We start from the raw sequence: 115,343 nt of genomic DNA on the forward strand, positions 1-115,343 counted from the left end.
AGCGAAACGAAGAGACGAGCATCTGGAGGCGCTGGATCGTCACGAGCGGCAGTCTCTTTAAAATATCGAGCAAGTGAAGAAATAGCTGCGCCGTTGCGAGTGCATCGCTATCTGCTTGATGGGGATTATCGTGCTCGATTTCCAGCTCAGACGCCAGTTCTCCGAGTCTGTAGCTATTTTGCATCGGCAAAAGAACGCGGGATAGCTCCACAGTATCAAGCACGTAGCCGTCAAACGCATAATAGCCCTGGCTCAGCAGGGCTTCTTGTAAAAATTGGAGATCAAAGCTTGCATTATGCGCAACAAAAGCTCGTCCGTCCAATAAACGCAAGAAATCTGGAAACACTTCTTCCAAGGAAGGAGCATCTGCAACCATCTCATTGGTAATCCCTGTTAATTGGGTAATAAACGGTGGAATATCCTGGCCCGGATGAATCAGGGTGGAAAAACTCTCGGTAATCTGCCCGTCATCGATTGCGACGGCACCAATCTGAATGATGCTGTCACCTTGGCGTGGATGGCTTCCCGTCGTTTCAAAATCTACAACTAGTAATCGATTCAAACGTTGTCACCTCGTAACCTGGGCGGAAACATTCAATCCGCACCCATTCACATTCGGCAACGATGGGAAATATTCCTGCTCTCCTGTACATTTAAGGCTGTACGAGCTCGGTTTGCATTTCTGATTGACCGAGCTTGCTTGCACACAATTGTAGATAGATGGGGATTTCCCATAACTGGTCTGCGAATGGCAATGCCCGTTGAAAATATTGTTCAGCTAGGCGCCAATTTTCTTCCACAACTGCGATTCTTCCCAGATGAAAATACCCTAACGAACGTACATATGGCTCAGCGTCTTCCAGGAAATACTTTGCCAACCGTTTTGCTTCTTGTGTATCCCCCAGCTTTTCGTATGCGGAAATCATCCCGGATTGTCCGAGGCGATTGTCTCGGTTTTTCTCCAGCATGATCCGAAACGCTTTGATTGCTTCCTCTACCCTTCCGTCAAATAACAGCATCCATCCATAACTAAAAAGAAAGTCGTCATTTTCGGGTGCAAGACTGATCGCTTTTTTGACGAGCGTTAATGCGCGCTTCGTACCCGCAATGAGCCACGTATTCCAGGCCAAACCATGCCACGTCCACCCATCTTTTGGCGAACGCTCCGTCAAAAAATGATAGCAAATTTGTGCCCGGTGGTAATTACCCACTGTTTCGTATAAGGAGGCCATTTCCTGAAGAGTATCGCTGTCCAAATCGCGTGTCGGCAGTTGCAAGCCTTTCGGTGGACTCCATTCTACCGTCTGGTCCATCGTATGCAGTAATTTGGCAGCACGCAGCCATAGCATCTGCGCTTCCCAATCGTGCTCGTTTTTTTCTAGATACGGCTCCAATTCGTCCAAAGCTTCCTGTGCGTCGCCATCTCTTAAATAGCATAGCGCGAGGTTATATTTGGCTTCTTCCTGTTCTGGCTTGATCTCGAGAGACGTCTTAAAAGCTTGGGTCGCCTCTAGCCATTGCTCCTCTTCTGCCAATATGCACCCGATGGCATTAAAGCTGATAGCCACAATGGTAGGTGAGCTTGCAGTCCTGCCGAGAAGACGGAATTCCCGAAAAGCTAATTCGTTCTCCTCACACAAAAGGAGACTGTAGGCGTAATACAGGCGTCCACTTTCCCAGTCTGGCGATTTTTGGACTAATTCTGCAAAACACTTTTTCGCGTCTTGGAACATGCGTAAATGATAAAAGCCTTCTCCACGGCGAAAAATCGGCTCGTATGGATTCGTTTCAACGGCTTTTGGTGATTCTGAATTCACCTTCGATTGATGCGTCTTTTTTTCTTCCGCTGGAAGCTGTCCTTCCATTTCCTTGATGTTACGAATTGCATTCGATAATTTTTCTTCGAATTGCAGCCACAGGTCTACGACTGTATCACTTACTTGGCGCAATTGAAACAATTGTTCCGCGAGCTGAAGACGTTCTTGTTCAGAAGCCCCCTGCCACTTCTCTTCAATCGTCTGCGCTTTGTTACGAAGCGTATGAAACCAGTCCTCGATTTTCACAAGAAAAGCCACCCCCTATGAGGCATGAGTACTTTCATTGTCTCACAAGGCAGGTGGCTCTATGCAGGAACGGACAAATCGCTTACAGAATCGTCGCGTGTACTTCTTCTGCGATCAATTCTTTGATCTGATTTTTTTCATCCATGATGGCGACACGGGGCTTGTAGGTTCTTGCCTCTTCATCTGTCATCATCGCATAGGCAATAATAATGACGATATCGCCCTCTTGCACGAGACGTGCAGCTGCTCCGTTCAAGCAAATGACACCACTGCCTGGAGCACCTTCGATGACGTATGTTTCCAGACGAGCTCCGTTGTTGTTATTAACGATCTGTACTTTTTCATTTGGCAAAATATCCAGTGCATCCAACAAATTTTTGTCGATGGTAATACTGCCAACATAGTTCAAGTTTGCTTCAGTTACTGTTGCGCGATGGATTTTTGCTTTCATCATGGTGCGGAACACTAAAAATTCCTCCCTTATCTCTACTTGATTGATGTTATCGTATTGTCGATCAGACGTGTTTTGCCAAAACGAACAGCTAGCGCAATGAGGATCGTCTGACCTGCCATTTTCTGCTCGACTGGTGTAAGTTCTGGGTAGCTCAAAATTTCCACATAATCAATATCAGCCAAGGGCTTTTCGGAAATCATTTGCATGATACGATCCTTGATCGCAGAAAGGGCCATACCCTCACCTAGCCATGCTTCTGCTTGCTTCAGGCTCTGTGATAGCACGAGTGCTTGTGCTCGCTCATCCGCTGACAAGTATACATTCCGAGAGCTCAGGGCAAGACCATCCGCTTCGCGGACAATCGGACATGGAATGATTTGCACGGGCATCGACAAGTCGTGAACCATTTGCGTCACAACAGCTACCTGCTGGGCATCCTTTTGTCCAAAAAAGGCGTAATCGGGCTGGACAATTTGAAACAATTTATTGACGACAGTCGATACGCCATCAAAATGACCCGGACGAGAGGCTCCACACAATGGAGTCGTCACATTTGCCACTGAAATGTTGGTCAACATCGGTTTCGGATACATCTCGCTGACTTCCGGAGTAAACAGGAGGTCCACACCCGCTTCTTCCGCCATTTTGCTATCCCGTTCAATATCGCGCGGATAACGTTCAAAGTCTTCATTTGGTCCAAATTGCAGCGGGTTTACGAAAATGCTCATCACAACCAAATCACACACTTCACGGGCAGCTTTCACCAAGCTGAGATGTCCTTCATGCAGAAAGCCCATGGTCGGTACCATCCCGATCGTTTTGCCTTGCCGATGTGCTTCTTTTATATGAACGCGCATCTCTGCGATTGTGGAGACTTGCTGCATCATTGTTTGCATCATGACTACTTCACTCCTCCCCCGTACAATTCCTTGATAGTTTCTTCAGAGGCATGAAAGACATGCTCTGGCCCCGGGAAGCTTCTTGCTTCAACTTCTTTGTTATAAGTCTCCACTGCTTCTCGGATTGTTTCACCGATGTTTGCGTAGCGCTTCACGAATTTCGGTGTGATATCCGATGCGTAGCCGACCATATCATGGAACACCAGCACTTGCCCATCACAAGTCGCACCCGCTCCGATTCCGATCACAGCAATGTCCAGCTTGTCTGCAATCATGCCTGCGACCTCCTCCGGAACACATTCCAGCACAATGGCGAATGCACCCGCTTCTTGAATAGCAAGGGCTTCGTCCAACAATTTTTTGGCTGCCTCCAGATCTCTTCCTTGTACTTTGTAACCGCCTAATTGATGTACCGATTGCGGAGTAAGTCCAATATGTCCAACGACAGGGATGCCTGCTTGTACACAGCGTGTAATGATTGGGGCCAGTTCACGGCCTCCTTCCATTTTGACCGCCTTGGCCAGCCCTTCTTGCATTAGTCTGCCCGCGTTTTTCACCGCTTCCTCAACTGTTCCGTGATAGCTGAGAAAAGGCAGGTCCGCCACGACAAAGGCACGCTTGGCTCCTCTCGTTACTGCTTTCGTATGGTGTAGCATGTCCTCCATCGTAACAGGGATGGTGGAATCATAACCGAGTACGACCATTCCCAATGAATCACCGACCAGAATCATATCAGCGCCAGCTTCATCCACTAATTTGGCTGACGGATAGTCATAGGCGGTCACCATAGTAATCGGAGTTCCCATTTCTTTTTTCTTGCGGATACTCGAAGTCGTAATTGGTCTGTCGTTTTGTGCCATTTTTCATTGCTCCTCTTTCGCTTCAAGCCCGTGGATCGTGTGAGGAATAAAAAAACCTTCTCGCGTCAATCGGGAGAAGGTTGTCCATGTCAAAAAGACATTTTGCGTTAGCGGATTCCTTCTGTCTCGGTCCACACAGGCTCTGAGCAGATTTTTGTCCTTACACGTATTAATTTAAGATTACACGATAGATACAAAAATACTCCGGGAGTACCGTTCACGAGGTGATACAGCCTCCAAATTGGAGTATAGCAAATGATTTAATCATTTGCACGATAATTGACATCAGCCGAATAAACTTTGTGGATCTGTCCCTCCTGATCCTCTACCTTGAGTACACCTTCCTCATCCAAACCAACGGCACGACCTTCAAGCTGTTGTGAAATCGTTTGGAGGGTCACCCATTTACCAATGGTGTATGAATGATTCTCCCACTCTTGTTTTACACGCTCGAAGCCGGCCTGCAAATAGTGGTCGTACTCTTCTTCAAAAATTCGGCAGAGGCGCTGGATAAGCGAAACACGCTTAAGTGGCTCACCAGATTCAATTCGAAGCGAAGTCACAATCTGTGCCAGTTCAGGTGGGAAATCAGACTCGACACTATTGGCATTGAGTCCTATTCCGATTACTAAATAATTGACCCGATCAGATTCAGCATTAAGTTCTGTCAAAATCCCGCATACTTTTTTGTCACCGATAAAAATATCGTTCGGCCATTTGATTTTGACAGGCAACCCAGTCTCTTCCCGGATCGTTTTCGCTACAGCAACAGCCGTTAGTAACGTCATCTGAGGTGTCTTCGGTAACGGAATCGAAGGACGGATGATCAAGCTCATCCAGATCCCCGTTCCTTTCGGAGAATGCCATGGACGGCCGAGTCTGCCTTTCCCGCCTGTTTGCAGCTCTGCCAGCACAATCGTGCCTTCTACTGCCCCTTTTGCCGCAGCCTCGTGTGCAAGTGGTTGTGTAGATACCACCTCATCGTAAGCGATGACATTTTGACCGATCCGATTCGTTTCCAGTCCAGCCATGATTTCTGCTGCTGACAAGCGATCAGGGGCAACCAGCAGGCGATACCCCGATTTGCGCACCGCTTCCACCTCATAACCATCCCGGCGCAGCTCTTCAATATGTTTCCAAACCGCCGTCCTAGAGCAACCACATGTTTGGCTTAATTCTTCACCAGAGATGAAACTGCCTGGCTGATCACGGAATGCTTGAAGAATGACTTGCTTAATGTTCATCTTGTGCAACCTCTTTCTTTGCAACTTCGACGAGTGCTTCTGGTGTATTTGGTAAACCGTGCAGAGCCGTTTGTCTAAGCAACGATTCCAAGACGCGGACAATCCATTCGCCTGGCTTTTTCTGAGTGGCTACTTGCAGGTCAAGCCCCGTGATTGCCAAATCCTTGATGGTTTTGACAGGCATGTTTTCGTATTGATCGAGGAGTGCTTGCATCGAAAACGACTGCCTCTCCTTCCACCAACACGCTTGCAACAAGAGGAAAAACTCGTTACACGTGTCCCACCCGACTTCAAGCAGCAGTGGCCCCCACTCGATCGCTTGAGGGGCATCCCATTGCGGCTGATATCGCATCAGAAGTTCAACCATGCAACAAATTGCTTCTGTTTCGCGTTTGGACATTTTGAGGAATTGGCATACTTTACGCGATTGCACAGGTGAATATTTCGCCGCAAACAATAGCAACGACCATTTTTGCGTCACGGTTTGCAAATGATGCAGCCGCCAGACATGCTCATTTGAGAGGACGAACAGTTTTTCTACCTCGGGGGCATAAGCCATGAGCCTCGTTTCATTCAACAACTGACAACCTACCTCTGGGGCTTTACTGTCGAGCGTTTTATTCAGCTCTTCCCTGATGCGCTCCACAGCAATATGAGCTAACAAAGGCGCAGTCTGTTTCATCGCAAGCATGGTCTGTTCTTCTATCGCAAAACCTAACTGGGAAGCAAAGCGCACACCTCGTAAAAGCCGAAGGGCATCCTCCTGAAATCTCTCTAGCGGAATGCCTACAGCCCGAACCAGCCGATGCTCCATATCCTCTCGACCACCGAACGGGTCATGCAATACTTGATGACGATCCATCGCCATTGCGTTCATCGTAAAATCTCGTCGCTCCAGATCGAGCCGAAGTTCTGAAACGAACTGAACCTCAGCGGGTCGACGGTAATCTTCATATTTTCCTTCCGTCCGAAACGTGGTTACTTCGAACATTTGCCCCTCGACTTTTACAGACACAGTACCGTGTTTCAGACCAGTCGGGACATGATCGGGAAACAATCGGATGACGTCGCCGGGATGGGCATTCGTACATATATCTATATCATGAACAGGTCGTTGTAAAAGCCAATCGCGGACGCAACCACCCACATAGTAAGCTTCGAAGCCATGTTCCTCCAATTTGTCGAGAACACGCTTTGCCAATTCTATCGCCAATCCAATTCCCCCCTTTCTGGTTTGCTCCGCCTGATCTACACAAGGAGGCGTTTTTCATGAGAGTTTTATATGGATTGTTTATTTTTATATCCAAGGTACATCAGCTAGCCAAAAGCTCCATCTTACGTTCAAAAGCTTAGGTTTCCTTCGGTTTTGCTTGCCAGCAAGTTGGTGTAAAGTGCTTCATACTGAGAGGCAATCGTTTCGTGACAAAACGTTTTGCAGGATCGCTCGATGCTATTCGCGGAGAATTCGCGGTATAGCTCTTCGTTTTGCAAGAGACGAATTGTTTCTTTCGCCATACCTTCCACGTCCCCAATTGGGCGCAAGAAACCGTTCACACCATCCAGGACAACTTCGGGCAAGCCTCCTGCCACTGTAGCGACGACAGGCACACCGCAAGCCATTGCTTCCAATGCGACGAGACCGAAGCTCTCCTTTTCTGATGGAAGCAGCATGATGTCTGCCATCGACAATACCTCTGCGACGTCTTCCTGCTTGCCGAGGAAGCAAACATCGTCGTTCAGACCGAGCTCAGCGATCATCTTGCGGACCAGCCCCATTTCGGGACCTTCTCCAATGAGAATCAGTCTGGAAGGCACTTCTTCACGTACGCGCGAAAATATTTCAATCACATCCGGCACACGTTTGACCGGACGGAAATTAGAAATGTGCATAAGAATTTTTTCACCATTCGGTGCAAATACCTTTTTCAGCTTCGCAACCTCTTTCGGGTAGTAACGCCGCTTGTCTACGAAGTTGTACACAGGGACAATTTCTTTTTCTGTATGCAGCAGCTCTTTCGTCTGCCTGATCAAATCATTAGACACCGCTGTGACCAAATCGCTTCGCTCAATGCCGAAGCGGATCATATCACTCAAGTTCGAGTCATAGCCCAGAACAGTAATATCCGTCCCGTGCAAGGTGGTCACAATTTTCAAATGATCCCCTACCATTTGCTTGGCGAGGAACGCACACAACGCATGTGGCACAGCATAATGCACATGTAATAAGTCCAGGTTTTCATTTTTCGCCACTTGCGCCATTCGGTTCGCCAAGGTCAAATCATAGGGTGGATATTTAAAAACATCATAGTTGTTCACTTCTACTTCATGATAAAAAATGTTTGGGTGAAACGCGCCCAAGCGAAATGGCATTCCACCTGTAATGAAATGGACTTGATGTCCTCGCTCAGCCAATAGCTTGCCAAGCTCCGTAGCTACTACGCCCGATCCGCCCAATGACGGATAGCAAGTAATCCCGATCTTCATACAGTGTCACTCCTTCTCACAAGCTCTTTAATACATACGGAGCTGCACTGACAAATCCTTCTGCGTAAGCTACACCAGCCTGCTGACCAAACAGTCGCTCTCGATACTCGACAGACTCCAGATATCCGTTGGTAAGCGGTGTTTGAACGCTGCCTTCTTCTAGTTCAAACTGACTGCGGTAGCAACGCAGCGCCTCCATTTTTTGCGGATAAACAGCAGTGATATCCACGACAACCTGAGGCGTGACAGTGGAATTAATAAAATAGTAAAGGAATTGCGATGGTCGATAGGCAGGCACAGAAGGCTCTGGCAAATACTTGCGGATGCCCGCATTAAACACCGCCTCTCGAACGATGCCACTTACACTTTCGTGATCTGGATGACGATCCGCGTAATAAGGTGCAAGCACAATGGCTGGACGAGTTTCGCGAATGAGCTTTACGACACGTTCAATCGCACTTTCCCTGACAGCTTCCAAGCCGCGATCAGGTAGGCCAAAATTATAGCGAGCAGCCACTCCCATCACCTGGTCAGCTCTAGTCGCTTCTTGCTGCCTTCTTTCAACCGTTCCATTCGAAGACAATTCGGCATAGGTCAAGTCGAGAATCCCCACGCGCTTCCCCTGTTTAGCTGCCAAGATCAGGCTGCCTGCCGCACCGATCTCAACATCGTCAGGATGAGCGCCGATTGCCAAAATATCGAGTGAACTCATGCTTCATTCTCCTCATGCACCACTTCGCGCCAATCTAGTTGTCCCAGCTCCAAAGCCTTCAGCATGATTTCTGCCGAACCGAGATTGGTCGCAAACGGTATTTTGTGCACATCACATAGTCGAAGCAGTGCGATAATATCAGGCTCATGTGGTTGAGAGGTAAGCGGATCACGCAAAAAGATAATCAAATCCATCTCATTGCGGGCGATCATCGCACCGATTTGTTGATCGCCTCCTAATGGCCCTGACAGAAATCGGGTTAGGGACAGCGACGTAGCTTCCATGATTCGCGACCCAGTTGTTCCTGTGGCATACAGGTCATGCTTTGCCAAAATGGATTCATAGGCCATAGCTAGATGCACAATCTGTTCTTTCATTCGATCATGGGCAATCAATGCAATTTTCAAGAAAACCTCTCCCTTTATGGCTGGGTATCGTGTATGTTAATCAAACGTTTAATCAATCAAATGTTCCAATCCGTAAATCAATCCGTTCATATTCATTACGGCTTTAATGGCCATATTCACACCTGGCATGAAAGATTCCCGGTTAATCGAATCATGGCGAATCGACAGCGTTTGGCCTGTTGCACCAAACAAAACCTCCTGATGAGCAACCATGCCTGGCAGACGGACACTGTGAATTCGGAAGCCTTCGTAATCTGCTCCGCGAGCGCCTGGAATCGTTTCTACCTCTTCAGGGTGCCCTTGCTTGAGCTCTTCCCGAACGGCTGCAATCATCTCCGCCGTCTTCAAAGCGGTTCCGCTTGGCGCATCCAGCTTGCGGTCATGATGCAGCTCGATAATTTCCACATGCGGCATATATTTTGCTGCCATTGCGGAAAACTTCATACATAGAATCGCGCCGATCGCAAAATTCGGCGCAATGATGGCACCCAGTCCCGCTTCTTTATAGCGCTCAGTCATCTCTTGTAGTTGCTCTGTTGTCAGCCCCGTTGTTCCGACGACTGGTCTTACACCACGAGCTAAACACAGCTCCATATGACGATAAACCGTATGCGGTGTCGTAAAGTCTACCAGAACATCCGGCTTCATTTCGTCCAGTTGTTGATTGATTTCTTCTTCACTCACGCGCGTATCCAGATTGCCTGTAAAAACGAGTGCGGAATCCTGCGCCAGCATTTTCACTACTTCTTGCCCCATCCGACCATTTGCGCCTGCAACTGCTACACGAATTTGTTTAGTCATGCTTGCTCGTTCTCCTCTATTCTCGTCCAGCGATCTTTATCGCGAGTATTAAACTTGTGCATAATACGATCAAACGCTTCCTGCAAATCAATTCCGAGTGAGTTTGCGAAACAAATCACGATGAAGAGTACGTCTCCCAGCTCTTCCTCTACTGTTTTTTCGCCTTCATCCTTTTTCTTCGGTTTTTCTCCATAAAAATGGTTAATCTCTCTGGCTAATTCTCCTACTTCTTCTGTCATTCTAGCCAGCATCGAAAGCGGAGAAAAATATCCTTCTTTAAATTGCGCTATGTATTGATCAACTTCTTGCTGCATCTCTTGCATTGTCTTTTGCCGTTCCATCCGCCCACTCCTTTTTCACATTCTTCTCTCTGTCACCTATCGTACTAAAAAAGGCTTCGTTTGCCAAATCACAATACTTCGTCTTTCCAGCATATGGACAATCAAACGAGCGTTCATTTATAATGGCTTTCGGATAGCCCTCAGGTAACACAAGTATTACCTGCACATCACGTCCGGGGGGAAGCCTGTTTCCTGATCCGGCGAACAGGAGGATATATGAAAATTCGTCTTGACAGTATCATTGCCATTATCATCGGTTCTGCCATTATGGGATTTGGTATTAACGCGTTCAACATTCCCAACCATCTAGCTGAGGGCGGTATTACTGGTATCAGCATTTTGATCAAGCTGTTAGTTCCTGTTGTCGATCAGGGAATCGTCTTCTTTGTCCTGAACATACCGTTATTTTTCTTGGGCTGGAAAATTCTTGGACGAACTTCTTTTTTCTACACGATTTTGGGAACGGTTTCTCTCTCCGTCTTTTTATCCTTATTTGATGGTGTGCTTCCGCTGCCGATGAAAGATCGCTTGCTTGCTTCTCTGTATGCCGGGGTAGCGGTTGGTGTCGGTTTAGGGATTATTTTCCGATACGGCGGGACGACCGGCGGTGTGGACATCATTGCCAGACTGCTTCAGAAATACATGGGTATCAGTATGGGAAGGACGTTGTTTTTTGGAGACATCTTGGTCATTGGGGCGTCCCTCGTCTATTTGAATCTGGAAAGCGCTATGTATACCCTCGTCGTCGTCTTTATTGCAGCACGTGTCATCGACTTTTTCCAAGATGGTGCTTATGCAGGAAAAGCATTGACGATCATTTCCAACGAAGCAGATAGCATCGCCAAGCAAATTCTCGATGTAGGCCGTGGCGTGACACTCTTAGCCGGTAAAGGTGCCTACTCTGGCGATGAAAAGAAAGTCATCTATGTCGTTGTCAGCCGAAACGAAGTCATGCGTTTTAAAACCATTGTGCAAGAAATTGATCCGCATGCTTTTGTCATCGTAAATGATGTGCATGAAGTTCTCGGAGAAGGCTTCACCCTTGATGAAAACAAGAAGCCGCTTCACGATTAGCACGAAGCTGCACAACAAAACCCCTTGCCTTGTTATACAGGCAAGGGGTTTTTGTGTCTATTACGTCGAACGGATTTCTCCATCATATTTCTTCCACGCCACATAAGACAAGGCCATGATCAAAGCAATCGAAATCGATGCGAGAATGACAATAGGTGAATCTGGCCGCATCATTAGACGAGCAAATGTACTCTTTTCTTCTCCCACAAAAGCCACTTGAAAAGAGCTGTTCAGTTCTCGCAACGCCTCTCGTACCAACTGCCAATCTACCTGGCTGTTTCGCATCTCTTTGGATATGATATCGTACGCCACCGTAATCGAGGACATTTGCCCCTCTGGAAGCTGAATACTCATTCCAGGTTTAATCGCCAAAAATAATCGGTAATTTTCATCGAACTGTTCGCGAAACTGGCTAAAATTCCGCTCAACAGCCGTTAGCTGCAGGTTTTGAACCTGTGTGACGAGCGAAGGATAGTAGCTACGCCACATCGGCTGGTGATCATGCGTCAGTGCGTCTATGGCGATACGGACCCGCGTGGCATGCCACAGCAATTGCTGTTCACTTGCGTTTGCGGAAGCAAAGCTTTGCTTGGCTGCCAGTATGGACTGTGTCACTGCATTCAGACTCTCAATTCGGATCGGATTGGGCAAATGCTGGTTCGGGAATCGTTCTGCGAGCTGTACAATGCGCTGTTCTGCCCCTTCAAGATCTCCCTTTTTTGCATACGTCAGTAACTCATGCGCAATTTGGTCCAATGCTGCCAATTGCTTTTCTTCTATCGGTTGATTCAGCTTCGAATACAAATTATGAATGGGCCACGACAAGAACAACCCGATCATGAGAAAGAATGATAAAAACCGGATGTTTTTCTTCAACGCAAATAACCTCCTTCCCTAGTACAGCCTATGGAAAGGAGGACAAGATTAGACCTTATTTGTCGTATACTTCATATTCACCCACCAGATCACCGAGATCGAGATCAGACTGAGAAGAACCGTAAACAATCCAACGAAGCCCTCATATGGATCCAGTACACTCGGCAGCCACGGATGGATGTCCATGACGTAATCGAGAAAATCATTATTCAGTGTCCACAGCGCAGCGATTCCCACCGGCAGAAGACTTAGCTTGTAAAAACGCGCATATAAAACAGATTCCACAGCCATGCCGCTGTGGGAAATGATCAGCATCACGTCTGTCCAACGCACTTCATTGCCCATCAACCAACCAGCCACGATAATGCAAACGGCCCAGACACCATACTTAAAATTGGTGATGCCAGCCAAAGCTTCCAGTACAGGAATGTGGCGACCCAACAAATAGGTAAGGAGTACAAGCGAAAAAAGTCCGCTACCTGTCGGGCTGTCCGGGACAAAAGGAATTAAATATGCTGGTGTCTCAGCCAATTGGTTACCATACCAGATAAATCCATATATGGTTCCCAAAAAGTTGACGAAGAACAGCGTCCAAAGAAACCACCTTTTGCCCAAAGATTGCCGAAACCACTCCCATATCCAGATCATCTATAATCGTCTCCCGCTGTGTACGCCGCTAACGAAAAAGCTGACCGCATTACCAGCCAGCTTTTCCCCTATTAGCTTATTTCAAGCCAGCCATGTATTCAGCTAGCTTTGCGATTTCTGCATCATCTTTGATCATACCGCCTGGCATTGCGCCTTTACCGTTCTTGATGACATCAGTAATCTTGGCTGCATCCAAAGTTGCACCGATTTTCTGGAGGTTTGGACCCATGCCACCCTCCATGTTTTTACCATGGCATCCCATACAGCTTGTTTGCGCTTTCCAAAGCGCATCTGCTGTAAAGCTGGTGTCAGCCGGAGCAGGTGCAGTTGCACTAGATCCTTGTTTGCCACCAGTTCCTTTCCCTTTATCTGGGTGAGCTAGATGATATTCATGGTTCGCTGCCCAAGTCAGGTAGAAAATACCAACGAGCGCAGTCAGCATCAAACCTGTAGCAACTGGACGTTTGCTAGGACGACGCTCTTTGCTGGTATCCAACCAAGGCGCCAACATCAGTGCACCAAATGCGATACCTGGTACGACAACGGTACCGAGTACGACCCAATCCCCTGCAGCCCAAGGATATTTCAGCATTTGATACAGGAACAAGAAGTACCAGTCTGGCAACGGAATGAATGAAGTATCATTCGGGTTTGCTTTGTCAGTTAACGGCGACGGATGTGAAACCGTTAACACAAGGAAACCAACCAAGCAAACGGCTGCCACCATCCACTCTTTCAACAGGAAGTTTGGCCAAAACGGCTCGTTTTTACCTGGAAAGTCGGAGTAGGATGGAGAAATGTTTGGAATACGCTTCGCCGATACTCGGGAATCTCCGACGAAGGTAGCATCTTTATCTTGTTTTGCCATGCTATTTCCTCCTTTTTTCGAAGACCGATTATAGTGGACCCGAGATACCTTGCGAACGGATCATAACAAAGTGAGCTCCCAACAGACCAAGCAGTGCGCCTGGGAGGAAGAACACGTGAATCGCGAAGAAACGGGTAAGGGTTTGTGCCCCTAGAATGTCTCCGCCTGTGAGCAAAGTTTTCACATATGGTCCGATGAAAGGTACAGAGTCAGCGATCTGCACACCTACTTTGGTCGCAAAGTATGCGGTGTTATCCCAAGGCAAGAGATAACCTGTGAAACCGAGGCCCAGCATAACGAAGAAAATCAGTACGCCGACTACCCAGTTCAATTCACGCGGCTTTTTGTATGCACCTGTAAAGAATACACGCAGAGTATGTAGGAACATCATCACGATTACCAAGCTGGCACCCCAGTGATGCATACCGCGTACGATTACCCCGAACGCTACTTCGTTCTGGAGGTACTTAACGGATTCGTAAGCATTGATAACGTCTGGTACATAGTACATCGTCAAGAACATACCAGACAAGATTTGAATAACGGTAATAAAGAACGTAAGTCCACCAAAGCAGTAAACAAAAGCTGAAAAATGATGTGCCGGGTTCACGTGCTCAGGTACTTCGTGGTCAGCCAAGTCACGCCACATCGGAGTGATGTTTAAGCGCTCGTCGACCCAATCATACATTTTTTGCATCATTTTAGCCGTTCACCCCCGGACGAGGATTTGCTTTTACTTTACCTAAATACAATTTTCCATCTTTGACTTCTGTCTCATACTCATCAAGAGAAGCCGTCGGTGGCGTTCCCAAAATGTGCTCGCCATTGATCGAATAACGACCCATGTGGCATGGACAGAAGTACTCATTTGGTTGTCCTGGGCCAGTTCCCCAGTCAACCGTACACCCTAAGTGCTTACAGATCGGGGACAGAGCAAGAATCTCACCCTTGTCGTTCTTGGTAACCCATGCAGTAAGTGTAGATTCTGATTCATACCAACCGTCCTTGGTATGGACTTTGAATTCTACGCGTTTTGGCACGGCACTAAACTCATCCGGACTGCCGACAGCTACTTTATCTCCACCTGCATGTCCTTGCAGAAGGGGGTCTACCGCAAAACGAATCATTGGGGTGATCATTCCCGCAGCAAGGAATCCGCCAGTTCCCATCAGGGCGTAGTTCAAAAATGTACGCCTGGAAATTTCGCGTTTGTCTCCCATATCTTTTTTCCCTCCTTATCCTGTAAAATAGCGCTACGATGGCATTTTCATACATATACACTAGGTCAATCCCAATCATAGCTAACGCCTATAAAGATGTCAAGAATGTCCAGTGGACATGTCTTTACCCAAACGATGTGTGACAGGATATTGTTGCCAGATTGTCAAATTTAAGACCTTGCCCCACCCATTTTTCTGTAGTATTACCGGAAAACGCTTTCTCTATTGCGTCTCTTTTCTATGTCAAAATGACTATCCCTGCCCGTTTTGCCACAGCTTGATGACCTCTTTGTACAGCACATCCACAGTCACTTCAAAACGCAAAGAAGATTCCAGGTCTTCATCCCCTACCAATAAGGTCAGCACACCTTCTTCCGCTCGCTCCTTTAATTGAATCTGTTCTCCGCGAAAATGAAGCAGTACTTTATAGGGGAATTCCGCCGGCGTTCGTTGATCTAGCTGCGCTTCTCCGATTTGATAGCTTAACGGAAATAGCAGCACGCGTCCCTTGAGTCGCTGCTCAATCCCGGCCGCTACATTTAATAAGTAGTTCATGCGTACAACATGCTCTTCTACTTTTCTGTCCGAGTTGTACAAATAAAGAGGGAGCAGCGCGGTATCCACAAAGGACCGCAACTCCTCCCAGTTTTCAAAATCATTCAAGTTCCACTGCATAGAGCCGTCTCCTCATTTCCTTGTTCATTTCTGGAAATAAGCGTACCATGAATGGTTGGAGACTCGCAATAACGCAGACGATTATGTATTTAGGCTTGCTCGTAAGCCATGATTTCTTTTAATTCGTCTGTTAAGCGCAAAAACAGCTCTTTGTTTTTTGATGCAAGTGCCTCATCAATCTCCTGGATTAACGTGCGCTTGCGGTATTGACGCATTTGCTCGTCGATCACCATTTCAGATAACAAACCGGAAACCATTTGATTGTTCGTTCCGTACGCGTTGGAATAGAAATTCGGCCACTCCATACCCATCCCTCACTTCAATAAAATAGTCGTTTCGGTAAAACCATTGTATTTTCGAAGCCAAGTCTGGCTCGCATACGTTGCGGTATATAACCACTGCCCCTGTTCGTCTTGGCCGACGCGCAACAATCCTAGATGTACCATCATTTTGCATACCCGATTCACCAATATATCTGTAGGCGAATCGTAGTAAAACTCTTTCATCCAATGGAGCAGCGTGTCCATCAGCGATTGCTGACTTACCCAGCCACCCGACGCAATCAACGGAATGAGCTGAACTAGCATCGGCAAGTTCGGGACAGCCCGTTTGTACAGCCTCATCCAGAAGCGAATGACATCATGGTACAATTGATCGTTATACGGTTGCTCCAGTCGCTCCCTCCCTGCATCCGTTACTGCTACCTTGCCGTCCACTTCTACAATCCATCGGTGATAGTAGCAGAAATCGTAGAGCAAGGAAAAACGGTCAGGGTATAAATCAAAATGCAGACCGTACCCAAAGCGCCATTTTTGCGGCAATAGCGGCTCTTCTTTTACGTACAAAAATTGAAAAAGCTGCTGCTGGTGACGTTTGTACATGCCACCTTCTGCGGTGAGCGGTACTGGCTCCTGCTGAAGAAATTGTAAAAATTGCATGATATCATCGCATAGTGCTGTTCCTTCATCCCTGTAAGCTTGCGGACCGGGATGAAGCAGTGCGTTTGACTCACGCCACTTTGTCAGCCACGCTTGCAAGTACGGCTCACGGATATCCAGCGGAATTTGATACTGCCCTACGGTTTTACTTTTCGCCGGAAAAATCCATCCTCGCTTCATTGCAGCTGCGACAAACTTCCGTCCTTCCTCCTGCTTTTTTTCCTTTTCACACTCCAGTGCCACCCCGGCTTTCGCCAACAAATCCTCAAGCGACATGACCGTTCGCTTGTCCAGGAACAATTGGAGCAAAAAATGGGTTTCTGCACTGCTCAGCTGCTCAACTTCTTGAGAGATTGTCAACCTGTGCCTCAAGCTAGACAACAGCGACGTAATCAATTCGTTTTTGGAATGAGGGTTGCATTCGCATCCGTAATGGTTGGCAATCTGATGGAGCTGCCGGATATCGGTGTACACCAAGATCTCAGCCAAGTTCATCTGTGCATCCCTTCTTTACGATGGCTTACTTGTCTCTCATTCTTGCCAAAATGCGGAAAAATAAACAGGAAGCCACCGAAGTGACTTCCTGTTTGTCTACTTTTTATTGTTCCTCGTCGGATTCATGGTCCCACAGATCATGAAGCTGCTGGTATTCTTTCGCTTCGTCATAACGTCCGGCTTGCGTCAAAAGGGCAATTAGCCTGCGGATTTGATCCAAATCGAATCCGGACAAAGACACATATTGCTTCAAAGCCTCAATGGCGGCTTCTGTTTTCCCCATCGAAAGATTCACATCAGCGGCTAATGGGTAAGCAGCTACATACTCCTCGTCGACCGCTTGCAAGCTGCTGACCAGTTCTGCTGCTTCATCTAGTCGTCCTACGTGGAATGCCATCAGTGCGCATCCGTAGAGTACTTCTGGCGAACGATCCATGACCAGCGCCTGACGGAATACGTGGTACGCCTGTTCGAATTGACCGCTTTGAGCGTACGAGCGCCCCTTCGTCAAAAGCATGGACAGACTTTCATCCCCGGCTTGTTCCAGGAGCTTCATTGCTTTCTCGTCTTCTCCAATACGGAAATACAAATTACCCAGCGCAGCCATAATATCTTGGTTGTCTGGCTCCTTTAGTCTTGCTTGCTCCAAATACTTGACCGCTACTTCATCCAAATCTTGGAGCGAATACAGATCCGCTAACAACAAGTCAAGCTGGATGCTTTCGAAGCCAGATTCTTTACATTCATAGAGAAGGTGTTGCGCAGTCTCAAAATCACTGGAATCCAAAGCAATCTCCGCTAACAGCAGCTGGCATTCTCTGCGCAAAGTGGAATCCATTTGCGGATTTTTAGCCATGACATCTGTCAGCAATTGACTAGCCTCTTCCAAATGACCGAGTCGATACCAGACCTCCGCCAAATACATCATGACATCCGGCAAATCTTTTCCATGCTCCTGAACCTTTTGTAGAGCGGTCAAGCCCAACTCCACTTCATCGTTTTCGATCCGCTTGATCGCTTCGTCTATGACATACAGCCACTTTTTCGGCATTTCTTTCACCTCATATGTATTTTGCGTGGCCTTGTTGCTCTACGTGCTTGCTGAACAACCACTCTAATAAAATAGCCACAAAAGACCGTCCGAAGACGGTCTTTTCTTTTACTCTTGATCATATACCATTATGCGCGCGTTAGCCAGCTCATTGTAAGAACAGTAATAAGGATTCCAAAAATACTAAGTACAATGCTGTAATTCGGCTTGGCTAATTCAGTAGAAGTCGGCTTTCCATCGAGCGGTACGATCGAAGCAGTAGCATGTTCCAGAGTGTCTCCTTGCGACGTATATGGCTGTGCTTCTACCACGTATGTACCGTCGTCTGTTTGCATGGAAGAAGAAATGACTTGCGCTTTTGGCGTGTTAATCTCCATGACTTCTCCATTAATAACGAGCGAATTTGCATGCTCTGTAGTACTTGTATTCACGTATAAAGTGAACGAAAAGACCATCAGCAACAAAACAGCTACACTCGCACCCATGCGTCGCATTCTCGCTGTGACGCTGAAAATTTTTCTGCCAATCGGGATCGCCCACTGCTCTTCCGATAAAATACGGGCCATCACCGCGTCTACAATGGAACGTGATGGAGTTACAGAATGGTATTCTTCTTTATCCATTTCCATCCACTCACCACTGTCCGACCAAATCTCATAGTCGGAACGACAGGCATAGCATGCAGCCATATGGTGATCAACCCGGCGTTGGGTCACCTCAGGCAACAGATTTTCGGCGTATTCAGGCAGTATTTCCTGAACTTCTTCACATCTCATCATCGATTCATCCCTTCAGCTTCATCCAAATGAGGGTCCAGGATGTAGTTTTCCAACTGTCCACGAATACTTTGCCGCGCTCGAAACAGTAGAGACTTCACAGAGCTCACTGTTAAATCCAGAATCGTAGCGATTTCTGTGTAATCCATTTGTTCGTACTCACGTAATATCAGTGCTGAGCGTTGCTTCTCTGGCAAACTGTTGATTGCCAGTCTTACCATGCTCTCCCGCTCATTCCGGAGCAGAACTTGCTCAGGCAGTGTCTTGGGAGATGCCATAGGCACTTGCAACGTATCATCCAGATACACGTCAGAATTGCGGCTCTTGCGCAATTCACTAAGTACGGAGTTGCGTGCAATCGTATAGAGCCAGGTGGAGAATGTAGCTTCTACATCTCGGAAAGAATGAATGCTCTTATACGCCTTGTAAAACGTCTCCTGACATATATCCTCTGCTATATGCTCTAAATGTGCCTGACGCAAAAGATGAGTGACAAATGAGAGGATCTTTTTTTCATATCGACGAATCAGTTCAGCATAGCATTCCAGATTACCTTCTTTAATCTCTCGGATAAGCTGGGAATCGGTCATGATCAGAGATTACCTCCTTGCGATTCCGATCCCTCAGCGGCCTTTTGCATAATTAGACTGCTGGGGATGTAAAAAGTTGCGCGACCTTACGATTCTTTTTCTCGTCTGTCTGCTGGAAACCATTCACGAAAAAACCCCCAAACTGGGGTTATATGACATAAGCGTAGGGCTTCGTGTTGATTAAGCACTTACCCATACCAATCAAAGGGATAAATCGCATATTTCGATATATCCATTTACCGTTCGACATAACAGATGTTGGAAGATGCATTTCACTAAAATTGAGAATAGTGGAAAGATCATTCTTTGTCAACCAGTTTTCCTTTTTCAGGAAAACGATATCAGCGTCTGCGCCAGTTGTCAAGCTTCCTTTTCGCGGATACAGTCCAATTGCTTTTGCAACATTTGTCGAAGTGAGCCTGACTAATAAGCAAAGCAATTCTTCAGGCGTACACCAGCTCTTTCGTGTATCAATCCGCACATCGTGAATCGGAGACGCTACTTGCCAGCTCCCAAACCAATGACGATGTAATTGACGAAGACCTTGATCCGTCACTTCAGCAGGTAAACGAAAGATATGCAGGTACGGGTCATTTTCTTCAAAATGAAAGGCCGCTTGCGAATCTGTAATGACTGTGCGTAACCGCCAATAACGAGTAGCCTCCATCCAAATCTGTCGAATGAGTTCCCGTTGTTCTTTTTTTAAAAACGGATCATTTTGTACCTGCATGTGCAGGATCGTATGTTTAGACGTATGAAGTTGCAAAAGCGTTTCCCATTTTATTGTGGAAATTTCTTCTGGATTTCGAATCGTGACATGAAACGAAGAATAACCATGGTTAATCCACTCCGCTAAGCGGTCACCGTGAAGATCGGCGACATCGATTTCCACGTGCCAAACATAATCCAACAAGCTGTTGAAATGCTGGGTTTGTTGATAGTGAATTTGCGGTCTGCTCATCCAACGCTCTGGCCGGAAGACATCCACCAGGCTTGTACATCCCGATCTGATGAGATTTCGCATGGTTTCTATATAAACATCTACCTCTTTGATTTTATACAACGAATGTGTCGGGAGTGCGACGAAACCGGGCAAAAGATACATATCGGTAGCATCAATTTCTTCATATAAATCGTTGAAGGGGGTTTTCGTCAAGGTATCTTTGGCAATTCGTACAATTTTCCCATGACGGATCCAAATATCTGCTTCTTTTATTCCTAGTGCTGTAACAATCGTTCCCCCACGTATGACCATCCCTCGCTCCAGCATAGCTCGTCCCCCTCCCGCTTCTCATGCACACACTACCCTTGTACGAGCATATGCACAGAAAGGAGAAAAATTACTCATTCGAGCCAAAACGCTTTTTAAACAAAAAAAGACCGCCGTTGATGTAAGCGCATTCAAACGACGGTAGCACACACGTGCTTTCTTATATTGGATAGGAGTGGAGAGAAACCATACTGTAGTTTTATAATAAACGGAATGTAAGCGCTTGTCAAATCATTTTTGCTAAAATTCGGAACGCTTGTCTTTGCACCAAAAAAGAAGCCTGCTACCCTATAAAGGCACAGACTTCTCTTTCATTCTTTATGATTGGCTGATTTTCACAAGCAAGTCATGGAAGCCAGGGAACGATACATCAATCGCCTCATCATTTTCGATTCTCGTCTCACCCTCGGCAACGAGACCCGCGATCGCCATCGCCATGCCAATTCGGTGATCCCCCATGCTATCGATGACTGCTCCTGTCAATCCAACCTTTCCTTCGATGATCATTCCGTCCTCTGTAGGTGTGACCTTAGCACCGAATTTGGACAGTTGACTAACCACCGTGGCAATACGGTCTGTCTCCTTTACTTTCAGTTCTTCGGCATCACGGATAACGGTTTGTCCTTTGGCCTGCGTTGCCATGACCGCAATCACCGGAATTTCGTCAATCAGACGCGGAATGATATCTCCGGCAATTTCAATACCGTGCAACTCCGAATGAGTCACGAGGAGGTCTGCAACCGGCTCTTCATTTACGACTCGCTCATTCAAAAGCTCCAGGCTTCCCCCCATCGCCTTGACAACATCGATAATTCCCGTACGGCTTGGGTTGATTCCGACATTTTCAATCAGAAGAGAACTGCCTGGTACGACCATTACGGCAGCAATCAAAAAGGCAGCGGAAGAAATGTCACCAGGAACAGAGATGGCACGGCCCTTCAGCTTTTGTCCGCCTTCTACTGAAACGGTCAAGCCATCACGCACAACTTGCACACCAAATGCTTGCAGCATACGCTCTGTATGATCACGAGATAAATGAGGCTCTGTTACACTCGTCACACCTTTTGCCTGCAACCCTGCCAGCATAATCGCAGACTTTACTTGTGCACTTGCAACTGGAGATTGATACGCGATCCCTTGAAGATCCCCGCCTCGAATGGATAACGGTGTGTACTCGCCGTCTTTTCTTCCATCGATTTTGGCACCCATTTGACGGAGCGGCCCGATCACACGGCGCATTGGTCTTTTGGCAATCGACTCATCGCCTTCCATCACCACATGGAAAGGCTGTGTCGCCATGATCCCTGACATTAAGCGAATGGTCGTACCGGAGTTCCCTACATCCAAATGTTGAGATGGTTCCTGCAAGCCATACCAGCCTTTTCCTTGTACAGTTACGGCATCTCCCTGTTGTTCAATCTCGATTCCCATCCGACGAAAGCAGCTAATCGTGCTCAAGCAATCGGCACCCGGCAAAAAGCCTTCAATGGTTGTCGTTCCTTCTGCTAGAGCTCCAAACATAACTGCACGATGGGAAATGGATTTATCTCCTGGCACACGAACGGTACCTTTGATTTGTTTGGCTTGTTGTACGCGAAGCATTGCTTCCACTCCTTCTCTTTCACGCTCTCCCAGATCATCAGTCGCACTGTGAAGCGTCTTCGTTGTAAAGTGTGTTTGCATAAAAAACTTTATGTGCGCTTGTATACATTGTAATCGAAAAAGCGAAGAACTTCCTCTCCCTTTTCCAACTCTTGCTGCGAATGGAACGTAATCCGTAGCACCCCATATACGTCTTCTCGTGTCTCTCTGATTTGAAGATTCGTGATGTTGATATCTCTTGCTCCCAATAGTGTCGTAATTCGTCCAATTTCACCCGGGTTGTCGGGGATATCAATATACAAATCGTTCAATGGAGGCAATGCACCCGTTTTGCGCTCAGGCAAGCTGTCGCGGAATTCTCGTGCCGTTTTGAAGAAATGCTCGATTCCTTCTGGATCTCCCTGTTCTACAAGGTGAACGACATCTTCCAATGCGTTGGCCCAATCTTTTGCAATTTTCAGGATCGGATCACGGTTTTGCAGCAAAATGTCACGCCACATCTGAGGATTGCTCGATGCAATGCGCGTAATGTCTCGGAAACCACCAGCAGCAAGCGTTGCATGCCAAGCATTTTCCTCTTCGTACCCTGCCACCAGATTGACCAGAGCAGAAGCGAGAATGTGCGGGAAATGGCTGACTGCACCCACGACCTGATCATGCGAAGCCGCGTCCATTTGCACGACTTTTGCGCGCGTCAGTGTAAGGAGATCAGACAATTGCTTTACTTTTTCTTCAGGTGTTCCCGGCGCTGGTGTCAAAACATAATAGGCGTTTTCCATAAGACGGTCTGAAGCAGCTTCCACGCCGGATTTATGCGAGCCAGCCATCGGATGTCCACCAATAAACGTAACATGATCGGGAATGACATCCACCGCTTGTTTGACAATACCTGCTTTTGTACTGCCAACATCCGTAATGATGACACCTGGCTGCAGCTCCATTTCCACTAACGAGCGGATGGTTGCAACGATTTGCTCTACAGGTGATGCAAGGAAAATGACATTTGCTTCTCGAACGGCGGTCTGCAAATCAGTTGTGCCGGCATGAATGACGCCAAGAGTCAGTGCTTTATCCAAACAATCCTGACGTAAATCGTAGCCGACTACCCGAATATTTGGATCACGTCGCATGGACAGCGCGATTGAGCCGCCAATTAACCCGACGCCGATTACAGTAATGGTGGTTTTTTTCATCTCCACTCTCTATCCTTCCTTCATCTCTCTTAGACAAAGATGCCGAGGCATGCCCGGCATCTTCGTCCTCTATTTCAATGCTCCAGTCACGATTTCTTTTAAGACAGAAAGAATCTTATCATTTTGCTCTTTGGTCCCGATCGTAATACGTTGAAAACCTGGGAAGCCTAGTGCATTACCAGAGCGAACGATGATACCTTGAGAGAGCAGCTTTTTGAATACCTCATCGGAATCCTTTTTCAAATCAACCAAGATGAAGTTGGTTTGTGATGGATAGTAGGAAAGCCCCCACTCGTCAAAGGAATCGGTAAACTGCTTCATGCCTTCACGGTTACGATCGCGGCATGATTTCACAAATTCCTGGTCTTGTAACGAAGCACGTGCTGCTACTTGGCCAAGTGTGCCTGTATTGAACGGCTCACGCACATGTTCCAGAGAGGAAATGAGCTCTTCTGACGCGATCCCGTAGCCGATACGAAGCGCAGCCAGACCGTAGATTTTGGAGAACGTACGCAAAATAATCAGGTTCGGATACTCCGCGAGCATCGGTACTGTTTGTGGATATTCTGGATCAACCACATACTCGTAGTAAGCCTCATCCAAAACGACGAGCACATTTTTGGGAACCTTTTTCATAAAAGCTTCCAACTCGGTTGTTGTTACAATCGTGCCAGACGGATTGTTCGGGTTACATACCCATACGACCTTTGTTTGCTCGTTGACGGCAGCCGCCATCGCTTCGAGATCTTGAACGCCATCTTTCAACGGCACCTCAATCAAGTCTGCTCCTTCAATAATCCCATTTGAGCGATATTGCGAGAACGTTTGCGTCGCCATGACTGCATTTGTTCCTTCACTCAAAAAAGCACGAGAGATCATCAACAGAATTTCATCAGACCCGTTGCCGAAAAACAATTGGCCTGGTTTGACCCCGAGGAAGTCAGCAAGATCCCAGCGTAGATTAAGGCTTGCTCCGTCTGGATAAAGGGCCAAATTGTCCAACTGTTCCGCAATGGCGGCTTTGGCCTTCGGTGAGGAACCAAAAGGATTTTCGTTGGACGCCAGCTTGATGACTTCAGTCAAACCATATTCACGTTTCACGTCATCAATGGGCTTGCCAGGTTGATATACCGGGGCATTGAGTATGCGTTGTTTCGGTTGCATCCACGTTCACTCCAGTCACATTTTTCCCACTATTGTAGCGCACTGGCTAACTGATGTACAAAGGTTTTTATTTTTTCTACAGCTTGTGGCATCTGTTTTGGGTCTTTCAGTTGCTCAGCATGTTCCTCGATTTGCTGAACAATGGCACTTCCCACAATGACACCATTCGTATGGGGGGCTACTGCTCGTACCTGATCCGGCGTGGATATTCCGAAGCCTACCGCCGTAGGAACCGATGTGCTGGCCTTTACTCGTTCCAGAAAATCTGCCAAATCCTCTCGCAGGTCCGCGCGGGCACCCGTCACACCAAGCGACGAAACACAATAAAGAAATCCGGTTGCTTGCTCGCCGATCGTATTGATTCTGGAACTGGAAGTTGGGGCCACGAGCGAAATGACATGAATGCCATGCTGTTTTGCCGCGGTTACTGCTGGACCATTTTCCTCAATCGGCAAATCAGGAATGACAACACCGTCAGCACCACACGCAGCGAGATCGGCAAAAAAGCGCTCGATACCATATTGTAAAACTGGATTGAAGTAGGTGAACAGGACAACGGAAGCCTCCATACCTGATTCGCGGAGCCTTTTGACCAATTGCAAGGCATCACCGATCGTCACGCCATTTTTCAGTGCGCGCTCAGAGGCCCGTTGTATCGTTGGGCCATCTGCTAAAGGATCGGAGTAAGGGACGCCGAGCTCGATAAGATCTGCTCCTGCTTCGACCATCGCTTTTACCAGTTGGAAAGTTGCTTCTATGGAAGGATCGCCTACCGTTAGAAATGGAATGAATCTTTTGCGATCACGATCCGCGAATAATTGATCGATTCTATTCAGAGCTGTCGCCATGATTACTCTCCCCCTTCTGCTGTCAGCGCTTCTTGAATAGTCAGTACGTCCTTGTCGCCTCGACCAGATAAACAGATAACCAGTATTTTGTCTGAAGACATCTCTTTCGCCCGTTTTATCGCTTCAGCTATCGCATGTGCGCTCTCCAGCGCTGGAATGATGCCTTCCGTTTGGCAAAGCACTTGTACTGCCTCGAGTGCTTCCGCATCTGTTACGGATGTATAGGTCACTCTTCCACTGTCTTTAAGATAGGCGTGCTCGGGTCCTACCCCTGGATAATCCAAGCCAGCCGAAATCGAATGCGCTTCTTGCACCTGTCCGCATTCATCCTGCAACAAGTAAGTTAAGGAACCGTGGATGACTCCCGGGCGTCCAAGCGTTAGCGTTGCCGCATGCTTTTCGGTATCGATTCCTTTCCCTGCCGCTTCTACCCCTCTGAGCGCGACAGACTCATCCTGAATGAACGGATAAAACATGCCAATCGCATTACTGCCGCCACCGACGCAAGCAACAACCTCATCTGGAAGCCTTCTGAGCATTTGCAGAACTTGACTGCGCGTCTCTTCTCCAATAATTTTTTGGAATTCGCGAACCATGTACGGGTATGGATGTGGACCAACAACAGATCCGATGACATAAAACGTTTCATCTACGTGAGAAACCCAATGACGAATCGCTTCATTTGTCGCATCCTTAAGTGTACGAGAGCCGGATACCGCAGGGATAACTTCGGCACCAAGAAGCTTCATCCGAAAAACATTCAACGACTGGCGACGAATATCTTCTTCCCCCATGAACACTTTGCAAGAGAGTCCGAGCTTTGCCGCAACGGTTGCACTTGCCACTCCATGCTGACCAGCGCCTGTTTCAGCAATAATTGATTTTTTGCCCATGCGCTTGGCAAGCAATGCTTGGCCCAAAGCATTGTTCAATTTATGTGCTCCCGTATGGTTGAGATCTTCTCTTTTCAAATAGATTTGGGCGCCACCGACCTCATTCGTCAAACGCTCTGCATAGGTGAGCGGGGTTGGGCGTCCAGCATACTCGCTGAGCAGTCCATTCAATTCTTGAACAAATGCAGGGTCACGACGTGCTTCTTCAAAAGCGATCTCGAGTTCTGTCACCGCGTTCATCAAGGTTTCCGGAATAAACTTGCCTCCGAAGGCACCAAATCTTCCGTTTTCGTCAGGCACGACTCGCGTAGTTGTTTGAATGTTGTTCATGCGCCTTCACCCTCTCCACCAATGTTTTAATTTTCTCGGCGTCTTTTTCGCCACCTGTCTCTACTCCACTGGACACATCGACTATCCCTGCTCGATATTGTCCCGTTAATTCTCCGACATTCTCCGCATGAATCCCTCCAGCAATGATGCAGTCTGCTTCCTCGCATGCTGCTTGCAAAGTCGGGATTTGCTCCCACGAAAACTTTTTCCCTGTGCCACCTGCTTGACCAGGTTCATACGTATCAAATAAAAAGGCACTGACAATGCCTCGATAGGTTTGGATCTCTTGAGCAGCATCCGCTTCACCACCAACTGCCAATGCCTTCCACACCGGTATAGCAAACCGCTCCCGAACTTGCTGGCAAAATTGTGGCGTCTCCTGTCCATGCAATTGGATCACGGATAACGGTGCCTCGCTAAGCACTTTCTCCAGCTCTTCCATCGTCGGATTAACGAACACACCAACAGCAGGAGGATGGCCCGGTACGGCTGCAAGCAATTGTCCAGCAGTTTGCGCATCTACTTGTCGCTTACTTGGGGCAAAAACAAGGCCTACGTAATCGACTTCCAGCTCTTTTAACAGCGCAAGTGTTTCCGCTCGCTTAATTCCACATATTTTCAAACGAGTCATACACTCACCCCCGGTGCTGCTTCTCCCACTAGATCAATGACTGCGCGCTCTACGTCTGTTTGGCGCATGAAATGCTCTCCAACCAGCACAGCCCGGGCACCTGCACTTCGTACATTCTCAATATCCGCTGGTGTCGAAATCCCACTTTCGCTCACGATTGTCAATGACGCAGGCAGTTCTGCAATCAATTCATGCGTAACGGCCAGGTCAGTCTGAAACGTATTTAAGTTTCGATTGTTGATCCCGAGCAATTTGGGTTCCATTGCTTGAAAAACAAGCTCGCACTCTCGTTTGTCATGGACCTCAACCAGTACATCCATGCCTAGCTCCTCGGCAGTTTGGTTCAGGTGGCGAAGCGTTTCCCGATCGAGAATGGCAGCAATGAGCAACACGCAATCAGCGCCTGCTGCTCTTGCTTCCACGACTTGAATTTCATCCAGAAGAAAGTCTTTTCTGAGTAACGGACGATCAATTGCTTCGTGAATTTGCCGTAGATAGCTCAAGCTCCCTTGAAAAAAGGACTCGTCTGTCAAAACAGACAAGCATTCTGCGCGAGCGGCCTGATAAGCCTTCGCGATGGTTACTGCCTGGAAATCAGGTCGGATTAACCCTTTTGAAGGGGATGCTTTTTTCACTTCAGCAATCACGCTTACAGGCCGTACGCTCGTCTCCAATGCTTGACGAAATCCGCGTGGACGCTGGACTTCCTTCGTTGCCAATAGCAATGCTGAAACCGTTGTTTCTGTATAAAGACGTGCGATCTCTTCGCGTTTCTTTTCTACGATTTTACGAAGCATGAATCATACCTCCTGCAATGTGACGAACGTGCTCGAGCTTTCGCATGACCAGTCCGCCGTCGATCAGTTCCGCTGCACGTATAACCCCTGTTTCAATCGAGCTAACTCGATCTGCGAGGTAGAGGATCGCGCCCGCATTCAGCAAAACGATATCGCGTGCTGCCCCACGTGCGCCGGAAAACACGTCGTGAATGATCTTCGCATTCTCATTGGCATCACCGCCACGCAACGCATCCTTTTCATGTCTGCGCAAACCGAACTGCTCTGGCTCGATTTCATATGTCAAAATCCGCCCATCCCGCAACTCGGCAATATGGCTCGTTCCCGTGACGGTTAATTCATCCAGTCCATCCGAGCCTGCTACAACGAGCGCTCTGTTCACATCGAGCTCGTGTAAGACTGCGGCTACACTTGGAAGCAGCTTGGCATCGTACACGCCCATCAGCTGATGGCTGGCGCCTGCTGGATTCGTCAATGGTCCCAGTAAATTAAACACCGTACGAATCGCCAATTCTTTTCGCGGTCCAGCCGCATGCTTCATCGCTTGGTGGTACAGGGGAGCGAACAGGAAGCAGAGATTGGTCACACGCAGGCAGTCTGCGGCGTCTTTTGGAGATAAATTGACGGGCACTCCCAACGCTTCCAACACATCCGCACTACCGCTTTTACTGGAAACGGCACGATTCCCGTGCTTGGCGATGCGTACACCGTCCGCTGCTGCGACAATTGCACTCGCCGTCGAAATGTTAAAGGTATGACTTCCGTCTCCACCTGTACCGCAAGTGTCTACCAGACCTGGCAGATCGATCGGAAAACTCATCGCCCGCGCTCTCATGGCTTTGGCAAAACCGATAATCTCTTCCACTTGCTCGCCCTTCAAGCGAAGACTCGCTAAAAATGCACCAATCTGAGCCGGAGTTGCCTTTCCGTCCATAATCTCGCCCATGGCCTCTTCTGCAACCGTCCGTGTTAAGTGCTTCCCAAGCAGAATTTGTTCCAGCGCGTATGTTAGCATGACAACTCCACCTTTCTGACAAACAACTGTTCCGCTCTTTCTAACGCAGAGAGCATCGCTGCTGCTTTGTTCACCGTCTCTTGATATTCACTCGCAGGGACCGAATCCGCTACGATGCCTGCACCTGCCTGTACATGCGCGTATCCATCCTGAAAGAACAACGTTCGAATCGTGATGCAGCTATCGAGTGAACCATCAAACGAAATGTAGCCAATTGCTCCCGCATACAGATGACGTGCATCAGGTTCGAGCTCTGCAATAATTTCCATCGCCCGCAGCTTGGGAGAACCAGATACTGTACCAGCCGGAAAAGCACTCAGCAATGCATCGAAAGCGTGGAGTCCCTCACGAAGCTTGCCGGTCACATGCGAAACCATATGCATCACATGGGAGTAGTTTTCAATCACCAATGCTTCTTCCACTTTTACGCTTCCGTATGCAGAGACCTTTCCTACATCGTTGCGTCCTAGATCCAGCAGCATGTAGTGCTCGGCTCTCTCCTTTTTATCTGCCAAAAGATCAGCCGCCAACGCAGCATCTTCTTGTGGGGTTGCCCCTCTTTTCCGCGTTCCTGCAATCGGCCGCATCTCTACTTTTTCATCTTCCACACGCACGAGTAGTTCTGGTGAAGTCCCGACGACTGTCTCGCCCTCGTATTCGAGATAGTACATATATGGGGAAGGGTTCAACGTACGCAGCAATCGATATACCGCAAAAGGATCGACATCTGTCTTTACGGAAAAACGTTGGGACAACACGACTTGAAAAATGTCGCCGGCTGCGATGTATTCTTTCGCCTGCACGACTAGCTGCTCGTATTGTTCGCGCGTCATATTTGACTGTACTGTCAATGGCGCTGGTTTATCTGCTGCTACTTGAATGCGTTGATCCATTTCAAGCGGAGCCGAAACTTTGGTAGCCATCTCCTCGATTCGTTCGCAAACTTGCTTTTATTTTTCGCCAATAATGTCTTCGGTGTCGCCTGGCTCCACATGGAGGTTCACAATCAATTGAATTTCTTGCTTCAAATGATCAAAGGCGATCATCTCATCAACAAACAGAAAGCGCATATCCGGCACTCGTACAGCTTCCTTGCGATGTGCTGGCAAATTTTCGAAGTAGCGCAGCGTATTGTAACCGAAAAAGCCTACCGCACCACCACTGAGACGAGGCAGCCCGGGTAGCTTCGGGCTTTTGTAGCGATCGGTTTCTTCACGCAAAAAGGAGACGGGATTTCCTGTCTGGACAAGCTTTTCACCTGTGCGATAGGAAACGGTGATTTCTTCACCCTTTGCTTCTACGATTTGAAAAGGATTCATGCCAATGAACGAAAAACGCGCCCAACGCGCACCACCTTCTACACTCTCCAGCAAAAAGGAATCACTTTTACGAATCTTCTGATACAAGCGAATCGGTGTCTCCTGATCCGCTAACAGTTTCATGCTTACAGGAATAAGGGAATACGACGCCGAGAGGGTCTTAACCTCGGCAAGGGAAGGGAAATACATGGACTCTCATCTCCTCAATTAGTGGGAGAGAAAAGGGAATGAGGCATCCACCTTTTCTACACCCGCTTCTAGAGCGAGAGGTAGGGGGGAGAAATTTTTGTATACAAAAAAATCCAGACAAAGAGACCTGGATTGGGTGTCAATATGTACCCAGCCTTCTCTTCTCTCCTCAACCTAACTCATCTCAACTCTGCTCAACTCATTCTCTGCTCTCAGCCGGCTTTTGCTTATTACCGGAAAAAACGAGGCGCTCTCGTTTCACTTATGGTAAAAGAGAGCGCCCTAATTGTCAACCGCGATTTGTCAAATCCGGGCGTAGCTTGACTGCTTCACGCAAAAAGACGTGATGAATGTCTTTTGCTGTCTTGTCCGTATTCACATGCATCATGACACGAATACAAAGTGGCAAGCCACCCGGCACCGGGATTTCTCTTGCGCACATGAGTGGAACGTATTGCCAAGCTTCTCCTTCAAGCAGGCGGGCCGCTTGAGCAGGGAAGGTCGCACAGAGGTCCTCTGTCGTCGTGATAATGATGCTGCCAATGTCTTCGGGGTTTACTTCATTGCGGGCTACCATTTCCTCCAACAACCATTTTGTAGAGGAGACAATCTCATCGCGCGTATCGGCTTCCACCGTGACCGCGCCTCTGATTCCTCTCATTCCCATCCTTATCCCTCCACTTCTTCCCTCATGACTCCCAGTATGAGTTCATCTTCTATATTTTTGACGACTTCAACCTGCCCGATTGCCCTAGGCAACACAAAGGCCAGCTTTCCGCCTACTGTCTTTTTGTCTCGTTTCATGGCTTCCAGCACAGCTTCTGGGGAGAGATTACCTGGCCATGCCGTTGGCAGGTGGAACAGTTCCAGCATCCGTTTCGTGCGATTGTATACACCAGTCTCGGCAAAACCAATCCGTTCCGCTACCTTGGCAGCCAAACACATCCCAATTGAGATGGCTTCCCCATGATTCAGGGTCGAGTAAGCAGACAGCGCTTCAAACGCATGACCAAACGTATGACCCAAATTAAGCAATGCACGCTGCCCTTGCTCTGTCTCGTCTTGAGAAACAATAGCCGCTTTGACTGCGCAACCTTTTTCAATGGCTTTCCCTAATAATTCTGAATCGAGTTGCCATAACAAATCAGCGTTGTCTTCTAGCCAATCGACAAAGGCAGCGTCGGCGATAAGTCCATGCTTAACAACCTCTGCAAAACCTGCTGCGATTTCCCGCTTCGGTAAGCTATGCAATGCTTTCGTGTCGTAAATAACAACTTTGGGCTGATGGAAAGCACCAATAAGATTTTTGCCGAGCGGATGATTGATCGCTACTTTTCCACCAACCGAGCTATCATGTGCGAGCAAGGTAGTTGGCATTTGAACGAAATCAATGCCTCGCATGTACGTAGCAGCCACAAATCCAGCCAAGTCTCCGACGACTCCTCCACCGAGAGCCACTACAGCAGACTTTCTGTCCAGTCCGGCATCAATTGCCTCTGTCATCAATCGCTCGTAGACAGTCAGGCTCTTCGATTTTTCCCCAGCAGCGATCACAGCTGGGTGGACCTGATACCCATGCTGCCGCAACACTTCGAGCAAAGGCTCTAAGTACTGAATGGCTACATTCTCATCTGTGACAATCATCAGCTTGCTAGTAGAAGCAATTCCTGCCTCTACTAGCAACGCTGCTGCCTCGTGCAAAAGACCCTCGCCTATTACAATCTGGTAGGAACGCTCCCCCAGCTCAACAGTCAGCTTCTCTATACTCATTAGAATTTCTCCGTGTACGCACGGTATTGACGTACGTTTTCTTCCATGTCGTCAAGAGAATCAGAAGGGAATTTTTCGCACATGGCACTTGCGATCTCCCATGCTACCACTGCCTCCGCGACGACACTTGCCGCTGGAACAGCACAACTATCGGAACGCTCAATGCTCGCTGAGAATGGCTCTCTCGAGTCGATATCCACACTCATCAACGGTTTGTACAGGGTAGGGATCGGCTTCATGACACCGCGAACCACTACAGGCATTCCTGTCGTCATACCGCCTTCGAGTCCACCTGCACGATTTGTTTTACGGCTGTAGCCAGTTTCTTCGTTCCAAATAATCTCGTCATGAACCTGCGAGCCTTTCAGACCGGCTGCCTCGAACCCGATACCGATTTCGACACCTTTGAAGGCCTGAATGCTCATCATCGCTTGTGCAAGACGTCCATCCAGCTTGCGGTCCCATTGCACATGGCTACCCAAACCAATCGGTACGCCTTCAACGATAACTTCTACGGTACCACCGAGAGAATCCCCGTCTTCTTTTGCTTTGTCAATCGCCGCCATCATCAGTGGCTCTGCTTCTTTATCCAAACAGCGTACTGGCGATTCTTCTGTACGCGCAATCAGCTCTTCCAGACTTACTTCTTGTCGCTTCGCCACGATCTCGTTGATCTGAAGTACCTGGCCGCCAATACGGATGCCAAATTGTTTCAGCAATTGACGTGCGACTGCACCAACAGCTACACGGACTGTAGTCTCACGAGCGCTGGAACGCTCCAGAATATTGCGCATATCGCGTTGATGATACTTAATAGCCCCGTTTAAATCAGCATGTCCAGGGCGTGGACGGGAAACGCGACGCTTTTCTTCAGCGCCTTCCTCTACAGGCTCGGCACTCATGATTCCTTGCCAATGCGTCCAATCATTATTTTCAACGACCAGTGTGATAGGAGCTCCGGTTGTATATCCATGACGGACACCAGAAAGAATTTTCACCTGATCCTTTTCAATCTGCATTCTTCTGCCGCGGCCATGGCCTTTCTGACGACGTGCCAACTGCTCATTAATTTCCTCAATGGAAATCGGCAGGTTGCTCGGTACGCCCTCGATGATAGCTGTTAATTGCGGCCCGTGGGATTCCCCTGCTGTCAAGTAACGCATCTCTATCCTTCCTCCATCCTCCTGGCAGCCTGTATCCCCTTAAGGTTCTCTTTTCGGGGCGCTGTCCTTTATCACTTTTAAGCGCTATAATATCATACCTAGTACGCCGTGGAAATACAAAAGTGGGAAACGTCTGCGAAAAACCTTTTCTTCTTACAGGAAAACGCCCCTCCGTATTGGGAGAAGCGCTCTCTTTACGCTATCGCGAATGAATCAGGATTGACATACCTACACGTTAAGGAAACCTCTATCGTTGATAGCTCACGAAGGAGCGACCGCGTTTTAGGGAAAGTTTCCATGCGTTCCGGAATATATAAACGAAGCGTTTATATATTCCTACACGTTGAAAAAAGGATTGGGGCTCAGCGGTTTGCGAGTGTGATCCACGCGTATCAAATCATCTAGTTGTGTCCTCTCCGCCCCTAATATCTGACCACATTCCTGCAGTGTGATCAGCCCTCGACGGTATGCTTCGATGACCTTGTGTTTATCCATCTGCTGCCTCCTCTTGCAAAGTAGGTATTCCTAGTCTTGGAAAAAAACAGCAGACATATACCAAGGCCAACATGAATCAACCCATTTTTCGATAGAAGAACGTATCCTCTGTCTCCAGTTGATATTGTTGCGGCTGAAAAATTTGTTCCGTGCTGCCTACAAAGAGTACTCCACCAGGTTTCAGCGCCCGGCTAAACTTATGATACAGCTCATGCTTTGCTTCTTCGGTAAAGTATATCATCACGTTCCGGCAAATAATCAAATCAAATTGAGAATCAAATGAGTCCGCCAATAAATTATGTTTTTTGAACGTCACTTTTCTCTTCACTTCGTCCGTGATGCGATAGCTGAGTGTATCTTTTTCAAAATACTTCGCTACGAGGTCTTTCGGACAATCTTGCAGGGAGCGGTCCGTGTATACCCCTTGCTTCGCTTTTGCTAGTGCACCCTCATCAATATCGGAAGCGAGCACGGTCGCATCCATCTTCTTGCGTAGCAAAATCAGTGAGAGAGTGTACGGCTCCTCCCCTGTTGAGCATGCCGCACTCCAGCATTTCACCCGCGGCGATTGCTTCGCCAAGCGTGGCAAAATTTTATTCTCGAGAACTTCCCATCGGCCTGGATTGCGGAAAAATTCCGATACGTTGATGGTCATCCTGTCGAGGAACTCATAGAAAAGCTCCTTGTCTTTAGCGATGGCATCGAAATACTGGGCAAATGTGTTGTACCCCCGCTTTTGTCTCAACGAGGTTAGACGGCGCTTCATCTGTGCTTCCTTGTAGAGGGCAAGATCAATTCCAGTCATTTTCTTCACACTAGCAATAAATTGGAGAAAGTCCTTATCTTCCATGCTGAATCGTACCCCCTTTGCAAACTCCCTAACTTCATTCGCTATATTTCGTCATTATCCTATCTGTTTTGACAAAGATTTTGACAAAAAAAAGAAAACCCCAATAAATGGGGTCTTCTCGATCAGTCTTAGATCCAGCGTTGGATTGTTTTCTCGAAGGAGAGAACTTCTTCAGCGGAGAACCACAGGCCGATTTCACGCTCCGCGCTCTCAGGAGAGTCAGAGCCGTGGATGATGTTCATGCCAACGGAAGTAGCAAAATCGCCACGGATCGTACCGGAAGCAGCGTCTACTGGGTTTGTTTTGCCCATCATAGCGCGAGCAGTTGTGATTACGTTGTTACCTTGCCATACCATAGCGAATACTGGTCCGGAAGTGATGAAGTCTACCAGTTCACCGAAGAATGGGCGCTCTTTGTGCTCTGCATAGTGTTCTTCAGCCAGTTCGCGGCTTACTGTCATCAGCTTAGCACCTACGAGTTGGTAGCCTTTTTTCTCAAAACGGGATACGATTTCCCCGATCAGGTTGCGTTGTACGCCATCTGGTTTTACCATAAGGAATGTTTTTTCCATTGTAAGTATGCCTCCATTAGAGCTATGTATTGGTGCATAGGACACCAACGAAAATTTTATCAAAAGTAGAGTGGTCAAGCAACAGGCAGACCGTCAAAATATCATTAAAATTTGCGATCAATAATATAATTGGCGATACCTGTCAAGGATGTCTTAGCTTGGTTGTTAGGCAAATCTGCGAGAATCGCATGGGCACGGCTGATATAGCGTTCAGCAAGGCGCTGCGAAAAGGCAATACCCTCATCTTCTCGCACCATACGAACCGCTTCATCCGTATGATCCCAAAACGTATTTTGCGCGATCCATTCCTGGAATTGCGCACGTGCTTTTCCATGATGAGCGGAATAAAGCGCAGGCAACGTAATGTTTCCATGCACCAAGTCGCTTCCAGCAGGCTTTCCTAACTGCTTCTCAGTCCCTGTAAAGTCCAAAATGTCATCGGTAATTTGAAAAGCCATCCCCACGTTGTAGCCGTACCAGTACATTTTGCGAATCATATCAGCTGACGCTCCGCTTGCTACTGCTCCTAATTGGCAGCTAATGGCAATTAAAAGCGCAGTTTTTCGTTTGATTCTGCGCAAATACGTACGGAAGTTTTGGTCCCAGTTATTCAAATCCTTTACTTGCTCGATCTCTCCCTTGCAAACCTCAACGATTGCATTCGAGAGAATTTGGTGCAACTGCGGGATCGGAAGCTGAGAGGCAATGGCCAATGCCCGCGCAAAAATATAGTCGCCGGCGTACATGGCTACTTTGTTATCCCACTTCATCCGAACGGTATCTTTTCCGCGACGCTTATCCGCATCGTCAATGACATCATCATGCACCAGTGAAGCCATGTGAATCAGTTCGAGAGGAACAGCCACATGCTTTAGCTTTTTGACATCGTAATTGCCCCACTTACCGCCAAGCAAAACAAAAACGGGACGAATCCGCTTTCCTCCTGCCTTGAGTAAGTGGGTCGAAGATAGATACAGCTCTCGAACCGGCGTATCAATTGCTTTTTCCAGTTCATCTTCTATGTATTGGACATCTTTTTTCATCTTGAAGTAAATATCGACTAGATTCATCCGTTCCACCTATCTCGTCAACGTAGTATTGGTCTGTCGGCCGCCGGCTTGCCACAGATCGACGGTTGCAGGTGCCGATAGAAGTCCCAGCTCCGCTGCGCATCGGTAATAGTACTCCAGTCCAATCCGCTGAACGTCACCGAAATCGTGCTGTAATCCTTGGAAATAGTGGATCCATTGCTCTTTCTCTCCACCGAAATGTGTGTGAACGTAGTCAATCAATGGGGCTGTATTCGCTCTTGTCTTCCTTTTGCTCTCTAAAAAAGCGGCATGGACGTCCGCGATCAAATCATAATGATCGGCAATAACCGCTCGACGAAGAGCCCAAATGGCAAAGGTCATGGAATACCCCGTAAATTGATGCCACAGCTCTCCTAAGTCATAGACATGCAGGTCTTTAGCCGTGCGCTTAGCCGCAATGGCGTCATCCCCGATCAAGAGCGCTGCATCAGCGTCCTCCAACATTTCTTGCAAAATGGGTTCCTGTGTAACGTAGGAAATCTCATAATCGTAAAACTTATGGAGAATGATTTTTAAGAGGTTCACTGTGGTAGCCGATGTGTTGGTCAAGGCTATTTTGGCACCGTTTACTTGTTCAATCGGCTTTTTGCTGAACAAGAAAAGGGAGCCTACCCTTCCTTTGGCACTGACAGACAGGTCTGCCAATGCCACGTATTCGGAGGCATGCTCTGCATAGCTAAACGAAGAAATCGGTCCCAAGTCAATCGCGCCATTTGCCATTGCAGTGTTTAACTGGGCAGGAACTTGGCGGATGAATTCGATTCGGTCTTCGAATTTCGCCTGATCAAAATAGAAGTAAACCGGCAATACATTGGTATACAAAATTTGTCCAACACGCAAAGACTTTTGCATGCGTTTATTCCCCCCAACGCCGGAACAGCGAATGTGGTACATCAATTGCATCCAAAGTTTTCCCTACCACAAAATTGATCAGATCATCCATGGTTTGCGGTTTCTGATAGTAGCCTGGCATAGCAGGCAGAATTTTGACACCCAGACGGCTTAATTTGAGCATGTTCTCGAGCTGAATCGCATTGAGCGGCGTCTCTCTCGGAACGATGACCAATCGCCGACCTTCCTTGATCATGACATCAGCAACGCGCTCCAGCAAATTCCCTGATGCGCCATGTGCGATGCCAGAAACAGTCCCCATCGAGCACGGTACTACAATCATACCGTCACAGCGATAGGAACCACTGGCTGCGGGACAATTGAAATCTCGCAGTCCCCAATAATGTAGCTCACCCGAAAAGTCTAGTTGCAGCTTCTCCTGCAACAGAGCCTCTCTGTCATCCGTGTGCCAATCCAGTTCATCTCGAAATACTTGCCAGCCGGCTTCTGTAATCATCAAGTGAACGATATGTCCAGCACGTAAAAGCTCCTGGACGACTCGAACACCGTAGATAGCACCACTTGCACCCGTTATCCCGACAGCCCACTTTTGTTTGTTCATGCAATCACCAAATCAATCATCGTAAAGGTAAACATCACGACACTCAAGATGCCGTTCATATTGAAGAATGCCATATCCAGCTTGGACAGGTCTGTTGGCTTCACCAGCGTGTGTTCATAGATTAAAATTGCACCAGAAATGAGCACACCTACCAGGAACCAAATAGACAAGTCTGCGACTACATACAATGACATCAGACCAACGAAAGTAAGAACGTGGCATATGCGGGCAATCAGAAGTGCATTGGCAATTCCGAAGCGGCTCGGCATGGAATAAAGTCCTTCTTTTCGGTCAAAATCGGCGTCCTGGCACGCATAAATGATATCAAATCCTGCTGTCCAGAACATAACGGATGCAAACAATAGAAGGCCGATGCCATCTACTTGACCCGTTGTCGCTACCCAGCCACCCAACGGACCAAACCCGATGGCAACCCCGAGAACAAAGTGGCAAAGCCAAGTAAAGCGTTTCGTATAGGAATAAAGCACAAGAACAAACACAGCGAGCGGCAACAATTTCACAGCCAAATCATTTAACTGGTATGCAGCAATAAATAACACCGCAAAGGACACCACGATAAACAAAATGACTTCCACAATCGAAATAAGGCCAGCAGGAATCGCTCGTGTGACCGTCCGAGGATTTTTCGCATCAATCACCCGGTCGATGACACGGTTTAAGGACATCGCTGCACTGCGAGCGCCCACCATTGCTACCGTCACCCAAAAAATTTCCGACCAGGTAGGCCATGCATTCTCTACCACAATACTTCCCAAAACAGCTCCCATAAAAGCAAAAGGCAGGGCAAAAAGGGAGTGCTCAAATTTAATCATTTCCAAGATGATTTTTAATTTACGTAGACCCATCTATGACACTTCCTATCTCGTGAAGAAATACCGGTTTACTCCCCATATACGCATTTGGCGCCATCGTATTCGTCAACCTATGGCTTTGTGCCCATATGCAAAGCGGATACGCCGCCCATAAACAATTTGACCTGAACCGGGTCCAAGCCTGCTTTCTGAAACATGCTTGCCAGCTCGCGACTGTCCGGAAAATTGGTCAGGGATTGTGGCAGCCATGCATACTCTTCGTACTTGTTGACTGTCAGCTTCGCGATAAATGGCAAGATTTTGTAGAAGTATAAGTAAAATAGCTTCCGGTACGGAATGAATGGGGGCTTGGACACTTCCAGAGAAACGACTTTACCGCCCGGTTTCACAACACGTGCCATTTCATTCAAAACCTGCTGAACATCGGGTACATTGCGCAAGGCAAAACCGATTGTCACAAAGTCGAATGTATTATCCTCGTAAGGCAGATTCATTGCATCTGCGTTCACTAGCTTTACATTGTTGCCAACACCTGCGTTCGCCACTTTATATGCCCCTACATCCAGCATGTTTTGGCTAAAATCAAGACCAACAACACTGCCTTCTTTACCGACTGCCTTGGCCAATGCAATGGTCCAGTCTGCTGTACCACAAGCAACATCCAACGCCGTATGCCCTGGCTGGATATTCATCTGCTTCATCGTGTAATTACGCCAAGCAATATGACTGCCAAAGCTGATTACATTATTCATTTTATCGTAATCGTTTGCAATGCTCTCGAAAACGGAGTGAACGTACTCTGCTTTCTCATTCATCTGTGTCTGGTTCACTTGGCTACATCTCCTCAATTACCTTCTTCAAGCGACTGATCCGATGGGAGTACCGTGCCGTAATGGATGCAAGCATGTTTCGCGTCTCTGCCGGATGCAGCGTACGCACCATTTGCTCACACAATCCGATTAATTCGATAGCTTTCCCCTCAACGCCAGACAAAACTTGCGCGAGTGTAGCCCCGGGTTTTTGCAACAAAAAACGGGCAAAACCAAAAGGGACTTGTTCTTGCCATTTGAGCTGCTCCCACTCTCCGATTACACTCTCTACTTTGGCTGTTTCCTTCATCAGATCGCTCCAGAAACGACGGCGATCAGCTGAATCGGCATACTCCTCTACAACAGCCACGTATAAGCCCGTATCAATCGTATTTCGCAGTTCCCAGTACTCTTCATCTGATAAAATCTTGCTATCTCGCCCAGCGATGTAGAGTCTCATTTTCGCTTCGTTCACTCGTTGAATGGCTGCCGACAACACTTGAATGGCTTGGATTTCACCCGCTGAAGCCAGAAGGTGATAATAGCGACTGCTGTAATAATCACCTGCAAGTACGGTCAACTGTCGGTTTCGCTCCGCGTTCTGCGAGGAGTCGTACTCATTTTTCACGAGCTCATGCGTGTCCAGTCCCAATTGGACAAGTCCTGTTGCTGTACATAAAACCGAAGCCTTTTCCTTCGGCATACCTTGTTCCAGCAAAAAAAGGTATAACAGCTCTAGACGATTTTCCGCCATGGAAGGAACGTCAACATAATGTTCTACATAGGAATGGGTGATTCTCTTGTAGATTTGTTCGATAATGGACCGAACCTCTTCTACATTCGGGGAAAGTTCTTTGCTCATGCGTCCTCCTCCACAAGCTGCACAACCTATAGATGTCTGCCTGTTCCGTACTGTTCCTTACTCTTCGGTCTTCCTCTGCCGTCCGGTCAAAAGGCCGTCTCTACTATCATACCATACTTCTTCCATCAGGGACTAATTCGCTCATAAAAATACGGCTCGATTCGAATGGGAAATGTACTGCTTACAAAGGACTGGATATCTGAAGGATCGGTCAATGGTTTGTCTTGTCCTGCGAGATTTCCGGTTGTCGATTGTATGGCAATCAATAATCTCGATTCTTTTGGTGGATCCGTTTCCTCCAACAAGCGATAGTACACGGGCCCGACATTGTCTGTATAGGTACGCAAATCGTATGTCAAACGGTAAAAATCTTGATAGACGGTGTTTAACTCTACTTTTTCGGCTGGTTTCACCGCAAAATCGACATAGATCGATGGGTTTTCCCATTTTATACGCTTAATATTATAATGTGTCGACATCCTTGTAAACAAATCAAGGGCATTTTGCTCGCTTAAGTGAATGGCACGTGCCGACTGAAATGTCGGTATATCCGCTTGCATCCACTGATTTGTGGGAACGAGCGACAGCATCAGAGCCAAGAAAGTGGAAACAGCAATCGCCATCAACAATTGGCGCGGCATAGACATCCCTCCTCTCCTCCATTGTACAAACAAAAAAAGCAGGCTATGCCTGCTTCTTAGTAAAACGACTTGTTCTTTATTCAGTCGTATCCACGACGCCATGCTGCGAGTAAATCACTGCTTTCCCTCGCACCTTAATCGCAGAGGTGTGCTCCGTGAATTGAAAAATCATGACTTCGCCTTTATCGAGCTTCTCTGTATGATGAAAACGCGTATCAGAGCCTCTTGTTAATCCGATCACATGAACGCCATTTTCCTTCGCTTTGACTACGAAATAATCCTGATTGAATCCCGATGGTTGTGCCAATGTGTTTCCTCCTGACCAATACGGTATGCGCGTACGTCTAGTATGATGCCCCTTCTGACCCCAGTCGGCTCATGATCTTGTCTACATAGCGCTGTGTCTCTTGCGGCAATTGGTCAAACTTCGCTTCAAGCTCGTCATCACTGCTGATTCCCAGACGACTCATCCGACCTGGACCAGCATTGTAAGCAGCAAGTGCTACTTTTACATCTCCATCATAACGATCCAAAAGCGACTTCAAATATTTTGTTCCACCTTCAAGGTTTTCATCAGGGTCGTATACATTGCGGACTTGCATGGCTTTTGCCGTATTGTCCATCAACTGCATCAAGCCCTTCGCCCCTGCGTGAGATTCTACATTCGGATTGAAATTGGATTCAGCCCTGACGACCTCTCTCACCAGATCAGCGTCCACTCCGATCGCTTTCGCTGTCTCATCAATCTTGTCCAAGATTTCCGGGGTAGGAACAGATGGCCCTTTTGCAAAAGACAGGGACTGCTCATTTTGAATATGGGCAGGGATCTTCCAGTTCCTGGAACCATCTAGCTTGGCCAAAATCTCCTGCGAACTGATAACCCGCTGGCCGTTTGTTGCTAACTGGGACTGCAGGATGTCCGAGAAGAGCCCCTCGTCTCCATACGAAAGCGAAGAGGCGTCATAGGTTTGCGGCAATGTTTGCAAATATGGTTGAAGTGATACAGGCACCTTCATAGCTTTGAACAACCCTTCCCTAGCATGTCTACCTATCATTATAAAAAAGAAAGATCAGGAAGCCAATAGCAAAATGGCACTACTTGGGAGAGTAGGCATTTTACATAAAAAAGAAGCCTTTGCTCAAGGCTTCTAATCGTTATATGCAGATGGTCGGAATGCAGGGATTCGAACCCTGGACCTCACCCACCCCAAGGGTGCGCGCTACCGGGCTGCGCCACATCCCGACTGTACATCCGTACTATACAATATTTTACCTATAGAGTCAATATAATTTCCTTATTCTTGCATTTTGATCAGCGAATCAAGCTAAATACTTCTGCACGGGCAGCCGCATCTTTCTCAAACATCCCACGAACAGCAGAAGTAATTGTTTTCGAGCCTGGCTTTTTCACACCACGCATCGTCATGCACATATGCTCTGCTTCTACAACCACGACCACGCCATGTGGATCGAGCTTGCGCATAATCGCGTCAGCTACTGTTGCGGTAATTCGTTCTTGCAACTGGGGACGTTTTGCTACGGTATCAACCGCACGCGCCAGTTTACTCAATCCTACTACACGGCCTCCACGCGGTACATAAGCGACATGCGCTTTTCCGAAGAAGGGAACCAAGTGATGCTCACACATGGAGTAAAACGGAATGTCCTTCACTAGAACCATTTCCTCATGATCTTCACTAAAGACAGTCTCGAAATACTGCTCTTCGTCTATATGCATGCCCTCAAATACTTCGGCGTACATTTTCGCAACTCGCTTAGGGGTATCCAGCACTCCTTCACGATTAGGATCATCCCCCACTGCCTCTAGGATCATGCGAACAGCTTGCTGTATTTTATCTAAGTCGACGTTCATCATTGTACCTCCTACGTAACGGCATATGCCTTGTTTCTCATCACTAAGGTCTGCCTGCTCGCAATCAAAGCCAATCTTACCATATCGTTTAAAAAAAGACAAAAAGATATACCAGAATTTCCATAGGCAAACTGTATATACACAGAAAAAAACCCACATTTTAGCAATGTGGATTTTTTTATGTAAGTGCTTCGTTCTCAAAAGAAACAACTACTTGATGGAGTCTTTGAGTTGTTTACCTGGTTTAAACGCAGGTACTTTGCTGGAAGCGATTTCGATCTCTTCACCAGTTTGTGGGTTACGACCTTTACGAGCCGCACGTTCACGAACTTCGAAGTTACCAAAGCCGATCAGTTGGACTTTGTCACCAGTTTTCAATGCATCTGCAATTGCGTCAAGAACTGCATCAACTGCTTTTGTTGCATCTTTCTTGGTGAGTTCTGTGGTTTCAGCCACTTTTGCAATCAGTTCTGTTTTGTTCATTTTATTCACCTCCCCTCAAAGAACACCAAGTCCTAGCTATTATTTTTCTTAACCGAAACGAAGCGTTTTATACACGAATGGTTGTTTTTACCGATCTGACAAGCTTATAGTAATACACCGATTTCTTAAATTCAAGCCCCTCCTGTCGAAATTGAACGAAATACAAGAAAAAAAGGCATCTCGTCATGTCAGATGCCTTCCCTATATTTGTTGTTTATAGGACTTTAGAACTATTTATTAGAGTATGATCGCTATCAGGCCACCCGATCCCTCGTTGATGATTCGACCCAAAGTCTCCTGTAATTTGTACCTGGCGTTGTCTGGCATCATGGTAATTTTTGCCTGAATACCCTCTCTTACGATGGAATGGAGCGAGCGTCCAAAAATATCGGAGTTCCAGATGGAAAGCGGATCTTTGTCAAAATCTTGCATCAGATAACGGACAAGCTCCTCACTCTGCTTCTCTGTTCCGATAATCGGAGCAAATTCAGACTCGACATCCACCCGAATCATGTGAATAGACGGTGCTGTTGCTTTGAGCCTGACTCCAAAGCGCGGTCCCTGGCGGATTAGTTCAGGTTCGTCCAAGGTCATTTCATGCAACGACGGGGCTGCTATACCGTAGCCCGTACTTCGGACCATGTGCAATGCTTCCGCTACCTGATCAAACTCGCGCTTGGCGTGTGCGAATTCCTGCATGATTTTCAGCAAGTGATCCTTGCCATTTATCTCTACACCGACAATTTCCATCAAGATGCGGTCATACAGTTCATCTGGCGCGTAGAGGTCAATCTCTGCAATCCCTTGCCCCATGTGCATACCAGCAAGGGAGGCTTTCTCTACAAAGTCATAGTCATTGAAGAAGCCGACGACACGGTCCACATCGCGTAACCGGCGGATGTCCTGCACGGTCTCTCGTACAGCTTCCTCGTAGTTCTGACGCAGCCAGTGCCCGTTTTCCAGCACCATTACCCAGCTCGGCAGATTTACATTTACTTCATGAACTGGGAATTCAAACAGGACCTCTCTCATGAGGAGCAAGATTTCCTGCTCTGTCATATGATCAACCGACAAGGCAACGACTGGTACATCGTATTTTTCCTGGAGCTGTACACGCAGGTTTTGTGCTTCGTCGGAGCGCGGACGCGTCGAGTTTACAACGATCACGAACGGTTTTCCGACTTCCTTCAGCTCGTTTACAACCCGCTCCTCTGCATCGATGTATCCTACACGCGGGATTTCCGCGATGCTGCCATCCGTTGTCACAACGATCCCGATGGTTGAGTGTTCCTGGATAACCTTGCGTGTCCCGACTTCGGCCGCTTCCTCAAATGGTACAGGCTCTTCATACCAAGGTGTATTTACCATTCTTGGGCCATTGTCGTCTTCAAAGCCCTTTGCCCCTTGCACCGTATAGCCAACGCAGTCAACGAGGCGGACATTGATGCTGAGTCCTTCTGTCACATGTACGTTTACGGCCTGATTCGGAACAAATTTGGGTTCGGTTGTCATGATTGTTCGTCCTGAAGCGCTCTGCGGCAACTCGTCTGTCGCTCGTATCCGCTCCGCTTCAGAGTTGATATTCGGAATGACAACTTGCTCCATAAACCGCTTGATAAAGGTCGACTTTCCCGTACGAACAGGGCCTACCACTCCGAGGTAGATGTCTCCGCCCGTCCGTTCGGCAATGTCTTTAAAGATGTCGACTCGTTCCACCATCGATGACCTCCTTCTATTTGTCTATTTTTACACTATGACCGATTTTCCGAATTATCCCTGACCGCCAGTATTTTCGTAGGGAATCTCGTACTAGTTTTGTGGACAGTACAAATATATGTATTTTTGCGTTAACTAGAACAAAAAAAACGACCCTGCGCAGAGTCGTTTTTCGTGAAGTTAATTTAGTTTGAGAAGCTTCGGTTCACCATCGACCATTTCATAGGGAAACGATTTCGCGGGTACGAACATGGAATTGCGCGCCAGCACGTATCGCGGGTCTGTTTTTTCTGGCACGGTTACTTTTGTATCCCGAAGCAATTGCGCGATATCCGAAGCATAATCAATCCCGACTTGTCCTTCAGCGTTCATGACTAGTGGCAATAAGTAAGTCCCCATCGTGGACGGCACCTGCCACGCTTTTAACCCGAGCCGCTCATGATCGATGGAATAGTATCCATTCCCCAGGTCAGCGAGAACAGGCAGCTTTTCGAAATGTCCCTTGTAACGGTCTACCTCGCTCTGTACATCTGCTACTGTACTGACAGCAGTCAAATGAATGAGCTTCACTGTCGGCTTTGTATCTACGTCAATCAGGACGTACTTATATACACCACCTTTTTCAAATGCGTTCCCAGGTACATCCGGCATGTATTTAGGTATCATCTTGCGGAAATCAATCTCGTATTTCTCAAAAATAGGAGTATCGAGGGATTTCGTTACGATTGGCAACACTGCTGTGTCTTTTTGGAATTGCTCAATCGCTTTTTGTGTTGCTTCTACAAAAAAAGTACTAGGAATTTGATTCTCTGCTCTGCGCTCATCCGGGTACAAGCATCCGGATAAAAGGGAAGACAGAATCGTCAAACTGATCACCAGCTTGAACGATTTTCGCCACGATTGCCACATCTTATGTATACACCTCTTACATTCCATCTTCATTTTCTTTGCGTTGTCGCTCGAGTGCAGCCGCTACCACTGATTTCAGCTTGCTTTCTGGAATCCTGACCGTACAATCCTTTTCCGTCGTTTTTGCCTGACAGGCCAAACGAATCCCATTTGCGAGATCCTTTTCAGGCAGCTTGCGCTTTTCCAGCACCGTTGGCGGGCACAGCAGGCCATTCTCAACGACCACGCGGCACATCAGACAAGATGCGTGTCCACCGCATCTCTGCGGGATTACGACGCGAGCTGACGAGGCTACACCGACCAAGGTTTGCCCTGTGCGCGCCTTCACACTCTTCTTGCTCGGGAGAAAGGTTACTTTCCCCATATTGTCACTTCCTTTACTAGTACGGCCGATGAGCTACCTTGACTGCTCCTTCTGAAACAATCTTCGTCTGGCAGCCTAATCTGTAGCCTTCTGCGCGTTCCGCCTTGCGCAAACGCAGTTTTTCTTCTGGTGTCACTTCGTTTAAGTACGCTGCCCCTTCTACAACAAGTGTACGGCATTGTGCACATACACCTCTTTGGCATGCATGACCCCACACGACGTTGTTCTTTTTCGCAAGAGCAACAATGGATTGATCCATCTCGATCGAGACTTCATGACTGCCTGCACGAGTAAGTAGTGTGATCGTTGACATCAATAATCCTCCCTAGACAAAAATCACAATCAAAATCATGACAAGCACGACGAGTAATAGTAAGAATGCGAAGGTCTTCACAAGGAACCGCAAAAACCCATTGGATATTTTTCTGGCAAAGATCATAACTAAATTGCAGACGAACATGAGTCCAATGGCGATTAAGGAAATGTTCATCTTTGTCATAGGATCAATATACATCGGGACTGCAGCATCCTTTGCATTTTTTGCTTTATTATACCATAAATCCCCCTCTTCGTCTGACGCTTGCGAACCTAATACTAGACATTCGCATAGACTATCGTGATGAATGCGCCCATTGGAGGGATGAAACGTTGAGTAATAAAGTAAATAATCGAAAATGGCGGAATCCATATGCACCTATACCCAGCAAAAAATTAAGCGACCAAGTCGAAAATGTCTCCCTTTCCATTTCACCGAAAAGAATCCTGCCCGCGGTTGATTTGCGCACCTCTGTTACGAAAATGCGCCATAACATCAAAGGGATCGGCAGCACGATTCGGCAGGTAGAAGACACGATGGATTCGTTGTACGGGGCGATGGAGATGATTGAGAACCTCGGAAAACGCACACCCGAGCCTGAGGTCGTTGCCGAAAAGCCTGCTACTGCTGGTAAACGCAAAGCTGCTCCAGAGCCACAAAAGGTAGCTGAAACACCACCGCAGGAATCAGGTCTAGGTAGCCTTTTGGCCAATATAGATATCGGGCAATTACTCGGTCTCCTGCAATCCCCTTTGGTCCAAAACCTGATTACACAGGTTAGCAGCAACTCCAAGGAACGAAAAAAAGAGGGATAAGATCCCTCTTTTTTTCTTGCAATCTGTAGGTCAGCCATGTCCCTGTAGAGCCATGATTGTTCCTAGTCTTACTGTATGACGGTTTTTGTTGCAGGTAACGGGCATAATCGCCCATTTCTCTTATTTGAGCAGCTTGGTCAAAGTGGACATGTCACCTAGATTGATTTCCTGATTGCGAAACATTTCAATGACCTTATCCTCTTTTTCAGGAGTTAATTGCTTGCCGCTAAGGGTAGCCAGTGTGCGAATGATTTGACGTAGCTTGGTCTCGTCTTCAAAATCACTGCGCTTGACCTGACCCGCTAGTGAACGAAGCTTTTCTTCATCGACATTTTCCGTTGCTTTCCCTTGCAAGCGCTCAAAAAGTCGTTTTGACATATTATTCATGTGAACTCTCCTCCTGCACATGGGCTTTCACCCTATCGTATGTGCAGAAGCCTAAATCGGTGATACTTCATTCATGACTTATTCCGCATCGGGATTGAGGTACGCCATTTCAAAGGTTTTTCCGCGCCCCATCAGTTCTTCCACGCCTTGACGAGCTTCTTTTCCTTCAAACAGCATGCCATACAGAACAGAAGTGATTGGCATTTCAACCTGCTCGCGTTGCGATAAGGAAAAAGCTGCATTTGTCGTGCGAACACCTTCGACGACCATCCCCATCTGTGCCAGTACGTCATCGAGTTTTTTTCCTTGTCCGAGCATATAGCCTGCACGCCAGTTTCGGCTGTGTTTACTCGTACATGTGGCAATCAAATCGCCAACACCAGCCAGACCTGAAAACGTAAGCGGCTTCGCACCGAGCTTGATGCCCAGACGGCTAATTTCCGCCAATCCACGGGTCAACAAGGCTGCCTTGGCGTTGTCTCCATACCCTAAGCCATCAGACATCCCTGCTCCAAGTGCAATGATGTTCTTCAACGCTCCAGCGATCTCAGCGCCAATCAAATCCGGGTTGGTATACACACGAAAATTCGTATTCATCAGCAAATCTTGAGAGCGCAGCATGCTTTCTTCCGATTCAGACGCCATTACCACTGTCGTTGGTTGCCGTTTGACTACTTCCTCGGCATGGCTTGGTCCTGACAACACAGCCAATCTGGACGCAATCTCTTTCGGCACTTCTTCCGCAATGACTTCTGACATTCGCTTCAGACTTTCCAGTTCAAAGCCTTTTGTCGCATGAATCAAAAGGACATCCGGTTCTAAGTACGGAGCTACTTGTTGACAGATTTGGCGCATGGCATGGGAAGGAACAACGAGAAGAACGATTCGCTTGCCTATTACAGCCTCTTGAATGTTGGTCGTTGCCACTATGTTTGCTGAAAGCGTTTCTCCCGGCAGGTACTTTTCATTCACATGCTTGCTGTTTATTTCTTCTGCCAGCTTGGTATCACGTACCCAAAGCGTAACCTGATGCCCGTTGTCCGCCAAAACTGTAGCAAGTGCCGTTCCCCAGCTTCCAGCACCAATCACCGTAACATTTTGAATCAATACGTCCCCCTCCACTTTTCTCATGTCCGTTCGTACATTATCCCAGCTTTCGGTTGGACTTATCTCCTAGTTTCCGTTCGTTTCCTGAAAGAAGATTGCGGATATTATTATAATGACGAATGTAAGCAAAGATTGCGATCGCCAAGCTCGCCCAAATAAAGGAAACAGGTTTGTCCAACAAGTAAAGGCTAAATGGAATAACCGTTACGATAACCAATGATCCTAATGAAACAAAGCGAGTGATCGCAATGACTATGATAGCCAACACGGCAGCGATCAAAAATGCCAAGGGAGAAAACCCTAACACGACACCTAGTGTGGTCGCAATGCCTTTCCCTCCGCGGAATCCAAAAAAGATCGGCCAATTGTGACCGGCAATAACAAACAAGCCTGCCACTGCATACGCTGCCGGGTCTCCTGTCATCAGGTGAGTCAGTCCCATCGCAGCTATTCCTTTTAGTGCATCAAGAAGGAGAACGGCAATGCCGGGGCCTTTTCCTAACACCCTTAGGGTATTGGTTGCACCGGCATTTCCGCTGCCATGAGAACGTATGTCAATTCCTGCGACTTTTTTGGCGATAAGATAGCTAAAGCTAATTGAACCGATTAAATAGCTAAGCACCCAGGATAATAACACCATGGCGTTTTTCTCTCCCTACGTTTTTTTCCGTGTCCAGATTCTAACTGGTGTGCCTTCAAACACAAAAGCTTCACGGATCTTGTTCTCTATGTAACGTTCATAGGAGAAGTGCATTAGTTCCGGATCGTTCACAAACAGAATGAACGTCGGTGGTTTCACTGTTGCTTGAGTCGCATAGTTGATCTTCAAGCGTTTGCCGCGATCAGATGGTGGAGGCGTGCGGATCGTCGCATCTGTTACCAAATCATTAAGAACCGCGGTAGGAATGCGCATCGCATGTGCTTGAGCTACTTCATTGACCTTCGGTAGAATCGTATGGACACGTTGCTTCGATTTTGCTGACACATACAGGATCGGAGCGTAATCCAGGTATTTGAATTCTTCGCGAATCAATTCTGTAAAGCGTTGCATCGTTTTGTCGTCTTTTTCAATCGCATCCCATTTGTTCACGATAATAATGACACCACGGCCAGCCTCATGTGCATAACCCGCGATCTTCTTGTCCTGCTCAATAATGCCCTCTTCCCCGTTAATGACAACAAGCACGACATCGGAATCTTCAATGGAACGCATCGCACGCATCACACTGTATTTTTCCGTTGTTTCATACACTTTACCACGCTTGCGCATACCTGCCGTATCTACGAGAATGTAGCTTTGGTCATCACGCTCGAATGGCGTATCGATCGCATCACGGGTCGTTCCGGCAACATCACTGACAATGACTCGCTCTTCACCGAGAATCGCATTCGTCAAGGAAGACTTCCCGACGTTTGGACGGCCGATGATAGATACACGAATAACATCGTCTCTTTTCTCTTCGTCATCCTCTGCTGGGAAATGCTGAACCACTTCTTCCAGCATATCGCCCAAGCCAAGACCGTGGCTACCCGAGACAGGGAATGGCTCGCCCAAGCCCAAGGAATAAAAATCGTAAATATCCGCACGCATTTCCGGATTATCCGCTTTGTTCACCGCGAGTACGACAGGTTTTCCTGTCCGATTCAGCATCCGTGACAGTTCAACATCCGCATCCGTCACCCCTGTGCGGCTATCTGCAATCATAATGATGACATCTGCTTCGTCAATCGCAAGCTCTGCCTGGTAACGCATCTGTGTAAGAATCTCGTCGGTCTCGCCAAACTCAATTCCACCGGTATCAATCACATGGAAAGTATGAGTTAACCATTCACCTTTCCCGTACAGGCGGTCACGGGTTACTCCCGGCATATCCTCCACGATCGCGACTCGTTCGCCAATCAATCTGTTAAAAATCGTGGACTTCCCCACGTTGGGTCTCCCCACAATGGCTACCACTGGTAATCCCATAATCAACAACACTCTCTCTCATTTTACGTTTTGACTAGCTAATCATACCATACACTACTTATGCCGAACAATGATAAGGGTATCGTCACTCACTTCATGCACCATCGCGTCCAGTATCTTTTCGAGCGTAAAAGCTGTTTGCTGCATACCCTCCGTAGTAGACTCGATAAAAATCGGGACACCACCCGCTATCCTGTCTTTGTTCGTCGTAATCACCGCCAAGATTAATCCTCTCATGGCCTACAGCTCCTTTTTCACGATTCTAGTCTTCGTTGGCATTCGGAAGACGCTTTCGAGAATCGGGACTGCACGAATGACGGACGTTGCTCGTTCCAGATCTTTTTCTTGCGGCAATAAAAATACACCCAGTCTCCCTGACTGTATATCACGTTTTACCAATGGTGTTAGAGATGGCTCTCCCGTATCTGTATATACCCCGAGCTGCGTTGCGACATCGTGCAATATCGCTTGTCGCTGTCCTGGATGGGCAATCGTGACCTTGGCATTGGCATCCCTCGGTGTCAGAATAAAACCCACACCTTGCTCACGTATGATCTCTTGGGCATCTGCCAACCCGACGTTCATGATGTAAATGTCGTTCACATACAAGTCTCTTCCTTCTACTCTCACTTCCCCCGGCTCAATCTCTGCAATCAGCGACAGTGTTTTTCCAGACCGCAGCTTGCGAGAAATCAACAAGGCGATGACACCTGCAATGACACCCCCCCACCAATGAAAAAGAATGGTAGCCGTCGTGGTCACCAACGAGGTAAACATGACCATGTAATTGCGTCCTTCAAACACCATTGCGATTCCTTCGATGTAGGGACCTCCACGAGGTACCAGCTCCTGCTTATCGATCTCCGTGAGCGTAGTTCGTTCCATGTTCCGAACATCGCGGAATTGCTGCGCAGCTACCGTCAAAAATGTGACTGCCGTGTAATTCTCTTTGAGCAGAGCGGGAATCGCTAACGCTCCGAGCGCGGACGCGATCACCCCAAGTGAAACGTGAATAATTTTTCCGTGGGGGTAAGTTGGATATTGACGATAATCTGTTCGCAAAAGATGAATCCGGCACATAATGCCGAATAGGAAGCCCATAACTAATGGAAAAACATATTCATATGCTAGCAATTCCTTCAACACTCTAGCGTCACCTGCCCGTATCGGAATGGGAAGACTCTGTTTCTGTTCTACCAAGGATACGACGAATCGCAGACCAGACTATGCTGACGAGAGCCCATAGTGATATGCCACTCCACAGCAAATCTTGCGCATACTCCGATCCCCAGTGACAGGAACCCGACAATTTCCAAAAATAGAGCGAATGTATCGCATCTGCAAGTGGCATGGCAAGCGTGAGCTGAAACAGTTGTCCCAGATTCGTTCTGCTCATCAAAAAAATCGTACAGACTCCAACAGCGGGTACGATGATCCGCTCATCCCAAAACAGCAGGATCGGATCGGTAAAAAACAGCCAGCGCAGCCAAAATAGCAAAAGGGCCGTTGCCAGCGCACTCAGCAAGTACAATCTACGTATTTTGGCCATGAGCTTGGTGTAAAGGACAATGCTTGCGATCAGTGGCAATATCGTTCCACTTAGACTAACTTGAATGGGGGCAAAATAGATTTCCCAGTTAACAAACGTACAAATTAAAAATGCGCTGATCACTGCGAGCACTCGTCTGCGTTCCATCTTCATGTTTCGCAGTTGCAAGTCAAAGCTTCCCATCCAGACAAGACACAGCAAAGACCACTGGATGAGGATCGCAACGGTTCCCTCGTTCATGTTCATCTCCTCAAAATGATGGTTGTCTCCCCCAAAAGTATGCCTCAACCAAGGAAATTTCATGAATCGAATGCTCGTCCACTAACTAACGTTGCGCCAGTCTCTCCAATTGCATGTGGCGAAGCCTAGCTCTCTCCGCTGTTTTTCCCGTGATCATAACAGGAGTACAAACCGCGTCTGCCAGACCTTTCAATCCTAGTGCCGTCATCGCCACACGAATTTGATGATGCCATCTGTCGACGGTAGACAAGCATTCTTCCAGAGATTCGCGTTGTACCAGACGTAGCATTGCCCCAGCCATCCCGACAGCAGACGCACCTAAAGAAGCAGCTTTGACTACATCTAGTCCATGACGAACACCCCCTGTTGCTATGTACGACATTCCCGGATGACCGACAGTACTCGCTTCTAGCAAGCTCTCCACCGTCGTGAATCCCCAATCCTCGAACATGGCGTGAGGATGATCACTTCGCATATTTTCGACTTGAGCAAAATTTGTTCCGCCTCTTCCACCCACATCGATTGTTCTGATCCCGATTTCCATTAGCTTCTCGATTGATTCCTTTGCCATGCCAAAACCGACTTCTTTGACAAGAACCGGCACATCCAGGCTCTCGCTGATCGCTTGAATTCGCTCGAGATAGCCGCGAAAATCCCGATCTCCCTCAGGCATCAACAGTTCTTGCATGACATTCAGATGGATTTGCAGTCCGTTCGCTTCTATCATCTCCACTGCTGCTGTTGCCTGCTCCACTGTCGCCTCCGCCCCAACATTTGCAAACAGGATTCCCTGTGGATGTTCCTTTCTGACAATCCGATAGCTATCCATAACCTCCGGATCACGCAGTGCGGCCATTTGTGAGCCAACTGCCATAGCCAGATTGCGTTCCCTCGCAATGATCGCCAGTTTTTGATTAATCTGCGTAGTCCCACCAGCTCCACCCGTCATCGCATTAATCATAATCGGTGAGGAAAGTCGCAAGGATGCGATCTCGGTGTCCAGTGAGGATTCAGCAAACGCAGTATTCGGCAAGCTATTCGGAACAAAACTAACATCATCAAAGCTATTCGCAGCATCTTCCCCAGTGACAAGAGCATTTCGAATATGGTCCAGTTTTCTAATCGAGCGACGATCCATTGTACCCCTCCTAGACTTTCACTCCCAGAAAAAAGGGATACGCCAGAGCGTATCCCCATGAATCCTACTTTTTAGCTTACTTGAACTTGTCTTTCAGGTCACCAAACAACTCACCCAATGTCACGCCCATTGGTTGGTTGTTTTCTTGCGTGAATTGTTGCTGTTCACGCTTGCTCGCACGTTCTGCCTGCTCCACACGGTCTTCTTCTACTGCACGGATGCTGAGGCTAATGCGCTGTTCTTGCGGAACAACATCCAAAACTTTCACCTGTACTTCTTGGCCCTCTTTCAACACCTCACCCGGTGTATTCACCCGGCGATTTGCGATTTGGGAGATGTGTACGAGGCCTTCGATTCCAGGAGCCAGCTCAATAAATGCACCGAAGGATACCAAACGTTTAACCGTTCCATTCAAAATAGAGCCCGCTTTGAAATCTTCTGCTACGTTCGCCCATGGACCTGCTTGCGTTTCCTTAATGCTAAGGCCAATGCGCTCGTTTTCACGGTCAATTTTGAGGACCTTCACTTGTACCTTGTCGCCTTCCTTCACGACATCGGACGGCTTATCTACACGGTTCCAAGCAAGTTCAGATACGTGAACCAATCCATCAACTCCACCGATATCCACGAATACGCCGAAATCGGTCATGCGCTGAACCGTTCCTTCCAATACTTGACCCACTTGGATTTTATCCATAATGGATTGCTTTTGCACTTTTACTTCATCTTCCAAAACCGCTTTGTGGGACAGGATAACTTTATTCTTTTCCTTATCCATTTCTACTACTTTTAAAGCCAATGTTTTCCCTTTGTAATCAGAGAAATCTTCAACAAAATGACGCTCTACCATGGAAGCCGGAATGAAGCCGCGAACGCCTACATCAACAACCAGGCCGCCCTTCACTACTTCCTTTACAGTCGCTTCGATGATTTCACCCGCTTGCATTTTCTGCTCAAGATCAGACCAAGAGGATTCCATCGCCACGGCTTTCTTGGAGACAACGAGCTCTTCTTTCTCGTCGTTTAGCTTGATGACTTTCACTTCGAAAGTATCACCAACCGCTACTACATCAGATACCTTTTCAACATGCAGTGGAGACAGTTCGCTGATAGGAATCAGACCATCGTACTTGTAACCTAGATCTACAAGCGCTTGTTTGTCCTCAACTTTTGTTACGGTTGCTTTTACGACATCTCCTACTGAAATGGTTGTTGCATCCGTCAAGCTTACGTTCGTTTCTTCCATCATTCAAAAGACCTCCTTAATACCATCCAGTCCCAAACGTCTATGTACAGGTTGTAAACAACCTCACTACATGAAGCGGGAGCATGTATATTTTTAACTGTCGCCTGATGGCTGGCAGTTAGTACTGATGAAGCCAGTAAGTTCCAGCAGATTTAGTATTCGTCCCTTTAGCAATTCTATACCGTTTGCTAAGAGAGATGCTGGTTCCGTAATTGCTTGATGTTCTCCATAATCAGATCGCTCGCTTCCTTCAACGTATCAGCGCTTGATTTGGCCTCGCGCAGTTGAGTCAGATCGATCGGGTTACCGTAAACGATCTTAATGGAACGAAACGGTCGATATGGCCCGATAATGGCTACCGGAATGACCGCAGCTTCTGACTTGAGAGCGAACATCGCTACACCCGGCATCGCTTCTCCTGGTTCCCCTGTTTTGCTGCGGGTTCCCTCAGGAAAGATTCCAAAGATTTTTCCATCTTCCAGCAGTTTGAGAGTCGTGCGAATCGCCGCACGATCTCCTGCACCCCGTTTGACCGGAAATGCACCGAATTTGGTAATGAGAAAGGATAAGACCGGAATTTTGAAAAGCTCTTCTTTGGCCATGAAATGAACCTGACGCTCGATACCACTCCCGAGAAGAGGTGGGTCCCACAAAGATATGTGGTTGGCACAAAGGATCACTGGGCCTTCCTTAGGTATATGTTCACGCCCGATCACTTGCCAACGAAAGACAAGCGAAAAAATGATGCGAAAAAAACCTCTGAATAAACGATAGTAACTCAATGGGTTGACTCTCCCGTTCGCTCGCAGATTTGCAAGATGCGATCGACCACCTGATCAATGGTCATTCCTGTTGTGTCTACCAAAACGGCATCTTCCGCCTGGCGCAACGGTGCGACTTCTCTCTGCATGTCCCGTCGATCTCGCTCTTCAATTTCTTTTTCCAGCTCTGCCAAGTCTGTCTGGGTACCTTTTGCGAGAAGTTCCTTCCAGCGGCGTTCTGCACGCTCTTGGATGGAGGCCGTCAGAAATATCTTCACATCTGCATCAGGCAAAACATGAGTACCGATATCTCTGCCGTCCATGACGACATTACCTTGAGTAGCCAATCGCCGCTGGAGCACAAGCATTTGTTCACGTACGGAACCGTAGCTCGCTACAATCGAGGCGTACTGGCTCACTTCTGTGGAACGTATCCAGCTCGTGACATCGATTTCATTCCAGTATACATGTTGTTGTCCGTTTTCCCGAACCAGTTGAATCTTGTTTTTTTGCAAAAGTTCGGAAACTGCAGACTCATCGTTGATAGGGAGCTGATGATGGTGGACTGCCCAAGCGAGGGCACGATACATGGCACCTGTGTCAATGTACACGTATTCCAGTTGTCCCGCTACTTTTTGGGCGACAGTGCTTTTGCCTGCTCCCGCTGGTCCATCAATGGCAATGTTCATTACTTCTCACCTGCTATGTACGTTAGTTCGGATGGGAATAAAACAAGAAAAGCTTCTGTCGAAGCCCTTTCCCATTCTTTGTGTGATGAAAAACGATATAGCGTTTTTCGAAATTGGCTGTGACCACTCGCGGTCTACAAAAAACGATTCAAGACCGTTTTCTATGTTATCTATAATAGTACCATAGTATGGAAGCATGCGCAAACCTTTAGGGCTCACTTGACACGCCTTCCAAGCGCTCTGTTTCAATTAATACTAGTCTTGCGGGTACGTACTGAATGAGAACTTCGCCTATAGTCAGTACAATCGCACATACGACAATTCCAATCATGATGCCTTTTTCTACCCGTTTGGAAAAGCTGCAAAAACGATCATTGTACTGGCTGGTCAATAGGGTCACTTCCTCAGATGAAGCGTCAATCCACAACGCCTTTTTTGCGAAGCTCTAGCTGTCTCTCGTAGCACGCTCTAACAACTTTTGCCCGATCTTGCTCACTGATTTGGGTGAACTTACCCGAAATCCATTGGTGCAAACCTTTTTCTTCCGCCGGTTTTTGTCTGACGATTTCCATCTCTACAAAAGCATGTTGAACCTGTCCATTTTTGCTTGGAAGGGAAATCCAGACGTGCAAGTTGTCTTTTTCCTTCAAATGATAGCTTTCCTCACAGCTAAAAGACAGCCCTCCACCGCTGATATCCAGCGTTCGTGCTAGAAAATGATAGCGTCGAATCGGATCGTCCAGTTTGACTGCGATGTCTACTGTAGTGTCAATTCTCAAGTAGTTTCGTCGCTGTGTGCGCACAATCTCCTCTTTCGCCGGCAGTTGCAAAAGCAGAACAGGAATGTGATTGTTTTGCCTGCCGACAATCGCAGAGCGGAATTCATAGCGTGAGCCATCCTCGCCAACATACCAAACCAAGCATTCTGTCCCTGGTTGAAATACCCCAGTCCGTCCAGTGTTTTCGCTGGTTGGCAACTCGATGGAAGCTACATCGTCCTTCAAATCAGCCACACGGCTTTTGAAAGTTTGCAGCTCCGTTTCTTCTGAGGAACTCGTGAAGTTTAGTCTTATTGTTTGTCCTATTCGTGGAAGCATCATAATGTAACTGTTCCTCCCCTTCCCTATCACCCTTTCCATTATATACCCTTTTGTTTCGAATCAGCAAATAGGGAAAGCCGCTAAAAAACTAGCTTTCCCCATGATTTTTTAAACTCTATTGTCCTTCGTTCTGTCCTGATCCTGTTTCCATTTTCACAACCTCTTCTTCTTCTCCATTCATGGCGTTGATGTAGACCATGTACGAATTTCCTTCAAAGCTGCCCGTCATTTCCCACGTCAGTACTTCTTTTCCATCGTTTTTCCCTTCGATGAGGGCAAGGCGCTGATCCGTCACTTTTACGCTCGGATTGACTTTTTTCCTTGCTTCTTCTTTTGAGAGACGGGGCTCGGAGATCATTCTCTTTTTGTGATTAAACAGATACTCCGTCGAGTTAAAAGCAGTAACATCACCGTTGTCCAACGCAATCTCTACAACCACCCCGTCCGGATAAATTCTGACACCATCCTGAACGGGTACAAACGTAAAGAGTGCGTTGCGGTCGTAGCTGTCAATCTCGGAGACCTGCATATTGTCAAATCCATGGTCGCGCAAGAACACTCGACCTTTTTCTTCTGCCTGCTTCATGTCCAGCTTTTCCTCGCCAACCGCACGTTCGTTCATCATCCAAACCACTTTACCGCCGCGTTTGGTGACGTCGAGGTTAATGCCTGTCTTGTGTCCATTTGGCGTGACATGTACGCTATACGCCGAGTATTCCTGCCCCTTACCGTTCTCGTTTACTTCTACTTTCGCATCTCCTGGCTTCAACCCGAGAAACGCAAGTGCATTCTTCTCTGCTTCCTCTTTGGTGGCTGGATTGCCATCGATCCCTTTGATTCGCTGCTGCTTTTTCTTATCGAGACTCTGTATCCCGACGCCCCAGTCTAAATCAGGGTATTCCTGCACTTTTTTCTCAATGGTTTGGAAGCCATCGATGATCGTATTGTCCTCTTTGTTTTTATTGGTGGCCAATGCCGTCTCGACATCCATCCACCTCAATTGTTTGTCCATCGCGAGGGTTTGTACCTTGCGCAGATCATCCTGGATATCCTTTGCTTGGGTGTGCAGACTCTTCAATGTCTTGTATTCACTCTGACTCAATGGCTGCTTGTCCAGGTCACGCACAGCGACACGATAGGAAAAATCTGCGACCCTCGACAGCATTTCCTCGGTTTTGTTAAACGCCATCAAGGTCAGCGGAAGTTGTCCGACATCCGCTTGTGCCGCATAGGAAAGCCGCCAAACATTCGTCAGAATGGGTGTCATTTGCCTGCGCGAGTTGACCACCAGCGATTTGCCAAGCTCATCGTGCAGCTTGTCCACGTGATATGTGAGATCGTGAAAAGCCCGTTGATATGAGTTTTCTGCTTTGATCAGAACCGAGTTCTTTTCATTATGCTCCTGATATCCCCACACGCCAGCGCCTATTAAGGCGACCAAGGCAACGGGAAATAACACGCGTGCTGTTGCTCCATATACCATCCCTTGCCACTCCTCCTTTGGTTACGCATCCATCATCTGCAAAAGATGTGTTTCCCGATCTTTTTGACCTGCGGCCTGGTCCAAATCCAACCGGATGTTGCTGTATCTGGATTAAAATAGTACGTGCACCCTCCTGTTGGATCCCAGCCGTTTAGTGCATTCTTCACTGCTTTCGTCGCGCTTTCATTCGGTGTAAGCCATATTTGACCATCAGCAACTGCTGTAAAAGCGCGTGGTTCAAATATCACAGCCGAGGGTGTATCAGGAAACGTAGGGCTCTTGACGCGGTTCAAAATAACGGCTGCGACAGCTACTTGCCCTTCAAACGGCTCTCCTCTCGCCTCCCCGTAAACAGCATTCGCCATGATTTTCAAATCATTGTCAGAAACCCGCGAAGGATGAAAGCTGGCTTTGGTTTTGGCCGTATTTTTCTTTGCTGCAGGTGCAGCTATATGCTCTTCTTGTACGGCGGCTACATTCTTTTCTTTCCAGACAACCTTGTATCCACTCAAGCCCACTGCTACCAACATCACCAACACACCTGCGATCCAGATTGTACGCACGGCTGAATCCTCCTTGGCATGTATTGAAATCTTTGCATAGTGTTGGTGGAGGAAGAATGGATTATGCATGTAAATCTGGATATAGAAAAAGACCGATGCTATTTGCATCGGCCCACCTAGATTTGTTACGCTTTTTCAGTTGGGAAAGGAAAAGATCAGGACTCGTCAATCCGAAAATGCTTATCGTTGTCACACAGGCATTGCTTGAACCCTGTTTCTATTTGCCCTCCAGGTTCTCGATGACCACGCAGTGTAAACTTTTCTCCACATACATTGCATTGAATTGTCACTTTTGCTCGTTCGGTTTTTAGCACGTACGTCTCCTCCTTACCGTCTATTGTGGACGTGAAGAGAGATTTTTAGAACCGAAATCGTGTGCTCTTTGTACCTTTTTTAAGCCCTGCCACCACAAGACGAGCATGAATGGCACAATCACTACCAACCAGTTTTGCACTGCCAAAAAAATCACGTTGTACAGGGCATGCAAGGCAATCGGCAAGGTAATCGACATCCATAAAAAAAGCCGCTCATGTTTGGCGTCCTTGGAAAACTTGGCCCGTCCGAGATAATAGCCCATCCACACTGCAAACAACGCATGGCTGGATACCGGCAGAAAAGCTCGCCAGATGGCGATATTCGTTCCGTTGATAATAAGGTAGAACAAATTCTCCAACGTAGCAAAACCAAGTGACACCGCAACCGCATAAACAATACCATCGTATGGCTCATCAAATTCCAAATGTTTATAAACCGTAAAATAGATGACCATCCATTTAAAAAATTCTTCCACGACAGCGGATTGGAAAACTTCCGCGACAATGCCATCCCGCCAGTTCCATTCATTCTGCATGATGTACTGGAGCACCATAATCGGTACGACCAGCAGCATACCAAAGATAAACGACCGGATCACCATCGAAATCGGTTCCGGTTCGAGACTGTCACGCAGGTAAAAGTAACTTAAGATGGCGATACCGGGGGCAACTGCCGCGCCGATCAAAGCAATCATCTTTTATTACTCCTTTACACAAGACTATTGTTCATCGTACCATGAATACTGGTTGATGAAAACCCGCTACAGGAGAGAGATCATGTCAAAAAAAATTTTGGTAGTGAATACAGGCGGCACGATTGCCATGTCTGTCGATGACTCAGAAGGCGTAAAGCCATTGGATGATCAAGCAGTCAACAAAATTCTTCCTTTTTTAGAAAAATACGCGGAAGTCACTATGAAAAATGTACTCAACCTGCCTAGCCCTCACATGACACCTGCGATCATGAATCAACTGCGACTCGATATTGAGGAAGCCTTTCAACATGATCACTACGATGGCATTGTCATTACGCATGGGACTGATACGTTGGAAGAGACCGCATACTTTCTCGACTTGACTTTATCGGTTCACGTCCCGATTGTCGTTACCGGAGCCATGCGCAGCAGCAATGAGCTCGGGGCTGACGGTCCGGTCAATCTCATTTCTTCCGTTCGTGCAGCCGCTGACCCCGCAAGCCTGAACAAAGGCGTTATCGTTGTTTTTAATGACGAAATTCACGCAGCACGTCACGTAACCAAGACACATACAAGCAATGTCGCTACCTTCCAATCCCCACAATACGGTCCGATTGGAACCATTGCAAAAAAAAGTGTGCAGTATCACCATTCTCCATTGGATCGTGAGCACTATGCGATTTCCAATGCTGATGCGAATGTTCCTTTGATCAAAGCCGTTGCAGGCATGGACCCTTCCTGGCTTCAATTTTTGCTGGAGCAATCGATTGACGGACTGGTTGTAGAGGCGTTTGGTTTAGGAAATCTTCCTCCCGCTATCATCCCTACCCTGCAGCAACTACTCGACAAAGGCGTTCCCATCGTGCTTGTCTCCCGCTGCTACAACGGCCAGGTGCAGGATATCTATGATTACGAGGGTGGAGGCCGCAAGCTAAAAGAGATGGGCATCATCTTCTCCAATGGCTTAAATGGGCAAAAGGCTCGTCTCAAGTTAATTGTAACACTGCAAAAAACGCGGACTTTCAAAGAGCTACAGCTGTTGTTCGACCAGTAAATCATATGACTTAAGCCTCCTGGTTCTTCAGGAGGTTTTTTTATCTTTGGAAACACTTTGTACGATGCTGTTGTGGTGGGGAGGAAACAGGAGAAAACGCTCAGATTCTAGGGCCACCCGCTGTGGGATTGACTGTACGACTCCATGCAAAAAGCGAAACCGCGTCCAAAGTTGTCCCATCAGGATGTGTTTCAGAGGTGGACGCTTAAAGGCGTGTTTCGTTTTTTGCATTGCGTCTCGGTCGGTGTCCCTAAGATCTTCGCTTATTTCTCCTGTTTCCTCTACGAGCTTCCCATGTTTAACCGAGTTTTAAATGCCTTAAAAGATTGAAGAATGTGATCCGTTACGCTAGAGAAGAATATTTCCAGGCGTAGCGACTTGTGGAGTCCTACCAAGCGGAGAAGGGATTCGCGGGCAAAAGAAACGCAACCGTGCTCCTACCTCGAAGCGGCTACCACTTTTGCGTTTCCCCGCGAATCCCTTCGGAGCGGACAGTCTCAACCCCCAGCAGGACGAAGCCTGGAGCCTAGCCTGGAAATATTCTTCTCTACACCACAGCCACATCCCGCGCCCCAATAAAAAAGGCCCCGCCAAAACGGCGAAGCCATGTTTTCTCAATATATGGAGGGTTGTTTGAAAAATTATACCCAACCGCGGAAGCGAGAAGCCTCAGCCATTTTGCGGGCACCAACCATGTAAGCAGACAGACGCATGTCAATGCGACGAGTTTGAGACATGGAGTATACATTTTCAAACGAACGAACCATTACTTTTTCCAGCTTCTCTTCTACTTCTTCTTCAGACCAGTAGTAGCCTTGGTTGTTTTGTACCCACTCGAAGTAGGAAACAGTCACACCACCAGCACTAGCAAGTACGTCTGGAACCAGAAGAATCCCACGCTCAGTCAAAATCTTGGTCGCTTCCAGTGTAGTTGGGCCGTTTGCCGCTTCTACTACGATTGACGCCTTGATGTTGTGAGCATTTGCAGCTGTGATTTGGTTTTCGATTGCTGCCGGAACCAAAATGTCGCATTCCAGTTCAAGAAGCTCTTTGTTGGAAATCGTGTTGTTGAACAGTTTTGTAACTGTACCAAAGGAATCACGACGATCCAACAAGTAGTCGATATCCAAACCGTTTGGATCATGCAGCGCACCGTATGCATCAGAGATACCTACAACTTTAGCGCCTGCATCATGCATGAATTTTGCCAAGTAGCTACCAGCGTTACCAAAGCCTTGTACAACTACGCGAGCACCTTTTACGTCGATGTTGCGACGCTTTGCTGCTTCACGGATGCAAATGGTTACACCTTTTGCAGTAGCTGTTTCGCGGCCATGGGAACCACCCAGCGCAATTGGTTTACCCGTAATGAAACCAGGCGAGTCAAATTCACGGATACGGCTATATTCGTCCATCATCCATGCCATGATCTGTGAGTTCGTAAAGACGTCCGGAGCTGGAATATCTTTAGTAGGGCCCACAAGCTGGCTGATTGCGCGAACGTAACCGCGGCTCAGTCTTTCCAATTCGCGGAAGGACATTTCACGCGGGTCGCAAATGATACCGCCTTTACCACCGCCATATGGCAGATCGACGATACCTGCTTTGAGGCTCATCCAGATAGAAAGTGCTTTAACTTCATCCTCAGTAACTTCCGGGTGGAAACGAATGCCCCCCTTGGTCGGACCTACTGCATCGTTGTGCTGTGCACGATAGCCCGTAAATACCTTTACTTCGCCATTATCCATGCGAACCGGAATACGTACAGTCAAAACGCGTAGCGGTTCCTTCAAGAGTTCAAACATCGATTCTTGGTAACCTAGTTTCTCCAGTGCTTCCTTGATCACCGTTTGAGTTGAATGGAGCAAGTTCAATGATTCTTGCTTTTCTTTCCCTTCGGTGCTTTCGGTTACCACGTCTTGATTACCCATTACTTACCACCTCAAAAATGTTTTCGGTCAATGCCGCCTTTAGTATACACGCTTGTATCATTTATGAGAAGCTTAAAAATGTTTTTTTTCCATTTCGAAAACGTTTTCGTGCCTTGTTTTGCATAATCATTCAATTATTTACCAATCATTTCTGAAACCGCTTTTACAGGATGCATTTTTACAAACAGCTTCAAAAACGCGTCCCATCATGCTTATATTGTCCCCAAACTTGTTTCTTTCATTACGGAATTAGTGGATTTATGCCATAATGGAAAAAGTAAAGGTGGAAGTTTATTCATGGAGGTGTTTTTATGAAAAAAAAGTCTATTTTGTTTGTTTTTGCCCATCCCGATGACGAAACGTTTGCTTGTGGGATTTCCATTTCCAAATATAGTAAAACAAAAAAGGCCAGCACTCATTTATTGTGTGCAACAAAAGGGCAAGCAGGGAAAGCTGGTGAACCACCTTTATGCACACCGGAAGAACTCCCTCGTTTTCGCGAGCAAGAGCTTCGCGACGCTTGCGCCATACTCGGTTTCGATCAGGTAGAAGTCTGGGAATACCAGGATAAGTTCCTAAACACAGTGCCCGTAGATGAGCTTGTTACTCGAATCCACCAAGCCATTCAGCAGACTCAACCAGAGATCGTCGTCACATTTGCACCACATGGCATCTCCGGACATCCCGACCATTTTGCGATTAGTCATGCTACCACTCAGGCTGTCCTTTCTTTAGGCCCAGATACGAGCGTGCGAAAGTTTTACTATGCAACTCGTTCATCCGAGGAAGGATTTGGTACGATAAAGCCTCCGTTTACGGATCCACTCGAGAGCATTACGACCATCATTCACGGTCCTGAATACATGCCACAAGTAGCAGATGCCTTGCGGGCGCACAGAACACAGCACCTATCAGTAGAGCGTGTTTTCCCAGGTGTAACAAAAGGCGAGCATTATTCTGTTCCGCCAAACAATCATTACATCTTGGCTTGGCACAGCCTTCCGAACTATACCATTCAGGGTAAAGAGGCTGATTTTTTTGATGGCCTAGCATAATCTGTACAGACAGCAACAGCACCTAGTTGGTTGACTAGGTGCTGTTTTATATTCCCAGACATTTCTTTTTCGATTACGTGAAATGCCTGCATATTTCTTTTACAGCATCGTCGGCAACGATCACTTTCCCGTATTCTTCCAACACATAAATCGTTATCGGCGTCGCTTCTCCGTACTCAGAGAGGATCGCAATTAACTTGTGATAACGCTCCTGATCCAAGTCGACTTCCTCCAGCACCAGGTGATATTTTCCCTGGTAGAAGTAGGCAGCTCCGCCATTGGTCAAAAGGGCGTTAATGCGATGGGCGGCTTCAACCATATGCTCAAAGTCCCGGAAGGCATACATGATCAAGTCGCTTTCTTCCAATGTGACCTCTAGCTCGTATACATCCTCGTCTTCGAATTCTTCCTCTTTGCCGTCCTTTGAGCCCGTCTTGCCACGTGTTACGATTACGACCATTCCCTGAGCTGGCAAGGCGAACACTTCAACTGCAACAGGCCCTGATACCTCAAACCCTAATTCGTGATAAGCCTGTTCCATCATGTCGTTGAACAGTTCATGAACTTTAGGAATGTCACGCCACATGTCTTCTTTTTCTATCCCGCGCTCTGAGAGGTCGTCAAAAGTTAAAAAGATTCGTATTTTATCTTGACCAAGGCGTTCAACACGCATGACTGTCCCTCCTCGCCATCCAGTCGTACTACAAAATATGATGGTAAGCCTGTAAGAGTTCTCCACATTCTCCGGCGAATACCTGTTGGCATTCATCCATTTTTTGATGGACTGGAAAATACGGGGTAGTCCTATCATATCACATTTAGTTACTGGAACAAAGCTACCATGACACCTACGCAACATTCGCCTATCAATGTCGAATCAACTCACGAAAAAAGAAACTTTGTTGTTGCCTGTCATTTCCTGCGCTTTCCCAGGAAAAGTTCCCCTTCATGCTTCTTCTTATGTATTTATATTTGGCTCTGCTAGTTCGGGTTCCTTCTCATTCATAAAGGTTTGTACATGAGAAAACGCCCAGAATCAGGCGTTTTTCTAGGTCTCATATTCACGCAGTCGCTTTTGAATCCATATGGCCGCCTGTGTTCCATCCCCCATGGCAATCGACACTTGTTGAGAATGCTCATTAATATCGCCAACAGCCCATATGTTGGGATGATCGGTTTCTTTTGTTCGTGGATTCGAATGGATGTGGCCCTTTTCATGAATTTGCACGGAAAAACCACGCAAAAGCTCTGTCAAAGCGTGAGCACCCGGAAAGGCAAGAAATGCTCTTTCTGCATACAAGCGTTCGCCTGATGAGAGCTCGATTTCTTGCAATTGTCCCCCTGTATGATGAAGGGTACATACTTTTTCCTCTCGATATATAATCCCTCGCTGGCTCAGTCCAGAGACAACCTGCATATCCACCTGCACCTGTGCATGGTTAATGACTGTTAAGCTGTTTGTATAATAAATAAGTTCGTCTGCCATCGAAACAGCGTGCGGGCCTGCTCCAATGATTGCCGTGTCTTTCCCAACTGTTTCATAGCCGTCACAGTCGGGACACAAGAAAATCGATATTCCTACACAATCGGAGAAGCCAGGGATTGTTGGAAACGGGTCGCGAATGCCTGTTGCCAATACCAGCGTTCGCGAAGTAAGCGTATGTATGCTACTTTTCGTACCTATCGTAAATAAGCCGCTTGAGTCAGTAGCAAGCTTTGTTACCTCATCTGTTATCAAGATTGCGCCGTATTTTTGTGCTTGTTCCCTGCCCGCTTGACGCAAAAAATCGCCACTAACCCCCTCCGAAAATCCGAGAATGTTTCGGTAGGCTTTGGCGACTGTTGATCGACCACCCGGCATGTCAATGACTGCTACGCGTCGAAGGCATCTAGCTAGTTGGATTGCAGTTTGAAGCCCTGCAATCCCGCCGCCGACAATGACCGTATCATACTCCACTTACATCCACCTGCTTATCTTTTTCCCGATAGCATTGCCAGTGGAGCACGATCTCATTACTGAACGAGGGGAACCCATACAATTTTTCCTTCAACAAGCCCTGCTTCTGAATGAAGTCCGTTATATCTTGCGATTCTTCCTACGTTCGAATTATTTCCATAGTACTTTCGTGACAGCATAAACAACGTTTCACCCTTCTTCACCACATGCTTGACGACCTTCGATTTTGGTGTAGGCTGTGTTGAAGCTTGTTTGCCTGGTGTAGCTACTTTACTAGTAGAAGTTTGGGCTGGGACTGTGCTCACAGCAGGTGTCTGTACGCTTGTGGTCGCCTTTACTACAGGCTCAACTGGTTTTGATTCGGTCGTTTTCGCCTTGGCAGGTGGGTTGGTCACGCTTGCATTCGGATCAGGGGTAGCAGCAAGAACGACGGATACAGGCTCCTTTTCTCCTGCCTTGCTTCCTGGTGCAATCGTACTCGCTTTACTAACTTCTTTCACTTCAACACTACCAGAAGCGGCTGACTCGTGTAGGACATTGGCCCTGTACAACTCAAGACCAATCAACCCGAAAAATACGAATCCAAACAAGTACAATCCCGGTTGAACCCACTTTTTAAACGAGAACGACGCTTTAGGGCGAGTATGTCGGGAGCGTCGGGGTGGTAATGGATTATGCTCGAGATTCACTCTTCCTCCCCCTTTTTCTTGATCGTTTTTTGTAAATAAAGTGCTAACATGACGTCAATAAGGATATGAGCCACAATCGAGGGCCAAAGGGACTGATAGTGGGAAAACAAGAGTCCCAAGATCCAGCTTGTACCAAATACACTTATGACCATAAGCGGTTTTTTCAAATAACGTATGTGGATCAGTGTAAAAATAAGGCTGCTCCAAAAATTCCCGGTAAGCGATTGAATGACTCCACGGAATAGCCATTCCTCTCCCACCCCTACTATCATACAGACGAGAATCGTAGTGGATGGTAACATGGCCCCAAAAACTTTCTCATTGATACTGCCATCATCTTGCCATCTCTTAGGCAAGTACCGATCCATTGCAATACTCGCGATAATAATACCTGCGGCTATAAACACTGCCCACAGCACGGCATTCCAGCCTGGCCATGTAAACAAGGACAGAGTAGCATCCCAGCCCAGCACCCATAAGCTACCGCCAGCAGCCACTGCCATCACGATTCCTTGTGTCAACCATAGATTCAGCCGAAGAGTGGCTTCATCCACCTCTAGCCGATCTTCCCTCACTCGATGTTTCGCTCCTTTATTTGTTCGGCAAAAGAGTGTCTAACGCCTGCCGCAAATTCCATTTGATTTGTTCATTCTTAGCGATTGCATTATCATTCGTTTGGAAATATGCATCCTTAGTTAGACCACATTTCTTACAGCAGTACAGATCATATTGATGATCATCTTCTTTGAAATACGTATTGATGCTCACACGCAAACAGTTTTCTCCTCTTACGTAAGACACCATTTCTGCCAGCTTTTTTTGCTTAAAGCTTTTTCTTTTTTCCGTTTCCTGCCAAATGATTTGTGCCTTCGGATACGATTCTCCCGCAGCGGCAGCTTCGTATGAGGCCAGCACTCTTTCCGCATAAAAGGCAAGGAGTGCTCCCATTTCTTCGGATATGTCCATCATCGCCAAGGCCTCGCTCGTCAAGGGTACTCCGGTTTTGCATAACTGCTCATATTTTTGAACTTGCGCTTGTGTCGGGTACTCCTTCTCCAGCATGTGCTGATGAATCTGCCAATCGTCCCACGAAAATAAAAGCAGCGCATACCCAGGCTTGCCGTCACGGCCGATCCGCCCGATTTCTTGTGCGTATGCCTCCAAACTAGCTGGCATTTGATAATGGATGACGTAGCGAATATCTGGCTTGTCGATTCCCATCCCAAACGCATTCGTTGCAATAATAACATCCAGCTCTCCCGCGAGAAATTGGGATTGGATCAGCATTCTCTCCATGCTGTTCATGCCCCCGTGGTAGCCGTGCACACGCTTTTTCCCATCGAGTTGATAAGAGGCTGCCAATACATCTACCGCTTGTCGCGTGCTGCAGTAAACGATCCCAGGGCCCTGCAAACGATCCATCTGATCAAATACATACGAACGCCTGTCACTTTCCTCCGCAACTTCAACCAGATCATAGGCGATATTCGCCCGATTAAGAGACTGCAACACGATGTCTTCTTTTTCAATAGAAAATAAGCTGCAAATTTCTTCACGAACAGTCGCCGTAGCGGTTGCCGTCACAGCCAGAACAGGAGGTGCTCCCAATTGTTTCACGACTTTTGGCAATCGCAAGTAATCTGTGCGAAAATCATGTCCCCATTGCGAGATGCAATGCGCTTCATCAATAGCGATCAGAGACACCCTCGCCCGCTTTAACACTTGTTGGACGTAGGGCTGTTGAAGCTTTTCCGGAGAAACATATAACAGCTTGTACGCACCTTCTGAGAGCCCTTTTAAGATTTCGCGGGACTCAGTCGGGTCCTGCATGCTGTTCAAATAGGTAGCTGGAATTTTTTTTCGCGCTCGAAGCTGCTGCACCTGATCGACCATCAAAGAGATCAACGGGGAAACCACGACGGTGAGACCCGGCAAAAGCATTGCTGGCAGCTGATACGTCACTGATTTCCCGCCACCTGTTGCTAATAACCCGAGAACACTTCGTCCATGCAATAGACGTTCAATAATAGACTCCTGACCGGGGCGGAATGAGTCGTATCCAAAATGCAGCTTTAATTTGTCGTACATGAGCTGTTTATTCATTTTGTCCCCCTTGTCGCTCGTGCCAATGCCAATCGGATTTGCAAATACGTTACGGACGCTTCCAATTGATCCTTGATGAGCCGGAGTCTGCTTGTATCGAGGCGCTCACTCGTCTCCACGATCTCTTTTGCCAGCTCATTCGGCAAATATGTTGTCATGTCCCATTCCGGACAGCGCAAGGCAATCTCTACCAAATGATCTTCTATCGTGCTTTCTTTCATTTGTCGTTTCTTCGCTATTTCTTTTTTGTCACAGCCAGTCTGAAGCAGTGCGTACGTTCGAGCAGCACTTTCGGTTAGACGTGGATCAAGCTTGTGTGATTCTGTAACAAGTTTTGATAAAAGAGGATAATGATTGCTCTCTGCAAGCAGCGTCTGAATCGACGCGGCAAGCCCGTATCGAAATTGCAGCGTGAGATAACTACGACTCGTTTGGCGAATCTCTGCTACTTGTCCCATGGTCTTGCCGACTTGGCCTGCTCCTGACAGTTGACAAAACAAAAGCTCCTGCACACTTTCATCCAAAGGCTCCCACAGTCGATACAGCTCGTCAGACAATTGCTGTTTCCAGGCGATTCGCATAGCCCCATCAGCCAATTGATTTTTTACCCAACGCTGTGTCGTCTTGTCCGAAACGACCGGAATGAACCCAAGATCACCATGCTGCATTTGCGAGATCGTTTGCACCATAAGATGAAGCCTGCTCCAAAATGGCTCGATTCTCTCCGCCAAGTCAGACTGGGTAAAAGGTGCGAACCATCTATCAAAGCGATATTTTTGGTACGTATGTTTGGCATGCTCCAATCCTGTATCAGAAAAGGTAAACGTCGGCTTCGAGTTCGTTCCACCTACATCAACAGGTAAAATCCAGCCCGCCTGAAATAAAGTTGAAACTATTTTCTCCCAATCCTCTCTTGGAAAACGAGAAAACATCCGATAATACGGATAAAGGGTATACAAATGTACATCTTGCAGTGTCTGATTGGCTTTTCTGCCACGCAGTATGTAGTAGGCTGATTGCAGCGTTCGTTCATTGGCCAGAGGTAACATGGCATTCAAGGCGACCGCACATAAAAGGTCCTGCTCCTCTGCCGCACTGTTCCGACTGTTCATTGGTACTCCTTACATCATTCTATATTTTTCAACGCTCAAAGTAAGCGAAGTAAACTGCATCATTGCTGCATCATTGTACTTGGAGGATAGTATGACAAAACGATTGAAAAGAACTGAATTTATGATGGCGTACATGATCATCATAACACTTGCATGCACAGTTGGTGGATTTTTTTTCGGGGCCCATTATATGAAGACACAATTGGAATCGGAACAAGCCGCCGTACTCGAAGCAGAGAAAAAGGAAGCCGAAAAAGAAAAACTGCTGCGTGAGCAAAAGCTGTACAACGAACAGGACTTTATCCGATTTTACTATGCCGTTTATGCACCGCTGCTTGATCTGAAACAAGCACATTTTGATACGATGGATAAATGGAATCAAATGAATGAAAATGAACGGACGGATGGCTTGAAGCAACTCAGCAAATTGGCTGAACAGACAAGGAAAGAGCTGGAGAAAAACGTTCCTTTGCCGACGTCACCCATGCTGAGACAAGCTCATGCCACTTTTACGAACAGTGTACGGGCGTATTTGGATAGTATGGAGCAGATTCGTTCCGATCAAAATAATGCTACGCCTGCTTCCATTGGGGCTAACCTGACACTTTTTCAAAATAATTGGCTAACCGCACAGGAAATGGTCTATCACTCCATTGCTTCATGGGAATCGGCATATGTGGTGAAGCAAGCCATGCCGAAGCAATTACCTGGAGCCGTTAACACCGCGCAGTGGAAGCAGTATCCGTTCCATTACCGCACCTATCTCGCAGCTGTGGCCATGTCGGCAAGCAATCAATGGAGCAGCTATAATCCTGAGGACCTGACTGCAAGACTTGATTTACTCATCGCATCTAACGAAGTTCAAGCACTAGGAATCAAGGATTTAGCCGCTGCCGTGAAGATTTTGAACGCGACAGATGCAGTATCTGCGGGAGATTTTAAACGCTTAAATACACAGCTCTACTCCGTGTTGAAGGCACCTGAAATCCCTCTTTATAAGTAGTCGTACATTTTTAGACTGATTCAATCTTGAAATCTTGTCACCAAGAGCATACAATGATCTATGATAGTGGACGTACCACTTCGGTATGGGAGGTGAAACCACGATGACTACATGGGTAGATAAAGATACTTGTATTGCTTGCGGTGCTTGTGGCGCCACGGCTCCTGACGTATTTGATTACGACGATGAGGGCCTTGCGTTCAACAAGTTGGATGACAATGCTAACAGCGTTGAAATCCCGGATATCCTGCATGACGATGTTCGTGATGCTGCTGAAGGATGCCCGACCGACTCTATTAAAGTGGAATAGTATTCCATCTACTAATGGAAGAGACCTCTTACGTACTCTGGTATGTAAGAGGTTTTTCATTATGTTCTCCTCTCCTCCGCTGAACGAATGATCGACAATTTCCCGTTCTTTCTTTTGAGATTTTTCGGTAAGATAAAAGCAACAGTAAAAACCGAACATTAAAACGCGTTTTTTCCATTTTTTGTGATGTCAATATCTTAATGTTCGTGTTTTGGTCATTTTTATACTGTCACCAACATTAAATTGAGTATTATTCACGAACGATAACCGTATTAAAATAATTAATGTTCATTTTTTCTTGTTTTTCTTCTTGACGGTGTTATTTTGACGTGATATCGTAAGTACAAATCTTACGAAACACCTTATAAAACAACGGCGTTGACGAAGAAACGCTGTGATCGAGAAATCCCCAGAGAGCCGATGGTTGCTGCGAATCGGCGTTTTCTCCCACGGTTAAGCACTTCTGAGCTGCTGCGTTGAAAAGAGGGTTCACCATCCCAGTAGACGCAAACGGTAGATCCGTTATCTCTTTTAGGTCATGTACCTACCAAGGCTCTTTTTTGAGAAAAAAGGAGCGAATGAGGGTGGCACCGCGAAGCAAAGCCTCTCGTCCCTCACTGTTCTGTAATAGGAGCAGTGTGAGAACGGGAGGTTTTTTTGATATGCACATATATAGGAGGAGAAAACCATGTTTGCAGACAAAATGATCTTGAGAATCCCTGGTCCTACACCCATTCCACCACGTGTTCAAACAGCAATGAGCCAACCGATGATTGGACACCGCAGCGGCAAGTTCTCCGCTCTTTTCGCCCGTACTGCTGAAAGATTGAAGCCTTACTTTGGTACCAAGCAGGACGTATACATCTTGGCAGGTAGTGGAACGAGTGCACTGGAGATGGGCGTCGTAAATACGCTCCAACCAGGCGATGAAGCTGCCGTCCTCGTTAGCGGTGCATTTGGTGAGCGCTTTGCAAAAATTTGCGAGCGTTATGGTATCATCGCCCATCGGTTAGAAGTCCCTTGGGGAAACGCCGTAACACCTGACCTGGTTGAAACATTCCTGCAAAAAAAACCGCAAGTAAAAGCCGTATTCGCCACCTACTGTGAAACATCCACTGGGGTAGAAAATCCGATTGCTGACTTGGCGAAAACAATCCGTACACATTCGGACGCCCTCTTCATTGTCGATGCAGTAAGCAACCTCGGTGCGGTTCCATGCGAAATGGACGCTTGGGGTGTCGATATCGTGGTAACCGGCTCGCAAAAAGCTTTCATGCTGCCAACAGGCCTTGCCTTCCTCGCTGCGAGTGAACGCGCATGGCAAGTGATTGAGCAAAACAAATCGCTCGCCTTCTATTTGGACCTGAAAGCATACCGCAAGAGCCTGGCAGAGCAAACAACTCCGTATACGCCCGCTGTATCCCTCATTTTCGGTCTCGCCGAAGTATTGGATATGATGGAGGAAGAAGGCTTGCCAGCTATCGTAAAGCGCCATGAACTAATGAGAGACATGACTCGCGCAGCGATGAGGGCATTAAACATCAAACTGATGGCCGAAGATCAGTACGCATCGACAACCGTTACTTCTTGCGATCCTGAGGGTGTCTTTCATGCAGAAGCTCTCCGCAAAATGTTAACGCAGCAATTCAACATCACGATTGCTGGTGGCCAGCAGCACCTGAAAGGCAAGATTTTCCGCATCGGGCATATGGGGTATTGCGAGCCATTGGATGTCCTGCAAGTCATTTCCGCCATCGAATTGTCGCTTCACCAAATCGGTGCCCCAGTTGAGCTGGGTGCTGGTGTAAAAGCTGCTCAGGAGGTGCTCATTGCACATGTATAAAGTACTCATTACCGACCCACTTAGCGAATTTGGAATTCAACAGCTCTTGGACGCTTCTGATGTAGAAGTTGTTCGTCAAACAAACCTCTCCCCTGCCGAACTAATCGATGTGATTGGCGATTACGATGCACTCCTCGTACGCAGCCAAACCCAGGTAACAGCAGAAGTACTCGCTGCCGGCAAAAAGCTGAAGGCAGTCGGTCGTGCGGGTGTTGGGGTCGATAACATTGATATCAACGCTGCCACCCAAGCAGGTATTCCCGTCATCAACGCTCCAGATGGCAACACCATCTCTACTGCGGAGCATTCGTTTGCCATGCTGATGGCTGTCGCTCGTAACATCCCTCAAGCTCACAAGAAGCTGGTAGACGGTACATGGGATCGCAAAAGCTTCCAAGGGGTTGAGCTGAACAACAAAGTACTGGGAGTCATCGGTATGGGCCGTATTGGTTCAGAGGTTGCGAAGCGTGCAAAAGCATTTGGTATGTCCGTCATGGGCTTCGATCCTTTCATGACCGAGGAACGTGCAGAAAAGATGGGTGTAACCAACGCAACTGTCGACGAAATTTGCCGCAAAGCAGATTTTATTACCGTCCATACTCCGCTGACAAAAGAAACCCGCCATATCATCAGCACGCGTGAATTCGCGAAAATGAAAGATGGCGTTCGCTTGATCAACTGCGCTCGTGGGGGAATCATTGACGAGAAAGCTCTCTACGAGGCGATTACCGCAGGAAAAGTCGCAGGAGCAGCTCTGGATGTCTTTGAAGAAGAACCACCTGTAGACAACCCTCTCGTCGGTCTGCCACAGGTAGTAACGACTCCACATCTGGGAGCTTCGACCATTGAAGCACAGGAAAACGTGGCCGTAGACGTATCGGAAGAAATCCTGAAGGTTCTACGTGACGAGCCATTCAAAAACGCCGTGAATTTGCCTTCGATCCCTGCTCACGTTATGGAAAAAGTCCAACCGTACTTTACGTTGGGTGAAAAGCTGGGCCACTTCCTTGCCCAAGTGACAGTAGGTTCCATTTCGGAGATTTCGATTAAATATAGCGGTGAGTTGACGGATGTAGACACGTCCCCGCTGACTCGCACAGTCCTCAAAGGCGTGCTGTCCTTCCGTTTGGGCGAGGAAGTCAACTATGTGAACGCCCCGATTCTGGCAAAAGTGCGCGACATAACCGTAACAGAGCAAAAGGCAGCACAAAACAAAGGCTTTACGAACTTACTGACCGTTAGCTTAAAAACGACGCAAGAGACACGCACAGTGGCTGGAACGCGACTCAATGGTTACGGTGCGCGTATTGTGAAAATTGACGACTTTGCGATTGACGTAGCGCCTGAGGGCTACCTCCTCTACATTCACCATAATGACCGTCCAGGTGTGATCGGGCGTGTCGGTTCCATCTTGGGTGAAAACAGCGTGAACATCGCAACGATGCAGGTAGGACGCCGTGATATTGGTGGAGACGCGATCATGATGCTCTCTGTCGACAAACCTTTGACGCCAGAGCTTCTCGATACGATGGGCGAGCTAGCAGAAGTGAAAAGCGTTACACAAATCGAGCTGTAGGTTCTCCCTTCCGCACGAGAATAGACCTGGCCCTATGCCGGGTCTTTTTCTTTACCCTTATTTTGGTTAGAGCTATAATAGGACAAGATAATTCTACACACCAAGGAAGGAGCTTCTTATGACGAACCAGGCATTATTCGCTATTGGTATCTTTTTAGTTACCTATGCATTTATTATTAGCGAAAAGTTACATCGAACCATCGTCGCCATGTCTGGCGGAATTCTCATGGTCTTGTTCGGGATCGTTACACAAGAACAAGCAATTCACCATATCGACTTTAACACGCTCGGCCTACTTATTGGGATGATGATCTTGGTTGCCATTACGGCACAGACTGGTGTATTCAAGTATGTGGCCATCCGTGCGGCAAAGGTCGCAAAGGGTAAACCGATTCGCATCCTTGTTTACCTGAGCTTGATCACGGCCGTTGCCTCTGCCTTTTTGGACAACGTTACCACTGTACTTCTCATCGTACCTGTGACGTTTAGCATCGCCCGCCAGCTTGAGCTTAATCCGATTCCTTTTTTAATCAGTGAAATTATCGCTTCTAATGCCGGAGGAACCGCTACGCTGATCGGTGACCCCCCGAATATCATGATTGGCAGCTCTGTACCTGAGCTTGATTTTATGAAATTTCTTGTGAATTTGAGCCCAATTATCATCGTGATTCTCGCTGTAACTGTTGTTTGCTTGGTCTTGATTTACCGTAAACAGCTAGTAACGTCACCTGAATTGAGTGCAAAAATCATGCAGTTAAATGAGCGCGATGAAATTACCGACAGCCGTTTATTGAAAAAGTCCTTGACCGTGATGGGATTGACCATTATTGGTTTCATGCTTCATGGGGCCCTTCATTTGGAGTCGGCAACGATCGCTTTAACTGGAGCTTTTCTTTTGCTCCTCCTTACTGGAGAGCATTATTTGGAAGACGCGATCAGCAAAGTCGAGTGGAATACGATTTTCTTCTTCATCGGTCTGTTTGTTCTCGTCTCTGGGTTAGTGGAAACAGGTGTGATCAAAAAGCTCGCAACGGAAGCGATGAATCTGACGGGTGGAGATCCATTGAATACCTCCCTGTTGATCCTCTGGTTGAGCGCAATCGCCTCTGCTTTTGTCGACAATATCCCGTTCGTTGCCACCATGATTCCGATGATCAAGGAAATGGGAGCTCTCGGGATCACCAACCTGGAGCCTCTTTGGTGGAGCCTTGCACTCGGGGCGTGTTTAGGAGGAAACGGGACCTTGATTGGAGCGAGTGCCAACGTGATTGTTGCTGGCTTAGCTGCAAAGGAAGGACATCATATCGGCTTTTTCAGCTTTATGAAGGTCGCCTTCCCGTTGATGATCCTGTCTATCTTGATTGCCCATGTCTACGTGTACCTGCGCTATTTTATTTAGTGAGGAGGAACCCCTATTGTTCCATTACACCTTTAATAAAGAAGAAATTGAGATCAAGGAACAAATTTCACAACAAGATGCTACCTACCACATAGTCGTTAAATCCGAGTCCATGCGAGCACGTGTCAAAGAGGTACGTCGTTATTTTGAGGGGAACAAAGACTACACGGATGTCCTGTTTTTTTCACGAGAGGATGGTTCTTTCGAAGTAATCGTACGTCACAACATGATAGAATCCTTTTTGATTCACGCCTTTCGCTTCAAATGCTTGAAATCGATTTGTTGGGAATAAAAAAACTCCGCCGTTTTTACATACGGCGGAGTTTTTCATCTACAAAATGGAAAGGATATCGCGAACATCATCGAGAATAAAATCTGCTTTTTCCTCTTCAAACTTGCTGCGTGCGTCTTGACCAGACAGTCCAGTCAATGTCGCTGCAAACTTGCAACCGATCGAGCGAGCCGCTAGAAAATCTGCGAGTGAATCGCCGACGATTAGCACGTCTTCTCCATTTTCGATTGGCAATGAAAAATGGACAGCATCGCTAATCGGTGCATCGAGTCCGAGCAGCCCTTTTACATAGGAATATGGGTGTGGCTTGGACATCGGCGCAAAGCTAGGAAACGCTTCTTCCGCATCGAGTACGTGAGAGGCAGTTACGACACGGTTCGGGTCGAACCATTCCAGTATGTTCATCTCACGGAGGGGAACATGCGTCTCGATCGTAGGGCGCCCTGTTCCAATTCCCAGTGTGTATCCTTTTTCTTTTAATGTGCGAAACAACTCCACCATTTCTGCAGGCGGTACAATCGGAATCTCGTCTGACAAGAAGCCCTTCTTGCCTGGCTGCATGGTTTCACGACCAATCGATGCCGCCACGCGCTCATCACCGAGATACCATTCTTGAAACGTCTTTTGAATCAACTGCCATAGATCACTATTGCGAGAGAACATTTCTGTTGAAACACCGCAACGCTCTTTTGCAATTTGATTTAAGTAGAGCAGCATTTCTGCTTTTTGTGCGGAACCTTTGGCAAAATCTGCGGTGAACGCTGCGTAGTCTACTTGGAAATCAGGAGCATAAGTGGCTGCCCACTCTTTCACTTTTGCCAGTTGCGGTCGATCAATTTGTTCGACAAGAAGGCTCGTTGCTTCTGGTACTTGCGTTTTAACCGCTTCAATCAAACGAATCAACTGATAGGAAAACGCGAGGAAAACCATGTCCCAGTTGGAGTTGATTCCACGTGACTTGATGAAATTCAGCACTTCATCATGAGCGAAAACTTGCTCGCGCACTCGTCTGATTTGCGCTTCTTCTGGCGCAGGCGTGAATTCCTCGCCTGCAAGCCCTACATACTGCGGGCTGTACAAAAATTCCCACACCGTCAATGCAGAAGCATCAAAGTAACGCTCTTCACTCAACATAACCCCGTCAACATCAAATAAGATCGTTTTGATCATTTCTCTCTACACTCCTATTTGTTTTTATGCAGCATCAAGGCGATTGTAAAAGTCGTTCCCTCACCCAGTTTACTTTGCACACTGATGGTGCCCCCGTGTGCTTCGACAAGGTTTTTCGCGATGGCTAGTCCAAGTCCAGTTCCACCTAGTCGTCCACGTGTGCGAGCCTTGTCTGCTTTATAGAACCGCTCAAAAACAAACGGCAAATCTTCTTGGGGAATGCCACTGCCTGTATCGCTAATCTCAACCAGCAACGTTTTATCCCCGCGAGCCCGAATGGTGACGCTTCCCCCACTTGGCGTATGCCGCAGCGCATTATCGATCAAATTCGTTAGCACTTGCTCCATGCGATCAGGATCAATGAGCACATGCGTGTGCGTCGTCGATATTTCGAGGAAGAGGTGGATTTCGCGTTCTCTCGCCAAATTGGTGAATTTGCGTTGAATGCGTTCCAAATACGGACGCAGTTCCATCGTCTCCTGGAACAATTCAACATGCCCCGCTTCCATCCGCGCCAAGCTGAGCAATTCATTCACCAGCTTGGTCATACGCGCTGACTCGTCATAGATGATCTGTGCCAATTCTTTATGCTCTTCCGGTGTAGCCACGATATCATCCACAATTGCTTCACTGTATCCTTGCAACATGGATAATGGTGTTCGCAGCTCATGGGATACGTTAGCCACAAAATCATTACGCATCTTATCCAGCTTGCGTTCCTGCGTGATGTCCCGAAGAACTGCGACAGCACCACGGATTTGATCCCGATCATTCAAAGGTACCATGACAACGGACCATATCCGCCCTTGAACAGGGATATCCTCTGTCACTTCCTGTCCGGTTTGCAAAACCTGCTGATAGAACGAGAACAACGGCACAGGTTCATCCGAATGCTCGAAATCCCAATCACGCAGGAATCGTTCTGCTGGAGGATTCGTTACGGCCAGCTTGCCGCTCGCATCTATCATCACAACACCATCTACCATGCTTCTAAGAACACTCGCCAGCTGCTCCTTCTCTTTGGACAGTGCATCGACTAACTGATTGAGCTTGCTTGCCATCGTGTTAAACGAAGCCGCCAGTTCACCTGTCTCGTCTTGAGTCCTGATCGGGATTTCAGCATGAAAGTCTCCTTCCGCAATGCGATGCGCCGTTTCTTTCATCTGACGTAATGGAATCGTAAGACGCGATGAAAGGAAAAAGGCGAATACAGTGGTAGAGACGAATCCGATGACACCAACCACAAAGATTAAAAATCTGACTTCACTAACCGTATCATCAAAATCTTCAATCGCCTGATACATGACCACTGCGCCCGTTTTCCCTGCTGCCATTTCTAAAGGCACGGCGACCGCAAGCAGTTCATGCTTGTTATTCGTGTTATCAGCGGAATTCTGCACATCAATATAAATCGTTTTGGGAGCAGGATGCTTACCTGCCAGCGCTTCTGGCAAATGCAATGCAGGATTTTGGAGCAATTGCTCTACTGGAATACGAGGGAGTCCAGCCCCCTCGCTCATACCGACTTGCTTGCCTTTTTCATCTAAAATGACCATGCCCGTATGATGGACCAAGCCAAACCTGGAAGCCATCTCCATAGCTGCTGTCATATCCGGACTCTGCGCCAAACCGATTGCGATGCCATCTGCCAGATCGTGCAAATTCTTCGACTGCCGATTGCTATAAAAGCTGTCAAAAGATTGAACGAGCAACAAACTAAAGATCGTCAGGACGAGAGCAAATAAGGCAATAATGGTCATCCATAGCTTTCCGACTACACTGCGAAAAATAACGTCCACTTTACTTAGGCACCTCAAGCTTGTATCCGACGCCCCAAACCGTGGCGATCATATTGGCAGCTTGCGGAGAAACACGGTTCAATTTTTCGCGGAGACGCTTGATATGCGTATCCACCGTGCGCAAATCCCCAAAGAACTCGTAGTGCCACACATCTTTTAACAACTCTTCACGCGTAAACACTTTATCCGGCGACAATGCCAGGTAGTGCAGCAGCTCATACTCTTTTGGAGTCAGGCTCACCTCTTGGCCACTTGCGATGACTTTGTGAGCATCGTGGTCAATCGTCAATTCCGGGAAAACAAGGACAGAATGACTGTTGAACGTCTCTGTCTTCAAATAAGCTGTCGCGGAAGAGCGACGCAGAATCGCTTTTACCCGGTACATGACCTCACGAGGGCTGAACGGTTTCACGACATAATCGTCTACCCCTGCTTCAAACCCGTGAACGCGGTTCGTTTCTTCCCCTTTTGCCGTCAGCATAATAATGGGGGTTGCCTTGAATTCGCGAACACGCTGGCATACCTCGATCCCGTCCATTCCTGGCAGCATCAGGTCGAGCAAAATGATATCATAGTCACTTCCTACAGCCATTTCGACTGCTTGCTCTCCATTATCTGCTTCATCAATCAGAAAGTTTTCTCTTTCCAAATACATTTTCAGAAGTCTGCGAATGCGTTCTTCATCATCCACTACGAGAATACGTGCCATTTTTTCCATCTGGAACACCTCTTGCTCTCATAATATCGTAAAACCGTTAGAAGATAGTCCAAAAAGCTGGTAGTAAAACCAGCTTTTCGAGGATATTCTACACCCCAGCGTAGGAGTGCAAACCAGCAATGACCAAGTTGACCACGACCAGTGTAATCAAAATAATGACGAACCCGATGACGGACATCCATGCTGATTTTGCACCGATCCATCCTCTGGATAGACGCAAGTGCAAGTAGGCACTGTAGAAGAGCCAGACAATTAAGGCCCATACTTCCTTCGGGTCCCAGCCCCAGAATCGCCCCCATGCCTCTTCTGCCCAAATCATCGCAAAGATAAGGGCCCCGAGAGTAAACACCGGATATCCGATACTGATAGCTCGATAACTGATCTCATCCAGAAGCTCAGGATCGACACTCTCAACGGAAGGCTTGATTGCAGCCCCTAATCGTTTTCGGAAAATCAAACGCAATCCGCCATACAGAATTACCCCTGTAAGGACTGACCACAGCATCGTGTTCAATTTGCGTGCGGCGTCTTTTCCCTCCATCCAGGTAGGCGCCTCAAAGAGTGGTGACATTGGACCTTCCTTGATGATGGTTGAATCAGTAGGTGCCACAATTGCTGGCAGAATGTACTCCACTTTCGGTTTTACCATCTGTCCTGCTGCATTCATTTCTTCTTTCTTCATCTCAAATACCGTCTTTTGATCCATACGAGCAAACGTAGAATCCATCAAAATGAATCCAACGAGCATGAGGACCACAGCCAGCACAATCTCCAGCCATTTCGTACTTTTCGTCGAAATATGCTGCGGTACAGTACGGATCAAATACATCAAACCCGCTGCGAAACCAACCGCCAAAATCCCTTCACCCAGTGCAGCGGTTGTCACGTGAATGTGCAGCCAGTAGCTCTGCAAAGACGGAATCAATGGAGTGATTTCCTTCGGGAACACGTACGAATACGCGAGCATGATAACCCCAAGTGGAAGTACGAACGCTCCAATCGAGGTCAGCTTGTAGATCCGGTAAATAATTAAGTAGGCCAAGATAATACAGTAATCCAGGAATGCCATAAACTCAAACATGTTACTCGTCGGGCTATGGCCGCCAGCAATCCAGCGAGCAATCACGTACCCTGTTTGCGCCAAGAAACCGATAACGGCTAACCAATACGCAATCCGTCCATAGCGCTCTTCATGTTGTTTGGGATCACGCCCTGCCCAGTTTTTACCCGTCACGGCTACAGCGAAGACGATAGACGAGATGACGTAGAGCAGGAACGCGATATCCAGTAACCAGTCACTCAGTTGAATGAGCTGCACGTTGTTAGTACCCCCTTTGAAGCTTTAGGCCTTGGCCTTCGTTTTATCTTCTATCGTGACAGGGAGCTCCGCTTGTTTAACCAGCCCTTCTACTTCTCTACGTAGACCGAACCAGTTTTTATTCGTGTGAGCTGCTACCAAGATACTTCCCTCTTGCGTCTGTACCCAAACCCGACGATGTTGCCAGAACACACCGATTGCAACGCCTGCAAGGAAAATGAATGAACCGAAATAAATCAGTGGCAATGCTTTGTCCACCCGTACATTCAGCCCTGCAATATCGATTAAATCAGGCATTTTGATGTCGAGTCCGTAACGCGGATCATTTTTCTGTGTAAGAATGGTTCCTTCTAGATAAACCAATTTTTCGTTATAATTGCCATTCTCTCCAATGAGTTCCAATGCCACCATCGGATTTTTAGGCAAATTGGTTTTCGTCGCCGGCTTCCCGTCTTTTCCCATAATAAAATCGGGGAAGTAATCTAAAATCCGTACCGTGAATCCATCCGCAATGGTTTGCTCGGGCTGTGGATTGTACAGATCAATTTTGATAAGGCCGATCTCTTTTTTATTGTTTTTCAAATCGACCACTGTAAAATTAAGCGCTCCAAGCTGCATCTCTTGCACGCCGCTCTGATAAATGTAGAGGCTGTCCTGTTCCATCGGATGATTCACGACGATCGGCCCCTTCTGTACTTCTACCAAATCCGGCTTTTTCCCTGGAACGTCAGCGTTTTTATTTTCATACAAAATGGCCTCTGTCTGGTAGCTCTTCACGATGGCTCCGCCCTTAAGCTCCAGTTGCTCCGGCATTTCTTCTTCCGACCAATACTCTGTCGTGTAGTTCTCGTTTTTTATGTAGTAAGGGGTATTCGGAATCGCTATTGTTTGTCCCTCACGCACCCAGACGTACTCGTCCAAGTAAAAGCCAGGCAGGCTTCGCATCAGGGTACCGACCAAAAACAAGATCAGTCCAATGTGATTAATGTAAGGACCCCAACGGCTAAAACGGCCTTTCTCAGCCATAATCGCCCGTTCCGTGCGGAAAATGCGGTATCCTTTTTCTTTCAAGGCAAGAGCAGAGGCGTCCAGTATCGCTTCCTGATTGGCTTCTGGAGCAAGCTCACCCTCTGCAAACAGCTTCTGTCCTTTCAAAAAGGACTTGTGCTGGTTCAATCTAGGCTTCTTTAACGCTTTATACAGCGGTACTACGCGGTCCAGACTACAGATAACCAGGGACGTACCGAGCATAACCAGAAGCGTCACAAACCACCAGGACGAATACATATTGTGAAATCCTAGGCCGTAGAAAATCGTTCCCAGCGTTCCATATGATTCCGTATAAAAACGGGCAACATCTGCTTCTGTCGGTACGGGAACCGGTATGTACATTTGTTGCGGAAAGATGGTTCCGACTGCGGACGCCACCAAAATGACAATAATGATACCGATTGCAATTTTGACCGAAGAAAAAAAGTTCCAGACTCGATCGATTACCTTCGTCTTATTCGTTTGAGAACGTCTTGCCATTCCTTCATAACGCATGTCAGGAAACGATGTCTGCTCGTGGACTTCCACATTCAAAGGCTTCCCGCAAGACTCACAGAGCAGCGTCCCAACCGGGTTGGTATGACCGCATTCGCATTTTCTCTGATCCATCATTGCTCCTCACTTACGGCAAGATTTTTGTTATTTTCGACTCAATCATCGCTTCATCTAACTGCCCAATAAAAATTTCTTGCACTTCTCCATCTGGGTCGATGAAAAAGGTCGTCGGAATCGGACCGATTCGATACAGCTTTGTAATTTCCGATTGACGATCGAGCAAAATAGGGAAGTCAATCCCGAACTGCTTCACGAATGGTTCTACGGCAACTGGCGATTCTCCGATATTGACGCCGACTACAACCAATCCCTTATCTTTAAACTTCGTGTATTGCTCTTGCAATGCAGGCATTTCTTCCTTACAGGGTTCACACCACGTGCCCCAGAAATTAAGGATAACGCCCTTTCCTTTCAAACTTTCCAGAGTCAGCTCTGGTCCATTCAGTTGCTCCAAACTAAAATTCGGAGCATCGCTTCCTACTTTCACAGCACCGGGGTCCTTCACAAAGCTGGAATAGAGTGCAAAGACCAGCGCTACAAGCAAAACACCCAATACCGCGATCCTGACATATGTACGATTGCTTTTGTTCATGACGCCATACTCCCATCTACTGCTAATAAATTGCATCCTTTTCCCATTCTATTATAGCGTTCCTAGTTTTTCCGACAGCGCACAACTTATGAACAGATTTTGAACGAATCAATGTTTCGACCGCGGGCTGCGTTTCTTTTGAACCAATCCCCGCTTCAAGCTCTCCACTTCCTCATGAGTGAGCTTGCGAAATTCGCCTGGCTTCAATCCATCTAATGTGAGAAAACCTAAACGGATTCGCTCCAATGTCAATACCGGATGGCCGATCGCCTCACACATTCTACGCACTTGGCGGTTTCGTCCTTCATGTATGGTCAGTTCTACCAATGCCCTTTGGCTGCTAGACTCTGTCTTCAACAATTTGGACTGACCGGGAGAAGTCATGCCGTCTTCCAAACGAATGCCGGTTGCTAGCTTGTGCACTTTTTCTTGGCTGGGGATTCCCTTTACCCATGCCCGATACACTTTATCGATTTCATAGCTTGGATGTGCCAGCCTGTTAGCGAGCTCCCCGTCGTTCGTCAAGAGCAGCAAGCCGGACGTATCGTAATCCAAGCGACCTACTGGATATACCCGTTCTTTGATTCCCTTCAACAGATCGATAACCACCCGTCTGCCTCGCGGGTCTGTGACGCTTGTAATGACACCCGTAGGCTTGTACAACAAGAGATAGACATGTTGCTCCAGCTTAATCTGCTGTCCATTCACCACAATTTTGTCCTTGAGCGGATCGACTTTTATTCCCTGCTCTCGTACGACTTGGCCATTTACCTGCACCTTGCCTTGCGCAATCAGCTCTTCAGAATGGCGACGAGAGGCGACTCCAGCATGCGCCAATACTTTCTGTAAACGTTCCATCGTTGGTTCACCTCTACAACATCATACCCATTCTTACTAGTGTGGACAAGAAAAAGGGAAAAACTTCCCCATATTCACGAGGAAGTTTTCACTGTCTACACGATTTGAATTCTATCTAAGCGAAAATGTAGGAAACAATGAGCAGCGAGAATATGACACCAGCCAGGTCTGACCACAAGCCTACCTTTAGCGCATAAGCAGAATTGCGAATGCCAACTGCGCCAAAATAAACAGTTAGGACATACAGTGTCGTATCTGTGCTCCCTTGCATGGTAGCTGCCAGTCTACCCAAAAAGGAATCGGGACCGTATTGCGCAATCAGATCTGTTGCAATCGCAAGGGAGCCTGTTCCCGTCAACGGACGAAGCAACGCCAACGGGACCAGTTCTTCTGGAAAATGCAACAGGTCTAGAAGCGGTTTGAGTGCCCGAAGCAGTAGATCCAATGCTCCTGACTCCCGAAACATACTCACCGCAACCATCATGGCAATCAAGTGCGGGAGTATGCGAATGGTAGTGGTTAAACCGCCTTTTGCTCCATCTACAAACGTTTCGTAGACGGGGACTTGTTTTTGCCACCCATACAACAAGACAAAGGCAATTGTAACGGGAATGGCCCAAAGAGAAAGCAGGGATACCCATTGGTACATAAGGACTCCCCCTATCTGTGTCTTCGTATATGCCGATAACGATACATGCGATCAATCAACAGGGCGACAATAGTGGCAGCAAAGGAAGATAACAGCGTAGTGCCTACGATTTCTACAGGATTCACGGAGCCATACTGCATGCGGATTGCGATCATCGTCGTAGGAATAATCGTAATGCTCGCCGTATTGATTGCCAGCAGCGTACACATGGCAGGCGAAGCGTTCTGCTTGTCTGGATTTAGCTTTTGGAGCTCTTCCATGGCTTTCAGCCCCATTGGAGTTGCTGCATTACCAAGCCCTAGCAGGTTTGCGCTCATATTTGAGAGGATGTATCCCATAGCAGGGTGCCCTTTTGGTACATCCGGAAAAAGGACTTGAATGATCGGTGACAATACCCGCGCCAACAACTCAAGGAGTCCTGACTTTTCTGCAATTCGCATCAATCCCATCCAAAAGGCGAGAACACTGAGAAGTCCGAGACAAACGGTTACTCCCGTCTTTGCTCCCTCAAACGCTGCTGCGTTAATTGCTTCCATCCGCCCCGTTATGGCCGCAACAACAATGCTAATGACAATGAGCCCGAGCCAAATGACATTAAGCACTCCACAGCCCCCCTGACACGATGTCCCAAAATGGCTGCCACATTGAGCGTGAAGCTTGCGGAGATGCGAAAGTCGGCGCATCCACGCTAACTAGTAACGGAACCTGCCCAATCATCTTCTCCTTTAAATAGAGTTGAAGAAACCCTGCCAGTTGACCATTCATTTTCGCTGTAACCGTCGATTCTCCCATAACGACACGCTTGTGAATCCCTTCTGCCTCTGCCGTTTGCAACGGATATTGAAAAGCGTTTGTTGTGACGAGATGAGTTCCTGCTTCAAGTGTGACTGGCGTGTCAGGCTTTACCTCCTGCCCTTTTTTGACCAGTTCCTGTAGCGGATAATTCGCAAAGCCCCAATCCATCAGCTTGGCGGAGTCGTTCCAGTCATCAGAAGCATTCAGAGTAATCGTCGCTAGCTGTCTTCCGTCCCGCGTGGCGGAAGATGCCAGGCAGCGCTTCGCGAGTTTGGTGTATCCCGTTTTCACACCATCAGCACCGTTGTATAAATGAAGCATCTTGTTTTTGTTGAGTAGGCGCCGATCCCACTGTTCGCCTTCCCATGAAATATCCTTGACTTTCGTTGAGACGATTTGACGAAACACGGGATTATGTAAGGCGTAGGCGGACAGCTTTGCCATATCCTCTGCGGTGGAGTAATGCTGGTTACTGTCGTCTAAACCATGCGGATTGGTGAAATTCGTATGCTCCATTCCAATCATCGCAGCTTTTTCATTCATCAAGTAAGTGAATCCAGGCACTGACCCTCCAATGTGCGTTGCAATAGTGACGGCTGCGTCATTGCCAGATCGTAGCATCAAACCGTACAGCAACTCTTCAAGCGTGAGCTTCTCCCCATTTTTCAAGTAGATCGATGAGCCTTCAACCCCTACGGCTTGTGGCGGAACCGTTACCTGTGCATCCAATTTGCCCATCTCGATCGCTACGATTGCTGTCATCGTTTTGGTCAAGCTCGCGATCCTCATTTTTTTCGTTCCGTTTTTGGAATAAAGAATCCGTCCACTCTCTACATCGATTAGCGCTGCACCTTCTGCTGACAAGCTAGGTGGAGCTGCAGCAGCCTTTACTATCGCTGCCGGCGTAAGAGCCATCTGTATAAAAAGAAAAACGACGAGTACGCCGGACAGATTTTTTCGTATGTTCATAAACGTCCTCCCCAATTGAAAACTTGGGCTCAACCTTGACTATAAGTCAAGAGAAAAGCCGTCGTTATACCACGATACACAGGTTTGTACCATAGTATATGGGGACGAGTCGTATGATAGTACGAAAAACTGTCCGAGCTGTAACTAGTCGTTTGTCGATTCTTCTGCTTTTCCGAATAGCGCTGATGCTTCCAGTCGCGCTTCTTCGATATCAAGATTCACAGGCGGTTCTGGCAAATCCCCCAGTTCCCGTAAACCAAAATGCTCCAAAAATTCTTTGGTGGTCGCGTACAAAATGGGGCGTCCGATCCCCTCTGCTCTCCCCGCTTCGCGAATGAGTTGTTTGGATAAGAGGGTGTTCAGTGCTTTTTCGCATTTAACGCCACGGATTTCTTCAATCTCCGAACGGGTCAGGGGCTGCTTGTACGCAACAATGGCGAGAGTCTCCAATGCAGCTTGGGATAGCGTTGACTGACCTGGCGATGTTGCTAGCCGTTCAAAATAGGGTACATGCTCGGGCAGAGTGGTCAACTGATACGCTTTTGCCACTTCCACGATTTGAATACCGCGTCCTGCCCGGCGGAAGTCAGCTTTCATGTCTTCGATCAAATCGATGACCTCTTCTTCCGACACCTCAGTGATTTCACTGATTTCTTTGGCATCGATTCCTTCATCACCCGAGATGAACAGCAAGCCCTCGATTACGCCTTTCAGCTTGTCATAGTCCATCGGTATGGGCTCCTTCCGTTCCGTTTTCACATATGATGATGTCTTGAAACAATTGATTTTGTACACAGGTAATGTGCTTCGCCTTCATGAGCTCAAGCAAGGCGAGAAAGGTCGTCACAATCTCTGTACGCGTCGCCCCTTGAGTAAACAACTCAGAAAACCGAACCATCCCACCGCTGCGTACCGCTTGACGTATCTCTGTCATCCGATCCTTGATGGAGATCTCGTCACGCGACACCTTGGTTATCGGTTCTTTTTCTTTCGTTTTCTTTACCAGCTTTTCCAGCGCGTTGATCAAATCGTAGAGGGTCACATTCGTTACGGTATGATCCTCTTCACGCGCATACGGGGATAAATTTTCTGCGGGACGCGTAAAAACTTGATTACGACCGATTTCCATTTCTCGCAAGTTCTCAGCAAGCATTTTATAGCGTTTGTACTCCAACAGACGCGCAACCAGTTCTTCACGCGGGTCTATCTCGTCTACATCCATATCGAGGAACTGCTGAAAGACATGCTCCTCCTTTTTGGGTAACAGCATCTTGCTTTTAATAGAGAGGAGCGTAGCCGCCATGACTACGAACTCACTGGCCACATCCAGTTGGAGCTCTTGCATCTTGTCAATCGTCGCGAGGTATTGCTCCGTAATTTCCGCTATCGGTATGTCGTAGATGTCCACCTCAGCCTTGTCGATCAGATGGAGCAACAGATCGAGTGGTCCCTCAAAGGAATCAAGTTTGATGCTGTAAGCCAAAAGTCGTCCCTCGTTTCCGTTAGATGAACACGCTTAATATGTTCACTGCAATCTGTTGAATCCAGGTGCTTACAATAGCAAGCGGAATCCCGAAAATGGTAGAGCTGACACCTGGAATGAAAATCAGCAAGAGCAAGATCCACGGTCCGTAAACTTCATAATGATAATACTTCGCATCCCAACTGCGCGGAGACAAGAAGCGCAATATTTTGTAGCCATCCAACGGTGGGATCGGCAAAAGATTAAAGACAAACAGTGCCGCATTGATGATGATACTAAATTCAAGCGTTGTCTCAATGGCAAAGACTGCTTTTTCATTCATCCCTACCAAGACTCCCGAGTATTGGACCAGTATGTACCCGATATAAAACAAGATCGACAAAATAAAGTTAATGATCGGTCCTGCTACCGATACATACACAATCCCTAAACGCTTGTTCCCGCGAAAATGAAGAGGATTGATCGGCACTGGCTTCGCCCAACCAAATGGACCAAACAGAATGAGAATCAAACCAAACGGATCAATATGCGGGATTGGATTTAATGTTAAGCGGCCCTCCGATTTCGCCGTATTGTCACCCAGCTTCCAAGCGACAAAGGCATGCGCCCATTCATGCAAAGTGAAAGCGATAACGAACGCGATCAAGCGAAACGGTACCGTTTTCCAATCAAAATGAAAAAGATCCATTGCTTCCTCCAATCATGCGCGTTCAAAAAGTCATCTTTTTGAACAACCCCTGATAAAAATCGTCTATCTTCTAGCATACCAGCAGATAGATAGGCTTACAACCCCATTCCCGCTTGATCTAGCATGCATCCTGACGAAAAAACACCGACAAGGTTTCCCTCATCGGTGTTCTTGAAACTTCTATTAGCCTACGTTTACTGTACCCATTTTATCGCCCTGCTTGATTGCATCAACGTGTTCCATACCGGAAGTGACGCGACCAAATACTGTATGTACGCCATCGAGGTGAGGGAAAGCATCATACAAGATGAAGAATTGGCTTCCGCCAGTGTCTTTTCCTGCATGTGCCATGGACAGGTAACCGCGCAGATGTTTGTGTGGGTTTCCTTTTGTTTCACATTTGATGGTGTAACCAGGGCCGCCTGTACCTGTTCCGTAAGGGCATCCGCCTTGTGCTACGAAGCCAGGGATAACACGGTGGAAGGACAGACCGTTGTAGAAGCCTTCGCTAGCCAATTTTTCAAAGTTTGCTACTGTGCCCGGAGCTTCTTGATCGAACAGCTCCAGCTCGATTTGGTTACCATTTTCCATGGTGATGAGCGCTTTTTTCATATGTTGAGCCTCCATACCTTGTAAAGTTAACGTACCCATTCTACCATGGAGAACGATTGACGTCCAATTTATCCCTCGATGCGGATCTGCTCTTCGCCAGGCAGCTCACAGTCGGGAATAAAAACAGTACCCGCCCTCGCTTTTGCCACCATTTTCACGTACGCTGCCTTCTCTGCAACTTGTTCTGCACTGGTGTACTTCCCTGCATATAAGACGACGCCTGCCATCGACATCGAAAGCTCCTGTCCGTCCCCCATTCTGCGTTTTTCATAAATGTCCGAAAAGTACGGCGTAAAAGCATCCATGATAAACAAGACAACATCATTCGCACATTGTGCTGTCGTAATCAGGATAAAATCATCTCCGCCAATATGGCCAATGAAGTCAGACCCGCTTCCGTACCATTTCGAGGCTTCCCGCAACAAGTTCGCCGTTCGAACGATAATCTGATCACCCACTTCAAACCCATACCGGTCGTTAAACCATTTGAAACGGTCGAGATCACAGTAGATGACCACCTGATGATCATTCCGTTTCAGCCGTTGATTCAATTCCCTTTCAATCTGCACATTCCCCGGCAATCCTGTCAGCGGATTGGCAGAGCTCGCTATCTCGAGCTTAATGGAGGCCATTTTGTCCAACAGCTTCTGCACGGTAACGATACCGATGTACTCGCCATTCTCATCAATAATAATGACCACATCATACAAATGATAAGCATCTCTGGCCATTGCCCGCTTTGCTACCTCATCCAACTTGTCGTCTTTGGTGGCTTTGAGCGGGTTGGTATTCATGATTTGAGAAACGGGCCTTTCATAATACAGCGCGATTCCGTATTGACCACCGAGAATTTGATACAGAGAAAACCGCATGACAAGTCCAACCGGTATGCCATTCTCCAACACTACCACGCTTTCAATCCGCTGATTTTGTTCGAAAATTTCATGGATGCGTCTTACTTTCACGTGCTTTTCAACGCTGATTGTTTTCGCCAAAATTTCCGTCATAGCCGGAGTGGGCAGCGTTTGTTCTGCTTCTTGCTCAATCCGCCTTTCCATTGTAAACCGCAAAAAGTTCATAGCCTTTCCACATAGCTGCGCCATCCCTTTGTCCGGCTTGCCTAAATAGTAACCCTGTCCATAGATAACACCGACGTCCATGAGTGTTTCCAGCTCACGCTCCGTCTCGATCCCTTCTGCTATGATTTTGCAGTTCACTTTGTCAGCAAAGGATACAAACGTCTCCAACAACGCCTGCTTAATCGGATCGACATCGATATTGCGAATCAATGACATATCGAGCTTAATAAAATCTGGATAGATTTCTGTAATCGATTCCAAGCTGGAGTACCCTGCTCCCGCATCATCTACGGCAATCATATAGCCTTGCTTGCGGTACTCCTCAATGATTTTTCGAAAGGCAGCGTAATTTGTAATCGCGTGGCGCTCTGTAATTTCAAAAACAATGTTTTGTGGCGTCAGCTCATACTCTGCCAAAAGCATCTGCACCCTGCCACGCAACAGAAACGGATCGTCAATCGCCCGTGGGTCCAAATTGATAAATAGTTTTTCATGCGGCTTCAGGTAGCGGATATGCTCCAATGCCCGCTTGCGACATATATGCTCCAAGCGAAACACTGTATCCGTCTCTTGTGCATAATCAAACAAGGCGGCGGGAGTTGCAAAGAGACTGTTGACCGGTCCTCGCGCTAATGCCTCCCATCCCAAAGCTTCGCCATTTGGCAAATGAATGATCGGCATGAAATGCATCTGAACGTTTTCTTCTGCAAGCAGCTTGTGAAATTGTCTGATGTGCGTATATTTTTCGGAGGTAATCCCATACTTGGCCATATGTACAGCATGTTTGACAGAGGTATACATCTCTTTTACGATATCTTCTCCGATAATTTCCGCATAGCCGATATGGACACGAAGCTCCTCACGATTGACGAAGCTTACTTGTCGATTTAACTGTCGTTCAGCCAACTCCTGAAAATGAATCGATAGCATTTGACAGTCTTCCTCACTCATCATTTGCGAAAAGGAAGTGTAGATCGCAAAATCATCTCCCCACAGCTTTTGAATCGCGATGATTCTCCCTTTGATTTCAAATGCTTGACGAGCTACAGCTGGCAAAATGCTTTCAAATATATGAAGAACTCTCTTGGCACTCGTATCGCCATAGCGATGCTCTACCTCTGTCAGCTTGACGATATCTATATAAAACATGACGACTTTTTTCTCTCTCTCCACTTCTTGCCGAATCATCGCCTTCATCCATTGGCGTTTGTCCAATGAAATATAGGGTATCCGTCGAAACCGCTTCATTAGAGTCGACAACATGATGAATCGCTCCCCCTCACCCTTTCATTATGCCGAGAAAACATTAAGCAATCATGAATGGGAGATGAAGGAAATACAAAACCTTCCCAAACGATCGGGAAGGTTTGTTCATTTTTTATGAAGTTTAGCGCATAAGCTGCGCGCGTTTTGGCAAAACATCGTGACCCACTACTTCTGCGTACGTTTCGCGTCGCACGACCACTTCTGCTTCTCCGTCCTTGACAAATACAACAGCAGGACGAGCGATTCGGTTGTAATTGTTCGCCATCGAATAACCATATGCACCTGTGCTTGGAACTGCGAGAATATCACCCGCCTGTGCTTCTGGCAGCTTCACATCCCAGATGAGCATATCCCCTGACTCACAGCACTTCCCTGCAATCGAAACAACTTCTGTGGCAGTTGCATTCATTTTGTTCGCAATCGCTGCTTCGTATTCTGCATCGTACAAAGCCGGTCGCAGATTGTCTGTCATGCCCCCATCGACCGCAATATATTTCCGGACATTAGGAATGTTCTTTTGCGATCCAATTCGGTACAAGGTTGTCCCTGCATCCCCTACAATACTCCGACCTGGCTCGATCCAAATCTCAGGTAGAGGAATCGCAAGCGCTGTGAGCTCTTGGCGAACGATATCTGTGATGGCTTTGATATACGTTTCCGCTGGCTGCGGTGTATCGCCTTCTACATACCGAATACCGAATCCGCCTCCTACATTCAGCACTTCTGGGAGGAATCCAAGCTTTCCTTTTGCTTCGCCCAACAGTTCTGTCAATCGTTTGACAGCAACGAGGAAGCCTTCTGTTTCAAAAATTTGTGAGCCAATATGACTATGAACTCCTAATAAATGGAGATGATTGCTTTCGTGAGAGAATTGAATCGCCTCAAGTGCCTGGCCGTTTTGCACGTCAAAGCCAAACTTGGAGTCGATCTGCCCTGTAGAAATGTATTCATGCGTATGAGCTTCTACACCCGGTGTGACACGCAAGAGAACGGAGACCTTTTCGTTCCGCTCTTCGGCCAATTGCGCCAAGATGTGCAACTCATAAAAGTTGTCCACAACGAAGCAGCCAATTTTGGCGTCTAGCGCCATGATTAACTCATCATGAGATTTGTTGTTGCCATGAAAATGGATGCGTTCTACGGGAAATCCAGCTTGCAGAGCCGTGTACAATTCGCCGCCAGATACTACATCGAGTGACAAGCCTTCCTCTTCAATCAACTTGCACATCGCCATCGTGCAAAAAGCTTTGCTCGCGTAAGCAACCTGGAAGGAAAAACCCGTATTGTGAAACGCATTGACAAATTCCCGGCATTTGGTGCGAATTTGTTGTTCGTCATACACATATAAAGGTGTTCCGTAAGTTGCAGCTAGCTGTGTCGTATCACAGCCTCCGATTTCCAAGTTTCCTTGTTCATTCACTCGACTTGTCCCGTGTAAGTACATGTTTCGTTTCCTCCCCAATTCATTCGCACCGATGATGTATATAGACAACCTTTTATAGAGAAAGGCAACCAACAAGGAGCGTCAGTTGCCATACAGAAACTTTTGTTCGTAAGGCTTCCCTACAATTTACTACAAGGCTGTGCGTTTGACAATGGGTGATGTCATCCGTTTTCAGAATATTATTGCCGAGAGGAATTTTGTGAGCGAACGATACTCGGCCTGTTGTTTTTGCTGGGCACAGCCAGCCGTACCACAATGTCCTTCATCCCTTTGTAGTTGAATGGAATGAACGGCCATAAGTAAGGTGTATTGAGCGAACGGGTGGAAGCCAAGAAAATCAGGATGAGCGTAAGTCCGATCATCAGTCCCGGTGTGGAGAAAAAGCCCACCATGAGAATCAGAAACAAGCGAATCATTCGATTGGCCAAGCTCAACTCATAACTGGGAGTCGCGTACATCCCAATTGCCGCCACTGCCAAATACAAGATAACCTCGGGTGCAAGGAGTCCTACCTTGATCGCCACATCCCCGACCAGAATCGCGGCCAATAAGCCTACGGCAATCGAGAGCGGCGCTGGCGTGTGAATGGCGGCCATCCGCATCAAGTCCAGACCGACCTCAGCGATCAAGAATTGTGCCAAAATAGGAATGCTCCCCATCTTCTTGATCCCCAGGAAGTGAAGTGGCTCCGGTATCATGGAAGGGTGCATGACCAAAAGTAACCAGATCGGCAAAACAAAGACGGAAGCAAAGATTCCCAAAAAACGAATCCAGCGCAGATAAGCACCGATTACCGGTGTTTGTCGATACTCCTCCGCATGCTGTACATGATGAAAATAAGTGGCGGGTGTGATCATGACACTCGGCGAAGTATCCACATAAATCAGTACGTGACCTTCCAATAGATGTACAGCAGCCACATCGGGACGCTCTGTATATCGTACTAACGGGAAAGGGTTCAAAGTCTTTCCAATGATAAATTCTTCGACGGTTTTTTCCGCCATTGGTATCCCGTCTATCTGGATGTTTTGTAGACGCTCCTTTAACGTTTGGACGAGCTCTTCATTCGCTACATCATGCAAGTAGGCAACTGCAACGTCTGTCTTGGTACGCTCCCCAATCTGCATGATTTCAAATCGGAGCCGTTCATCACGTATTCTTCGGCGGGTAAGAGCTGTATTGGTTACGAGTACTTCTGTAAAACCGTCATGCGCTCCACGCACGATTCTCTCAGTATCTGGCTCCTGCGGTGTGCGATTCGGCAGGATTTTGGCATCAAGGATAATGGCGTGGCAAGATCGGTCAATGATCAATCCTACTTGACCGACGAGCAATTTATCCATAAATTCGTCTGTCGTTTCCACCTTACTGAGCTGAAAGAAAGGAATGAATTTGTGGAACAACTGATCGAAAGCGTCCTCCGCCAGCTCCCGGTCACGCACATCGTTCAACTCACGCATGACCTGTGAAATCAGTAAGCTTTCAGCGAAGCCATTTATGTAATACAACAACATGCGTGTATGACCCACATAAAAATCATGGACCCCAATATCAAAGCTCTTACCGACACCAAGTCTGTCGTTCAAATACCTCTGATTCTCTTCAAGATAAGTCGAGATGGGATGCCGTTTTTCCGTGACTTGTGCCATGAGCGCCGCTCCTTTCCATTATCCATTGCACCGCTCTCATCGTTATAGGACAACCGTTCTGCAAACTATCTCTGCCTTCCATTTTGCCTATATCTCCAATGCCGATGACATTCGGTATATGCAGGGAATTCAAGATGTCTACCGTATCTCCATAAATATGATGCTGAAGCTGCTCGTCTGCGTACCCATCCTTGTCCACGGCTTCGTCTACAATTTGTCCTTGGTTGTTTACGGAATAAGCGACAGTCGCACCCTTGACCCAGTGTGTATTCGAAGCTACTGCAATCGCACCGATTACTTCGATATCAGGATGCTTTACCACGTATTCAAGTGCTCGTTCCCCTCTACCCTTGCCGTAATCTCCGTTGTCATCGAACATGACGATGACAGGATCATATGGTGTCATTTTAATGAGCTCGACCATCTGATTGCCTCGCAGCGGAGTCGGATTCCCGGCAGACAGTGATATACATCGACCACCAAATTGCTTGGCGACATTCTCGATAACTTTTTGGGCAATATGATCTCCGTCTGTCACCAATATGACTTTCCGGCGTACTGTGTCCATGCTGGGTCACCGCCTTTTATTGCCTGGACTTACCCTTTGGGTTTAAAGATGAGTGAGGCAAAAAATCCGAATGCAATTGCAGCCGATATACCCGCACTCGTGACCTCAAAAATCCCCGTTGCCACACCGATCAACCCATGTTGTTCAGCCTCGCTGATGGCTCCATGGTACAAAGAATGACCGAAGCTCGTAATCGGTACAGTCGCACCTGCACCTGCAAAATCAATAAACTTGTCATACACCCCGATAAAATCGAGAAAAACTCCTGCCACAACCAGCGTACTCATGACATGAGCAGGCGTTAACTTGCCAACATCCAAAAGGAGCTGACCTACTACACAAACCAGGCCCCCTACGACAAAAGCAATCAGGTACTCCATCATTTTCCTCCTTCAAGTGCAACCGCATGGGCGATGCATGGTATCGAGTTGCCCTGCTGATAGCTCACCGGGCTTAAGAGGGCTCCCGTGGCGCAGACCAACACGTTTTTCAGTAACCCACGGTTAAGTTGATCCAAAATGTAGCTATACGTGACCACTGCACTGCTGGCACAACCGCTCCCGCCTGCAAATACATCCTGATCGGGGGAGTAAATCATCATTCCGCAATCATTGTAGACTTGATCCATGTCGTATCCTTCTGTCAACATGAGCTCCTTTAGAATCGGAAACCCGACAGCTGCCAGATCACCAGTCACGATCAAATCATAGGATTGTGGGGAGCGCCCCGTATCTTGAAAATGCGTCTGGATCGTAGAAGCAGCCGCTGGCGCCATGGCCGTCCCCATGTCAAACGGGTCTTTAATCCCCATATCCACTACTTTTCCCATCGTCGCATACGTAATGCGCGGACCATTTCCCCCTATCCCGACCAATCCCGCACCGGCTCCTGTGACTGTCCACTGGGCGCTTGGCGGCTTCTGGCCTCCGTATTCCGTGGGATAACGATACTGCCTTTCCGCTGTGGCATTGTGGCTACTACAAGCAGCAATCGCCCTGTTCGCATAGCCTGCGTTTACCAAAGCCGCCGCATTTGCTAGTGTCAGCATCGAGGTAGAACAAGCGCCGTACATGCCCAAAAGGGGAATCGCCACCTTTTCTGCTGCAAAGTTGGTGGTGATGTTCTGATTCAACAGGTCACCGGCGAGAATGATATCCACATCCTTGCCCGTGATCCCCGCCTTTTGCAGCAAGGTGTTGACTGCATCCTCCATTAACTGGCGTTCGGCGTCTTCCCACGTCTGTTGGCCTGCATACATATCGTCGTGGATCTTATCAAACAAGTGTGCCAGCGGCCCTTCTCCTTCTTTTGGTCCCACAGCAACTGCCGAGCTTTGCAAGCGCACATTTTGATCGAAGTGCCAGGTTTGCCGATTGACTCGTTTCACTGGTTGATTGTTTGACACCGACAGCCCTCCCTTAGAAAAACATGTTGATCAGGCTCTTTAAAATTCCCGCAATGAAAGCAGCAACAACCCCAAATACAATGACCGAGCCAGCAAGCTTAAACATATTTCCCCCAACACCGAGAACATACCCTTCGCTCCGATGTTCGATAGCAGCAGAAGCGATCGAGTTGGCAAAGCCTGTAACAGGCACGGCTGATCCTGCTCCGGCATACTGCCCGATATTGTCATACACACCTAACCCTGTCAGCAAAACGGATAGAAAGATAAGCGTCGCAACGGTTGGATTGCTTGCCGTTTTCTCCGTAAATCCGAAAAAGGTAATATACATATTTTGAATGGCCTGACCCAACAAACATATGGTCCCTCCTACCCAGAAAGCACGAAACGAGTTAAGCAGAACATTTCGTTTGGGCTGGAACTTGGAAGCCTGCTGTTGATACAGTTGCTTGGTCATCTGCATCGATCCGGGGTTTTTGGATTTTGTTTTGGTTGCCATGCCCTTTCACTCCCTTTGTAAGCTTTCTTCCTATATCCTTCCTTTTTCTAAAGATGCCTATGAATAGTGGTATTTACCATTTCACAGATGGAGCAGCCATTGCAGTAAGGAACCCGTCACTTTTCCCAACACCACTGCCATCAATAGAAAGAGAAGACTGCCATCCATGTGGATTCGCTTCGCTAATATCGGGAAGACATTCAGTACCTCAGTTAAGCCTGCGGCGAGTGTTCCCACAAATATCCCAGCAAATATCCCGTAAATCGAAGAAACGATAACGGGCAAATGAGCACCCCAGTGAAAAAAATCAATGAACGTAAAAAAAAGCGCTCCTGCCACCAAGGCCCATTCCAGCGAGCGGATATATCGATGAGCATTCGTTAATTGTGTCAACCTCGGAATGATGTCCAGAACGGTAATAAACGCGACCAACCCGCTCCCTACTGCAAGACCTCCACCTAGTCCGATCAACATAAGCAACAAGCACTGGATGACGCTCATTTCTTCGTCCGTTGGTTTTCCTTGTTTTCATTTTGTATGTAGTATTGATCAAGGCTTTGCTGATACATAAACAATTCAACTTCTAACGGACTAGGTTCTTCGTTGATTTTTTTCTGGAAGATATGATTGAAAAACAGAATCATCCCCAAGCCGATCCCGATGGAGTAAGGAATTTGCATCCACAAAGGTTGATGGCTTTTTTCACCTGTAATCAAATAGTAGATTCGCTCGTGAACCTGCATCATACTGACATCGGTGTGGAAATTCATGATCGCCAAGCCTGAGCCAATGAACAGCAGAAGCCACACCATCGCCACCAAAATCGGGTTCGCTTTCTTTCGTGGATTGAGTACCTCCACAATAATTTGGGGTGCACCCTGGACGTCCAATTCCACGTCGGGATAGACAGAACGCAGCCTTTTAATCACCTGCATAATATCGATAATGATCAAATTGCCATCCGTTGGCGTTGTCTGGTAAATGGGCATCCGCTTTAACGCTTCCTCGCGCTCTCCATCCCAGTAAAGCTGGCAAATGTCCCCAAGCGTAATCATGGCTTGTGGCTTTACGGCCAATCGCTTTCTCAGGCGCAGAAACAACGCGTCTTTCATGGTACCTTCCCCTTCCATCACATACCTGATTATTCGCTAGTATGTGCCGAGCCACAAAACCCATGCAAATAAACGGAAATGAACAAAACACCCCAGCCACGTAGTGACCGGAGTGTTTGTATCAGTTAATGCTCAATTTGGTCTTTGATCGTTTGCAAAATGCGCTTCTCGAGGCGCGATACCTGTACTTGCGAGATTCCCAGCCTTTCCGCTACTTCCGACTGTGTCTGATCCTTGTAGTAGCGCAGGTAGACAATGAGCTGCTCTCGCTCGCTCAATCGACTGATCGCATCCTTGAGGGCAATTTTTTCAAACCATTTGTTGACCCCTTCATCCGCAATCTGATCGATCAACGTAATGGGGTCCCCGTCATTTTCAAAAACCGTTTCATGGATGGAAGAAGGTGCCCGATTCGCTTCTTGTGCAAACACGACTTCTTCTGGCGTAATCCCCACCGCGTCCGCAACCTCAGCAATCGTGGGTGCGCGACCGAATTGCTTGTACAGCTCATCCTTTGTTCGTCGTACCTTATTGGCTGTTTCTTTGAGTGATCGACTTACCTTGACTGTACCGTCATCGCGTAAGAAGCGTTGAATTTCTCCAATAATCATCGGCACAGCATAGGTTGAGAATCGAACATCATAGGAGAGATCAAACTTGTCTACGGCTTTCAAAAGGCCAATACAACCGATCTGAAACAAATCATCCGCTTCGTATCCACGGTTGATAAAGCGCTGGACGACAGACCAGACCAGTCGAATATTGCTGTTGACTAAAAGCTCTCGTGCCTCAGTGTCTCCAGCTTGGCTTTTGGCGATTAGCTCTTTTACTTGGTCATTGGTCAGAAATGGTTGACTCGCGTTTTTGATATCGGCACCCATTGGCACTACCCCTAATTTTGCAAGGCTTTGGCAAACGCCAGGCGTTTGGTGAGGCGCACAGTTGTTCCTTTACCCACAACCGTTGCCACTTCCAAAGAATCCATGAAATTCTCCATTATTGTAAAGCCCATTCCAGAGCGTTCAAGCTCCGGTTTCGTCGTATAGAGTGGCTGCATGGCCTGCTCCACATCCTCAATTCCTCGTCCATTGTCTTCCACAATCAGATCAACGCTGTCCTCTTGAATTCGCACAGAGATTTGTACCACACCCTCTGGATTTTCGTCATAACCATGAATAATGGCATTCGTAACAGCTTCGGATATAACGGTTTTAATTTCTTCCAGCTCGTCCATCGTAATATCGAGTTGGGAAATGAAGGCTGCGACTGCTACACGTGCGAATGCTTCATTTTGGCTCAATGCTGCAAACGACACTGACATAAAGTTACGCTGTACCATCATTACGCCACCCCCAGAACATGCAAAGCATCCGCTTCGTTTTCGCGAAACTTGATTACCTTGAATAACCCGGACATCTCAAATATTCGATAGATTGTAGGGTTGATCGAGCAGACGTACATATCTCCAGATCGGGCAGAAATCTGCTTGTATCTTCCCAAAATAACTCCGATACCAGAGCTGTCCATAAACGTCAAATCAGCCAGACTCAGCACAATATGGCGTATAGTAGAGGTACGCAAAAGATCATCCGCCTTCTTGCGTAACTCCTCTGCCGTATGATGATCCAGCTCACCCTGCAAACGGATCACCAGCACGTCCTGCCGTGTCTCCATCGCAACTCGTAAACTCATAGCTGACCCACTCCTTCTCCCTTGATAGAAACTCTCTTTCTTCCTCGGCGAAACCAATTCCTGCCAGCCGACAAAAGAACAAAAAAATCGAGCAGCCGCGCCATTCCATTCGGGGCAACTCGATTCTTTTCGCGCTCATGCTGTCTGTCAGTAGCTAATCAAAATGCTCTTGGTGGTTCGCTTAAGAATCTCCCACATGTTGGCTTTATCTACCTGATCTTCTGGGATCAGATCGATTCGATTTACTTCTTTGCCATCTTTCGTGCGGATGAAAATGTGGCCGATTACTTGGTTCTTTGCTATAGGAGCGTGAACCGCCTCATTGATGACAATTTCCTTTTGGAAGGTATCGGCTGATTCTCCTTTTTTCATCAACAGGCTAACCGCATGTGGTGTAACCGCATTGATCTGCGCTTTCTGACCTTTATCCACAACAAGTGCACGAACAGCTTCCCCCTTTTTGTACATCGGCGTCACCTGGAAGTGCGTGAATGCGTAATTGAACATGGTCGATACTTCATTGTTGCGGGTTTTCACATCAGGCTCACCCATGACGACTGCAATGACGCGCATGTTGTCGCGTTTGGCAGTCGCTGTTAAACAGTATTTTGCTTCGCCTGTGTACCCTGTTTTCAAACCGTCCACCCCTTCATAAAAACGCACCAGCTTGTTCGTATTCACAAGCCAGAAGGGGCTCTCTGTATCTTTTCGCAAATAGTCTTGGTACGTACCAGTGAACTTCGTGATGCCTTCATGCTTTAAGAGCTCTCGTGACATGATTGCAATATCCGCTGCCGAAGAGTAGTGATTCGCGGCAGGAAGCCCATTGGAGTTTACAAAATGCGTATTTTTCATGCCGAGCTGCTGTGCGCGTTCATTCATTCGCGCGACAAAACTCTCTTCTGTCCCAGCCAAGTGCTCAGCCATCGCTACAGAGGCATCATTCCCAGAAGCAATCGCAATCCCTTTCATCATGTCCTCTACCGTCATTTCTTCACCGGGCTGTAGAAAAATTTGCGACCCGCCCATCGATGCTGCTCTTTCACTTGTTCGAACCTTATCGGTAAGCTTAAGCTCTCCCCGTTCCACCGCTTCCATGATCAAAAGCATGGTCATTACTTTGGTGATACTGGCGGGTGGCATTTTTTCATTGGCGTTCTTTTCATACAAGACTGTTCCCGTATCCGCTTCAATCATCACTGCGGATGAAGCTTGTGGGGCAAAATGATTATCACCCTTTTGCTGTCCAGCCTTTTCTTTGGCAATCGCCATCGGAGAAAAGATGGTTAAGCACATAACGAAGCATAGAGCGAGGTATCCATTCCGTTTCATAGCAGTCTCTTCCCTCCATTCATGGTTTTATTCTCACCATCATGAAAGGAAAATATTCACACAAAAACGGCGAGATTATCTTCTGGAAAGCACATCCGGGTTCACAAAAAAATCCCTTCCGCTACTAGCAGAAGGGACACTTTCTTAAATGACGAATCGGCTCACATTTTGCGTTAGCTCGTCCGCCATTTTTTTCAATTGCTCTACGTTTTCATTAATGCGTGCAATCGAATTCAATTGTTCATCCACTGTCTCTACCACACCTGAGATGGAATCACTAATTTCATCCGACATGGTGGCAAGACGTTGCATGGAGTTCGTCACAACCTGATTACCTGCCGCCATCTCTTCCGATGTCGCCGTCATCGATTCGCTCTGCTCTGCAGCCGCTTGAATCTCTGCCACGATATTTTGGAAAGCAGTTCCCACAGACTCTACGGACTGCAAGCCTCCACTCACCATGGTAACGATCTCGTCCATATGCTTGCTCATATCCATTGCCTCATCATTGATCGAATGGGCAATGGCAGCGATACGCTCAGAGAAGGAGCTGCTTTCCTCTGCGAGCTTGCGAACCTCGCTGGCAACTACCGAGAAGCCTCGTCCAGCATCTCCAGCGCGGGCAGCCTCAATGGCAGCATTCAACGCCAACAAATTCGTTTGCGAAGCAATACTCGTAATCATTTCAACGATGCTCGTAATTTCACGAGCCCGCTCACGAAGATTGTGCATCTGCCCAGCAGTACGTTCTACCTCACCAGTAGCACGTCTCACCGTATTAATTACGTTTTCCACTAACTCCATTCCGCCTTGCGCTCTCTCAAACGTACGGGTCGTGGCAACCGATGTAGATTCGGCAGCCACAGCCACCTGTTCAACGCCTTCCGATATTTCCGAGACGGTGTTGGCCGTCGCTTGCACTTCATTCGTCTGCGTAGAGACGCGTTGGGCAATCGTAGAGATATTATCCGTAATGACGTTAATGGCTCCTTTGTTTTCTTGCGCAAATAGAGTCAGCTCATCTGTCGCTACGTTCAGTTGTGTAGCTTGTCCCTGTACAAGGGCAATCAGCTTGCGGAGTTCAGCCGCCATGTCATTCATTTTGCGGCCAACCATAGCCAGCTCGTCATTGCCGTTTACTTTTACGTTGATATTAAAATGTCCGGCACCGATTTGATCCATATCCCGTGCTATCGCGAACAGAGACAGTCGAATCCGATTCGCAAACCACCAGATCGCCCAAACCGAGAGCCCGATGATCGGCAAGCTGAAGAGCACGAAGTACAGCCACATTCCGTCTACTTCACCGTATACCTCGTCCGTTCCCGTGGACAAAACGACATTCCATTTCAACATTGGGATCGGTGCAAAAGCTGCAAATGAATCAATTCCATGATCCGAGTACAGCAAGCTGTTGCTTGTCTCATGCTGCATCAGAGCAAGCATCTCTTCATAATCTTTGTCACCAGCCAGCACGAGCTTGTTATTGTTATTCGGATTTTGATGGGCCACAACCAAACCATCTTGGCGAACGACAAATGCGTAGCCATTCTCCATGAAAGAGATCTCAGGAATCTTTTGAATCATTTGGTCAATTGTAAAGCCAACAACGAACAACCGGCTCGTATCATCGGCCTTTTCCCCTATGGGTGTCGCAATATAAAGAAAACTCTTGTTGCTGCCTTCAACGATTTCTTCATCAGAAACGACCAAGGATTTCGTGGTTAGCGCTCTTTGGAAGTATTGCTTTTGCTTGAAATCAATCTCATTTGTCCCAGTCAAGGAATACAGGGATTTCCCGGAAGCCGTGTCGATCAAATAGATTCTGGACACTTCTTTATGCGCCTGGCGCAATAGAGTAAACTGCTCCATGATAAGCGGCTGCAGATCTGTCATCATCACACGTTTGGTTGCTGCCGATTTGGTGGAGTTCACAATCGCTTGTAAGTCATCTTCCATACTATTCGCATGCTGGTCAGCCAGCATTTTCGCTTGATTAGAGGTTATGCTAAACAATGTTGATTTCGAGAAGGAAAGCGCTATGTATTGCAAAGAACCGATAATAATAAGTACAAGAATTAGACCAAACACAATCATCTTTGTAGCAAGAGAGCCTTTTAGCTTTTCCGTTACTACTTGGCTAGTCAGGTTCACTTTTTTTATGAGATTCGAAATTCCCTCCTTCTTTTTCCATCGTGGCGACAAAAATTTACTCATGCTACTTGCCCCCTTTATCACTGCTACCATTTTCCAGTGCAAGAACTCCGAAAAAATACCCCTGAAAAAAACTGCCTCTGGGTACAATACCCACTTTTTTCAGAGGTAAAACCTCCCTTATGAAGGGAAACGAGTTCCGGGCTGCACGAGTAGCCTCGGAACTCGCTATTTGTAATTGATTTAGTTATACAAATGACAAGCTGCGAAATGTCCTGGCTCTACTTCTTTCCACACAGGTACGGATGCAGCACATTCCGGCATTGCTTTCGGGCAACGGGTACGGAAATGGCAACCGCTTGGTGGGTTCATTGGGCTAGGTACATCTCCTTGCAATACAATGCGCTCACGGTTACGCTCAACTTCTGGGTCTGGAATCGGAATCGCAGACAACAGCGCTTGCGTATACGGATGGAGCGGCTTTTCATACAAAGCATCACTTTCTGCTAGCTCAACCATTTTACCCAGGTACATAACCGCTACACGGTCGGAAATGTATTTTACCATGGACAGGTCATGGGCAATGAACATGTAGGTCAAACCCATTTTTTCTTGTAGCTGTTCGAGCAAGTTTACAACCTGTGCTTGTACGGATACGTCCAAAGCAGAGATCGGCTCGTCACACACGATGAATTTTGGCTCTACTGCCAATGCACGGGCAATTCCGATACGTTGGCGCTGACCACCTGAAAACTCGTGTGGGAAGCGGTTCATATGCTCAGGATTCAAGCTCACCAAGGAAAGCAGCTCCTGGATACGCTCTTTGCGCTTCTGACCAGTCGCCAGGCCATGAATATCCAGCGCCTCGCCAATGATATCCCCGACTGTCATACGCGGATTCAAGGATGCGTAAGGGTCTTGGAAAATCATTTGCATGTTGCGGCGCATCGCCTTCATTTCCTGCGGGTTCAAATCCATGATGCTTTTGCCTTCAAACAGGACGTCCCCTTCAGTCGCATCATACAGTCTCAAGATGGTACGACCTGCAGTGGACTTTCCACAGCCTGACTCTCCTACTACGCCCAATGTTTCTCCACGTTTGATCTCAAACGAGATATCATTCACAGCTTTCAGAGTATTATCGCCAATCGAAAAGAACTTTTTCAGATTACGTACTTCAATCAAATTTTCACGTTTATCCACTGATATCCCTCCTTCTACGCACGGTTCTGAGCAAGCGGATGCTGAAGCCAACAAGCTGCTCGCTGAGTCGTACTGATGTCGTTCAGCTCAGGATCGATCTCTTGGCACACACGCATCGCAGATTCGCAACGCGCGGTGAATCCACAGCCAACAGGTGGACGAAGAAGGTCTGGTGGCGTACCAAAAATTGGTGTCAGTGGCTCGTCACGGTTCAAGTCAAGACGTGGTACCGAGCGGAGCAAGCCTTTGGTGTAAGGATGTTGCGGATTGTAGAAAATATCGTCAACTGTTCCTGTCTCGATCACTTTTCCTGCGTACATAACGATTACGCGGTCACACATCTCAGCAACAACACCAAGGTCATGCGTGATCAAGATAATGGATGTGCCTGTTTTCTTTTGCAATTCTTTCATCAGGTCCAAAATTTGCGCCTGAATCGTTACGTCCAAAGCTGTCGTCGGTTCATCCGCGATCAACAGCTTCGGCGAACAGGCGAGGGCAATCGCGATCATCGCACGTTGACGCATACCGCCAGAGAACTCGTGTGGATATTGCTCCACACGTTTCTCTGGTTGCGGAATACCAACCATGGTCAACAGCTCAATAGCACGATCACGTGCTGCAGATTTCGACATGTTTTGGTGCTTGATCAAGCCTTCGGTAATTTGGCTACCGATGGTCATTGTTGGGTTCAAGGAAGTCATTGGATCTTGGAAGATCATCCCGATATCTTTACCGCGGATCGATTCCATTTGTTTTTTCGACTTCTTGACGATATCCTCGCCATTGAAGAGAATTTGCCCTTGTTTAATTTCACCTGGAGGCATAGGAATCAGCTTCATGAGGGTTTGAGCGGTTACGGATTTACCGCAACCGGACTCCCCTACAATTGCTACAGCCTCTCCGCGGTTGACGTGAAAATTCACACCGCGGACTGCTTTTACTTCACCTGCATACGTATGGAAGGATACATGCAGGTCTTTTACATCAAGAATGCGTTCCATAACGACTATCCCTCCTATTTACGCAGGCGTGGGTCTACAGCATCGCGCAGACCGTCACCGAACAAGTTAAATGCCAAGATGGTTACGGAAATAAAAATTGCCGGGAATGTCAAACGCCATGGATAGTACTTCATGGCCGGCAAGCCCTCATTGGACATCGTTCCCCACGATGCAATCGGTGCCGAAACCCCTAACCCGATAAAGGACAAGAAGGATTCTGCGAAAATCGCGGAAGGTACAGTCAAGCTCAACGTTACGATGATTGGACCCAAAGCATTCGGAATCAAGTGTTTGAAGATCAGACGGTTTGCGTCAGCACCAAGGGAGCGCGCTGCCAGTACAAACTCTTGGTTTTTCAATTGAAGGATCTGACCACGTACAATCCGGGCCATACCGATCCATCCCGTTATCGTCAAGGCAAGAATAATCGTTCCAACACCGGGTTCTAAAACAACCATCAACAAAATAACAACCAGCAGGTAAGGAATCGCAAACAAGATATCTGCGAAACGCATCATCATTTCATCTACTCTACCGCCATAGAAACCTGCGATACCGCCCCAGATCACACCAATGATCAGGTCAATGAACGCTGCGGCAAGACCTACTTGCAGAGAGATACGTGCACCGTACCAAATACGTTCAAATACGTCACGACCTAGGTCATCTGTGCCAAACCAGTGTTCAGCAGACGGCTTTTTGTTCTTGCCAGCCAGATCCGTCGTAAAATAATCTTGTGGAGTTAACCATGGGATCACAATGGCACATACGATCAACGCAGCAATGAAGATCATAGAAATCATTGCGACTTTATTCATTCTCAAACGACGCCAAACGTCAGACCAAAAAGAGAGACTTGGGCGCTTAATTGCTTCAGCTTGACGAAGGTCAACGGAAATTGGCTCGAAATGTTCTTTAGTCAAGTTTTGCACGTGTCATTACTCCTTTCCTGCGTCCGAAAGTTTGATCCGTGGGTCTACCAAGGTGTATGCGATGTCAACAATCAGAATCATCACAACCAGGATGATGGAGTAGAACACGGTCGTACCCATGATTACCGTATAGTCGCGGTTTGTAATAGACAAAACGAATTCGCGACCAAGACCAGGAACACCGAAAATACGTTCAATAACGAATGCCCCTGTCAAAATACCAGCAATCAGTGGACCCAGGTAAGTAACAACTGGCAAAAGCGCATTACGGATTGCATGTTTTACTGTAATGGTAAAAGTATGCAGGCCTTTTGCTTTTGCTGTTTTGATGTAATCTTGCCCCATAACTTCAATCATATTGGAACGCGTCAAACGCGCGATAAATGCCATCGGTGATGCGGCGAGCGCCAATGATGGAAGGATGGTGTATTCAAATCCTTCCCATTTCGCGATTGGAAACCAGCCCAAATTAATAGCGAAAATATATTGGTAAAAGGACGCCAAAATAAAGCTTGGTACCGATAATCCCAAAACGGCGATGACCATTGCGGAATAGTCTTGCCATTTATTATGGTTTAGCGCTGCGATAACCCCTAGCGTAATCCCTCCGAAGATAGCGAGCAATAAAGCTTGTGCTCCCAAGTGTGCAGAAACTGGGAAACCACGATTAATCATGTCGTTAACAGTTGAAGATTTCTCCGTAAACGAAGGACCTAGTTCCCATGTTGCTACACCCTTCAAATATTCAAAGTATTGTTCGTGCAACGGCAGGTTCAGCTTGTACTTTGCCTCTAGTGCTGCCTTAATTTCCGGCGGGACCTGCTTCTCGGATGTAAATGGACCACCTGGTACTGCTTTCATGATGAAGAAGGTGGCCGTTACAATTAAGAAGAGCGAGATGAGCATAAAAATGATGCGCTTACCGAGATAACGGATCAACTAACTTACCCCCTTGGTAGATTTTTGATTGCTTTCACGTCCCATGTTTACACTGCGGAACGCTGCCGACACAGTGTAAAAATCGGCTGTGTAAATAACCCTTAGATCTCTTGCAGTAAAGCTTCTCTCTCTATTTTTTCTTTGCTGGCAATCATACCAGCTGGTATTTATGGGAAGGGCTTGCATAGCAGAGGGTATATGTTGCAACCATATACCCTCTGCCGCAAATCCCGTTTCCTTCGTTATGAAATTACTCGATGTAAGCGCCTTTCCAATCCACGTCACCCAGGCCAGTTTGGTGAACGCCTTTCACTTCTGGCTTCTGTACCCAAGATTGCGTGTAGAAGTAAATTGGCATGATTGGCATTTCATCCATTAGGATTTGCTCTGCATCTGCCAAAATTTTCTTACGTTTCTCGAGGTCTGGCTCCTGAGCAGATTGGTTCAACAACTCTTTATATTTTGCATTCTCCCAACGCGTATCGTTGTTTCCACCCATTTTATCCTTGTAGAGCTCCAGGAAGTTGATTGGGTCATTGAAGTCACCCAGCCAGCCCATCCGTCCAATCTGGAAGTTACCCTCATGCATGTCTTCCAGGTAAACTTTCCATTCTTTGTTCTCGAGTTTCACATCTACGCCGAGATTTTTCTTCCATTGGTCTTGGATGGCCTCAGCAATCTTCTTGTGAGCCTCAGATGTGTTGTAGGACAAGGTAATCGGTGGCAGCTTGCTCAAGCCAGCCTCTTTCAGTCCCTCTTCCAAAAGCTTTTTCGCATTTTCTATATCCTTGTCTTTGAAATAGCCATTTGGATTCAGCACCATGGATGGAGGAACAGCGCCTGTTGCCGGGATTTGACCCGTTTGGAGAATGTTGTCGATCAAGCCTTGGCGATCGATCGAGTAGGCAAATGCTTTTCTCACTTTAATGTTATTAAATGGCGGCTTTTCGGTATTGAACTTGTACCAGTACGTACCAGCAATTGGATTCGTTTGAATCTTGCCTTGCTCTTTCAATGCTGGAATCGCATCTGTTGGCAAAGCACTCATAGGTGCGCCAGCCCAGTCGATTTCGCCATTTTCGAACATGGAGAGCTCTGTATTTTCGTCTTCTACCATGGAGAATTCGATTTTGTCGAGCTTTACATTGTCTTTATCCCAGTAATTTTCGTTCTTCACGAGCACCATCTTGCTCTTGTGCTCCCAAGATTCGATTTTGAAAGGTCCGTTACCGACGTGCGAACTTGCTTCGCCTGCCCACTTCGGATTTGCATCAATTACTTTTTTATTAACTGGGAAGTAGGTACGGAATGCGAGCAATTCCAGGAAGTATGGCGTCGGATTCTCCAGCTTAACTTCCAGTGTCTTATCGTCAAGTGCCTTCACGCCTACTTCATCAAGCTTTGCTTCGCCCTTGTTTGCTTTTTCACCATTCTTCACGTAGTACAGCTGATATGCGTAGTTGGAAGCTGTTTTTGGATCGAGAGCACGCTTCCAAGCATACTCAAAGTCATGTGCTGTTACAGGATCACCATTGCTCCATTTCGCTTCTCTGATTTTAAATGTGTACGTTAGCTTATCATCAGATACGGTATAGCTCTCAGCAGCAGCTTCATGCGGCTTATCGTCGGTTCCAATGCGGGTCAAGCCATCAAAGGTTGCCAAGATAATCGCGCCTGAAGTCGTGTCCTCTGCGAGCCCTGGATCAGTTGTAGGTGGCTCCGAGTGCAGGTTCATCTTTAAAACTTGTGGCTTTTTCTCAGCCGCTGGAGTTGCAGGCTGTGAAGGTGCTGGTGTTTCTCCTGCCGGTGGAGCGGCAGTTGGTTGACCTCCTCCGCACCCTGCCAGGGCAGTTCCTAATACAGCAATCGAGCTCACAAGTGCAAACACATTCTTTTTCAACGCAATAACCCCCAGTTTTCTTTTTTGTCTTTTTTCTGAAAATAAAGGACGAAAAAAAATGAAAACTACGCGAAGCTGCTTGACTTCGGCTGGAAGGCATCAACCCCTTTCATTGCAGGGTCACCTCGTCGTCTTGAACGAAAGAGAAGGTGTCTTTGTACTGCTTCAGTTCCAGTGAAACGTCCGCAGCTGCAATTCCTTCAATTTGAGAGAGTCGTTCGTTAACAAAGGTGATCAGCTCATCATTACTATGGAAACACGCTTGGATAATCAAGTCGTGCTTACCGCTATAAGCGCCTACAAAGCGTACTGCAGAAAATTTGCTTAATTTTTCTGCCACTTCTTTCTGCAAACCTAGCTTTGTGGTTAACCCGATGATAACCTGCACATGTAATCCTAATTTCTCTGGATCGGGTTGAATTACGAATTGGAAGACACCGTCTTGCAAAAGACGAGTGATGCGCGATCGAATTGTTCCTTCGCTCACGCCTAGTTGATGGGCGATTTCTGTATATGGGATACGCCCATCTTCATGGAGGATTTGCAGAATCTGTCTGTCGACATGGTCCAGCTTTTTCATAAATACGATTTTCTGAGAACCTCCATCATTTTTTTACGAATTTCGCAATAATCTTTTACAAACAGTCTAATACAATAAAAGTAATCGGAAATGATAGCGGTGTCAACGAAATTTGACAAGTAGAATTATAAAACTTTATAAAGTCAATCCGAACAGTAAAATATATTTTATACAATAAAGAACGACTTATATCTTACTATTGAATATGAAAAACTAGATTTAATCAACAATATTTTTTCGAGAAACTGTATTTTTACTCATAAAACAAGGCGTGCTCATGTGCTGTGCACGCCTTGTTTTATTTGATTAATCAACTAATAACCTGACATTCTATGCTTCGATAACTTTATAAATCAACGGTTGTTTTCCGTCGATTGCCGTCGAAATCTGGAAGGCGCCTGCCATTTCTTTCAAGGCATTTTGCAGAAGATGGTCTTCGTTGGCATGGATGGTGACCAAAACTTCTCCAGCCTTCACCTGATCCCCGCGTTTTTTGTGCAGAACAAGACCTACTGCCAAGTCAATTGGCATTTCTTTTGTCAATCTGCCCGCACCCAAGACAACAGAAGCATGACCGATTGCTTCTGCATCAATCGCACTTACAAAGCCGTCCTGTTCGGCTGTAACGGTATGAATGATCTTTGCTTGCGGCAGACGAGACAACTCATAGACGTCCTGCTTATTGCCGCCTTGAGCCTCTACCATTTCCGCCAGTTTATCCACTGCTTTTCCGGAAGCCATCAGGTCTTCGAGCTTCTTACGTCCTTCTTCCACATCAGTAACAAGCCCACCCATAACAAGCATGCGGGAACCAATAGCCAATACCAGCTCGGTCAAATCGCGAGGGCCTTTACCTGCAAGTGTCTCTACCGCTTCTTTCACTTCCAGTGCATTGCCCACGGCAAAACCAAGCGGCTGGTTCATATCGCTGATAACCGCCACCGTTTTACGTCCTACTTGGCTACCGATTGCAACCATCGCATTTGCTAATGTTTCTGCCTCTTCAATGCTTTTCATGAAAGCGCCCTTCCCTACTTTTACGTCAAGCAGGATGGCATCTGCCCCAGCGGCAATCTTCTTGGACATAATGGAGCTTGCAATCAACGGCACAGCTTCTACAGTAGCTGTCACGTCACGCAGAGCATACAACTTCTTGTCTGCAGGTGTCAGGTTGCCAGACTGTCCGATTACGGACACGCCAATATCACGCACCTGCTGCAAAAATTGCTCGCGTGTGCGTTCTACTTCAAAACCAGCGAAGGACTCCAGCTTGTCGATAGTGCCTCCTGAGTATCCGAGACCTCTTCCAGACATCTTTGCCACAGGAATACCTGCTGCCGCTACCAACGGCGCAACAACAAGAGTAGTCTTGTCCCCTACTCCGCCTGTACTGTGCTTGTCTACCTTAATTCCTTGCAGGGAAGACAGGTCAAGCTGTTCGCCTGATCCTGCCATTGCCAAGGTTAGATCTCCTGTCTCTCTCGCAGTCATGCCTCGGAAAAAGACTGCCATTGCCCATGCGGACATCTGGTAGTCAGGAATGCTTCCATCTGTATAGCCTGTCACCAGAAATTGAATCTCTTCTGTTGTCAGTTCTCCGCCATCACGTTTTTTGGCGATCATATCGACCATACGCATTGTTAATCCCTCCGAATCCGTTACTTACATCTTGGCTACGATACCGTTTACCAGAGCCAGGAATTGCGATTTTACCTTTTCTGTCGTTTCCATTACTTCATCATGGGACAGAGGCTGTTCCAAAATACCTGCTGCCATGTTGCTAATGCACGAAATACCAAGCACCTTCACACCCATGTGTCGTGCGACGATTACCTCTGGTACAGTGGACATCCCTACAGCATCCCCACCCAACAGGCGAAGCATACGGATTTCCGCAGGAGTTTCGTAGGTAGGACCTAACAGGCCTGCGTATACACCTTCACGTAGCTGGATTCCTTGCTCGGAAGCAACTTCATGAGCCAGCTTGCGGAGCTGTTTGGAATAAGCCTCAGACATATCTGGGAAGCGCGCTCCCAATTGTTCATCATTTGCACCGATCAATGGATTGCGGAACGTCATGTTGATGTGATCGGAAATCAGCATGAGGTCGCCTGGATTGTAGCCTTCGTTAATTCCGCCAGCCGCATTGGTCACAATAATGGTTTCAACGCCGAGCAGCTTCATGACACGGATTGGGAAAACAACGGCATCCAGTCCATGTCCCTCATAAAAGTGGAAACGACCTTGCATCGCAACGACTTGCTTGCCTTGCAGCTTGCCAATCACGAGTTGTCCTTTGTGGCCGACAACGGTGGACACAGTAAACCCAGGAATTTCATGATAAGGGATGATCACTGGATTTTCGATTTCATCTGCCAAAACACCCAGCCCTGATCCGAGTACGAGACCAATGGTTGGTTTTTCTGTTAGTTTCGGTTCGATATATGCTACTGCATCATGGAAATTTGCCAATTTAACTCTCTCCTTTTTTGTGTTTCTTCTATTATATAAATGTTTATTTTTGCTTAACCTTTATAAATGATTGAGGAAGCTTTTCCCAATCACCGGAGCAGTTACCCCAAAATTGTCAGCGATGGTCGCACCCAAGTCCGCAAATGTTTCACGGATACCCAAATGTTCTCCAGCTTGAATACCCTTGTGGTAGACAAGCAACGGCACGTATTCTCTGGTATGGTCACTGCCATGATGTACAGGATCGTTTCCATGGTCTGCCGTGATTACCAGCAAATCATTTTCTTGTAGCGCTTCCAAAAGCTCTGGAATACGAGCGTCGAACTCCATCAAAGCGTGACCATACCCTTCTGGATCGCGGCGATGACCGAACTTCGCATCGAAGTCCACGAGGTTGACAAAAGAAAGACCCGTAAACGATTGTTTCATCGTGCCCAGAATTTGATCTACACCGTCCATGTTATCTTTGGTACGAATAGATTGGGTAACTCCCTCTTCTGCGTAAATGTCGCTGATTTTGCCAATGGCAATAGAAGCAAGGCCAGCATCTTGCAGACGATTCATGACTGTCGGAGCAAATGGTTTCACCGAATAATCGTGACGATTTGCTGTACGGCTAAAATTACCTGGCTGTCCAACAAATGGGCGTGCAATGACACGAGTAACGGCAAACTCATCACGAAGCGTCAACTCACGAGCTACCTCGCAAATATGGTACAGCTCTTCAAGCGGAACAACCTCTTCGTGGGCTGCCACCTGGAATACACTGTCCGCAGATGTATAGACAATCACTGCACCCGTATTCATATGCTCTTCGCCAAGCTCGTCGAGAATGTCCGTTCCCGAAGCGACCTTGTTCCCGAGCACTTTGCGGCCAATACGTTGCTCAAATTCCGAGATCAACTCTTGTGGAAATCCGTCTGGATAGGTGTTAAACGGAGTAGACACATGCAGACCCATGATTTCCCAATGACCAGTCGTCGTATCTTTCCCCATGGAGATTTCCTGCATTTTCCCATAATGGGCCATAGGAGTTGCTACTGGCGCAACGTTTTGGAGTGGTGCTATATTTCCCAAACCTAATTTTTGCAGGTTGGGCAATGAAAACCCTGCAACTCTTTCCGCAATATGACCCAAGGTGTTCGCTCCTGCATCATTGAACTTAGGCGCATCAGGTTGTTCGCCAATCCCTACGCTGTCCATGACGATCAAAAAAACTCGTGAATACTGCATCTTAACGCCTCCTGTTTACCAGTCATTCGAATTCCAAAATCAAGTCGTCAGACGTCTGACCTGATTCAGAAAATTTTTCTCCGCCCGACAATCAGGCGGAGTCGATCGTTTTTTCATACTCATGCTCGCGGATGCGTCTTGGCATAGATGTCCTTAATCCGCGTTCTGGTCACATGTGTGTAAATCTGGGTGGTTGAAATATCAGCATGCCCAAGCATCTCCTGAACAGAGCGCAAATCGGCTCCATTTTCCAGTAAGTGAGTGGCAAAAGAGTGGCGAAGCGTATGGGGTGTAATCTCTGCACGGATGTTTGATTT

The 115,343-nt window shown here is 47.3% G+C and carries 125 protein-coding genes, 1 tRNA gene, 3 pseudogenes and 1 other annotated feature (1 of these 130 running past the window's edge); of the genes and pseudogenes, 10 read left to right on the forward strand and 119 right to left on the reverse strand.

Features of this window, described 5'->3' with window-relative positions; genetic code table 11:
• From HP568_RS14640 to HP568_RS14695, 12 genes are all read right to left on the reverse strand, one after another.
• Positions 1 to 562: exonuclease domain-containing protein (locus tag HP568_RS14640; protein WP_173629460.1), on the reverse strand; the 562-nt coding region annotated here is incomplete at its 3' end.
• A gap of 91 nt (positions 563 to 653) precedes the next feature.
• Complete coding sequence (locus HP568_RS14645; protein ID WP_048032669.1) at positions 654 to 2,063, reverse strand: tetratricopeptide repeat protein; 1,410 nt, start codon at positions 2,061 to 2,063, stop codon at positions 654 to 656.
• 82 nt (positions 2,064 to 2,145) lie between these two features.
• Complete coding sequence (gene panD / locus HP568_RS14650; protein ID WP_007723146.1) at positions 2,146 to 2,529, reverse strand: aspartate 1-decarboxylase; 384 nt, start codon at positions 2,527 to 2,529, stop codon at positions 2,146 to 2,148.
• A gap of 20 nt (positions 2,530 to 2,549) precedes the next feature.
• On the reverse strand, positions 2,550 to 3,416 hold the full coding sequence (gene panC / locus HP568_RS14655; RefSeq protein WP_217366597.1) for a pantoate--beta-alanine ligase: 867 nt from the start codon (positions 3,414 to 3,416) through the stop codon (positions 2,550 to 2,552).
• 2 nt (positions 3,417 to 3,418) lie between these two features.
• Positions 3,419 to 4,276 carry a 3-methyl-2-oxobutanoate hydroxymethyltransferase gene (gene panB / locus HP568_RS14660; protein WP_173629461.1) on the reverse strand — a complete coding sequence of 286 codons (858 nt, stop codon included), beginning with the start codon at positions 4,274 to 4,276 and terminating at the stop codon, positions 3,419 to 3,421.
• A gap of 260 nt (positions 4,277 to 4,536) precedes the next feature.
• Positions 4,537 to 5,520, reverse strand: a complete 984-nt coding sequence (locus HP568_RS14665; protein WP_173629462.1) for a biotin--[acetyl-CoA-carboxylase] ligase — start codon at positions 5,518 to 5,520, stop codon at positions 4,537 to 4,539.
• Positions 5,510 to 6,733 (reverse strand): CCA tRNA nucleotidyltransferase, encoded by a 1,224-nt coding sequence (locus HP568_RS14670; RefSeq protein WP_173629463.1) that lies wholly within the window; start codon positions 6,731 to 6,733, stop codon positions 5,510 to 5,512. Before HP568_RS14670 ends, HP568_RS14665 begins: the two co-directional genes overlap by 11 nt.
• A 128-nt stretch (positions 6,734 to 6,861) precedes the next feature.
• Positions 6,862 to 8,004 (reverse strand): N-acetyl-alpha-D-glucosaminyl L-malate synthase BshA, encoded by a 1,143-nt coding sequence (gene bshA, locus HP568_RS14675; protein WP_173629464.1) that lies wholly within the window; start codon positions 8,002 to 8,004, stop codon positions 6,862 to 6,864.
• Between the two features lie 16 nt (positions 8,005 to 8,020).
• A complete protein-coding gene (bshB1, locus tag HP568_RS14680; RefSeq protein ID WP_173629465.1) occupies positions 8,021 to 8,716 on the reverse strand; it encodes a bacillithiol biosynthesis deacetylase BshB1 in 696 nt (231 codons plus the stop codon).
• Positions 8,713 to 9,123: a methylglyoxal synthase gene (locus HP568_RS14685; RefSeq protein ID WP_048032662.1), complete on the reverse strand. Its 411-nt coding sequence runs from the start codon at positions 9,121 to 9,123 to the stop codon at positions 8,713 to 8,715. Before HP568_RS14685 ends, bshB1 begins: the two co-directional genes overlap by 4 nt.
• Before the next feature lie 48 nt (positions 9,124 to 9,171).
• A complete protein-coding gene (dapB, locus tag HP568_RS14690) occupies positions 9,172 to 9,924 on the reverse strand; it encodes a 4-hydroxy-tetrahydrodipicolinate reductase (protein ID WP_048032661.1) in 753 nt (250 codons plus the stop codon).
• Complete coding sequence (locus HP568_RS14695) at positions 9,921 to 10,265, reverse strand: nucleotide pyrophosphohydrolase (RefSeq protein ID WP_173629466.1); 345 nt, start codon at positions 10,263 to 10,265, stop codon at positions 9,921 to 9,923. Before HP568_RS14695 ends, dapB begins: the two co-directional genes overlap by 4 nt.
• A gap of 216 nt (positions 10,266 to 10,481) precedes the next feature.
• On the opposite strand from HP568_RS14695, the gene HP568_RS14700 reads away from it, so the two are divergent.
• The gene (locus tag HP568_RS14700) at positions 10,482 to 11,339 is read left to right on the forward strand and encodes a YitT family protein (RefSeq protein WP_048032659.1); all 858 of its coding nucleotides are present in this window, start codon (positions 10,482 to 10,484) and stop codon (positions 11,337 to 11,339) included.
• Positions 11,340 to 11,399: 60 nt separating this feature from the next.
• Here the strand turns inward: HP568_RS14700 and HP568_RS14705 are convergent, their stop codons facing one another.
• The 45 genes and pseudogenes from HP568_RS14705 to HP568_RS14920 form a co-directional block, all read right to left on the reverse strand.
• Complete coding sequence (locus tag HP568_RS14705; RefSeq protein WP_048032658.1) at positions 11,400 to 12,215, reverse strand: sporulation protein YpjB; 816 nt, start codon at positions 12,213 to 12,215, stop codon at positions 11,400 to 11,402.
• Between the two features lie 48 nt (positions 12,216 to 12,263).
• Positions 12,264 to 12,863, reverse strand: a complete 600-nt coding sequence (locus HP568_RS14710; RefSeq protein ID WP_173629467.1) for a DUF1405 domain-containing protein — start codon at positions 12,861 to 12,863, stop codon at positions 12,264 to 12,266.
• 79 nt (positions 12,864 to 12,942) lie between these two features.
• Positions 12,943 to 13,284, reverse strand: a pseudogene (locus HP568_RS30340) (c-type cytochrome); the annotation flags it as partial.
• Positions 13,267 to 13,731: pseudogene (locus HP568_RS30345) on the reverse strand (menaquinol-cytochrome c reductase cytochrome b/c subunit); the annotation flags it as partial. The pseudogenes HP568_RS30340 and HP568_RS30345, both read right to left, overlap by 18 nt.
• Before the next feature lie 28 nt (positions 13,732 to 13,759).
• Positions 13,760 to 14,431, reverse strand: a complete 672-nt coding sequence (gene qcrB / locus HP568_RS14720; protein WP_012686173.1) for a menaquinol-cytochrome c reductase cytochrome b subunit — start codon at positions 14,429 to 14,431, stop codon at positions 13,760 to 13,762.
• 1 nt (position 14,432) lies between these two features.
• A complete protein-coding gene (locus tag HP568_RS14725) occupies positions 14,433 to 14,951 on the reverse strand; it encodes a Rieske (2Fe-2S) protein (protein ID WP_007716590.1) in 519 nt (172 codons plus the stop codon).
• Positions 14,952 to 15,203: 252 nt separating this feature from the next.
• Entirely contained in the window at positions 15,204 to 15,626 is a 423-nt protein-coding gene (locus HP568_RS14730) for a DUF2487 family protein (RefSeq protein ID WP_173629468.1), read from the reverse strand.
• A gap of 89 nt (positions 15,627 to 15,715) precedes the next feature.
• Positions 15,716 to 15,931 (reverse strand): IDEAL domain-containing protein, encoded by a 216-nt coding sequence (locus tag HP568_RS14735; protein ID WP_007716588.1) that lies wholly within the window; start codon positions 15,929 to 15,931, stop codon positions 15,716 to 15,718.
• A 9-nt stretch (positions 15,932 to 15,940) separates the two neighbouring features.
• On the reverse strand, positions 15,941 to 17,059 hold the full coding sequence (locus HP568_RS14740; protein WP_173629469.1) for a hypothetical protein: 1,119 nt from the start codon (positions 17,057 to 17,059) through the stop codon (positions 15,941 to 15,943).
• Positions 17,060 to 17,162: 103 nt separating this feature from the next.
• Positions 17,163 to 18,110, reverse strand: a complete 948-nt coding sequence (locus HP568_RS14745) for a tetratricopeptide repeat protein (RefSeq protein ID WP_048032653.1) — start codon at positions 18,108 to 18,110, stop codon at positions 17,163 to 17,165.
• A 128-nt stretch (positions 18,111 to 18,238) separates the two neighbouring features.
• Entirely contained in the window at positions 18,239 to 18,889 is a 651-nt protein-coding gene (locus HP568_RS14750; RefSeq protein ID WP_048032652.1) for a zf-HC2 domain-containing protein, read from the reverse strand.
• Complete coding sequence (locus tag HP568_RS14755) at positions 18,886 to 19,476, reverse strand: RNA polymerase sigma factor (RefSeq protein WP_007716581.1); 591 nt, start codon at positions 19,474 to 19,476, stop codon at positions 18,886 to 18,888. The genes HP568_RS14750 and HP568_RS14755 overlap by 4 nt, the downstream gene beginning before the upstream one ends.
• 148 nt (positions 19,477 to 19,624) lie before the next feature.
• Positions 19,625 to 20,746: an amidohydrolase family protein gene (locus HP568_RS14760; protein WP_048032651.1), complete on the reverse strand. Its 1,122-nt coding sequence runs from the start codon at positions 20,744 to 20,746 to the stop codon at positions 19,625 to 19,627.
• 318 nt (positions 20,747 to 21,064) lie between these two features.
• Entirely contained in the window at positions 21,065 to 22,348 is a 1,284-nt protein-coding gene (gene aroA / locus HP568_RS14765; protein WP_173629470.1) for a 3-phosphoshikimate 1-carboxyvinyltransferase, read from the reverse strand.
• Positions 22,349 to 22,437: 89 nt separating this feature from the next.
• Positions 22,438 to 23,541, reverse strand: coding sequence for a prephenate dehydrogenase (locus tag HP568_RS14770; RefSeq protein WP_173629471.1), 1,104 nt, complete (start codon positions 23,539 to 23,541; stop codon positions 22,438 to 22,440).
• 69 nt (positions 23,542 to 23,610) lie between these two features.
• The gene (gene hisC, locus HP568_RS14775) at positions 23,611 to 24,705 is read right to left on the reverse strand and encodes a histidinol-phosphate transaminase (protein ID WP_173629472.1); all 1,095 of its coding nucleotides are present in this window, start codon (positions 24,703 to 24,705) and stop codon (positions 23,611 to 23,613) included.
• A gap of 29 nt (positions 24,706 to 24,734) precedes the next feature.
• Entirely contained in the window at positions 24,735 to 25,553 is an 819-nt protein-coding gene (gene trpA, locus HP568_RS14780) for a tryptophan synthase subunit alpha (protein WP_173629473.1), read from the reverse strand.
• A 2-nt stretch (positions 25,554 to 25,555) separates the two neighbouring features.
• Entirely contained in the window at positions 25,556 to 26,776 is a 1,221-nt protein-coding gene (gene trpB, locus HP568_RS14785; RefSeq protein WP_173629474.1) for a tryptophan synthase subunit beta, read from the reverse strand.
• A complete protein-coding gene (locus tag HP568_RS14790) occupies positions 26,739 to 27,407 on the reverse strand; it encodes a phosphoribosylanthranilate isomerase (RefSeq protein WP_173629475.1) in 669 nt (222 codons plus the stop codon). Before HP568_RS14790 ends, trpB begins: the two co-directional genes overlap by 38 nt.
• Positions 27,404 to 28,204 carry an indole-3-glycerol phosphate synthase TrpC gene (gene trpC / locus HP568_RS14795; RefSeq protein ID WP_173629476.1) on the reverse strand — a complete coding sequence of 267 codons (801 nt, stop codon included), beginning with the start codon at positions 28,202 to 28,204 and terminating at the stop codon, positions 27,404 to 27,406. The genes HP568_RS14790 and trpC overlap by 4 nt, the downstream gene beginning before the upstream one ends.
• Positions 28,194 to 29,219, reverse strand: a complete 1,026-nt coding sequence (gene trpD / locus HP568_RS14800; RefSeq protein ID WP_173629477.1) for an anthranilate phosphoribosyltransferase — start codon at positions 29,217 to 29,219, stop codon at positions 28,194 to 28,196. The genes trpC and trpD overlap by 11 nt, the downstream gene beginning before the upstream one ends.
• Positions 29,213 to 30,727 (reverse strand): annotated as a pseudogene (trpE, locus tag HP568_RS14805) (anthranilate synthase component I). Before trpE ends, trpD begins: the two are co-directional and overlap by 7 nt.
• Positions 30,728 to 31,016: 289 nt before the next feature.
• Positions 31,017 to 31,394 carry a chorismate mutase gene (gene aroH, locus HP568_RS14810; RefSeq protein ID WP_173629478.1) on the reverse strand — a complete coding sequence of 126 codons (378 nt, stop codon included), beginning with the start codon at positions 31,392 to 31,394 and terminating at the stop codon, positions 31,017 to 31,019.
• Between the two features lie 2 nt (positions 31,395 to 31,396).
• The gene (aroB, locus tag HP568_RS14815) at positions 31,397 to 32,497 is read right to left on the reverse strand and encodes a 3-dehydroquinate synthase (RefSeq protein ID WP_048032641.1); all 1,101 of its coding nucleotides are present in this window, start codon (positions 32,495 to 32,497) and stop codon (positions 31,397 to 31,399) included.
• The gene (aroC, locus tag HP568_RS14820) at positions 32,497 to 33,660 is read right to left on the reverse strand and encodes a chorismate synthase (protein WP_048032640.1); all 1,164 of its coding nucleotides are present in this window, start codon (positions 33,658 to 33,660) and stop codon (positions 32,497 to 32,499) included. The genes aroB and aroC overlap by 1 nt, the downstream gene beginning before the upstream one ends.
• 336 nt (positions 33,661 to 33,996) lie before the next feature.
• The gene (locus HP568_RS14825) at positions 33,997 to 34,155 is read right to left on the reverse strand and encodes a hypothetical protein (RefSeq protein ID WP_007716564.1); all 159 of its coding nucleotides are present in this window, start codon (positions 34,153 to 34,155) and stop codon (positions 33,997 to 33,999) included.
• Between the two features lie 76 nt (positions 34,156 to 34,231).
• Positions 34,232 to 35,005, reverse strand: a complete 774-nt coding sequence (locus HP568_RS14830) for a CheR family methyltransferase (RefSeq protein WP_048032639.1) — start codon at positions 35,003 to 35,005, stop codon at positions 34,232 to 34,234.
• A 128-nt stretch (positions 35,006 to 35,133) separates the two neighbouring features.
• Positions 35,134 to 35,577 carry a nucleoside-diphosphate kinase gene (ndk, locus tag HP568_RS14835; RefSeq protein ID WP_007716560.1) on the reverse strand — a complete coding sequence of 148 codons (444 nt, stop codon included), beginning with the start codon at positions 35,575 to 35,577 and terminating at the stop codon, positions 35,134 to 35,136.
• 104 nt (positions 35,578 to 35,681) lie between these two features.
• A complete protein-coding gene (locus HP568_RS14840; protein WP_048032638.1) occupies positions 35,682 to 36,647 on the reverse strand; it encodes a polyprenyl synthetase family protein in 966 nt (321 codons plus the stop codon).
• Between the two features lie 9 nt (positions 36,648 to 36,656).
• Complete coding sequence (locus tag HP568_RS14845) at positions 36,657 to 37,520, reverse strand: menaquinone biosynthesis protein (RefSeq protein WP_173629479.1); 864 nt, start codon at positions 37,518 to 37,520, stop codon at positions 36,657 to 36,659.
• Positions 37,521 to 37,524: 4 nt separating this feature from the next.
• The gene (locus HP568_RS14850) at positions 37,525 to 38,121 is read right to left on the reverse strand and encodes a UbiX family flavin prenyltransferase (protein WP_007716550.1); all 597 of its coding nucleotides are present in this window, start codon (positions 38,119 to 38,121) and stop codon (positions 37,525 to 37,527) included.
• A complete protein-coding gene (locus tag HP568_RS14855) occupies positions 38,118 to 38,987 on the reverse strand; it encodes a UbiA-like polyprenyltransferase (RefSeq protein ID WP_048032636.1) in 870 nt (289 codons plus the stop codon). The genes HP568_RS14850 and HP568_RS14855 overlap by 4 nt, the downstream gene beginning before the upstream one ends.
• A 77-nt stretch (positions 38,988 to 39,064) precedes the next feature.
• Complete coding sequence (locus HP568_RS14860) at positions 39,065 to 39,784, reverse strand: demethylmenaquinone methyltransferase (RefSeq protein WP_048032635.1); 720 nt, start codon at positions 39,782 to 39,784, stop codon at positions 39,065 to 39,067.
• 4 nt (positions 39,785 to 39,788) lie between these two features.
• Positions 39,789 to 40,625, reverse strand: coding sequence for a heptaprenyl diphosphate synthase component 1 (locus tag HP568_RS14865; protein WP_048032634.1), 837 nt, complete (start codon positions 40,623 to 40,625; stop codon positions 39,789 to 39,791).
• Positions 40,626 to 40,750: 125 nt separating this feature from the next.
• Positions 40,751 to 41,266: a hypothetical protein gene (locus tag HP568_RS14870; protein ID WP_173629480.1), complete on the reverse strand. Its 516-nt coding sequence runs from the start codon at positions 41,264 to 41,266 to the stop codon at positions 40,751 to 40,753.
• A gap of 76 nt (positions 41,267 to 41,342) precedes the next feature.
• A complete protein-coding gene (gene mtrB / locus HP568_RS14875) occupies positions 41,343 to 41,573 on the reverse strand; it encodes a trp RNA-binding attenuation protein MtrB (RefSeq protein ID WP_047068979.1) in 231 nt (76 codons plus the stop codon).
• Between the two features lie 37 nt (positions 41,574 to 41,610).
• Positions 41,611 to 42,321 carry a lytic transglycosylase domain-containing protein gene (locus HP568_RS14880; protein WP_173629481.1) on the reverse strand — a complete coding sequence of 237 codons (711 nt, stop codon included), beginning with the start codon at positions 42,319 to 42,321 and terminating at the stop codon, positions 41,611 to 41,613.
• Between the two features lie 111 nt (positions 42,322 to 42,432).
• Positions 42,433 to 42,509, reverse strand: a tRNA-Pro gene (locus tag HP568_RS14885).
• A 69-nt stretch (positions 42,510 to 42,578) separates the two neighbouring features.
• Positions 42,579 to 43,142 (reverse strand): GTP cyclohydrolase I FolE, encoded by a 564-nt coding sequence (folE, locus tag HP568_RS14890; RefSeq protein ID WP_173629482.1) that lies wholly within the window; start codon positions 43,140 to 43,142, stop codon positions 42,579 to 42,581.
• Positions 43,143 to 43,349: 207 nt separating this feature from the next.
• Entirely contained in the window at positions 43,350 to 43,622 is a 273-nt protein-coding gene (locus HP568_RS14895; protein WP_005831316.1) for an HU family DNA-binding protein, read from the reverse strand.
• Positions 43,623 to 43,859: 237 nt separating this feature from the next.
• The gene (spoIVA, locus tag HP568_RS14900; protein WP_039960052.1) at positions 43,860 to 45,338 is read right to left on the reverse strand and encodes a stage IV sporulation protein A; all 1,479 of its coding nucleotides are present in this window, start codon (positions 45,336 to 45,338) and stop codon (positions 43,860 to 43,862) included.
• Positions 45,339 to 45,518: 180 nt separating this feature from the next.
• Positions 45,519 to 46,247: a hypothetical protein gene (locus HP568_RS14905; protein WP_056492770.1), complete on the reverse strand. Its 729-nt coding sequence runs from the start codon at positions 46,245 to 46,247 to the stop codon at positions 45,519 to 45,521.
• Positions 46,248 to 46,263: 16 nt separating this feature from the next.
• Positions 46,264 to 46,611 carry a 2Fe-2S iron-sulfur cluster-binding protein gene (locus tag HP568_RS14910; RefSeq protein ID WP_048032631.1) on the reverse strand — a complete coding sequence of 116 codons (348 nt, stop codon included), beginning with the start codon at positions 46,609 to 46,611 and terminating at the stop codon, positions 46,264 to 46,266.
• A 16-nt stretch (positions 46,612 to 46,627) separates the two neighbouring features.
• Entirely contained in the window at positions 46,628 to 46,924 is a 297-nt protein-coding gene (locus HP568_RS14915) for a 2Fe-2S iron-sulfur cluster-binding protein (protein WP_048032630.1), read from the reverse strand.
• Between the two features lie 12 nt (positions 46,925 to 46,936).
• Entirely contained in the window at positions 46,937 to 47,110 is a 174-nt protein-coding gene (locus HP568_RS14920; RefSeq protein WP_235617679.1) for a DUF2768 family protein, read from the reverse strand.
• Positions 47,111 to 47,259: 149 nt separating this feature from the next.
• Between HP568_RS14920 and HP568_RS14925 the strand changes: the two genes are divergently transcribed.
• Positions 47,260 to 47,742 carry a hypothetical protein gene (locus HP568_RS14925; protein WP_048032629.1) on the forward strand — a complete coding sequence of 161 codons (483 nt, stop codon included), beginning with the start codon at positions 47,260 to 47,262 and terminating at the stop codon, positions 47,740 to 47,742.
• A 120-nt stretch (positions 47,743 to 47,862) separates the two neighbouring features.
• Here HP568_RS14925 and HP568_RS14930 read toward each other — a convergent pair whose 3' ends face one another.
• The 17 genes from HP568_RS14930 to prsW form a co-directional block, all read right to left on the reverse strand.
• Positions 47,863 to 48,129, reverse strand: coding sequence for a stage VI sporulation protein F (locus tag HP568_RS14930; RefSeq protein ID WP_007716506.1), 267 nt, complete (start codon positions 48,127 to 48,129; stop codon positions 47,863 to 47,865).
• A 78-nt stretch (positions 48,130 to 48,207) separates the two neighbouring features.
• Positions 48,208 to 49,260, reverse strand: a complete 1,053-nt coding sequence (locus HP568_RS14935; protein WP_217366598.1) for an NAD(P)H-dependent glycerol-3-phosphate dehydrogenase — start codon at positions 49,258 to 49,260, stop codon at positions 48,208 to 48,210.
• Between the two features lie 13 nt (positions 49,261 to 49,273).
• Positions 49,274 to 49,876, reverse strand: a complete 603-nt coding sequence (gene plsY / locus HP568_RS14940; RefSeq protein ID WP_048032627.1) for a glycerol-3-phosphate 1-O-acyltransferase PlsY — start codon at positions 49,874 to 49,876, stop codon at positions 49,274 to 49,276.
• 15 nt (positions 49,877 to 49,891) lie between these two features.
• Positions 49,892 to 51,205 carry a ribosome biogenesis GTPase Der gene (gene der / locus HP568_RS14945; RefSeq protein ID WP_173629522.1) on the reverse strand — a complete coding sequence of 438 codons (1,314 nt, stop codon included), beginning with the start codon at positions 51,203 to 51,205 and terminating at the stop codon, positions 49,892 to 49,894.
• A 54-nt stretch (positions 51,206 to 51,259) separates the two neighbouring features.
• Positions 51,260 to 51,442 (reverse strand): capping complex subunit for YIEGIA, encoded by a 183-nt coding sequence (locus HP568_RS14950; RefSeq protein WP_048032625.1) that lies wholly within the window; start codon positions 51,440 to 51,442, stop codon positions 51,260 to 51,262.
• Between the two features lie 3 nt (positions 51,443 to 51,445).
• Positions 51,446 to 52,351: a YIEGIA family protein gene (locus HP568_RS14955; RefSeq protein WP_173629483.1), complete on the reverse strand. Its 906-nt coding sequence runs from the start codon at positions 52,349 to 52,351 to the stop codon at positions 51,446 to 51,448.
• Positions 52,352 to 52,358: 7 nt separating this feature from the next.
• Positions 52,359 to 52,994 (reverse strand): YphA family membrane protein, encoded by a 636-nt coding sequence (locus HP568_RS14960; protein WP_048032623.1) that lies wholly within the window; start codon positions 52,992 to 52,994, stop codon positions 52,359 to 52,361.
• Positions 52,995 to 53,079: 85 nt separating this feature from the next.
• Positions 53,080 to 54,132, reverse strand: coding sequence for a type 2 isopentenyl-diphosphate Delta-isomerase (gene fni, locus HP568_RS14965; RefSeq protein ID WP_173629484.1), 1,053 nt, complete (start codon positions 54,130 to 54,132; stop codon positions 53,080 to 53,082).
• Positions 54,133 to 54,208: 76 nt separating this feature from the next.
• Complete coding sequence (gene rpsA / locus HP568_RS14970; RefSeq protein WP_048032621.1) at positions 54,209 to 55,381, reverse strand: 30S ribosomal protein S1; 1,173 nt, start codon at positions 55,379 to 55,381, stop codon at positions 54,209 to 54,211.
• Positions 55,382 to 55,566: 185 nt separating this feature from the next.
• A complete protein-coding gene (locus tag HP568_RS14975) occupies positions 55,567 to 56,160 on the reverse strand; it encodes a lysophospholipid acyltransferase family protein (protein WP_173629485.1) in 594 nt (197 codons plus the stop codon).
• A complete protein-coding gene (gene cmk, locus HP568_RS14980) occupies positions 56,157 to 56,828 on the reverse strand; it encodes a (d)CMP kinase (RefSeq protein ID WP_007716486.1) in 672 nt (223 codons plus the stop codon). The genes HP568_RS14975 and cmk overlap by 4 nt, the downstream gene beginning before the upstream one ends.
• Positions 56,829 to 57,036: 208 nt before the next feature.
• Positions 57,037 to 57,228 carry a hypothetical protein gene (locus HP568_RS14985; RefSeq protein ID WP_235617678.1) on the reverse strand — a complete coding sequence of 64 codons (192 nt, stop codon included), beginning with the start codon at positions 57,226 to 57,228 and terminating at the stop codon, positions 57,037 to 57,039.
• Between the two features lie 16 nt (positions 57,229 to 57,244).
• Positions 57,245 to 57,925, reverse strand: a complete 681-nt coding sequence (locus HP568_RS14990; protein ID WP_235617736.1) for a flagellar brake protein — start codon at positions 57,923 to 57,925, stop codon at positions 57,245 to 57,247.
• Positions 57,926 to 58,043: 118 nt separating this feature from the next.
• Positions 58,044 to 59,411, reverse strand: a complete 1,368-nt coding sequence (gene ypeB, locus HP568_RS14995; protein ID WP_048032617.1) for a germination protein YpeB — start codon at positions 59,409 to 59,411, stop codon at positions 58,044 to 58,046.
• Between the two features lie 32 nt (positions 59,412 to 59,443).
• Positions 59,444 to 60,082 (reverse strand): cell wall hydrolase, encoded by a 639-nt coding sequence (locus HP568_RS15000; protein ID WP_173629486.1) that lies wholly within the window; start codon positions 60,080 to 60,082, stop codon positions 59,444 to 59,446.
• Positions 60,083 to 60,129: 47 nt separating this feature from the next.
• A complete protein-coding gene (locus tag HP568_RS15005; protein ID WP_007716480.1) occupies positions 60,130 to 60,288 on the reverse strand; it encodes a hypothetical protein in 159 nt (52 codons plus the stop codon).
• Positions 60,289 to 60,308: 20 nt separating this feature from the next.
• The gene (gene prsW / locus HP568_RS15010; RefSeq protein ID WP_048032615.1) at positions 60,309 to 60,983 is read right to left on the reverse strand and encodes a glutamic-type intramembrane protease PrsW; all 675 of its coding nucleotides are present in this window, start codon (positions 60,981 to 60,983) and stop codon (positions 60,309 to 60,311) included.
• Positions 60,984 to 61,065: 82 nt separating this feature from the next.
• On the opposite strand from prsW, the gene HP568_RS15015 reads away from it, so the two are divergent.
• On the forward strand, positions 61,066 to 62,037 hold the full coding sequence (locus tag HP568_RS15015; protein WP_048032614.1) for an asparaginase: 972 nt from the start codon (positions 61,066 to 61,068) through the stop codon (positions 62,035 to 62,037).
• A gap of 641 nt (positions 62,038 to 62,678) precedes the next feature.
• Here HP568_RS15015 and HP568_RS15020 read toward each other — a convergent pair.
• Positions 62,679 to 63,968: a Glu/Leu/Phe/Val family dehydrogenase gene (locus HP568_RS15020; protein WP_048032613.1), complete on the reverse strand. Its 1,290-nt coding sequence runs from the start codon at positions 63,966 to 63,968 to the stop codon at positions 62,679 to 62,681.
• 311 nt (positions 63,969 to 64,279) lie between these two features.
• Between HP568_RS15020 and HP568_RS15025 the strand changes: the two genes are divergently transcribed.
• Positions 64,280 to 65,023, forward strand: a complete 744-nt coding sequence (locus HP568_RS15025; RefSeq protein WP_173629487.1) for a PIG-L deacetylase family protein — start codon at positions 64,280 to 64,282, stop codon at positions 65,021 to 65,023.
• A 73-nt stretch (positions 65,024 to 65,096) separates the two neighbouring features.
• Here HP568_RS15025 and HP568_RS15030 read toward each other — a convergent pair whose 3' ends face one another.
• The 6 genes from HP568_RS15030 to HP568_RS15055 form a co-directional block, all read right to left on the reverse strand.
• Positions 65,097 to 65,696: a genetic competence negative regulator gene (locus HP568_RS15030; RefSeq protein WP_007723994.1), complete on the reverse strand. Its 600-nt coding sequence runs from the start codon at positions 65,694 to 65,696 to the stop codon at positions 65,097 to 65,099.
• A 375-nt stretch (positions 65,697 to 66,071) separates the two neighbouring features.
• The gene (locus HP568_RS15035) at positions 66,072 to 66,980 is read right to left on the reverse strand and encodes an NAD(P)/FAD-dependent oxidoreductase (protein WP_173629488.1); all 909 of its coding nucleotides are present in this window, start codon (positions 66,978 to 66,980) and stop codon (positions 66,072 to 66,074) included.
• Positions 66,981 to 67,036: 56 nt separating this feature from the next.
• Complete coding sequence (locus HP568_RS30055) at positions 67,037 to 67,669, reverse strand: LysM peptidoglycan-binding domain-containing protein (protein WP_173629489.1); 633 nt, start codon at positions 67,667 to 67,669, stop codon at positions 67,037 to 67,039.
• On the reverse strand, positions 67,666 to 68,244 hold the full coding sequence (locus tag HP568_RS15045; RefSeq protein WP_173629490.1) for a CPBP family intramembrane glutamic endopeptidase: 579 nt from the start codon (positions 68,242 to 68,244) through the stop codon (positions 67,666 to 67,668). Before HP568_RS15045 ends, HP568_RS30055 begins: the two co-directional genes overlap by 4 nt.
• Before the next feature lie 16 nt (positions 68,245 to 68,260).
• Positions 68,261 to 69,772 (reverse strand): RecQ family ATP-dependent DNA helicase, encoded by a 1,512-nt coding sequence (locus tag HP568_RS15050; protein WP_173629491.1) that lies wholly within the window; start codon positions 69,770 to 69,772, stop codon positions 68,261 to 68,263.
• Positions 69,769 to 70,884 carry a YpbB family protein gene (locus HP568_RS15055; protein WP_173629492.1) on the reverse strand — a complete coding sequence of 372 codons (1,116 nt, stop codon included), beginning with the start codon at positions 70,882 to 70,884 and terminating at the stop codon, positions 69,769 to 69,771. Before HP568_RS15055 ends, HP568_RS15050 begins: the two co-directional genes overlap by 4 nt.
• Positions 70,885 to 70,975: 91 nt before the next feature.
• Between HP568_RS15055 and HP568_RS15060 the strand changes: the two genes are divergently transcribed.
• From HP568_RS15060 to HP568_RS15085, 6 genes are all read left to right on the forward strand, one after another.
• On the forward strand, positions 70,976 to 71,887 hold the full coding sequence (locus HP568_RS15060) for a hypothetical protein (RefSeq protein WP_173629493.1): 912 nt from the start codon (positions 70,976 to 70,978) through the stop codon (positions 71,885 to 71,887).
• Positions 71,888 to 71,990: 103 nt separating this feature from the next.
• Positions 71,991 to 72,197 (forward strand): ferredoxin, encoded by a 207-nt coding sequence (locus HP568_RS15065; protein WP_007724004.1) that lies wholly within the window; start codon positions 71,991 to 71,993, stop codon positions 72,195 to 72,197.
• Positions 72,198 to 72,566: 369 nt separating this feature from the next.
• Positions 72,567 to 72,815 (forward strand) — a binding site (T-box leader).
• Between the two features lie 70 nt (positions 72,816 to 72,885).
• Complete coding sequence (locus tag HP568_RS15070) at positions 72,886 to 74,040, forward strand: pyridoxal-phosphate-dependent aminotransferase family protein (protein WP_048032605.1); 1,155 nt, start codon at positions 72,886 to 72,888, stop codon at positions 74,038 to 74,040.
• Complete coding sequence (gene serA, locus HP568_RS15075; RefSeq protein ID WP_048032604.1) at positions 74,033 to 75,616, forward strand: phosphoglycerate dehydrogenase; 1,584 nt, start codon at positions 74,033 to 74,035, stop codon at positions 75,614 to 75,616. Before HP568_RS15070 ends, serA begins: the two co-directional genes overlap by 8 nt.
• 118 nt (positions 75,617 to 75,734) lie before the next feature.
• Positions 75,735 to 77,015, forward strand: coding sequence for an ArsB/NhaD family transporter (locus tag HP568_RS15080; RefSeq protein WP_173629494.1), 1,281 nt, complete (start codon positions 75,735 to 75,737; stop codon positions 77,013 to 77,015).
• A gap of 16 nt (positions 77,016 to 77,031) precedes the next feature.
• The gene (locus HP568_RS15085; protein ID WP_254551239.1) at positions 77,032 to 77,307 is read left to right on the forward strand and encodes a hypothetical protein; all 276 of its coding nucleotides are present in this window, start codon (positions 77,032 to 77,034) and stop codon (positions 77,305 to 77,307) included.
• Between the two features lie 39 nt (positions 77,308 to 77,346).
• Here HP568_RS15085 and HP568_RS15090 read toward each other — a convergent pair whose 3' ends face one another.
• From HP568_RS15090 to xerD, 38 genes are all read right to left on the reverse strand, one after another.
• The gene (locus HP568_RS15090; protein WP_173629496.1) at positions 77,347 to 78,477 is read right to left on the reverse strand and encodes an HAD family hydrolase; all 1,131 of its coding nucleotides are present in this window, start codon (positions 78,475 to 78,477) and stop codon (positions 77,347 to 77,349) included.
• 14 nt (positions 78,478 to 78,491) lie between these two features.
• Positions 78,492 to 80,276 (reverse strand): ATP-binding protein, encoded by a 1,785-nt coding sequence (locus tag HP568_RS15095; protein WP_173629497.1) that lies wholly within the window; start codon positions 80,274 to 80,276, stop codon positions 78,492 to 78,494.
• A gap of 1 nt (position 80,277) precedes the next feature.
• Positions 80,278 to 80,994 carry a response regulator transcription factor gene (locus tag HP568_RS15100; protein ID WP_012686105.1) on the reverse strand — a complete coding sequence of 239 codons (717 nt, stop codon included), beginning with the start codon at positions 80,992 to 80,994 and terminating at the stop codon, positions 80,278 to 80,280.
• 88 nt (positions 80,995 to 81,082) lie between these two features.
• Positions 81,083 to 82,312: a c-type cytochrome biogenesis protein CcsB gene (gene ccsB / locus HP568_RS15105; protein WP_048032600.1), complete on the reverse strand. Its 1,230-nt coding sequence runs from the start codon at positions 82,310 to 82,312 to the stop codon at positions 81,083 to 81,085.
• A gap of 24 nt (positions 82,313 to 82,336) precedes the next feature.
• On the reverse strand, positions 82,337 to 83,971 hold the full coding sequence (gene resB / locus HP568_RS15110) for a cytochrome c biogenesis protein ResB (protein WP_048032599.1): 1,635 nt from the start codon (positions 83,969 to 83,971) through the stop codon (positions 82,337 to 82,339).
• 13 nt (positions 83,972 to 83,984) lie between these two features.
• Positions 83,985 to 84,509 (reverse strand): thiol-disulfide oxidoreductase ResA, encoded by a 525-nt coding sequence (gene resA / locus HP568_RS15115; RefSeq protein ID WP_173629498.1) that lies wholly within the window; start codon positions 84,507 to 84,509, stop codon positions 83,985 to 83,987.
• Between the two features lie 108 nt (positions 84,510 to 84,617).
• Positions 84,618 to 85,367 carry a pseudouridine synthase gene (locus tag HP568_RS15120; RefSeq protein ID WP_173629499.1) on the reverse strand — a complete coding sequence of 250 codons (750 nt, stop codon included), beginning with the start codon at positions 85,365 to 85,367 and terminating at the stop codon, positions 84,618 to 84,620.
• A 115-nt stretch (positions 85,368 to 85,482) separates the two neighbouring features.
• Entirely contained in the window at positions 85,483 to 86,016 is a 534-nt protein-coding gene (locus HP568_RS15125) for a spore maturation protein (RefSeq protein WP_048032596.1), read from the reverse strand.
• 11 nt (positions 86,017 to 86,027) lie between these two features.
• The gene (locus HP568_RS15130; RefSeq protein ID WP_048032595.1) at positions 86,028 to 86,618 is read right to left on the reverse strand and encodes a nucleoside recognition domain-containing protein; all 591 of its coding nucleotides are present in this window, start codon (positions 86,616 to 86,618) and stop codon (positions 86,028 to 86,030) included.
• Positions 86,611 to 87,780 (reverse strand): D-alanyl-D-alanine carboxypeptidase family protein, encoded by a 1,170-nt coding sequence (locus tag HP568_RS15135; RefSeq protein ID WP_173629500.1) that lies wholly within the window; start codon positions 87,778 to 87,780, stop codon positions 86,611 to 86,613. Before HP568_RS15135 ends, HP568_RS15130 begins: the two co-directional genes overlap by 8 nt.
• A gap of 144 nt (positions 87,781 to 87,924) precedes the next feature.
• Entirely contained in the window at positions 87,925 to 88,509 is a 585-nt protein-coding gene (scpB, locus tag HP568_RS15140) for an SMC-Scp complex subunit ScpB (protein ID WP_048032593.1), read from the reverse strand.
• Positions 88,499 to 89,263 (reverse strand): segregation/condensation protein A, encoded by a 765-nt coding sequence (locus HP568_RS15145; protein WP_048032592.1) that lies wholly within the window; start codon positions 89,261 to 89,263, stop codon positions 88,499 to 88,501. Before HP568_RS15145 ends, scpB begins: the two co-directional genes overlap by 11 nt.
• Before the next feature lie 19 nt (positions 89,264 to 89,282).
• Complete coding sequence (locus tag HP568_RS15150; protein ID WP_048032591.1) at positions 89,283 to 89,951, reverse strand: site-2 protease family protein; 669 nt, start codon at positions 89,949 to 89,951, stop codon at positions 89,283 to 89,285.
• 183 nt (positions 89,952 to 90,134) lie between these two features.
• On the reverse strand, positions 90,135 to 90,563 hold the full coding sequence (locus tag HP568_RS15155) for a peptidylprolyl isomerase (protein WP_048032590.1): 429 nt from the start codon (positions 90,561 to 90,563) through the stop codon (positions 90,135 to 90,137).
• A 68-nt stretch (positions 90,564 to 90,631) separates the two neighbouring features.
• Positions 90,632 to 92,905, reverse strand: coding sequence for a GGDEF domain-containing protein (locus tag HP568_RS15160; protein WP_173629501.1), 2,274 nt, complete (start codon positions 92,903 to 92,905; stop codon positions 90,632 to 90,634).
• A 124-nt stretch (positions 92,906 to 93,029) separates the two neighbouring features.
• Positions 93,030 to 94,352 (reverse strand): diaminopimelate decarboxylase, encoded by a 1,323-nt coding sequence (lysA, locus tag HP568_RS15165; protein WP_048032588.1) that lies wholly within the window; start codon positions 94,350 to 94,352, stop codon positions 93,030 to 93,032.
• Between the two features lie 179 nt (positions 94,353 to 94,531).
• Complete coding sequence (locus HP568_RS15170) at positions 94,532 to 96,001, reverse strand: spore germination protein (protein WP_173629502.1); 1,470 nt, start codon at positions 95,999 to 96,001, stop codon at positions 94,532 to 94,534.
• Positions 95,955 to 96,569 carry a stage V sporulation protein SpoVABEA gene (gene spoVAEA, locus HP568_RS15175; protein WP_056492670.1) on the reverse strand — a complete coding sequence of 205 codons (615 nt, stop codon included), beginning with the start codon at positions 96,567 to 96,569 and terminating at the stop codon, positions 95,955 to 95,957. The genes HP568_RS15170 and spoVAEA overlap by 47 nt, the downstream gene beginning before the upstream one ends.
• Positions 96,570 to 96,598: 29 nt before the next feature.
• On the reverse strand, positions 96,599 to 96,949 hold the full coding sequence (gene spoVAE, locus HP568_RS15180; RefSeq protein ID WP_007724093.1) for a stage V sporulation protein AE: 351 nt from the start codon (positions 96,947 to 96,949) through the stop codon (positions 96,599 to 96,601).
• On the reverse strand, positions 96,949 to 97,974 hold the full coding sequence (gene spoVAD / locus HP568_RS15185) for a stage V sporulation protein AD (RefSeq protein WP_048032585.1): 1,026 nt from the start codon (positions 97,972 to 97,974) through the stop codon (positions 96,949 to 96,951). Before spoVAD ends, spoVAE begins: the two co-directional genes overlap by 1 nt.
• Before the next feature lie 13 nt (positions 97,975 to 97,987).
• Positions 97,988 to 98,473 carry a stage V sporulation protein AC gene (gene spoVAC / locus HP568_RS15190; protein WP_007724098.1) on the reverse strand — a complete coding sequence of 162 codons (486 nt, stop codon included), beginning with the start codon at positions 98,471 to 98,473 and terminating at the stop codon, positions 97,988 to 97,990.
• A gap of 81 nt (positions 98,474 to 98,554) precedes the next feature.
• The gene (locus tag HP568_RS15195) at positions 98,555 to 98,974 is read right to left on the reverse strand and encodes a stage V sporulation protein AB (protein WP_048032583.1); all 420 of its coding nucleotides are present in this window, start codon (positions 98,972 to 98,974) and stop codon (positions 98,555 to 98,557) included.
• Entirely contained in the window at positions 98,971 to 99,585 is a 615-nt protein-coding gene (locus HP568_RS15200) for a stage V sporulation protein AA (RefSeq protein ID WP_048032582.1), read from the reverse strand. The genes HP568_RS15195 and HP568_RS15200 overlap by 4 nt, the downstream gene beginning before the upstream one ends.
• 125 nt (positions 99,586 to 99,710) lie before the next feature.
• Complete coding sequence (sigF, locus tag HP568_RS15205) at positions 99,711 to 100,466, reverse strand: RNA polymerase sporulation sigma factor SigF (RefSeq protein ID WP_005827375.1); 756 nt, start codon at positions 100,464 to 100,466, stop codon at positions 99,711 to 99,713.
• 11 nt (positions 100,467 to 100,477) lie between these two features.
• On the reverse strand, positions 100,478 to 100,927 hold the full coding sequence (spoIIAB, locus tag HP568_RS15210) for an anti-sigma F factor (RefSeq protein ID WP_048032581.1): 450 nt from the start codon (positions 100,925 to 100,927) through the stop codon (positions 100,478 to 100,480).
• The gene (spoIIAA, locus tag HP568_RS15215; protein ID WP_048032580.1) at positions 100,927 to 101,277 is read right to left on the reverse strand and encodes an anti-sigma F factor antagonist; all 351 of its coding nucleotides are present in this window, start codon (positions 101,275 to 101,277) and stop codon (positions 100,927 to 100,929) included. The genes spoIIAB and spoIIAA overlap by 1 nt, the downstream gene beginning before the upstream one ends.
• A 147-nt stretch (positions 101,278 to 101,424) precedes the next feature.
• Positions 101,425 to 102,609, reverse strand: coding sequence for a D-alanyl-D-alanine carboxypeptidase family protein (locus tag HP568_RS15220; RefSeq protein WP_048032579.1), 1,185 nt, complete (start codon positions 102,607 to 102,609; stop codon positions 101,425 to 101,427).
• Between the two features lie 144 nt (positions 102,610 to 102,753).
• Positions 102,754 to 104,826: a methyl-accepting chemotaxis protein gene (locus HP568_RS15225; protein ID WP_048032578.1), complete on the reverse strand. Its 2,073-nt coding sequence runs from the start codon at positions 104,824 to 104,826 to the stop codon at positions 102,754 to 102,756.
• Between the two features lie 180 nt (positions 104,827 to 105,006).
• Positions 105,007 to 105,966, reverse strand: a complete 960-nt coding sequence (locus HP568_RS15230; RefSeq protein WP_048032577.1) for an ABC transporter ATP-binding protein — start codon at positions 105,964 to 105,966, stop codon at positions 105,007 to 105,009.
• Between the two features lie 14 nt (positions 105,967 to 105,980).
• The gene (locus tag HP568_RS15235; protein ID WP_048032576.1) at positions 105,981 to 106,970 is read right to left on the reverse strand and encodes an ABC transporter ATP-binding protein; all 990 of its coding nucleotides are present in this window, start codon (positions 106,968 to 106,970) and stop codon (positions 105,981 to 105,983) included.
• A 14-nt stretch (positions 106,971 to 106,984) separates the two neighbouring features.
• Positions 106,985 to 107,902 carry an ABC transporter permease gene (locus HP568_RS15240; RefSeq protein WP_048032575.1) on the reverse strand — a complete coding sequence of 306 codons (918 nt, stop codon included), beginning with the start codon at positions 107,900 to 107,902 and terminating at the stop codon, positions 106,985 to 106,987.
• A 6-nt stretch (positions 107,903 to 107,908) separates the two neighbouring features.
• Positions 107,909 to 108,841, reverse strand: coding sequence for an ABC transporter permease (locus tag HP568_RS15245; RefSeq protein ID WP_048032574.1), 933 nt, complete (start codon positions 108,839 to 108,841; stop codon positions 107,909 to 107,911).
• A 250-nt stretch (positions 108,842 to 109,091) separates the two neighbouring features.
• Positions 109,092 to 110,741: a peptide ABC transporter substrate-binding protein gene (locus HP568_RS15250; protein WP_173629503.1), complete on the reverse strand. Its 1,650-nt coding sequence runs from the start codon at positions 110,739 to 110,741 to the stop codon at positions 109,092 to 109,094.
• Between the two features lie 109 nt (positions 110,742 to 110,850).
• Positions 110,851 to 111,321 (reverse strand): Lrp/AsnC family transcriptional regulator, encoded by a 471-nt coding sequence (locus tag HP568_RS15255; RefSeq protein ID WP_007720718.1) that lies wholly within the window; start codon positions 111,319 to 111,321, stop codon positions 110,851 to 110,853.
• A gap of 330 nt (positions 111,322 to 111,651) precedes the next feature.
• Positions 111,652 to 112,959: a pyrimidine-nucleoside phosphorylase gene (locus tag HP568_RS15260; protein ID WP_173629504.1), complete on the reverse strand. Its 1,308-nt coding sequence runs from the start codon at positions 112,957 to 112,959 to the stop codon at positions 111,652 to 111,654.
• A 24-nt stretch (positions 112,960 to 112,983) separates the two neighbouring features.
• Positions 112,984 to 113,793: a purine-nucleoside phosphorylase gene (locus HP568_RS15265; RefSeq protein WP_056492641.1), complete on the reverse strand. Its 810-nt coding sequence runs from the start codon at positions 113,791 to 113,793 to the stop codon at positions 112,984 to 112,986.
• A gap of 60 nt (positions 113,794 to 113,853) precedes the next feature.
• Positions 113,854 to 115,026, reverse strand: coding sequence for a phosphopentomutase (deoB, locus tag HP568_RS15270; protein ID WP_173629505.1), 1,173 nt, complete (start codon positions 115,024 to 115,026; stop codon positions 113,854 to 113,856).
• A gap of 119 nt (positions 115,027 to 115,145) precedes the next feature.
• Positions 115,146 to 115,343, reverse strand: the 3' portion of a protein-coding gene (gene xerD / locus HP568_RS15275) for a site-specific tyrosine recombinase XerD (RefSeq protein ID WP_048032569.1). 690 nt of this gene lie beyond the right edge of the window; only the last 198 of its 888 coding nucleotides appear in the window; the start codon falls outside the window, past its right edge; its stop codon occupies positions 115,146 to 115,148.

This window comes from Brevibacillus sp. MS2.2 (genome assembly GCF_013284345.1).
In the GTDB taxonomy this organism is placed as follows: domain Bacteria; phylum Bacillota; class Bacilli; order Brevibacillales; family Brevibacillaceae; genus Brevibacillus; species Brevibacillus brevis_C.

Coding starts and splice junctions, on each gene's coding strand:
- folE (WP_173629482.1), bottom strand. CDS start 43,142: ATGATGAACGTCGACTTAGATAAAATACAGCAAGCTGTTCGCATGATC.
- bshB1 (WP_173629465.1), bottom strand. CDS start 8,716: ATGAGTTCACTCGATATTTTGGCAATCGGCGCTCATCCTGACGATGTT.
- HP568_RS14725 (WP_007716590.1), bottom strand. CDS start 14,951: ATGGGAGACAAACGCGAAATTTCCAGGCGTACATTTTTGAACTACGCC.
- ndk (WP_007716560.1), bottom strand. CDS start 35,577: ATGGAAAAAACATTCCTTATGGTAAAACCAGATGGCGTACAACGCAAC.
- trpB (WP_173629474.1), bottom strand. CDS start 26,776: ATGAACAACATTCAAACAACTACGCGAGTCGTGCCTGACGAAAACGGA.
- cmk (WP_007716486.1), bottom strand. CDS start 56,828: ATGAACATTGCCATTGATGGACCAGCGGGAGCAGGCAAAAGCACTGTC.
- trpC (WP_173629476.1), bottom strand. CDS start 28,204: ATGCTTCGTAAAATCGTAGAAAAGAAACGCGAAGAGATCGCACGTCTT.
- aroC (WP_048032640.1), bottom strand. CDS start 33,660: ATGCGTTACTTGACAGCAGGGGAATCCCACGGGCCGCAATTAACAGCT.
- HP568_RS15060 (WP_173629493.1), top strand. CDS start 70,976: ATGACAAAACGATTGAAAAGAACTGAATTTATGATGGCGTACATGATC.
- trpD (WP_173629477.1), bottom strand. CDS start 29,219: ATGCTAACATACGCGCTGGAACAAATTCTGCTTGGGAAGCACTTAACA.
- sigF (WP_005827375.1), bottom strand. CDS start 100,466: ATGGGTGCCGATATCAAAAACGCGAGTCAACCATTTCTGACCAATGAC.
- HP568_RS14905 (WP_056492770.1), bottom strand. CDS start 46,247: ATGTGGCAATCGTGGCGAAAATCGTTCAAGCTGGTGATCAGTTTGACG.
- HP568_RS15120 (WP_173629499.1), bottom strand. CDS start 85,367: ATGGAACGTTTACAGAAAGTATTGGCGCATGCTGGAGTCGCCTCTCGT.
- HP568_RS14710 (WP_173629467.1), bottom strand. CDS start 12,863: ATGATCTGGATATGGGAGTGGTTTCGGCAATCTTTGGGCAAAAGGTGG.
- HP568_RS14830 (WP_048032639.1), bottom strand. CDS start 35,005: ATGGAAGATAAGGACTTTCTCCAATTTATTGCTAGTGTGAAGAAAATG.
- panB (WP_173629461.1), bottom strand. CDS start 4,276: ATGGCACAAAACGACAGACCAATTACGACTTCGAGTATCCGCAAGAAA.
- HP568_RS14920 (WP_235617679.1), bottom strand. CDS start 47,110: ATGACAAAGATGAACATTTCCTTAATCGCCATTGGACTCATGTTCGTC.
- HP568_RS15030 (WP_007723994.1), bottom strand. CDS start 65,696: ATGCGTGTTGAACGCCTTGGTCAAGATAAAATACGAATCTTTTTAACT.
- HP568_RS15150 (WP_048032591.1), bottom strand. CDS start 89,951: ATGGATCTTTTTCATTTTGATTGGAAAACGGTACCGTTTCGCTTGATC.
- HP568_RS14895 (WP_005831316.1), bottom strand. CDS start 43,622: ATGAACAAAACAGAACTGATTGCAAAAGTGGCTGAAACCACAGAACTC.
- HP568_RS14730 (WP_173629468.1), bottom strand. CDS start 15,626: ATGCAGTGGAACTTGAATGATTTTGAAAACTGGGAGGAGTTGCGGTCC.
- spoIIAB (WP_048032581.1), bottom strand. CDS start 100,927: ATGATGGTACAGCGTAACTTTATGTCAGTGTCGTTTGCAGCATTGAGC.
- HP568_RS15090 (WP_173629496.1), bottom strand. CDS start 78,477: ATGATCAAAACGATCTTATTTGATGTTGACGGGGTTATGTTGAGTGAA.
- plsY (WP_048032627.1), bottom strand. CDS start 49,876: ATGGTGTTATTATCCTGGGTGCTTAGCTATTTAATCGGTTCAATTAGC.
- spoVAE (WP_007724093.1), bottom strand. CDS start 96,949: ATGGAGTACCTGATTGCTTTTGTCGTAGGGGGCCTGGTTTGTGTAGTA.
- HP568_RS14865 (WP_048032634.1), bottom strand. CDS start 40,625: ATGAGCAAAGAACTTTCCCCGAATGTAGAAGAGGTTCGGTCCATTATC.
- HP568_RS14915 (WP_048032630.1), bottom strand. CDS start 46,924: ATGTCAACGATCACACTACTTACTCGTGCAGGCAGTCATGAAGTCTCG.
- HP568_RS15260 (WP_173629504.1), bottom strand. CDS start 112,959: ATGCGTATGGTCGATATGATCGCCAAAAAACGTGATGGCGGAGAACTG.
- HP568_RS14760 (WP_048032651.1), bottom strand. CDS start 20,746: ATGCTGGAGCGAGGGATGGTCATACGTGGGGGAACGATTGTTACAGCA.
- scpB (WP_048032593.1), bottom strand. CDS start 88,509: ATGGACTATGACAAGCTGAAAGGCGTAATCGAGGGCTTGCTGTTCATC.
- HP568_RS15065 (WP_007724004.1), top strand. CDS start 71,991: ATGACTACATGGGTAGATAAAGATACTTGTATTGCTTGCGGTGCTTGT.
- HP568_RS15170 (WP_173629502.1), bottom strand. CDS start 96,001: ATGGCACAAGTCACGGAAAAACGGCATCCCATCTCGACTTATCTTGAA.
- hisC (WP_173629472.1), bottom strand. CDS start 24,705: ATGCAACCGAAACAACGCATACTCAATGCCCCGGTATATCAACCTGGC.
- HP568_RS15015 (WP_048032614.1), top strand. CDS start 61,066: ATGTCAAAAAAAATTTTGGTAGTGAATACAGGCGGCACGATTGCCATG.
- HP568_RS15220 (WP_048032579.1), bottom strand. CDS start 102,609: ATGAAACGGAATGGATACCTCGCTCTATGCTTCGTTATGTGCTTAACC.
- HP568_RS14745 (WP_048032653.1), bottom strand. CDS start 18,110: ATGCCGAAAAAGTGGCTGTATGTCATAGACGAAGCGATCAAGCGGATC.
- HP568_RS14870 (WP_173629480.1), bottom strand. CDS start 41,266: ATGCCGCGCCAATTGTTGATGGCGATTGCTGTTTCCACTTTCTTGGCT.
- aroB (WP_048032641.1), bottom strand. CDS start 32,497: ATGAGTATAGAGAAGCTGACTGTTGAGCTGGGGGAGCGTTCCTACCAG.
- HP568_RS15125 (WP_048032596.1), bottom strand. CDS start 86,016: ATGTACCAATGGGTATCCCTGCTTTCTCTTTGGGCCATTCCCGTTACA.
- HP568_RS15020 (WP_048032613.1), bottom strand. CDS start 63,968: ATGGGTAATCAAGACGTGGTAACCGAAAGCACCGAAGGGAAAGAAAAG.
- HP568_RS15055 (WP_173629492.1), bottom strand. CDS start 70,884: ATGAACAGTCGGAACAGTGCGGCAGAGGAGCAGGACCTTTTATGTGCG.
- HP568_RS15235 (WP_048032576.1), bottom strand. CDS start 106,970: ATGGAACGCATTCTTGATGTAAAAGACCTGCATGTATCCTTCCATACG.
- HP568_RS14665 (WP_173629462.1), bottom strand. CDS start 5,520: ATGAACATTAAGCAAGTCATTCTTCAAGCATTCCGTGATCAGCCAGGC.
- HP568_RS15160 (WP_173629501.1), bottom strand. CDS start 92,905: ATGTTGTCGACTCTAATGAAGCGGTTTCGACGGATACCCTATATTTCA.
- HP568_RS15195 (WP_048032583.1), bottom strand. CDS start 98,974: ATGAGCGTCATCCAGTGCTTGTTGCTTATGTTGATCGGACTAGGTGGA.
- HP568_RS15255 (WP_007720718.1), bottom strand. CDS start 111,321: ATGAAAAAGCTGGACCATGTCGACAGACAGATTCTGCAAATCCTCCAT.
- HP568_RS15155 (WP_048032590.1), bottom strand. CDS start 90,563: ATGAAAAAAGCGCTCATCACCATGGAAAATGGTAACCAAATCGAGCTG.
- HP568_RS14735 (WP_007716588.1), bottom strand. CDS start 15,931: ATGGAGTGGCCGAATTTCTATTCCAACGCGTACGGAACGAACAATCAA.
- HP568_RS15225 (WP_048032578.1), bottom strand. CDS start 104,826: ATGAGTAAATTTTTGTCGCCACGATGGAAAAAGAAGGAGGGAATTTCG.
- resB (WP_048032599.1), bottom strand. CDS start 83,971: ATGGATCAGAGAAAATGCGAATGCGGTCATACCAACCCGGTTGGGACG.
- HP568_RS14825 (WP_007716564.1), bottom strand. CDS start 34,155: ATGGATAAACACAAGGTCATCGAAGCATACCGTCGAGGGCTGATCACA.
- HP568_RS15050 (WP_173629491.1), bottom strand. CDS start 69,772: ATGAATAAACAGCTCATGTACGACAAATTAAAGCTGCATTTTGGATAC.
- spoVAEA (WP_056492670.1), bottom strand. CDS start 96,569: ATGGACACAGTACGCCGGAAAGTCATATTGGTGACAGACGGAGATCAT.
- HP568_RS14845 (WP_173629479.1), bottom strand. CDS start 37,520: ATGCAAAAGTCTTTGCGTGTTGGACAAATTTTGTATACCAATGTATTG.
- HP568_RS15000 (WP_173629486.1), bottom strand. CDS start 60,082: ATGCAAATAGCATCGGTCTTTTTCTATATCCAGATTTACATGCATAAT.
- HP568_RS14850 (WP_007716550.1), bottom strand. CDS start 38,121: ATGAACAAACAAAAGTGGGCTGTCGGGATAACGGGTGCAAGTGGTGCT.
- rpsA (WP_048032621.1), bottom strand. CDS start 55,381: ATGATGGAAGAAACGAACGTAAGCTTGACGGATGCAACAACCATTTCA.
- prsW (WP_048032615.1), bottom strand. CDS start 60,983: ATGATTGCTTTGATCGGCGCGGCAGTTGCCCCCGGTATCGCCATCTTA.
- spoIIAA (WP_048032580.1), bottom strand. CDS start 101,277: ATGAGTTTACGAGTTGCGATGGAGACACGGCAGGACGTGCTGGTGATC.
- HP568_RS15200 (WP_048032582.1), bottom strand. CDS start 99,585: ATGAAAGACGCGTTGTTTCTGCGCCTGAGAAAGCGATTGGCCGTAAAG.
- HP568_RS14855 (WP_048032636.1), bottom strand. CDS start 38,987: ATGGGTCTACGTAAATTAAAAATCATCTTGGAAATGATTAAATTTGAG.
- bshA (WP_173629464.1), bottom strand. CDS start 8,004: ATGAAGATCGGGATTACTTGCTATCCGTCATTGGGCGGATCGGGCGTA.
- deoB (WP_173629505.1), bottom strand. CDS start 115,026: ATGCAGTATTCACGAGTTTTTTTGATCGTCATGGACAGCGTAGGGATT.
- HP568_RS14755 (WP_007716581.1), bottom strand. CDS start 19,476: ATGACCGATTCCCAGCTTATCCGAGAGATTAAAGAAGGTAATCTGGAA.
- HP568_RS14930 (WP_007716506.1), bottom strand. CDS start 48,129: ATGAATAATATGTCAAAACGACTTTTTGAGCGCTTGCAAGGGAAAGCA.
- resA (WP_173629498.1), bottom strand. CDS start 84,509: ATGAACAAAAGCAATCGTACATATGTCAGGATCGCGGTATTGGGTGTT.
- HP568_RS14935 (WP_217366598.1), bottom strand. CDS start 49,260: ATGAGAAAAGTGGAGGGGGACGTATTGATTCAAAATGTTACGGTGATT.
- der (WP_173629522.1), bottom strand. CDS start 51,205: ATGGGATTACCAGTGGTAGCCATTGTGGGGAGACCCAACGTGGGGAAG.
- HP568_RS14960 (WP_048032623.1), bottom strand. CDS start 52,994: ATGAACGAGGGAACCGTTGCGATCCTCATCCAGTGGTCTTTGCTGTGT.
- aroH (WP_173629478.1), bottom strand. CDS start 31,394: ATGGGAATGAGAGGAATCAGAGGCGCGGTCACGGTGGAAGCCGATACG.
- qcrB (WP_012686173.1), bottom strand. CDS start 14,431: ATGATGCAAAAAATGTATGATTGGGTCGACGAGCGCTTAAACATCACT.
- panC (WP_217366597.1), bottom strand. CDS start 3,416: ATGATGCAAACAATGATGCAGCAAGTCTCCACAATCGCAGAGATGCGC.
- HP568_RS14880 (WP_173629481.1), bottom strand. CDS start 42,321: ATGATAGGTAGACATGCTAGGGAAGGGTTGTTCAAAGCTATGAAGGTG.
- fni (WP_173629484.1), bottom strand. CDS start 54,132: ATGGATCGTCGCTCGATTAGAAAACTGGACCATATTCGAAATGCTCTT.
- HP568_RS15070 (WP_048032605.1), top strand. CDS start 72,886: ATGTTTGCAGACAAAATGATCTTGAGAATCCCTGGTCCTACACCCATT.
- HP568_RS15135 (WP_173629500.1), bottom strand. CDS start 87,780: ATGAACATACGAAAAAATCTGTCCGGCGTACTCGTCGTTTTTCTTTTT.
- HP568_RS15025 (WP_173629487.1), top strand. CDS start 64,280: ATGAAAAAAAAGTCTATTTTGTTTGTTTTTGCCCATCCCGATGACGAA.
- serA (WP_048032604.1), top strand. CDS start 74,033: ATGTATAAAGTACTCATTACCGACCCACTTAGCGAATTTGGAATTCAA.
- HP568_RS14695 (WP_173629466.1), bottom strand. CDS start 10,265: ATGGAACGGCAAAAGACAATGCAAGAGATGCAGCAAGAAGTTGATCAA.
- HP568_RS15100 (WP_012686105.1), bottom strand. CDS start 80,994: ATGGAAAAAATGGCACGTATTCTCGTAGTGGATGATGAAGAACGCATT.
- dapB (WP_048032661.1), bottom strand. CDS start 9,924: ATGACTAAACAAATTCGTGTAGCAGTTGCAGGCGCAAATGGTCGGATG.
- aroA (WP_173629470.1), bottom strand. CDS start 22,348: ATGCTTCGCGTACAACAAGCCAAACAAATCAAAGGTACCGTTCGTGTG.
- HP568_RS14770 (WP_173629471.1), bottom strand. CDS start 23,541: ATGAAAAAAACCACCATTACTGTAATCGGCGTCGGGTTAATTGGCGGC.
- HP568_RS14740 (WP_173629469.1), bottom strand. CDS start 17,059: ATGAACTTGGCTGAGATCTTGGTGTACACCGATATCCGGCAGCTCCAT.
- HP568_RS14910 (WP_048032631.1), bottom strand. CDS start 46,611: ATGGGGAAAGTAACCTTTCTCCCGAGCAAGAAGAGTGTGAAGGCGCGC.
- HP568_RS14790 (WP_173629475.1), bottom strand. CDS start 27,407: ATGACTCGTTTGAAAATATGTGGAATTAAGCGAGCGGAAACACTTGCG.
- lysA (WP_048032588.1), bottom strand. CDS start 94,352: ATGTACTTACACGGGACAAGTCGAGTGAATGAACAAGGAAACTTGGAA.
- ypeB (WP_048032617.1), bottom strand. CDS start 59,411: ATGGTATATGGAGCAACAGCACGCGTGTTATTTCCCGTTGCCTTGGTC.
- HP568_RS14990 (WP_235617736.1), bottom strand. CDS start 57,925: ATGCTTCCACGAATAGGACAAACAATAAGACTAAACTTCACGAGTTCC.
- HP568_RS14950 (WP_048032625.1), bottom strand. CDS start 51,442: ATGAGAGGATTAATCTTGGCGGTGATTACGACGAACAAAGACAGGATA.
- HP568_RS15080 (WP_173629494.1), top strand. CDS start 75,735: ATGACGAACCAGGCATTATTCGCTATTGGTATCTTTTTAGTTACCTAT.
- HP568_RS14840 (WP_048032638.1), bottom strand. CDS start 36,647: ATGAATCTAGTCGATATTTACTTCAAGATGAAAAAAGATGTCCAATAC.
- trpA (WP_173629473.1), bottom strand. CDS start 25,553: ATGGCGACAGCTCTGAATAGAATCGATCAATTATTCGCGGATCGTGAT.
- spoVAC (WP_007724098.1), bottom strand. CDS start 98,473: ATGGCAACCAAAACAAAATCCAAAAACCCCGGATCGATGCAGATGACC.
- HP568_RS14750 (WP_048032652.1), bottom strand. CDS start 18,889: ATGATGAGATGTGAAGAAGTTCAGGAAATACTGCCTGAATACGCCGAA.
- HP568_RS14700 (WP_048032659.1), top strand. CDS start 10,482: ATGAAAATTCGTCTTGACAGTATCATTGCCATTATCATCGGTTCTGCC.